Genomic DNA, 113,348 nt, shown 5'->3' with positions numbered 1-113,348 from the left:
TTGCCCCGCGCTCCCGCATAGGGCTCAACGCAGCCTGCCATCATGAGGCTAGCGACGCGCGTCGCGGGGAGCTTCACGACAAGCCGCCCCTTGCTGGCTTTTGCAAACACCTTCCCCTTGAGCCGCAGGCAGTCGAACCCGAATAATTTCACCCGCTCTACGTGAGACTCAGTCGCGTGCATTGCTTCGGCGACGACTTCGAACAGGCGGGAACCTTCCCACCGTGTGTCACGTTGCTGCGGCTTTTTCTTAGACGAGTTCTTAGCCATTAAGTGCCCCCGCTCGATTGATTGCCGCGTCCGTTTTTAGCCACGCGATTAGTTCGGCCGGATCCTGTCGCTCCAGATAGTTCGCGTCGAGAAACCGATATTTTAGCCGACCGTCCCTGACCACGAATGTCGCGGGCACTGGAAGCTCCCAAGCGCCATTGATTTCCAGAAGATCAAGCCCGAGCTTTCCGTAAATGTCCTTAACCTCGTTGCCAACAGCGAACGAAATACCGAGTCGACGAGCGAGCTTATTATCGTTGTCCCACAGGAATCTGAAATTCGCCGCAGCCTTCGCTTTGGTCTCGATGAGCGCCGTAGATTTTTCCGGCGCGATCGCAAAAACCTCGGCGTTTAACAGCTCAAAGTCTGGCTGATGCTTTTGCAGAGCTTTAAGCTCCAGATTGCAGTAGGGACACCATCCGCCGCGATAAAATTTGATAATCAGGGTGCGACGGCCCCAATAGTCACTGGCGCGCACATTGTTCCCGCCGTCATCGTGCAACTCGAAGTCTGGAAATTCCGCGCCAACCACTGGCGTGCAATATCCGACACCTTCATTCTTGAGACGGGCCACCAAGGCTCCGAAAGAGTCGATGTAGCCAGACGGAAGACGCTGCTCCGCCGCTGCGGTGAATGCAGCGATCTGCTGTGTAAGGGACTCGTGCGCGAGGATTTCCGGGTCGATGCTGTTGGCTTGCTGCTTGCTCATGATCTTAAGCCACCCGCCGCGCTTTGCCGCCCTTGCCGCCGAGCAGCCTCTTAAGGTTTGCAAGGGACATGTTCAGGATCATCGGCATCATGTGCGCCGCCACAAAACGCATTGGTCCCGGCTGCCAGTTGAAGTAGGTTCGGAAAACGAATTCACTGCCGCCATTCCCATGAGGACGCACGAGGAAAACGACCGAGTGATCGCGAGTCGGCATCATGAGCCGGTTTTTGGGCTGAAAGCTGAAAGCATAACCACGCGGCGGGTCCCACCAGATCACCCGCTCGAAAACGTCGCCCATCATGCTGAATGAACAGCTGCGCTCCGAACCGATTCCGCATGAGGCGGGACCGTTGTCAGACGCCGCATGGCTCAAATGCAATGATTTGAGCATCGGGAGCCATTTGCTCATCAACTCCGGCTCGGAAATGGCCGCAAACATTTTTTCGGGGGCCGCGTCATAGTAGCCGACACCTTCGAAGCGCAAGGGAGCTCGAATTTTGCTGGCGGCTTCCGCACACACGGCTTCATTCCCGACCGCAAATACATTCATGCATCCGCTCCTTTTGCAACATCAACATCCGCGAACGAGCCGCCTTGTGATTGTTCGCTTTAATCTCGACAGATAACAGAACATGCATTCTGAAAAGAGTCAATAGGGAACAAGAACAACTGTTCTGTTATTTTTAGCGACGCTGCGCGCTTAGCTCAGGGTCCCAAGGCTGATATTTACAAAATTGGCGATGGAGCGAGGACTCGCGCTCGACCGCGCGAGAGCGGCGAGATTTTGAACAACACCCGCAAGGAAATCTGCCTCCCCTTTGGTGTCGAACTCAGGCCTCAACTCGCCGTTAGCCACTGCATTGCGAAGGGCGCTTTCGAAGCCTGTTGACAGGAAAGTTCGAAAGTCGGCGACTTTTCGCGCCACCGCTTTGTCATCGGGGCCAACCTCAGTAGCTGTATTCCACAGCAAACATCCTATCCGGCCCGACGGCTTAGCCGCGATTTCTCCGAGGCGATGTATAAAGTCTTTGATTGTATCGAGCGAGGCATCGTCGTGGTGCAGGACGCCCGCTAGTTCCCGAACCACAGTGGTTAGGTAGTGGTCAAGCGCCGCAAGAAAGAGACCATGCTTGCTCTCATACACCCCATAAAGGCCATAGCGGCTGACGCCCGTGCCAGTTACGAGGTCCTCAATAGAGGTCGCGTGATAGCCGTATCGCCAAAACACTTTCATCGCAGCATCGAGCGCCGCCGCAGGATCAAATTCTCGGGTTCTAGCCATCGATAACCGTCCTGAAATATCAGAACCGCAATTCTGTATCTCGATTGGGTCAGGGTGTCGAGTTGGTTTTTGTCGCCGGTTCAATCGCGCCGATAAAGTTTTTCCGGCAGAAGTCGCGTTTCGGCGCAATTCACGGCGCGCCGGAGTTCGATGAAGCGCAGGTCGCGCATGGGAAAGGCGCTCAATAATCCCCCGGCCCCTCACCCAACCTCTCCCCGCGAGCGGGGAGAGGAGTCGGGCGCGTCCCGATTACGCCTTCGCTGGCTCCCGCTGCGCATAGCCGAGCCGGATGTTCAGCTCATGCAGCAGCTTCTCGGCCGCGGCGGGGATATTCGTGCCGGGCGGGAAGATCGCCGCGGCGCCGAAGTCGTAGAGGGCCTGGAAATCATCCGGCGGGATGACGCCGCCGACGACCATCATAATGTCCTGACGCCCCACTCCTGCCAACGCGTCGCGCAGCTCCGGGGTCAGCGTCAAATGGCCCGCCGTCATGGTCGAGACGCCGACGATATGGACGTCGGCTTCCTTGGCCTTCTGCGCCACTTCGTCGGGCGTCGCGAAGAGATCGCCGATCACCACGTCGAAGCCCATGTCGGCGAAGGCCGAGGCGATGACCTTCTGGCCGCGGTCATGGCCGTCCTGGCCCATCTTCGCGACGAGAATGCGCGGCTTGCGGCCGGTGTTGTCCTCGAAGTCGCGGGTCATGCCGACAACGCGGCCGACCTGGGCGCTGTCCTTGCCGGCCTCGCGCGCATAGACGCCCGAGATGACATTGGCCTTGGGCTTGTGGCGTGTGAAGACCTTTTCGAGCGCGAAGGAAATCTCGCCAACGCTCGCCTTGGCGCGCGCCGCCTTCACCGCCAGGTCGAGCAGATTGGCGCCCGAGGTCGCGCCCTCGGTCAGCGCATTCAGCGCGGCCTGCGTCGTGGCCTCGTCACGCTCGCCGCGCAGGCGCTTCAGCTTATCGAGCTGCGCGGCGCGCACGGCGGCGTTGTCGACCTTGAGGACGTTGGGCTTGGCGTCGTTTTCGGGCTGATATTTATTGACGCCCACGACGATCTGCGTCCCGCTGTCGATGCGCGCCTGCGTCTTGGCGGCGGCCTCCTCGATGCGCTGCTTGGGCACGCCCGCCGCAATGGCCTTGGCCATGCCCCCTAACGCCTCGATCTCCTCGATATGCGCCCAGGCCTTTTTGGCGAGCTCCGCCGTGAGGCGCTCGACATAATAGGAGCCGCCCCAGGGGTCGATCACGCGCGTCGTGCCGCTCTCCTGCTGCAGCACGATCTGCGTGTTGCGGGCGATGCGAGCGGAGAAGTCGGTGGGGAGCGCGAGCGCCTCGTCCAGCGCATTGGTGTGCAGCGACTGGGTGTGGCCCTGCGTCGCCGCCATGGCCTCGACGCAGGTGCGGATGGAGTTGACGTAGACGTCCTGCGCCGTGAGCGACCAGCCGGAGGTCTGGCAGTGCGTGCGCAGCGTCAGGCTCTTTTCCGACTTGGCGCCGAGATCCTTCATCAGCCGCGCCCACAGCAGCCGCGCGGCGCGCAGCTTGGCGACCTCCATGAAGAAATTCATGCCGATGGCGAAGAAGAAGGAGAGACGCGGCGCGAAGGCGTCGATGTCGAGGCCCGCCGCGACGCCGGCGCGCACATATTCAACGCCATCGGCCAGCGTGTAGCCGAGCTCCAAATCGGCCGAGGCGCCCGCCTCCTGCATGTGATAGCCGGAGATCGAGATCGAGTTGAACTTCGGCATGTTTTGCGAGGTATACGCGAAGATATCCGACACGATCCGCATGGAGGGGTCCGGCGGATAGATGTAGGTGTTGCGCACCATGAATTCTTTGAGAATATCGTTCTGAATCGTGCCGGTGAGCTTGTCGGCGGAGACGCCCTGCTCTTCCGCCGCAACGATGAAGAGCGCCAAAACCGGCAGCACCGCGCCGTTCATGGTCATCGACACGGACATCTGATCGAGCGGAATGCCGTCGAAGAGCGTGCGCATGTCGTAGATCGAGTCGATCGCGACGCCTGCCATGCCGACGTCGCCCATGACGCGCGGATGGTCGGAGTCATAGCCGCGGTGGGTCGCGAGGTCGAAGGCCACGGAGAGGCCCTTCTGGCCGGCGGCGAGGTTACGGCGATAGAAGGCGTTGGAATCCTCGGCCGTGGAGAAGCCGGCGTATTGGCGGATCGTCCAGGGCTGGGCGACATACATGGTGGAATAAGGCCCGCGCACGAAGGGCGCGACGCCGGGGAAGCCGTCGATGAAGGAAAGCCCCTCGACATCCGCCGGCCCATAGGCGCTTTTCACCTCGATGCCCTCGGGCGTCAGCCAGCTACGCGGCGGCGCCTCCTGCGCGACTTTGGTGGCGGCGAAGGGGATTTTGGTGAAATCGGGGATGGCGGACATCGTTTCCTCGGCTGCTTTCGGGGCGTTTTAGACCAGCCCAAGGGGAAGCGCAAAGTCCGCCTAGAAACGCTCGGCGCGGGGCGTTGCAGGCCTATCGCTGGATGGACGCCAGATAAGCGAGCAGCGCCTCGACCTGCTTGGCGTCGAACCGGAACTGCGGCATCTCCGGCCCCTCATGGCCGACGACAATGCCCTCGCCCAGCGCCTCCTCCAGATTGGAAAGGGGATATCTGCGGGCGAGGTAACGGAAGGGCGGCGCTTTGGGGTTGGCGCTCGCGCCTGTTCGGCCGATGGCGTGGCAGCGGCTGCAATTGGCTTTTGCGATGCTGGCGCCGAGAGCCGGACGCCCCCTGTCCGCCGCGGCAGGCGCCGAGCCGAGCGTGGCGGCAAGAACAACGAGGGCGGCGGAGAGCGCGAAGCGAAGCATGTTCGTCAATCTAGCCGCCGCCCCGGCGCCCGCCATCCGCGCCTATTGCCGCACCACCAGCACCGAGCATTTCGCGTGGCGCACGATCGTCTTGGCGTTGGAGCCCAGGAGATAGGTCGCCATGGTCGGGCGATGCGAGCCGACGACGATGAGATCGGCGCCCCAGTCTTCAGCCTCGGCGAGGACCTCGGGATAGACGGCGCCGAAACGCACCGTGGAAGAAACCCGCCCGGCCGGCAGATCGACCTTGCCGGCGACATCCGCCAGATCCCTCTCCGCCGCAAGGCGCATTTCCTCGTCGAAATTCGGCGGGATGTAATCGACAAAAGCCACCGGCACGAGCGGCTGGACGCTCACGAGGCGCAACTGCGCCTCGGGGGCGGCCTTCGCCAGAGACAAGGCGGCGTCGAGCCCGATCCTGGTCATGTCGGCCTCGCCCAAATCCACGGGCACGAGAATCTTCTTGTACATCGACGCCGCCTCCCTCTATGGTTTTCGTTCAAATCGTCCGGCCATAATATAGGCGCTCGGCCATCCCCGCGCGAGCGGGCGGGTCGCCGCATGGCTAGAAAATCCTTATTGCTTGCGCGTCAGGCGGCCGACCGCCGCTTTCGTCGCCATGATGGTCTCGAGCGACTGCGCGCGCTTGGAGGCGGCCTGCGCCACGGCGGCTTTCACCTCCTCGACCGTGTAAGGCTTGGGTATCACCAACACGGGCTCGAGGTCGCCGGTTTGAAGCCATTGCGGAACGGCGGTCACGAACACCACCGCCGCGTCGATCTGCTTGAGCATCTCGTCGACCGCGACGATTCCCGAGCTGCCGTCGGCCAGCCGCACATCGGCGACCACCACCGCCGGCCGCGATTTGAGGGCGAGCGACAACGCCTCTTCCTGGGTGCGGGCCGGACCGATCACCCGGTGCCCGAGGTCGGTGATGATGAACTCTATGTCTTTGGCGATGATGGACTCGTCTTCGACGACCAGCACGTCGAGGGCGCGCTGGCGACGTTTCATCCGGGGGTGCGGCGCTGTTTCGGGCGCCTGCGCTTCATCCAGGGGCAAATTCACGGCGGAGCCTCTCTCCTCGCAGCAATCCTGCGGTTTCGGACGCCAATCTCCCGAGAAGAAGCGCGTCGATTAACGGCAAGCGCTCACGCGCGGCTCAAGCAATGGATCGTTAACGCGCGTAAATGCCGAGCGTTCCGAGGCGCTTGCCGCTTTTGCGCGACGCGCTGCGTTGCGGCATTTTGTCCATTCTTGCGTTCTCCGCCCAAAATGGGCGCGGCCTCGTTGAAGCAAACGGAAGCGCCCAATAGATTCACGATCAGTCAGCTTACCTTCCTGCTGATCTTGCCCTTTTGGGCGTTCTCCCCCCGACTTGGGCTGCTGGCGACGGCAGCCCATTTTTCTTTCGAGATCAGATATAAGGGGCGAGCGCGCGCACCAGTTTCACGAGGCGGCGCATTTCTCGCTGCCAGAACTGTTCGTAATCCGCCCGGATGATCGGCTGGTCGTTACGCACCGCCACCTGCCATTTGTCCGGCTCGACCTTTTCCAGAAGGCCGCGCTTCTGCAAAGCGAGCAGCTTTCTGCGCACCGTCTCCCGCGGGATTCCGGTGAGCTCCGATATTCGGGAGAGGGTGGGCGGAACCGCCCACAGAACGTCCTGCTCCTGCTCCTGCAGGCGGCCGCGCTCCTCGCGCAGATAGTAACGGGAAACGAAAATAAAGATCAGCAGCTCGTCGAGATCACCGTTGAATACCTTACGAAAATCGATGAGCTGGGCGACCAGAAACTCGATGAACTCATGCTGAAAGGTCACATAGTTTTCCTGAACGATCGTATCCGGAAAACTCCTCTCTTCGTCGGGCATGGGATTATCCAGTCGGGCACATCGGGAATGAGCGGAACGACGCTTCGGCGCGCCACGCACGCGAGACCGGCGCCCTCGGCTCGCGACGCTGACGCGAAGGCAAATGCCGGCGATAGTCGTTCCGTCACGAGATAAAGGGCGTCCCTCGCCAGAGAGGTTGAGGGACGCTCATTTTCGACAATCAGACCGCCTGCATCGCCTCCGGCTTGGAGCGGCCGCGCTTCACCATCAACTTATTGAGCGCCGAGACATAGGCGCGCGCCGAGGCGACGAGCGTGTCCGGATCGGCGCCCCGGCCCGTGACGGATTTGCCGTCTTCGGTCAGGCGCACGGAGACTTCCGCCTGCGCGTCGATGCCCTCGGTGACGGCGTGGACCTGATAGAGCTCCAGCGTCGCCTCATGCGGGGCGAGCGCCTTGATGGCGTTGAAGATGGCGTCCACCGGGCCATTGCCGGTCGCCTGGTGGGTCACCTTGTCGCCGTCGATGTCGAGCGTCAGCGCCGCGGACTGCGGACCATGTGTGCCGGCCATGACCATCAAAGCGAGCACCTTGATGTGATCATGCGCCGAAACGATCTCGTCGTCGACGAGCGCAACCAGATCTTCGTCGTAGACGAACTTCTTGCGGTCGGCGAGATCCTTGAAGCGGTTGAAGGCGTCCTGCAACGCATTCTCGCCGAGATCGTACCCCAGCTCCTTCAGCTTTTCGCGGAAGGCGTGGCGGCCGGAGTGCTTGCCCATGACGAGCGAGGTCTTGGTGACGCCGACGCTCTCGGGCGTCATGATCTCGTAAGTATGCGCATTTTTGAGCATGCCGTCCTGATGGATGCCGCTCTCATGCGCGAAGGCGTTACGGCCGACGATGGCCTTGTTGTATTGCACCGGGAAGGACGTCACCGCCGAGACGAGCTTGGAGGCGCGCGTCAGCAGCGCCGCGTCGATATTGGTGCGATAGGGCAGAATGTCGTGACGCGTTTTCAGCGCCATCACGATTTCCTCCATCGCGGCATTGCCCGCGCGCTCGCCCAGACCATTGATCGTGCATTCGACCTGCCGCGCGCCGCCGCGCACGCCAGCGAGCGAATTGGCGACCGCGAGCCCCAGATCGTCGTGGCAATGGACGGAGAAAATCGCCTTGTCGGAATTGGGCACGCGCTCGCGCACGGTGCGAAAGAGCTGCTCATATTCCTGCGGCGTCGTATAGCCGACCGTGTCGGGAATATTGATCGTCGTCGCGCCGGCTTTGATCGCCGTTTCGACGCAGCGGCACAGGAAATCGATTTCCGTGCGCGTGCCATCCTCCGCCGACCATTCGACGTCGGCCACCTGATTGCGCGCGCGACCGACCGAAGAGGCGACCAGCTCCAGCACACGCGCGGGCTCCATCTGGAGCTTGTATTTCATGTGAACGGGCGAGGTGGAGATGAAAGTGTGGATGCGCGCCCGCTTTGCCTCGCGCAGCGCCTCGGCGCAGCGGTCGATGTCTTTTTCGGACGCGCGCGCCAGGCCCGCGACCGTCGCATTCTTCACGCGCCGCGCGACCTCGCAGACGCTTTCGAAATCGCCGGGGCTCGCAATTGGAAAGCCCGCCTCGATGATGTCGACGCCCAATTGGTCGAGCAGTTCGGCGACTTCCAGCTTTTCCTCCAGCGTCATGGAGGCGCCCGGCGATTGCTCGCCGTCACGCAGGGTCGTGTCGAAAATGACGACGCGCTCGCCGTCCTGGGAGCCATGTGCGGTATGGGTCATGATGAAACTTTCTGAAGCTGCTGCGCCCGATGTCAGGGCATATTCGGGTTACGTCGAGCCCCTGACCGCCTGGGCAAAAGCCCTGCGGGCGTCAGGGGCGACGAAGGAGCAGCAGGCCGGCGCGCGCAAAAGCCGCGCAAGAGCCGGCAAGCCCGCACGCCTTTTTAGCTTCAAATGTGGCGGTATCGGCAGCCACCTTCCGACGTCCTCGCTTCGACGGCCTTCTCCAGGCCGAAATCCGCCCAAGGATAAGCAAATACGCGGCGGCAGGCAAGCGACCGCCTGCGCGTCCGGCGTAAGTCGAGGCTATCAAAAGTCTATTCGAAGCGCATTTGTTTTTTTGCGCTTTCCGCCATTCGTGCCTCTTGCCCAAAGGCCGATATGAGCCCTAACATCTCTCCATGGTCAAAACCGCCTTCTCGATCCGCCACGCACGCCCCGGCGACGCCGAGGAAATTGCACGGGTTCACGACGCTTCCTGGCGCGACGCCTATCGCGGCGTCATTCCTGGAGTCGAGCTCGAACGCATGATTGCGCGGCGCGGCCCGGCTTGGTGGCATTCCGCGATCGTGCGCGGCACGGGCCTGCTCGTGCTGGATTTCGACAAGCAGATCGCCGGCTATTCGACCTATGGCCGCAACCGCGTGCCGTCGATGCCCTATTCGGGCGAGATCTTCGAACTGTATTTGGCGCCGCAGCATCAGGGCCTGGGCTTGGGCCGGCGCCTGTTCAACGCAGCGCGGCGCGAGCTCGCCGAGCACGGCTATCTCTCGACGATCGTCTGGGCGCTCGCCGATAATGAGAAGGCGCTGTCTTTCTACCGCGGCCTCGGCGGCCAGACCGTCCGGCGCGCGGAAGAGCGCTTCGGCTCGGATATGCTGACGCGCGTCGCCTTCGGCTTCGTCTCCGCGCCCGTGCGCTGATCACGCCGTCATTGCGAGCGTAGCGAAGCAATCTCCTCGCAGTGATCGACTGATACGAGATCGGCTTGGGCTGGTTCGGTGTCATTCCCGACGCTCGCGCAGCGAGTGATCGGGGATCCAGAGCAAAATCAGCGCTATTTTGGCTCTGGATTCCCAGTCGCTTTCAGCCCGTCGGGAATGACAATCCCCAATGCGAGCTGTTCAAACGGAAATGGCATGACGCTCAGCGCCCTTTCAGCCTCGCGAGGATTTCCTTCGTCGCGAAGCCGTCAGCGGGCTGTATCCCTTCCGCGATCTGGAAGGCATGGACGGCGTTACGGCTGGTGCGGCCCAACTTCCCGTCGATTGAGCCCCGGTAATAGCCCTTCTCGGTCAGCAACTGCTGCATCGCCTTGACGTCGCCCGTGGAAAGCGGCGTGACGCGCGGCCAGGGCGTCACGGGCGTGTCGCGGCCTGCGATGCGATCCGCAAGTATCGCGACCGACATCGCATAGGCGTCCGAAGTATTATATTGGCGGATCACCTCGAAGTTGTCCGAGATGAGAAACGCCGGCCCATTCGCGCCAGCCGGCAAGTAAAGGCTTGCTGCGCCACTTGAGGGCAGCGCCTCTCCGTCCGCCCGCTGAACGCCCAGCGACCGCCAGCGGCCGAAGTCGAGATCGAAGGCGGCGAAATCGAAGCCATCCGGCAGGCGGACCTCGACGACCGCAGGAAGGCCAGCGACCCAACCGGATTTCGCAAGGAAACTCCCGATCGAGGCGACAGCGTCCGCATGCGAACGCCAAATGTCCGGCGCGCCGGCGCCGTCGTCGCTTTCCGCATATTTAAGATAGGCGGAAGGCATGAACTGCGGCTGGCCCATGGCGCCGGCCCAGGAGCCGCGCAATTGGGCGCGCGTCGCATAGCCCTTTTCCAGCATCACCAGAGCGGCGACGAATTCCTCGATAAACGTCTCGGCGCGGTGGCCTTTCCAGGCGAGCGTCGCCAGCACCTTCAGCACATCGGCGCCCCCGGTCGCCGTCCCGAAATTGCTCTCGACGCCGAGAATGGCGACGATGATCTCGCCAGGAACGCCATGCCGCGCCGTCGCCCGGCGCAAAGGGCCGGCGAGCTCCGCCGCGACGGATTGGCCGCGCGCGACGCGGCTGCTCGTCACCGCTCCAGCGAGATAGGCGGGGATGGAAATGGTGAATTCCGCCTGGGCCTTGGGCTTGGCGAGAACGCCCGGCTCCGGCGCGAGGCCAAAGACCGCCGCCTCGAAGGTGGCGCGGGAGACGCCCGCCGCCTGGGCTTGCGGCCAGATGTTTTGCAGAAATTGCGCGAAATCTTCAGCCTGCGCCGGAAAAGCGAGCGCGGTCAGGCTCAGAGCCAGGCCCTGCAACAAGGCGCGGCGACGATCGAAAAGGCTCACGGCTCTTTCCCTGCGGCTCATTGGCTTCCCTTGGCCCTGCTTGTTTGGAAATCTTTCATATTGCAGCATTTGACAGGCCAGCCGCGCTGCCGTCTACTGAAGACAACAGAGTTTTGAGGGGCGAGATTGCTCGCTGTCGGTCCTTACAATGACACATCAAGCTGTGCCTAGAAGCTTCAACGACTCCCGCCGCTTGCGGGAGCAGCCCGCCGGCGTTCCGCTGGACCCCAAGACCAAGCTCCGCAACGCCGGCCTGCGCCCCACCGTGCAACGTCTGGCGCTCAGTAAGCTTCTCTTCGGCAAAGGCGATCGTCACGTCAGCGCCGAGGCGCTCCATGCGGAGGCGCGCGAAGCCGGCCTCACCATGTCGCTCTCGACGGTCTACAACACGCTGAACCAATTCGCGCAAGCTGGGCTTCTGCGCGAGATCGCGGTCCAGGGCCCGCGCACCTATTTCCACACCCGCACCTCGCCTCACCACCATTTCATGGATGAAGCCACAGGCCGCATGTTCGACGCGGCCGATCGCTCGGTAGAGTTCTCCCGCCTGCCGGCGCCGCCGGAGGGCATGGAGATCGTCGGCTGCGACGTGATCATCCGCATCCGCCCCAAGAAGGGCTGAGCGGCGATGCGCCTGAAGGCGCGCGGTCCAGCGCCACCATTGGACCGCGCGCCTTCAGGCGCGCTCAGTTTATCAGCAAACCTCCAAGGCGGCCTCGTCCTTCGAGACGCGAGCTTCGCTCGCTCCTCAGGATGAGGCCTAAGTGTTTGATGCAGAAGCCCCTCATGCTGAGGAGCCTGCGCAGCAGGCGTCTCGAAGCGCGAGGGGCGTCGTCGCCACTTTATCAGCAGTCCGAGCGCGCCTTTAGGCGCGCCTGATTATCTTCAGCCCAGAAGCTTTTTCAGCTCCGCCCGCAGGCCGTCGGCCACATCCGGCCGCGCCAGGCCGAAGGCGACATTCGCCGCGAGGAAGCCGAGCTTCGAGCCCGTGTCATAGGTGCGGCCGTCGAAGCGCACGCCGTGGAAGGGCCGCTCCTTGGCAAGATGGATCATGGCGTCGGTGAGCTGGATCTCGCCGCCCGCGCCCTTCTCGCCCTTTTCGAGCAGCGCGAAAATCTCCGGCTCGAGAATATAGCGTCCCGAGATAATGAAGTTGCTGGGCGCGGTGCCCTGCGGCGGCTTCTCCACCATGCCGGTGATCTCGAACGTCTCGCCGAAATCCTTGCCCTTGGCGACGATCCCATATTGATGCGTCTCCTCGGGCCTCACCTCCTCGACGGCGATGATGTTGCCGCCGTGCTTCTCATAGGCCTCGACGGCCTGCGCCATGCAGCGCGAGGTTTTGCCGGCGGCCGGGAGGGTGATCATGTCGGGAAGCAGCACCGCGAAGGGCTCGTCGCCGATGATCTCGCGCGCGCACCAGACGGCGTGGCCGAGGCCCAGCGGCGCTTGCTGGCGCGTAAAGCTCGTGGCGCCCGCCTTCGGCAGATCGGCCATCAGGCTTTCGTATTCTTTTGTCTTGTTGCGGCGCTTGAGGGTGTCCTCGAGTTCATAGGACATGTCGAAGTGGTCCTCGATCGCGGCCTTGCCGCGTCCGGTGACAAAAACGAAGTGCTCGATTCCGGCCTCGCGCGCCTCGTCGACCACATGCTGGACCACAGGACGGTCGACGACCGTCAGCATTTCCTTCGGCACCGCCTTTGTGGCCGGCAGGAAGCGCGTGCCGAGGCCGGCGACAGGAAAAACAGCCTTACGTATGCGTTTGGTCATTGGTCCGACTTCGAGTGGTTAGGTTACGGAAGCGCCGAATCTCGCGTAAAAGACTCAAATTCTACGCAGCCAGCCTGAGTTTTAACGATGCGGCGTTAATTTGGGGTGAGGAACACCGGAGGGGCAAGATGACGGTTTTGGTCACGGGCGGCGCCGGCTACATCGGCAGCCATACAGTTCTGGAGCTCCTCGACGCCGGCGAAAGACCGGTCGTGCTGGACGATCTGTCGACCGGCTTTCGTTGGGCGGTCCCCGAGGGGGCGCAACTGATCGTCGGCGACGACGGCGACGAAAAGCTCGTCGCGGAGCTGATCCGCGACCATAAAGTCGACGCCATCATCCATTTCGCCGCCAAGATCGTCGTCCCCGACTCCGTCGCCGATCCTTTGGGCTACTATCTCAACAATACGGCGAAAGCGCGCTCGCTGATCGCGACCGCGGTCGGCTGCGGCGTGAAGCATTTCATCTTCTCCTCGACCGCCGCCGTCTATGGCGATCCCGAGCATCTGCCCGTGACCGAGGACGAGCCCTTGAAGCCCGTCTCCCCCTATGGCCGCTCCAAGCTCATGGTCGAATGGATGCTTGAGGATACGGCGCGGGCGCATGATTTCGCCTATGTAGCGCTGCGTTATTTCAACGTCGCGGGAGCCGACCCCAAGGGCCGCTCCGGCCAATCCACGCCGAACGCCACCCATCTCATCAAGGTCGCGGCGCAGGCGGCGCTCGGCAAGCGGCCGAAGATGCAGGTCTTCGGCACGGATTATCCCACCCCGGACGGCACCTGCGTGCGCGACTATATCCAGGTCACGGACCTCGCCCGCGCCCATCTCGACGCTTTGCGCTATCTGCGCGACGGTGGAAAAAGCCTCGTCGCCAATTGCGGTTATGCGCATGGTTTCTCGGTGCTGGAGGTCATCGAGGCGGTCAAGCGCATCTCCGGCGTCGATTTCCCGGTCGACTACGCCCCGCGCCGGCCAGGCGATCCGGCGGCCATCGTCGCCGCCAATGATCGCGCCCGCAATGTGCTCGGCTGGACGCCGGAGCACGATAATCTGGACGAGATCGTGCGGCAGGCGCTCGATTGGGAGAGGAAGCTCGGCGAGCGCTCGGGTCATCCGGGGTAGGCCGGTCCTGCAGTATGGTCGCCGCGGGCCCGTAGTGCGCGGCGGCCTACTGCCGAAAAAGCTCAGGGCTCCGAATCCAGGTTAATAAACCCTGTGCAGCCGCGTCATGCCCGCGCCTGTCGCGGGCATCCACGCCGAGACATGACGACACGCTGGGAGAAGAAGCGGCGTTGGTCCGCTCATGTTCTCAGCTTTCCGCTTCGGCGCGGCGTGGATGGCCGCGACAAGCGCGGCCATGACGCTGGAGACATCTGCGCAGGTTGAAGGCGCAGAAGTGAAGTTGAAGAGGCTCTCCAATCACGCCTCCAGCCGCTCGACAATTGTTCGCAGCACCTTGAGACGGGCGAACTTCTTGTCATTGGCCTCGACCAGCGTCCAGGGCGCGAGCCGCGAGCTGGTGCGGTCGACCATGTCGGTCATCGCCTGTTCGTAAAGGGCCCATTTCTCGCGGTTGCGCCAATCGTCGGGGGTCAACTTGTAGCGCTTGAACGGCTTGGCTTCCCGATCCTGGAAGCGGCGCAACTGCTCGTCCTGCGAGATCGCGAGCCAGAATTTGACGACGAGATAGCCGCACTCGCCGAGCTGGCGTTCGAAATCATTGATCTCCGGATAGGCGCGCATCCAATCCTCCGGCGGCGCGAAGCCCTCCACGCGCTCGACGAGCACGCGTCCGTACCAGCTACGGTCGAAGATGGCGACGTCGCCGCGGCGCGGGAGATTGCGCCAGAAGCGCCAGAGATAGGGCCGCGCCAGCTCTTCGTCGCTGGGCGCGGCGACGCCATGGACCCGGAAGCGGCGCGGATCGAGCGCCTCGCGCACGCGCCGGATCGCCCCGCCCTTCCCCGCAGCGTCATTGCCCTCGAAGACCAGGACAAGCCCTCTGTTGCGAAAGCTCTTGGCCGTCGTGGCCTCGGTCAGGCGCTGCTGCAAGTCCCGCAGCTCCTGACTGTAGGTCTCCCGATCGGCGGTTTTCGCCAGATCCAGCGCGGAAACGAGGCTCGGCCGCGGCAAAGCGCTCTCCGGCGTCGCGACGGCCTGCGTGCTCGGCGCTGCCGGCGTCCCCTCGGCGGCGCTTGTCAGGGTCTGCAATAAGAGATCGCCGACGGCGGCGTCGCGGTAATGCGGGTCGGACGCCGGCACCACGGCCCAGGGCGCATTGCCGGTGGAGGTCTTTTCGATCATCTCCAACGCCGCGTCGGTCAGGCGGGCCCGAGCCTTGCCGCCGTCGATCTCGTCCCATTCGATGACGGCGGGGCGGCGCAGCGCGCCATTGGCCTCGCGCAGCTTCTCGAGCCGCTTCTGCGCCTCGCGATCGTCCATATGGAGCCAGATCTTGAGGAGATGCACGCCCTCGCGGCGCAGCATTTCCTCGGAGCGGATCATATCCTCGAGCGCGTTGTCGTAAGCGTTTTTATCCAGCCGCCCCAAGGCGCGGTTGCGCAGCAGCCGATGGTGCCAGGAGCCGAGCACGAGCGCGATGCGTCCCTTGGGCGGCATATCCCGCCAATAGCGCCAGGAGCCGGGGCGCGCCCGCTCTTCGTCCGTCGGTTTGCGGTAAGAGAGGGTCTCGACGAGATGGTCGTCGAGCCAGTCGTAGAGCCGGTTGACCACCTCGCCCTTGCCGGCCCCGTCCGAGCCGTTGACGAGCACCATGATCGCGGCGCGCCTCTGCTCCGCCACCTCGAACTGCGCGTCGAGCAAAAGCTCGCGCAACCGCGTCTCGGCGGCCTCGAACTCATCCTTGGTCATGACATGCGGCAGGTTGGCGGATTCGAACATGGGTCTCTTTCCGGCAAAGGCAACTTTTCAAACGGGCAAGCTGTGGTAGATGTAGCGGCAAGCGGGTCCCGTAGCTCAGCAGGATAGAGCAGCGGTTTCCTAAACCGAAGGTCACAGGTTCGAATCCTGTCGGGACCGCCATAAGCTTCAAAGAAAATCTGCGCTCGGCAATACTCTTCGACGGGCATAAACAAAAAGAAAAGGCCCGGCGTGAACCGGGCCTCCCTTGAAAACGAAAGGCTGGATTTCGCTCGGTCAAAAACTCGCGAGGACCGGCGCCGAGCCCCAGTTGAAATGGTAGTTCACGCCCGCGCGCACGATATTGCCGCGGATGGGCGCGGAGACCACAGGCGTTGTCGCCGCGAAGGTCCAAGTGGGAACCGGCGTGAAAGCGATGCCCGCGCCGCCGAAGGTGTGGATCGCGCCCAAGTCGTAATAGAGATATTCGACCTTTGCGGACCAGTTCGGCATGAACATCCATTCGAGGCCGCCGCCCGCCGTCCAGCCCGTCGCCGTGTCGGAGAAGCTCGAGAAGCCGGCGCCGAACTGGCTGGTCGGGTTGAGGATTTGAAGCGTGCTCGCGTTCAAGGTCACGCCGCCATAGGCGAAGCCGCCCGTGCCATAGAGCAAGAGGGTCGGCATGACGAGCCAGCCCAAGCGACCACGCACCGTGCCGAGATAGTCGAGGCTGCCTGAAAGCCGCGTGAACTGGCTCACGCTGAAGCCCGAGGGGAGCGGCAGCACGCCAAAAAGGGTGGTGTCGCCGCCGCCGCTGGCGACGCCCTGGATGTCCGCCTCCAGGCCCACGAGGAAGTTCTGGTAGAACTGGTAATTATAGCCCACCTGGCCGCCGCCGATGAAGCCGGAACGGTTGCCGATCCCCGCAAATCCCTGGCCGCCGCTGAACCAGGCCCATTGGCCGGGCCCAGGCGCAGGCTGGGGGCCGCCCCAGCGCTTGGTGGGCGCAGACGTCACGAGGACGCCGTCGAACTGCGTGAGCGTTGCCGTTGTGTCGGAGGCCCATGTCCCGCCGGCGTTCACGCCAGCATAGAAACCTGTCCAGGTCGGCAAGGGCGCAGCCGCCGGCGCCACGGCGGGCGGAGCCTTAAGGGACGGAAGGTCCGCCGCAAAGGCGGAGCCCGCCATCAACGCCGAAGCAGCAACCGAAAGACAGAATTTTTTCATAACGATCATCCTCCTTGAATCACGCCTCTAGTGATCGCGGGGAATAGATCGCACGTATAGTTTTATGAGAAGATGGATATTACGGCAAAGTCGTTCTTTATTATCGCATGTGCCAAATGTGCAACAGATATTGCCAATAATAAAGTTAAGTCATAGGCATGTGTAGTAGTTATACTTACTTATATCTGCTTACGTGTAGCTACGTACAGGAGGACATGCTTTGCCGTGCGCCAATGAGGGTCGCTGTGCGGCGTCCATGCGAGGAAGCGCCCGGTTCCATGACGTCGCATCTGAGCCATCTTCGCGCCTCTTTTCACACGGACGCTTCCGCCAAAAGATGCGCTGTGGCGTCGATGCCGCGGTACGCTCTCGCGCCCTTCCTTTTTGATGGATTTTCGGATATGCGCCGCCGCCCAACAGCTTTCCTTGCCGCTGTGATCATCATGCTCGCCGCGGGGTGGGCCAATGCGCAAGATCGACCGTCCCACGCAAGGAAATCCAGCGCGGAAAAGCGACCGGCGCCGCCCGTGAGCGAGCCGGCGCCCTGCCCTCGCGCCACATGGAAGGACGATCCCGTCTGCTTCGGAGAAGGAGACCGAGACGCTTTGCCGGTTCCATCGGCTGCCTCGATCCAACATGAGCGGACCGCCGACGGCATCGAGATCAAGCCGACAGCGAAGCTCAACCCGCGCCCGACCGGCCCCGGCGGCGGCGCCTATCAATCGGAAAACACCTACCAATCGAACGGAAACTCGGTTACCTCGAATTACGGCGGCGGCCTCAGCCTGCATCTTCCTTTCTGAAACTGGCGTCGGAGACGCGCCCGCCGGCTCGACAACCGATTATTCCGGAGCCTGATCCATGGCCGATGAAGCCCGCCCGCCGCTGCCGCCCTTCACCGATGAAACGGCGCGGCAGAAAGTAAGGCTTGCCGAAGACGCCTGGAACAGCAGGGACCCGGCGCGCGTGGCCTTGGCCTATACCTTCGACAGCCAGTGGCGGAATCGGTCGCGATTCATTTCCGGCCGCGCCGAAATCATCGCGTTTCTCGAAGCCAAATGGGCAGCCGAACAAGACTATCGGCTAATCAAGGAGATCTGGGCGCATCAGGGCAATCGCATCGCCGTGCGCTTCGCCTATGAATATCACGACGCGTCCGGCAACTGGTTTCGCGCCTATGGCAACGAGAATTGGGAGTTCGCCGAAAACGGGCTCATGCGCCGGCGCATCGCCAGCATCAATGATCTGCCGATCGACGAAAAAGAGCGCAAGCTGACCTTCCCGCAAGGGCGTCGTCCCGACGATTTCCCCGGCCTCACCGAGCTCGGTCTTTGAGTCCTCACACGGGGAAGCAGGACGACGCGCGGATGTCGAAACTCGGCAGGTTCAAATAGGGCGCGAAATTCGGGAAGGCGTAGCTCGCCGAAACGAGATTGCCGCAGGATGACTGGCTGAAGGAGAAGGTCGTAGCGGGAAGGTTCAGACCGAAAGCCTGACCGACTGCGAACTGCTGGATCGCGGCGGGCGAGCCGCAGACCGCCGGATTAATGGTCGCGCATCGCGCGGCCATTTCGGCCCCGTGCTGCAATCCGACTTGCGTCCACATCCACATGCCGAGCTGAAAGGTCGCCAACAGACCGAGCAGAAACAGCGGCGCCGTGAAAGCGAATTCAACGGCGGCGACGCCAGAGACATTATCGAGGAATTTTTTGGAAATCATTTGATGCGCACCGTCGATTGAGCCGTGAGGGCGAAGCTTTTGGGAAGCAGCGGATAGGCAAGGACGGTCTGGTAGGTCGCGCTCGCCGACGCCTGGACGAACTGACCGGCTGCCGAACCGGAGGCGCAAATCGAGCCGCAGGCGGCCGCCACAACGCCGGTCGCCGAGGCGCAACCGCAATAGAGCTGCGGCTGCGGAGCGGCGCTGACCCCCGAATAGCTCGTGGCGGCGAGAATGGCGTTGGTCGTTCCGTTCTGATCATAGCCATGCACGGCGGCATATTCGGCGCCGGCTTGCGCGGCTGATTGCACCTGCATCTTTCGGTAGATCCCGAGACCCAAATCCGCGACGCAGATGGTGCAAAGGGCAAGCGCCGGGAGGATGAGCGCGAGCTCTATGCTCATTACCCCCGCGATCGACCGCCCGCTGTGGTCGAACAAAGTCCGAAGAGCGAATAGGGCGCCGCTCGCCGTTTGCGCGTTAAGACGCATCATCTTCACTCCACAAGCGACGCGAGATTGGACATTTGCTTCGTCCCATAGGCGCCGCAGTTGATGGCGAGATTCGAGACGCCGACGAAATTGATGGTGTCGGCGATGAGCTGCGTGCAATTATTCGCGCCGCCCGTGCCGCCGGAAAAGGAGAGCGCGCCTTTCGGCAGATAGACGGCGCCGCCAAAGACCTGGTCGCCATTTCCCGCGAATTTGAAGCTCGTCGACGCCGGCATGCCGCGATCGCCGAAAATGACGACGCCCGCCAGCGGACCCGTCGTCGGCGCGGTGAGATTGATCGTCGCCCCGCCCGTCGATGTCGCGGTGGCGTAGTTCTTTCCCGTGCTGGACGTGAAAACCAGCGTGACGCCCGTGCCCTGAATGGTCGACTGGCCGGCCGCCTGAAAGCTTCCCTGATCCAGATAATAGACGCCCGGAGACAGCGTGACATTCGCGCCGGCTTTGAAGGTCATGCCGCCGCAGTAGACGCCCGGGGTCATGGTTTGCGTGCTGCTGGTCGTGAAATTGGTGTAGTCGCAACCTGAGAACGGCGGATAGGCCGCAGCAGCGTAAGGGTCTGCGGCTGCGGAGGCGCCAGACTTCATGCCCAGCGTGGTCGTGATATTCGACGCTCCGGATATCCCGCCGACGACCGCGGCGTACATCGCCGAAAGCGTAGCGGAGCCGCCGACGTTGAGCGCCGTGGCGCTGCTGGAATCGCCATAGAGGCTACAGTTGTTCAGAGCGACCGTGTTTGTCCCTTGAAGATTGATCGCGCTGCTCGCGCTCGCGTTCAAGGATAGGACGCAACCGGGATGGCCGCTCACCGCGACGGCGCGCGCTGCAACGGCGAGAGGCTGCGAACTGAAAAACTGCGAAAAGAAACGCGGCTGGGGCCCTTGCAGGACGATCTCTAAAGCGCCCGCGGTCGCCCGATTGGGGCCGGAGAGCGGCGGCGTGTTGAGGGCGAGCGTGACCCCGTTCGTTCCCGGCGCAACGCCATAGGAGGACGCAATGGCCGCGGCTTGCGTCGTGAGATTGCTCTCGCCGAGAGCGGCCGCCGCCGCAGCGCTGAGCGCGGCGGAGTCGGCGGCGCTCTGCATGAGCTGGTGCTTGTAATACCAGAGCCCAACTTCCGCCCCGAGACTGACGCTGCCGATGATGACAGGCATCGAGAGAGCGGCGAGGACGACATAAGACCCAGCAGTGTCCCCGGCGAATGCGCCGAACGCCAAAGCAATGTCATTGCGGAGATATTGTTGCAAAGCTGAAGCATATCTTCCAGGCATATTGCCACGCTCATCCAAAACTCGCGGAAACTGCATAGTTTATGCAAGTATTTACTCGAATAAGCTGCGGTAATTTTCTTAATCCCCTGTTACAAAATTGCCAGCGACCTAAAATTTTTGACCTACATCAAACGCTAAGCCAGCGCTTTTATTTGTATGCTGAAAGAGCGCCTCATTGGACGCCTTTGGAGGCGGCCCACACGCTTTCGCTTGCCGGCGTTTCACACGGCAAGGCTTCGCTGCGAGCGATGCGCTGGTCGTAGGAACAGCGGCTTTAAAAACGACCCGGATGAAAAATTTTGGAAGCAGATGGAAATGAGACGATGATGCTATTTCTGTTTGAACAGCTCGCATCGGGAGATGTCATACGAAATCCGCTCGATTGGTTCGGCGCCATTTCCGACACTTGCGCCGTTTGGACACACAGGAAATCACCGCCGTCATTGCGAGCGAAGCGAAGCAATGACGGGCTCTGAGTAAGACTAGCGCTTTTGTTCCCGATCGCTCGCTGCGCGAGCGTCGGGATGGCGCCGGTCCAAGCGGATCTCATATGAAAGGGAGATGAGGGACGTCCTTTATTTCCCGCCGGCGGTGGCCTCGTGATAGTTTTCGATGTTCGTTTGGAAATCGGCGATGCATTTGGGCGGAATTTTATCGGCGATGGCCGGCCGTTTATCGAAGCAGCGCCCGAGCATTTCCGGCCCGGGCTCGAATCCCTTGCAGAGTCCGGCATAGATCGCATTGCAGTCGCGCGACCGCTTGTCCTCGGCCGCAGCGCCCGCGCCAAGCGCGCCGTCGATAAGCCCGCGCGCTTCCTCATTTGTCGCCGCGGAGCCAATGAAGGCAGGCTCCCCGCGCAGATCGAACACGAAGAGCGCCGACGCGGAGGCGCCGGCCTTATCCGCACGCTGATAGGAGACGCGCACGATCAGCCCCGCCGCCTTGCCGTCGGCGTCGATCCGCCACTCCGCTTTCTTGGCGCCCGAGACATTGGGAAACTCCCCGAGCTTGAAATTCGAGACCAGCGTCTTTTCCAAGGAGAAAAGCTTTCCGTCCCGGCCCAAAACCAGAAAGCTGCGCGGATCGTCCTCGATCACATAGACGGAATAATTGTCGATCCCCTTGCAACGGAAAATGCCCGTCCCGGCCCCTTTCTCGAGCGCGCGCCCGGGCAGCTTCAGGCGTTCGAGCGTCTCGCAATCCTGGAGAGAGGTGTATTGCGATTTGAGTTCCTCGGCGGAGACGGCGCCAGAGATGAGAAGGCCGGCAAAAAACACAAGCCCGCGCAAGATATTCCTATCGGGTGTCACGATCGCTCTCCCCTTGAATAAAAGCTCGAGCTTACGTTACGGGAAATACGGAGCAGCTTGAAGCGCATCCGCCGCCTCTCAGCGGTCCGCCTCTTTAAAAAAAGCCGAGAACCGACTTTCAGAGTTCTCGCCGCTGGCCCGCCGCGGCGGGGGGATTCTCATGCGCCAGCGCGTCGCGCATTTCGACGATGGGCGCGGGGTCGACAGTGACCCCGCCCCGGAACGGATTATCCAGCGCGGCAATCAGAAAGACGACCGCGCCGAGAAAGAGCGCGGTGGTCGCCCCCAGCAAAACATGCACATGCGCCTCCATATCGAAGAGGCACATGAGCAGAATGAAGAGAAAGGCGCCGATATAAACGACGGCCCACATCGCGCCCGGAATGCCATTGCCTTCGCTCGACAGCAGGAGGCGGCGCTGCTCGATGAGCAGATTGACCTGGCGGAAAACCTCGCCGTAAACGAGCTCCTCGCTCTTGGTCGCGGGCTGGAATGCGAGGAGTCTGCCGAGCATGCGGCGCAAGATCGGCGACGCGCCGGTCGGCGGCGGCGTCGTCACATCCTTGGGCCAGTGGGTCTCGAGCGCCTCCACGGCGTAATCGCGCAAATCCTCCTGCAGCGCCCCGCTCACAGGCGCCGGCAAGCCATCGAGATTGTGGCGCAGCGTCGCGAAAGTGAGCGCCTTCTTCGAGACGGCGTCCTTGACGCTCGAGAAGTCTTGATAGGCCTCGACGGCGAGCAGGCCGAGCAGAATGCCATAGAGCGCCGCGAAGCTCTGCAGCGAAAAGCCGATCATGTCATTGGCGTTGCGTCGGCCGTGAATCCATCGCCGCGAATATGGCCGACACAGGAAGATACAGGCCACGGTGAGCGCCGCGAAGCCGACGCAGTAAATGAGGGCCAGCTCCATCGTCGAAAAACCTTTTAACAAATCATGCATCGCCTACTCCCCGCGCCATCATTTTGGCGATGGAAGCAAGGCTTTGTCAAAACCCGCTCTATCGGTTGAGGAGCCAAAAGATCAGACTCAATATGACGCTCAGCAGCAGCGACGTGGCGAGCGGAATATAGACGCGCAGATTGCCGCGCTCGAAGACGATGTCGCCGGGCAGGCGCCCGAAGCCCAGGCGTTCCGCCGCGAGCCAGAACAGGCCGAGCGCAATAAGCACGATCCCCACCAAAATCAATAATCTAGGCATTGATCGCCTCTCCGCCGCGCATCCCCCGCACGAGGCGACATATTGTCGCGAAAGGCCAAATCGCGAGCCCCCTCGCTTGCAAAAAAGCGGGCGCGCCGATACCTCGCTGTCGGGTTTCGAGCAGCGACGGATCGCGCCAGAGTGCGACGAAATCGCTCAGCCGAATGAAGGCGCCATGGCGCGTCTTTCGCAAGGGCCTGTCGAGACGCAGACGCCCTGAACCCGAATAACAAAACGTCTCTTCTTCACTCTCAGCGAAGGCGCGGGCGCCGTACGCGCTCGATCGAAAAGGTAAAAGTAACATGATGAGGCCGGACCATCTCTTTATCGCTATGACAATGGTGAAGCACGGCACGCTCGCCGGCGCGTGCATCTTCGCGTTCAAGATTCTGCGCTTCGCTTTGGCCCACTGACGCTCGCGCTCCCGCGTCGGCGCCGATTTCTTGGGCGTCGCCGCCTCTTGACCTCGGCGCGCGAACCCGTGACAGCTAATCTGTCAAAAAGGGGGAGCGCGACATATGGCAGCAGCGATCGACGGTCCGAGAGTTGGGGCGAAGTCGGGCAAGGCCCGCCAGCTTGTCGTCTTCCTGCATGGCTTTGGAGCGGATGGCGCCGATCTCATCGAGATCGGGCGCCAATGGCGCTCCTTCCTGCCCGACGCGGATTTCATCGCCCCCCATGCGCCCGAGCGCTGCGCCATGTCGCCCATGGGGCGGCAATGGTTTCCGCTCACCATGCGCGACCCCGACGAGCGCTGGCGCGGCGTGATCTCCGCCCGTCCGACGCTCGACGCCTTTCTCGACTCGGAGCTCGAAAAGCGCGGCTTCGACGAGCGCTCGCTGGCGCTGGTCGGGTTCAGCCAGGGCACGATGATGGCCCTGCATACCGGCCTGCGCCGCCCCAAGGCGCCGCGCGCCATTCTCGGCTATTCCGGCATTCTGGTGCTCGGCCCCAACCAGCCGGGGGCCGAACGGCCGCCGCAGAACCCGCCGCCTTCCGTGCTGCTCGTGCATGGCGAAGAGGATGACCTCATCCCCGTGGACGCCATGATGCTATCGGCCAATTCGCTCGCCGACATGAGCGTGCCGGCGCAATGGCATATGTCCGCCGGCCTGGGCCACGGCATCGACAACGCCGGGCTGATCCATGGGGCGCTGTTTCTGGCGCAGGCTTTTGGGGTGAAGGTGGAATACGGGCGGCGGTAGGCGGGGCGCGCCCTCATCCGACCCCGCTTCGCGGGGCCACCTTCTCCCGTAAACGGGAGAAGGAATCGCGTCCCAATATTTGTGATCCAAAACCGAGAGGTTCTTCCCCTTCTCCCGCACGCGGGAGAAGGTGGCCCCTGCGTTAGCAGGGGTCGGATGAGGGCCTACGCGTCACGCCGGCTCTGCCCCATCCGGCTCCAGCGCCGGTTCCAGCACCGGCTCCGCGAATCGCGGAATCCGCCGCACCGCGCGGCGGACGATCGGGCGGTAGAGCTGCTTCGTCGCCTCCACCACATGCACGCCGCCGCCGGGCAGCGAAAAACGCCCGGCGATGCGCTCGAAGGCGGGGGCCGAGCGCAGCAGCGTCACGCGCTGGAAGGGTGGCACGTAGAGCGCCTCGCCCCAGAAAACCGGCAGGAATTGCGCCTCTTGCAGCAAAGTCTGCAACTGGCCGCGCGAATAGGGATGGCCATGGCCGAAGGGCGTGGTGTCGAGCCGCGCCCAGAGGCCGGTGCGGCTCGGCGCGACGATCACCACCCGCCCGCCGGGCGCCAGAATGCGCCAGACCTCGTCGAGCAAATCCTGCGGATGCTCCTCGACCTCCAGCGCATGCACCAGCAGGATACGATCCATGCTGGCGTCGGGCAGCGGCGTCATGGAAGCCTCGACCAGCGCCGTCGCCGAGCGGCCGTCGAGCGGCCAATGCATCACGCCCTGGGTCGCCGGCATGAAGGCCAGCACGCGCTGGGCTTTCTCGCGGAAATTGTCGAGATAGGGCGGCGCATAGCCCATGCCGAGCACGCGCAGGCCGACATGGTCGTCCCAGCGCGCGCGCAGCAGACGCCCGACGACGCGGCGGGCGACCTCGCCCAAAGCGGTTTCGTAAAAGGCCCGCAGCTCGACCACGTCCAGCGCCATGGCCGGATCATCCCCTTATTCGCGCGAAGGCGCAAGGGAGCCGCCGGTCGCATTTTTGCTTGCAAGCGGTATGATGGCCGCGACCAGCGCTATCCAACATAGCGGAGCGACTTCCTGCCGGCTGTTTCGGCAAGGTTCGCTCGCGGGGGAAAACGATGTCTATAGAGGTCGACCAATTCATTTGCCTCACCGACAATTTCGGCCTGCTGGTCCATGATCGCGAGACCGGCGCGACCGCCAGCATCGACGCGCCCGAAGGCGAGGCCATTGCTGCTGAGGCCGAGCGGCGCGGCTGGCCGCTCACCCATCTTCTCATCACCCATCACCATCTCGACCATATCGAGGGCTGGGACGTGCTGAAAAAGCGTTTTCCCGGCATGAAGATCGTCGGCTCCGCCAAGGACGCGCATCGCCTGCCGCCGCTCGACCAGGCTGTCTCGGACGGCGACAGCGTGCAACTCGGCGCCTCCCGCGCGCAGATCATCGCCACGCCCGGCCATACATCGGGGCATGTCTGCTATTATTTCCCCGACGATGCGGCGGTTTTCGTCGGCGACACGCTGTTTTCATTGGGCTGCGGGCGCGTTTTCGACGGCACGATGGCGCAAATGCGCCACTCCCTCGAAAGGATCGCCAATCTGCCAAGCGAGACCCGCGTTTATTGTGGCCACGAATACACCCAGGCGAATGGCCGCTTTGCCGTCACGGTCGATCCTGAAAACCCCGCCTTGCGGGACCGGATCGAGGAAGTCGCGCAATTGCGCGCGGCCGGCAAGTTCACCCTGCCCTCGACGGTGGCTCTCGAAAACGCGACCAATCCCTTCCTGCGCGCCGAAGACCCGAAGGTGAAGGCGGCGATGGGCATGGCCGGCGCCGATCCCTTTGCCGTTTTCGCCACGATGCGCGAACGCAAAAACAGTTTCGCCGGATGAGCGGGCACGATCGCCTCTCGGCGGAAGAGGTCGCGCGGCTGCTCGATCTCGCCCCGCATCCGGAAGGCGGCTTCTACCGCGAGACCTTCCGCGATCCACGCATCATCGACGGCCGGTCGGCCTCGACCGCAATTTACTATCTGCTGCCGGCCGGGCAAATCTCGGCCTGGCACCGGGTCGACGCCGCCGAAATCTGGCATTGGCACGCCGGCGCGCCCTTGGCGCTCTCGCTGTTCGAAAACGGCGCCCGCACCGCCATACGGCTCGGCGCTGATCTCCTGGGCGGCGAGCGCCCGCAGGGTATTGTGCCGGCGGGGGTCTGGCAATCGGCCGAGAGCCTCGGCGCCTGGACGCTTGTCGGCTGCACGGTCGCGCCGGGCTTCGAATTCGCCCATTTCGAGATCGCCGAGCCGGGCCAGATCCCGCTCGCTTGAGGCGAGTCCGAGAGCGGGGCTTTTTGCAGGCCGCGGGATAGTGTATCGGGGCGCATAACAACATTTCACGAGGAAACCGCGCCCATGTGCTGGAGTGGGGAAGCTTCTACTGTCTTGGCGGCGACTGGCATCGCCGGCGCGGCCTATTCCGCGCTCAAAAAGAACCCCGAGCCGCTCGCGCTATGGGTATGCCTTCTCTACTTCGCGAGCATGGAGTCGCTGCAGGCGGTCGCCTATTCGGTGCTCAACCAATGCGACTCGCCACTAAATCAGGTGATGACCCTGTTCGGTTATCTGCACATCACCTTCCAGCCCTTCTTCATCAACGCCGTGGCGCTGTATTTCATGCCGAAGGACAGCGCCCGGATCATCGCGCCCTGGGCCTATTTCGGCTGTTTCGTCGCGGCGATCCTCATGCTGATCCAGCTTTATCCCTTCGCCTGGGCCGGCCATTGCGCCGTCGGCCGTCCGCTTTGCGGCGATGTGCTCTGCACGGTGAAGGGCGAATGGCACATCGCCTGGCTGCTGCCGACGAACGGCATCGGCAATTCCATGGCCGGCGACGCGTGGCTTGGTCGCGGCTTTATCGGCTATCCGATGATGGCCTTCTTCATTCCCTCGCTCTACGGAAGCTGGCGCTTCATCCTGTTCTCCTGGGTGGCGGGCCCGTTCCTGGCCGGGCTCACGACGAGCAACATCAATGAATGGCCGGCGGTCTGGTGCCTGTTCTCGATCGGCCTGGTGCTCGCCATCATCAAGACGCCGCTGCGCTACCATCTGCATGTCGGCGATCCCTGGTGGATGATGCTGTGGAAATGGCGGAAGGCGCGCAAGGCCGCGCAGACGCCCGTCGTGGCGGCGGAGGAGAATGCCACGCTGGTCAAGGAGCCGGCGGAGTAACAGCCCGATGAAGCCCACCGTCATTGCGAGGAGCGAAGCGACGAAGCAATCCAGAGCCACATCACGGCCCTGGATTGCTTCGCTTCGCTCGCAATGACGGCGCTGGGCGGCCCCCGTTTCACTCCCGCCCGCTCACGACCCCGCCAATCAAATTCACGGCAAGCAGCTTCTCCGTCGAGACCTCGGCGGCGAGGGGCGTCAAAACCGCTCCCGCCGCCAATTTATTTTTAAGCGCCGCCCGCGCAGCGACGGCTTCCGCCCACCCCACCTTCGTGAACCGCAGGGTCTCCCCGGGGCGCAATTGCGCCAGCCGCCCGAGGTCGGCGCCGATGACCGTCGCGATCTTGGGGTAGCCGCCGGTCGGTTGGCGGTCGGCCATCAAGACAAATGGCGCGCCGGAGCCGGGAATTTGAATGGCGCCAATGGCCGCGCCGTCGGATACGATGTCGTGGCCGCGCGAATGGGAAAGTTTCGGCCCCTCCAGCGCATAGGCCATGCGGTCGCTGCGCGCGCCGACCCGCCACTCACACGAAAGAAGAGCCTCGATCGCCTCGGGCGTGAAATAATCATCCTGCGGGCCGAACATCACGCGGATCGGCGCGTCGTCGCGCGCGAGCCAGGGCGCGTCGATCGCTTGCGCGCCCTGCGGCGCAGGCGCAACGTCGAGAAGCCTTAGGGCGTCCCCGGCTGCGAGCGGCTTGGGGCCGATGCCCGAGCGGGCGTGGGTCGACAGCGACCCAAGCGCCAAGGGCAGATCGAAGCGCGCGCCGACGGCCACATAGCACCAGGCGCCAGAGCCGCCCGCGCGTATCGCCAGTCGCGCGCCGGGCGCCAGCGCAATGAGGCAGGCGGGCGGGAGCTTGTCCGCATCGAGTCGGATGTCGAAGGCGCCGCCAGCAATGGCGACCGCCAGCGACGCGCCTTCACTCTCCAGGGTGACGCCGCCGAGCGAGACTTCGATTGCCGCAGCGGCGCCGACGGCGCGGGTTGCCATGAGGAAAGCGGCTTCGTCCATCGGGCCTGCGGGCGTGACGCCAAAGCGCGAATAGCCGAAACGACCCGCGTCCTGCACGGTGACGCCCGGCCCGGCGGCGCGTATCCGCAGCCGCGCGCTCACGCCCTCCCCTCGCGCCGCGCGAGGATTTCACCCTGCGCCGCGCGGGCGTCGAGCACCGCGAAAGTCGCGGCGTCGATGGGTTCGAAACGCAGCGTTTCCCCCGGCGCGATGAGGAAAGGCGGGTCGCGGGTGAGCGAAAACAGCCGTTCCGGCGTGCGGCCGATGACATACCAGCCGGTCGGCATCGGGTTGGTCGCGATGAGGGACAATCCGCCCCCGATCAGCACGGCGCCCTCGGGCGTGGAGCCACGCGGCGCTAAGCGGCGCGGGATGGCGAGCGCCTCTGGCAGGCCACCGAGATAGCACCAGCCCGGCGCGAAGCCATACATAAAGGCGCGGTAGTCCGCCGCCGCGTGTTTTTCGGCGAGCGACGACGGGGAGAGACCGAGAATCGACCCCGCATCTTCAATGTCCTCGGCAATGGCAGGATCGTAGCAACACGGGATGACCCATGCCCCCCCGTCATTGCGAGGAGCGCCTGCGACGAAGCAATCCAGCGCTGTCGAGGCGGTTCTGGATTGCTTCGCTTCGCTCGCAATGACGGGAAGGCGCTGCTCGATCCAGCCGATGAGCGCCTGCCGTGAAATCTCCAACGGCTCGTAATGCACGAGCAGGGAACGGTAAGTGGGCGTGGTTTCCCGCACGCCCTGCAAACCCTCTTGGAGAAAAGCGCCGTCGAGGGCAAGGACCAGCGCATTGAGCTCGGCGTCGACGGCGTCGCCGAACTCCACTGTCAACGCCGCTTCGCCCTGGTCGAGAAAGCGCGGAGGGTCGTAGCGCATCTCAGCCCTCGACGAAGGGCCGCAGCCGGAACCCGTCTTGCGCCAGCGCCGCGCGCAGGCGTCGCGCCATCTCCACCGCATGGGGCGTATCGCCATGCACGCAGACGGAGTCGATCTGCGTGAGCAGGCGTTTGCCGCTGACCGTGACGAGGGCGCCCTCTTTCAGCATCTCGCGCAGGCGCGCAATCGCCGCGTCGCAATCTGAGATCACCGCGCCGGGCTCGGCGCGCGGTTGCAGCCTTGCGTCGTCGAGATAGGCGCGGTCGGCGAATATCTCATGGGCGATCTGCAAGCCCGCCCGCTCGCCCGCCCGCGTCTGTTCGGAAAGCGCAATGGCCAGAAGAGTCAGCGAAGGATCGACCGCGCGCGTCGCCCGCGCCAGAGCGTCGGCGACATCAGCATCCTTCTCCGCAATATTCGCCAGCGCGCCATGCGCCTTCACATAAGCGATGCGATGGCCCGCATAGGCGGCGAGCGCCTGCGCGGCGCCGATCTGATAGGCGACCGCATGCTCGATCTCCTTAGGCGTCATCGCCATCGGGCGGCGCCCGAAGCCGGCGAGATCAGGAAAACCCACATGGGCGCCGATCGCGACGCCCTTCTCCCGGGCGAGCGCAAAGGTTCTGGCCATGATGTCGGGGTCGCCCGCGTGAAAGCCGCAGGCGACATTGGCGCTGGTCACGACATCGAGCATGGCGGCGTCGTCGCCCATGCGCCAAGGGCCGAAACCTTCGCCGAGATCGGCATTGAGATCGATTTGCTGGGGCGTCGTCGGCATCGCGACGATCTTAGCGCGCTGGCCCGCAACAGGACAGCGCCGCGCATGGGTGGAGTCGCCGCTTCGCCGAGGAGCGCTAGTTTGACCTCCATGCGCGCGCCAGGGAGGCGATCATGCTGGGCGTCGGGCTCGTTCTGCTTTATTTCGCGCTGGCCCTACTGGCCGCCGCGATCATCCTGCAATCCGACCGCTATATGGTGCGGCGCTCGATCGCGATCGACGCGGGGACGCACAAGCTGTTCAACCTCGCGAGCGATCCCGCGCGCTGGTCTGCGCTCGGCGCCGCCGCGGTGATCGAAAGCCGCCCCGACGCGCTTGTCGTCCTGCGGCTCGACTTAGGGAGGACGGAAAGCGTCGCGACGGTAGGACTGCATCCAGAGGGCGGGCAAACCTTTGTCGATTGCATGATCGCCGGCCGGAACACATTCGCCGATAAAATTCGAAACCTATTGGGCAGCCGCGAGAAAACCCTCGGCCCGAAAATCGAACAGGCGCTCGCCGATCTCGCGGCGAGCGCCTGATTATCGACACGAGGCTCTTACGCCAGGATCGTCTTCAGCTCGGCCACGATGGCGTCGCCCATCTGGGCGGTCGAGATGGAGGTCGGCGCCTCGCCCTTGATGTCGATGGTGCGCAGGCCCTTGGCGAGCACGCCGGCGATGGCGTTGTCGATGGCGTCGGCCGCCTTGGCGTTGTCGAAGGAATAACGCAGCGCCATGCCGAGCGAGCCGATCATGGCGATCGGATTGGCGATGCCCTTGCCCGCGATGTCCGGCGCCGAGCCGTGGCAGGGCTCATACATGGCGTGGCGCTTGCCGTTGGCGTCGGCGGCGCCGAGCGAGGCCGAGGGCAGCATGCCGAGCGAGCCGGTGAGCATGGAGGCGACGTCCGACAGCATGTCGCCGAAGAGATTGTCGGTGCAGATGACGTCGAACTGCTTGGGCCAGCGCACGAGCTGCATGCCGAGCGCGTCGGCGAGCATGTGCTCGAGCTTCACGTCCGGATATTCGCGCTTGTGCAGCGCGGTGATGACTTCGCGCCACAAATGGCCCGACTTCATCACATTCGCCTTTTCGGACGAGGTGACCTTGTTGTTGCGCTTGCGCGCGAGCTCGAAGGCGACGCGGCCAATGCGCTCGATCTCGTGAGTCGTGTAGACCTGCGTGTCGACGGCGCGCTTCTCGCCGTTCTCGAGGGTGACGACCTCCTTCGGTTCGCCGAAATAGACGCCGCCGGTGAGCTCGCGCACGATCATGATGTCGAGGCCGTCGACCAGCTCGCGCTTTAGCGACGAGGCGTCGGCGAGCGCCGGATAGCAGATGGCGGGACGCAGATTGGCGAAGAGGGCGAGATCCTTGCGCAGGCGCAGGAGGCCCGCCTCCGGGCGCACGTCATAAGGCACGCCATCCCATTTCGGCCCGCCGACGGCGGCCAGCAGCACGGCGTCGGCGGCCTGGGCCAGCGCCATGTCGCCCTCGCTGATCGCGACGCCATGCGCGTCATAGGCGGAGCCGCCGACGAGGCCGCGCTCCACCTCGAATTTCGCCACGCCCGCCTGCCCCAGGAAGTCGATCACCTTCTCGGCCTCGGCGGAGATTTCGGGGCCGATCCCGTCGCCGGGCAGGAGCAGGAGCTTATAGGCGGACATGAAACCCTCTTCTTTGCGTTCGAGAAGCCTGCGCCGCTCAATAGAGCGGCGGGGCGAGCGGCGCAACATGGCGACGCGCCGGGCATTCCATGCGACAATTCGCGCGGCCGCGCCGCTCTTGCCGGAAAGGGCGAAGCCGTGCAGCTTGAAAAATGTCAAAAGCGTTGCAGTTCGAAGTCGACGCCATTTCCAATGCGCGATTTTTGCTGGGCAATTCCGCCCGAGCCGAAAGCGCGCTAAACGAGCGTCGATCGTTCGCAACGCCGAGGGCGGAACGAGGGAGACGCTACTCATGAAGCTTATGAAGATTGTCGCGCTGGCGGCGTTCGCCGCCTTTGCCGGGGCGCTGCCCGCCAAGGCTTTCTGCCTGTTCAACTGCGAGCCCAAGCCCGAGGACGCGCGCAAGGTTTTCGAAAATCTGATCAAGAAGAGGTTCGACCCGGACGCGACCATCGAGAAGTTCGACGTCACCCGTTATTGGCCGCTCGACGTCGAGGGCGCGGGTCACAAGGGCTATGAATTCTACTTTACCGCAAGTGTGCGCTTCCCCAAGGGCGCCAATCTGGAATGCAAGCCCGACAGCCCCGGCCAGGTGAAGCAAGGCTGCTCGGCGAGCACCTATTATTCGACCACCGTCCAGAACCAGATGATCAAGGAAAAGCAGTATATCGAGCCCGGCAAGGTCGTCGAGTTCAAGGACGAGACGCGTTTCGACCAGAGCGGCGGCCAGTGGAAAGGCCAGGACGGCAATCTCTACTGAGCTGGAACGCCGGAGAAATCGAGAAGCGGGCCCGAGCGGCCCGCTTTTTTGTTGGGCCGTAAGCCCTCATCCGACCCCGCTTCGCGGGGCCACCTTCTCCCGCGCGCGGGAGAAGGAGACTGGCTCCCGCATTTGTGATCCAAAATCAGCGGGCTCTCCCTTCTCCCGCCAGCGGGAGAAGGTGGCCCTCGCGTCAGCGAGGGTCGGATGAGGGCAAGCCAACCGTCACATAAACGTCGCCCCTTCCTTGCGCCTTCCGCATAGTGTAGAAGCCGCCTAGGGATTAGGCGTCGAGCCCGGCCAGGCCGCGGCTCCGCTCGGGAAGAAGGTCGAAAATGCAGCAGGTCATTATCGCGATCCACCTGATGGTGGTGACGGCGCTCGTTATCCTCGTTCTTTATCAAAAGTCCGAGGGCGGCGCGCTCGGCATGGGCGGCAGCGGCGTCTTCACGGGACGCGGCCAGGCCAATGCGCTCACCCGCGCGACCGGTATTCTCGCGACGATCTTCTTCCTCACCAGCATCGCGCTCACCGTGTTGCCGGCCTGGGAGCGCCGCGCCGCGGGCGGCGACGACTGGACCAAGGCGATCGACCAGGGCGACATCCAGCTCAAGGAAGTGAAGCCCGGCGAGAAGGCGCCGGAGGCCGGGAAAGACTCGGTCTTCGAGCAGCTCCAGCGCGCCCAGCAGAAGCGCCAGCAGAGCACGCCGGTCGCTCCGGCCGAGGAAAAGCCGGCCCTCCGCCCGTCGCAGGAGCCGCCGAAGGCCGAGGCTCCGAAGTCCGAGCCGGTGACGGAAGCCCCCAAGGCCGAGGCGCCGAAGAGCGAAGCGCCGGCCGCGGAGGCCCCCAAGGCCCCGGAGGCGACCAAATCGGAAGCGCCGGCGGCCCCCGCCGAGGCCCCGAAAGCTGAGGCTCCCAAGCCCGAGACGGAAGCGCCGAAGGCCGAAACGCCCGCCGACAAGCCGGCGGCTCCGACGCAGTGGAAATCGCCCACCCAATAAGCGCGCGGCTGCTTCACACAGACGACACGAAACTCCGCTGGGGAAGACTGCTTCCCCGGCGCAATCAGCGCTATCAAAATCCACCGAAAGGCGTTAGGCGTTAGGCCCCATGGCGCGCTACATCTTCATCACCGGCGGCGTGGTTTCCTCCCTCGGCAAGGGTCTCGCGTCGGCGGTTCTCGGCGCGCTCTTGCAGGCGCGCGGCTACACCGTCCGGCTCCGCAAGCTCGACCCCTATCTCAACATTGATCCGGGGACCATGTCCCCCTATCAGCACGGCGAAGTCTTTGTCACCGACGACGGCGCCGAGACGGATCTCGACCTTGGGCATTACGAACGCTTCACCGGCCGTCCGGCCACGAAGCAGGATAATGTCACGACCGGCCGCATCTATCAGGACATCATCAACAAGGAGCGGCGCGGCGACTATCTCGGCGCGACGATCCAGGTCATTCCGCATGTCACCAACGCCATCAAGGAGTTCGTCCTCGACGGCAATGACAATGTCGATTTCGCGCTGATCGAGATCGGCGGCACGGTGGGCGACATCGAGGGACTGCCCTTCTTCGAGGCGATCCGCCAGCTCAAGAACGACCTGCCGCCGCATCACTGCATCTACGTGCATCTGACGCTGCTGCCCTTCATTCCGAGCGCCGGGGAGCTGAAGACCAAGCCGACGCAGCATTCGGTGAAGGAGCTTCGCTCGATCGGCATTCAGCCGGACATTCTGCTCTGCCGCACCGATCGCGAGATTCCGCGCGAGGAGCGCCGCAAGCTCGGCCTGTTCTGCAATGTGCGCGAGCAGGCGGTGATCGAGGCGCGCGACGCGGCCAATATCTATGACGTCCCCCGCGCCTATCATGCGGCGGGACTCGACGCGCAGGTGCTGGCGGCCTTCGGCATCGAGCCGGCGCCCAAGCCGGACATGAGCCGCTGGAGCGCGGTGACGCAGCGGATCATGAATCCCGAGGGCGAAGTCACCATCGCGGTCGTCGGCAAATATACTGAGATGAAGGACGCTTATAAGAGCCTCATCGAGGCCCTTGCCCATGGCGGCCTGGCGAATCGCGTGAAGGTCAATCTCGACTGGATCGAATCGGAGGTTTTCGAGGAAGGCGATCCGGCCGCCTATCTCGAACATGTGCACGGCATTCTCGTGCCCGGTGGCTTCGGCCAGCGCGGCGCCGAGGGCAAGATTCTCGCGGCGCGCTTCGCACGCGAGCGCAAGGTGCCCTATTTCGGCATCTGCTTCGGCATGCAGATGGCGGTGATCGAGGCGGCGCGGGCGCTTGCAGGCATAGAGAAGGCGAACTCCACCGAATTCGGCCCCTGCGAGGAGCCGGTCGTCGGCCTGATGACCGAATGGCTCAAGGGCAATGAGCTGGAAAAACGCGCGGCGGGCGGCGACCTCGGCGGCACGATGCGGCTCGGCGCCTTTCCGGCGTTGCTCAAGCCCGGCTCGCGCATCGCGGAGATCTACGGCAAGACCCAGATTTCCGAACGCCACCGCCACCGCTATGAGGTGAATTTCGGATATCGCGAGCGGCTGGAGTCCTGCGGGCTCCTGTTCGCCGGCTCTTCGCCGGACGGGCTTCTGCCCGAGACGGTCGAAATCCCCGACCATCCCTGGTTCATCGGCGTGCAATATCACCCCGAGCTGAAGTCGCGGCCGTTCGAACCGCATCCGCTGTTTGCGAGCTTTATCGCGGCGGCGAAGGCGCAGAGCCGGTTGGTGTGACCGAAGGGTTGGGATAGCGGCGATTGAAGGCTATAATTCGTGCCGGAGGCCGCCGATGTCCGACCCATCTAAGCATAATTTTGGACCCGGAAATTCTGGCCGGCAAACCAATTGTCCGCGGCACGCGCCTTTCGGTCGAGTTTGTCATCGGCCTTATGGCGGATGGCTGGAGCGAGGCCGATATCCTGCGCAACTATCCGGCGCTGTCGCACGAGGATATCTCTGCCTGCCTTGCCTATGCGCGAGACGCTCTGAGATCCGAGAAAACCTACCCCAGCGCCGCCTGACATGCGCTTCCTCGCCGATGAAAACTTCCCCGGCGAGGCGGTGAAGGCGCTACGGTCACTCGCGCCGTTTGGATACACAGGAAATCACCGCCGTCATTGCGAGGAGGCGGAGCCGACGAAGCAATCCAGCGCCACATCGCCGCCCTGGATTGCTTCGCTTCGCTCGCAATGACGGGCTCTGGGCAAAACCAGCGCTTTTTGGCTCTGGATTTCCCGGTCGGGCTTTCAGCCCGCCGAGAATGACGCCCGCCCGATGCGAGCTGTTCAACCGGAGATGGTATCAATCGGCGGACGACCGGCTGTCCATCGCCCGCTCCAGCACAAACACACGCAGCGCGGAGGAGAGATTCGCCTCGCCGCGCTCGGCGTCTACGCGTGCAACCAGCCCTGCGAGCGAGACGCCGTCCTTTGCCGCGATGCCTTTCAGCGCGCGCCAGAAGGCGTCTTCCAGCGACACGCTGGTGCGGTGGCCGGCGATGACGATGGAATGTTTGACTACCCGGACGCCCGACTTGCGGCCTTCAGGCTGCGGATCTTCACCGAAGCTATCCGCTTGCGCGCCTGAAGGCGCCCGGTCCGTGCTCATGGGGTTTCTTCGCGCTTATGCGCGTCGAGCTTTGCGGCCTCGAGCCGCTTTTGCGCGTCGGTCAGCTCACGCTCTGCTTTCGTGCGGCCGAAAGCAGAGCGGTTCTCCTGGGCCTGCGCCTCTTTCTCGCGCTTCGCGCGGTCCTTGCGGGCGCGGCGGAGATTGACGACCTCGGCCATCAGGTCTTTTTGCGGAATGCGTCGATGGAGACGACTTTGGCGTCACCTTCGCCTTCCGCGGCTTCGGCGGCCGCAGGCTTGGGACTATCCGCCTTCTCCAGCTTTTGGGGCTCTGGCTTTGCCTCGGCCTTCTCCTCGGCCGGGCGCGCGGCGACGAGACTCGGGCACGCCGGCGGGACCTCTTCCTCCTCTTCCTCCTCCTCCAGATCGGCGGCCTCGAAGCGCAGGCCGAACTCCACCGACGGATCGTAGAAGCCGGTGATCGAGGCGTAGGGAACGTAGAGGCGCTCGGGGATCGAGCGGAAGGACAGGGTGACGCCGAAGCCCTCGTCGTCGACCTCGAGGTTGGTATATTGATGCTGCAGGATGATCGTCAGCTCCTGCGGCCATTGTTCGGCCAGACGACGCGAGATTTTCACGCCGGGCGCGTCTGTTTTGAAGCTTATGGTGAAGTGATGATCGCCGGGGAGATAGCCGCTCGCCGCCACATCTCCCAAAACCTTGCGCACCACGCTGCGCATCGCATCCTGAACGAGTAGATCGTAACGAATAAGATCAGTGGCCATGCGCTCTTCCCCGGCGCATGGTCCCGTCCCAAAAGGGGCGCCACGATCACGCGCCTGCGCCCAGCCTCCCGGCCAGCGCGAATAATGAAGTGGAGGCTTCTGTTGCCAGGCGCCTCCGAGCCCCGCCTAGAAGTGCTAACCCCTAGGGCTTTGATCCCAGTTTGGGCGCCGCATTACGCGGCGACGGCCACCGGAGCATAGTTGTCGTTGGCAACTATAAGGTTTGACCCGATAACGGCGGTATCATGCCGAGCGAAAAAGCACCCTTTACGCCCCCGTCGATCCTATTTCGCCCCCGCCACAGCGCGCCGTGACGCGCTGTGGTGGAGGCGCCGGGTACCGCCCCCGGGTCCGGATGGTTTATTTCGATGTTCGTTTATCGCCATAGCCGGCGCGAACCGGCAGAACGAATATAGGGGTTTGGACGCGTTTGTGAAAGGGGAGCGACGAACTCCGTCGGATTATCCTCTTCTCATGGAAGCCGAGCCGGGGCGAGAGCGCTTGCGGCATGCGCCCGGCCTGTCCCTGCGCCAAAATTAATCCCGACAGCCCGCCAAGTGGGCGCTTTCCGCCTTGTATGCGGGCGATCTTCCCAATAGTTTGGCGACCGCGAAAAATCGCGGCGCGAGAGCCCGGCTCCCCTTGGGGAGGCGGCGGCTCGCGCTTTCCGCGCCGCCCGTTCTCTTTAGGAATCGCTGCATGTCCGTGCTGATCGACAAGAACACCAAAGTCATCACTCAAGGCTTCACCGGGAAGACCGCCACTTTCCATTCGGAACAGGCGATCGCCTATGGAACCAAGATGGTCGGCGGCGTGTCTCCGGGCAAAGGCGGCTCCAGCCATCTGGGCCTCCCCGTTTTCGACACGGTCGTGGAAGCGCGCGAGAAAACCGGCGCCGAGGCCTCGGTCATCTATGTCCCGCCGCCGGGCGCGGCCGACGCCATCTGCGAGGCGATCGACGCGGAAATCCCGCTGATCGTCTGCATCACCGAGGGCGTGCCGGTGCAGGACATGATCCGCGTCAAGCGCTCGCTGTCGGGCTCCAAGTCCCGCCTCATCGGGCCGAACTGCCCGGGCGTCGTCACCGCGGGCGAGAGCAAGATCGGGATCATGCCCGGCAATATCTTCTCGAAAGGCTCGGTCGGCGTCGTGTCGCGCTCCGGCACGCTGACTTATGAAGCCGTCTTCCAGACCAGCCGCGAGGGCCTTGGCCAGACGAGCGCGGTCGGCATCGGCGGCGACCCGGTCAAGGGCTCCGACTTCATCGAGATCCTGGAGCTCTTCCTCGCCGACGAGGCGACGAAGTCGATCATCATGATCGGCGAGATCGGCGGCTCGGCCGAAGAGGAAGCGGCCCAATTCTTGAAGGACGAAGCCAAGCGCGGTCGCAAGAAGCCCATGGTGGGCTTCATAGCCGGCCGCACGGCCCCTCCCGGCCGTCGTATGGGCCATGCCGGCGCGATTATTTCGGGCGGCAAGGGCGACGCCGAGAGCAAGATTGCGGCGATGGAATCGGCCGGCATCCGCGTGTCGCCGTCTCCGGCCCGTCTGGGCAAGACTTTGGTCGAGGTGCTCAAAGGTTAGGCGCAGCCGCGCCTCTTCTATACCGCCTCGAGGAACTTAAATTAGAGGCGACGCCGCAAGTCGGCGGCGCCTCGAAATCAGCCTTCGGCGGCGGGTTGCATGCTCGCAGACGCGCCATCGTCGGCTCCAAGAGAAGCGAGACAATGGCGCGTCTTGAAACTGATGGCGTGGCCGGACCGGCGGCTCCCGGCGGCCCGCGTTCTACGCAAAATAATAATTTCGCCACTACTTCATTCTTACAGGGCGCCAACGCAGCCTATATCGAGGGCCTGCTCGACGCCTATGAGGCCGACCCTTCCTCGGTCAGCCCCGAATGGGCGAAGTTCTTCGCTGAAATGGGCGTAGCGCCGAGCGCCGCCCAGCCCCCTTCTTCCGGCCCCTCCTGGGCGCGCCGCGATTGGCCGCCGACGGCCAATGGCGAATGGGTCAGCGCGCTCACCGGCGAATACCCCGCCCCGGCCCAAAAGCCCGCCGCCAAAGGCGCGCCGGCGCCGGCCCCCGTGGCCGCAACGGCCGACGATATTCAACGCGCCACGCGCGACTCCGTGCGCGCTTTGATGATGATCCGCGCCTATCGCATGCGCGGCCATCTCCACGCCAATCTCGATCCTTTGGGCCTTGAGCAGCGCCCCGACCACGGCGAGCTGCATCCCGAAACCTACGGTTTCAAGGACGAGGACTACGACCGCAAGATCTTCATCGACGGCGTCTTGGGCATGCAATACGCCAGCGTCTTCGAGATGGTGACGATCCTGCGCCGCACCTATTGCGGCTCGATCGGCTTCGAATTCATGCATATTTCGAATCCGGACGAGAAAGCCTGGCTGCAGGCGCGCATCGAGGGCCCCAAGAAGGAGATCGTCTTCACCGACGAAGGCAAGCGCGCCATCTACAACAAGCTCGTCGAGGCCGAGGGTTTCGAGAAGTTCCTCGACGTCAAATATACGGGCACCAAGCGCTTCGGCCTCGACGGCGCGGAGGCGATGGTCCCGGCGCTGGAACAGATCATCAAGCGCGGCGGCGCGCTCGGCGTGCAGGAGATCGTTCTCGGCATGGCCCATCGCGGCCGCCTGAACGTGCTCTGCCAGGTGATGGGCAAGCCGCATCGCGCGCTCTTCCATGAATTCAAGGGCGGCTCTTTCCTGCCCGACGAGGTGGAAGGCTCCGGCGACGTGAAATATCACTTGGGCGCCTCGTCCGATCGCGAGTTCGATAACAACAAGGTCCATCTCTCGCTCACAGCGAACCCCTCGCATCTCGAAATCGTCGATCCGGTCGTGCTCGGGAAAGTCCGCGCCAAGCAGGATCAACATGACGGCGACCGCCGCACAGTGCTGCCGCTGCTCATCCATGGCGACGCGGCTTTCGCGGGCCAGGGCGTCGTGGCGGAATGTTTCGGCCTCTCCGGGCTCAAGGGTCATCGCACCGGCGGCTCGGTGCATTTCATCATCAACAATCAAATCGGCTTCACCACCTATCCGCGCTTCTCGCGCTCTTCGCCCTATCCATCGGATGTCGCGAAAATGGTCGAAGCGCCGATCTTCCACGTCAATGGCGACGATCCGGAGGCGGTCGTCTTCGCTGCGCGCGTCGCGACCGAGTTCCGCCAGCAATTCCAGAAACCCGTCGTCATCGACATGTGGTGCTACCGCCGCTTCGGCCACAATGAAGGCGACGAGCCCGGCTTCACCCAGCCGCTGATGTACAAAAAGATCCGCGCGCATCGCACGACGCTCGACCTCTATGGCGAGAAGCTCGCCAACGAAGGCCAGCTCGCGAAGGCCGACGCAGACCGGATGAAGGAGGAGTGGCGCGCGCGGCTCGAGGTCGAGTTCGAAGCGAGCGGGACCTATAAGCCCAACAAGGCGGATTGGCTCGACGGGCGCTGGGCGGGCTTGAAGCCCGGCTATCAGGCGTCCGAGGACGAGCGGAGGGGTAAAACCGGCGCGCCGCTCGAAACCTTGCGCGACATCGGCGCGAAACTGACGACAGTCCCGGCGGATTTCAAGGCGCATCGCACCATCCAGCGCTTCCTCGACAATCGCCGCAATGCGATCGAGGAAGGGACGTCGATCGACTGGGCGACGGCGGAGGCGCTGGCCTTCGGCGCGCTGCTGATCGAGGGCTGGGACGTGCGCCTCTCCGGCCAGGACAGCGAGCGCGGCACCTTCTCGCAGCGCCACAGCGTGCTGATCGATCAGGAAACGGAAGCGCGCTACATTCCGCTCGATCACATCTCGCCAGAGCAGGGCCGGTTCGAGGTCATCAATTCGATGCTCTCTGAAGAAGCCGTGCTCGGCTTCGAATATGGCTATTCCCTCGCCGAGCCCAATGCGCTCGTGCTGTGGGAAGCGCAATTCGGCGACTTCGCCAATGGCGCGCAGGTGATCTTCGACCAGTTCCTATCGGCGGGCGAGCGCAAATGGCTGCGCATGTCCGGCCTCGTCTGCCTGCTGCCGCATGGCTATGAGGGACAGGGGCCGGAACATTCCTCGGCGCGCCTCGAACGCTATCTGCAGCTTTGCGCCGAAGACAATATGCAGGTGGCGAACTGCTCGACGCCGGCGAACTACTTCCACATTCTGCGCCGCCAGCTCCATCGCAACTTGCGCAAGCCGCTCATTCTCATGGCGCCGAAGTCGTTGCTGCGCCACAAGCGCTGCGTCTCGCGGCTCGGCGAGATGGGCATGGCGTCGAGCTTCCAGCGCATCCTGCTCGACGACGGCGAGACGCATGAGACGGCGCTGCTGAAACCCGACGAGCAGATCCGCCGCGTCGTGCTGTGCAGCGGCAAGGTCTATTACGATTTGCTGGAAGACCGTGAGAAGCGCGGGATCGACGACGTCTATCTGCTGCGCGTCGAGCAGCTTTATCCCTTCCCGCTGAAGAGCCTCGTCACCGCTTTGTCGCGCTTCAAGAACGCCGACATCGCCTGGTGCCAGGAGGAGCCCAAGAACATGGGCGCCTGGTTCTTCGTCGAACCTTATCTGGAATGGGTGCTGGCCCAGGTGGGCGCGACGGCGAAGCGCGCGCGTTATATCGGACGCCCCGCCTCGGCCTCGACCGCCGCCGGCGCCATGTCGAAGCATCTGGCGCAGCTTCGGGCTTTCCTGGATGACGCTTTTGCGGCCTAGCGCCCCCTCCCCAGCCTTCCCCCGCTTTGCGGGAGAGGGAGAACATCGTGGCCTTCATCGACAACGCTGATCACGAGGGTCCCCTCTCCCGCCATAGCCCGTCGAAAGACGGGCGTCCTTCAGACGCCCTATGGCGGGGGAGGGACAGGGAGGGGGCCTCGCGGGCACACTTAGAAAATTTACCAACTCCGCTGAGCCATACGAGGAATGATCGATGACTGAAATTCGTGTCCCGACCCTCGGCGAATCCGTCACGGAGGCGACGATCGGCCGCTGGTTCAAGAAGGCGGGCGACACGGTGCGCGCCGATGAAACGCTTGCCGAGCTCGAGACCGACAAGGTGACCTTGGAGGTCAACGCCCCTGCGGCGGGCGTCCTCGCCGAAGTTCTGGTCAAGGAAGGCGAAACGGTGCAGCCGGGCGCGCTGCTCGGCCAGATCGTCGCCGGGGGCGCTGCTGCTGCGCCGGCGCCGGCCGCAAAACCCGCTCCGGCGCCTGCCGCCGCTGCGCCCGCTCCCGCCGCGCCGAGCCAGCCGGCCACGACCATGCCGCCCTCGCCCGCCGCCGCCAAAATCGCCGCGGAGAAAGGCATCGACGTCTCGCAGGTCGCGGGCTCCGGCAAGCGCGGCCAGGCGCTGAAATCCGACGTGATCGATTTCGCCGCCCGGGCCCCTGCGGCGCCGGCGCCAGTCGTCGAAGCGCCGCCGCCGCCCGCCCCGCGCGCCCCCGCGCCGCAGGAGGACGCCGCGCGCGAGGAGCGCGTGAAGATGTCGCGCCTGCGCCAAACCATCGCCCGGCGCCTGAAAGAAGCGCAGAATGTCGCGGCGATGCTGACGACCTTCAACGAGGTCGACATGTCGGCGCTCATCGCCCAGCGCAACAAATACAAGGACCTTTTCGAGAAGAAGCACGGCGTGAAGCTCGGCTTCATGTCCTATTTCGTGAAAGCCTGCTGTCAGGCGCTGGAGGAAATCCCGGCGGTCAACGCCGAGATCGACGGGACGGACATCATCTACAAGCGCTTCTGCCACATCGGCGTGGCGGTGGGCACGGATAAGGGCCTCGTCGTGCCCGTGGTGCGCGACGCCGATCGCATGTCTCTGGCCGAGATCGAGAAAAGCATCGCCGCGCTGGGCAAGAAGGCGCGCGACGGCGCGCTCGACATCGCCGATCTGCAGGGCGGCACTTTCACCATCTCGAACGGCGGGGTCTATGGCTCGCTGATGTCGACGCCCATATTGAACGCGCCGCAATCCGGCATTCTCGGCATGCACAAGATTCAGGAGCGCCCGATTGCGGTCGACGGCAAGATCGAGATCCGCCCGATGATGTATCTGGCGCTCTCCTACGACCATCGCCTCGTCGACGGGAAGGAGGCGGTGACCTTCCTCGTGCGCGTCAAGGAGACGCTGGAGGACCCGGGCCGTCTGGCGCTGGCGCTGTAAGGGGAGGGGAACGCTCCTCCCCCCAAACTCGCACGATTCCTGCTAGAGAGGGTGAGGCGCTGAGCCAGAAACAGCCGCTTCGCTCCCGCATAAAGGGGTAACCTTGGCCGCAGAATCGGCCGTGGCGCCCTCTTTAAAACGGCTCCAAAGCGCCACACATCTAGCTGCAAGACGCGCTGCGCGGCAGGCGTCGACGGGCGGGTCGTCACGGACGCCGAGGAGGAGCAACATGCAAGAAAAAATCACGATCGAGCGAAGGGAGCCGCTCCTGACGCCGGAACAATTCGCCAATCTGGGCGACGGCATGATCGCTTATGTGCGCGCCATGCGGTCCGAAGACGTCAACCGCCTCTATCCGCAAGCGCCGCAGATCCAACCCGGTCTCACCATTTTCGCGCTGATCGGGGCCGACGGCGCCCCGATCGTTCTCGCCGACTCGGAAGAGGGCGCCATTGGCAACGCCCGGGAAAACGACCTCACCATGGTCAGCCTGCACTGATGTTGGGCAACAGACCCGGCCCGCCGCGGGGCCGGGGCCGCCTTTGCATTTTCATTTGATAATCGCCATTCGCCCTACCGGCGGGACGAAGGCAGGGTTTTTGCTTCCATATCGGAAAGGGGCCGCCTGCCCCGCCATGGAGGCGTTCATGCCGGCAACCGAGTTATTTGCTGTCTGTCACGTTAACGACGTCGCCAAGCGCGGCGCGGTCGGCTTCGTGCTGGCGCGCAGGGAGGGCGACAAGACCGTGCCCTTCCCAATCTTCGTCGTCCGCCAGGGCAGGGTCTACCACGCTTACGCCAACCGCTGCCCGCATCAGGGCGCGCGGATCGACTTCCAGCCCGGCCACTTCCTCGACCAGGGCCACCGCGCCATCGTCTGCGGCAAGCACGGCGCGCTCTTTGATCCGGTGACCGGCAATTGTTACGACGGCCCTTGCGCCGGCGCCGCGCTGGAAAAGATCGAGGTCGTCGTCGACGGCGAGGATGTCTGCATCACCGGGGTGGAGCTTGCCGAGGAAGATGGACTCGATCGTCCGGAAAACGACGAGATGCCGCCAGTCATGGTGACGTCGGACTGAGCGGGCGAGGCTCGCGCGTTCAATTACCCCCGAAGAGCTGTTCGAAAATATTCTTCTCCTGCGGCGCCGGGCTGCGCCCGCGCCGCGGGCTGGGGGGAGGCGCCGCGCCGGCATTGGGGACGTCCGCGGGCGGCAGCAGGTCGTCGATCTCTCTTTGACGCGCCGCGCGAGCGCGTGGGGGCGGCAGTATCGTCGCCGTTTCGTCCGGCGCCGACAAAGTCTCCTCGGCGGCCCGATTTTCCGGCGGAGACGGTGGCGCTTGTCTTTGTGGCCTTGGCGGCGGCGTGGGCGCAGGCTGGTGGTCGGCCCCTGTGAAGATGCCGATCAGCTCGTCGAGCGGCTTGGCGATGACCTCCTCGGCGTCCGAGCGCCAGGAGCCGGTCGGCAGGCTCGCGACCGGCGCGCCGCGCAGGGCGATCCCCATATAGCGGCTCCAGATTCCCACCGGCAGATTGCCGCCCGAGGCCTTTTTCGTCGGCGAGCTGTCGTCATTGCCGAGCCACACGCCGGTGACGAGCCGGCTCGTATAGCCGACAAACCAGGCGTCGCGAAAATCCTGGCTGGTGCCTGTCTTGCCGGCCGCCTGCCATCCGGGCAGCGCCGCCTTGCGCGCCGTGCCGGTCAGCAGCGTCTCCTGCATCATCGTATTCATCATCGCCACATATTGCGGCTCGATCACGCGGCCGAAGACGGAGCCTTTGCGCTGGTAAAGCGTCTTGCCGCTCGCCGTCTTCACCCGTGTGATGATGTGCGGCTGCACGCCGACCCCGCCATTCGCGAAGGGCGCATAGGCGGCGACAAGCTCCAGCGGCGTCACTTCCGACGTGCCGAGGGCGATGGAGGCGTTGGGCTGAAGGTCGGATTGGACGCCGAGCCGGTGCGCCGTCTTCACCACGGCCTTCGGCCCAACTTCCAGACCGACGCGCACCGCGACGGTATTGAGCGAGAGCGCCAGCGCCTTGGTGAGCGTGACGGGGCCGAAATATTCGTGGCTGTAGTTCTCCGGCGTCCAGCCCTTGATGTTGAGCGGACCGTCCTCGCGCACGGAGTCCGGCGTCATGCCATGTTCGAGACCGGCGAGATAGACGAAGGGTTTGAAGGCCGAGCCCGGCTGGCGTTTGGCGGAGACGGCGCGATTGAACTGGCTCTCCGAATAGTCGCGGCCGCCGACCAGCGCGCGGATCGCGCCATTGGGGTCGATCGACACGATGGCGCCTTGCGACACGCCGAATTTTGCGCCCTTGTTGTCGAGCTCCTCCTTCAGCGCGCCTTCCGCCACGGCCTGCAGGCGCGGGTCGATGGTTGTCGTGACGACAATGTCCTGGTCGATGGCGCCGATCGTGTCGTCGAGCATGTCCATGACGTAATCGGCCGCATAATTGGCCGAGCCCGTGCCCAGGCCTTTGGCCGCCTGCGCCGGATGGGCGAGCGCCGCCTTGGCCATCGTCTCGCTGATATGGCCTTCCTGCGCCATTGCCGTGATGACCTGCGCGGCGCGCTCGGTCGCGCCTTCGGGATTGCGGTCAGGGGCGAGCTTGCTCGGGGCCTTCATCAACCCCGCGAGCACGGCGGATTCGGAGAGAGTCGCGGTCCTGGCGCTATGACCGAAATAGCGCTGCGTCGCCGCCTCGACGCCATAGGCGCCGGAGCCAAAATAGACGCGGTTGAGGTAAAGCTCGAGAATCTGGTCCTTCGAATATTTATGCTCGAGCCAAAGCGCCAGGATCGCCTCCTGGATCTTGCGCGAGATCGTCCGCTCCTGCGTCAGGAACAGGTTTTTGGCGAGCTGCTGGGTCAGCGTCGAGCCGCCCTGCATGCCGCCGCGGCCGGTGACATTGCGCAGCAGCGCGCGGCCGATGCCCTGCGGATCGACGCCCCAATGCGAATAGAAACGCCGATCTTCGATGGCGATGAAGGCCTTGGGCAGATAAGGCGGCAGCTCCGAAATGCGGATCGCCGCGCCGCCCGTGTCTCCGCGATTGGCGAGAAGCTCGCCGTCCGAGCCCATGATCGCGATATTGGGCGGGCGCTTGGGCACCGCGAGCTGGTCGATCGGCGGCAATTGCGAGCCGTAATAGACCGCGAGCGCGCCGGCGCCGACCACGCCCCAAATCGAAAGGGTGAAGCCCCAATAAAAGAGCGCGCCGATCATCGATCCGGGCCGCCGTCGCTTCGGTTCGGCAGTTGCTTCAGCGTCGAAATCGTCCGGCTCCTCCGCCTCACGCGCCTGACGGGACCGGGGCGAAGGCCGTCTCTCGGCCCGCAAGTCCCAGTCGTCGTCCTCGCCGTCGTCGAATCTGGGTTCCTGACGTTTGCCGCCGCGCGCCATTTTTTCCGTCCAGAGGCTCTCCGCCTGCCCCTGAATTCAACTTAAGGAAGGCGCTTTAAGGGCTGGTTAAGAAATCGCGCGGGCGCGGGCTATTAATTTTTGTGGTTTTTAGAGAGCATGCCGCATGCGCACGATGACAATCTCTCTCTCAGACCAACAGGCCCGCCGTATCCAGCTAGCGGTGGAAACGGGCGCCTATGCATCGAATAGCGAGGTGCTCCGTGAAGCGCTTCGCCTTTGGGAGCAACGCGAGGAAATCCGCGCGCTCGAACTCGAGCGACTCAAGCAGGCCTATGAGACCGGCCTGGCGAGCGGCCCCGGACGCGAGGTGGAAGCAGATTCGCTGCTGGCCGAGTTCAAAAGGAAAGCCGGCCTGAGTAGCTAGGGTCACCCTCACGCCGGCTGCGGAAGCGGCGCTTTTCGATATATGGGCGACAGTGGCGCTCAATAATGTCCGAGCGGCCGACGGGCTTTTCCAACGCATAATGAAGAAAGCGCGACTTGCAACGCCCGCATCCTCGTCGAGGGGCGCTACCTGATTATTTACGAGCCTGCGGAAGACGGCCTCACAATCATCGCCATTGTTCATGGCGCGAGAGACCCCGAAAGCTGGCTCGCGGGCTGAATTCTCCACCACTCCCGACGCGCCGCCCCTTGCGCTTCCTTCTCGGGCTTGCCAAAGTCACCGCCCCCGGCGCGCCGCGTCAATGAACGAGACGGTTTCCAAGGCGATGAAGGTTACGATCGAGAGAGCGGCGCTGTTGCGGGCGCTCGGCCATGTGCATCGGGTGGTTGAACGGCGCACCACGATCCCCATTCTCGCCAACGTGCTGATCGACGCCAGGGACGGAACGCTGACGCTGAAGGCGACCGACCTCGATCTCGAGATCACCGAAAAGGCGCCGGCCGAGGTCGGGCAGGCCGGCGGCGCCACCCTTCCCGCCCATACGCTCTATGACATCGTCCGCAAGCTGCCCGAAGGCGCGCAGGTGTCGCTCGACGGCTCGGGAGAAGCCGGCCAGCTCACGCTGCGCTCGGGGCGTTCGCGTTTCAACCTGTCGACGCTGCCCGAAAGCGACTTCCCCGACGTGACCTCGGGCGAATTCAGCCATAGCTTCTCGCTGGCGCCCGCCGATCTCAAGCGGCTCATCGAGAAGACGCAATTCGCCATCTCCAACGAAGAGACCCGCTATTATCTCAACGGCATCTACATCCACGCGATGGAGGTCGAGGGCCAGTTGATGCTGCGCGCGGTGGCGACCGACGGCCACCGTCTCGCCCGTCTTGAGCTGCCGGCGCCGGAAGGCTGCGCGGGCATGCCGGGCGTCATTCTCCCCCGCAAGGCGGTGCAGGAGGTGCAGCGCCTCATCGAAGACGCACAGGGCGAGGTGCTGGTCGAGCTCTCGACCAATAAGATGCGCTTCTCCTTCGGCGACGCGCTGCTGACGACGAAGCTCATCGACGGCACCTTCCCCGACTACGGCCGCGTCATACCGGCAGGCAACGACAAGCGTCTGACCGTGGAGCGCGACGTCTTCGCCAAGGCGGTCGATCGCGTCTCCACCATTTCGTCGGAGCGCGGCCGGGCGGTTAAGCTCGCTCTGACGGAAGGCAAGCTCGTGCTCTCGGTCACCAACCCCGATCAGGGCTCGGCGGTCGAGGAGATCGAAGCCGATTACGACGGCGCGCCGCTCGACGTCGGCTTCAACGCCAGATATCTCCTCGACATCACCCAGCAACTCGACAGCGACACGGCGCTCTTCAAGCTCGCCGATCCGGGCTCGCCGACGCTGATCCAGGACCGCGACGGGGCGAGCGCGCTTTACGTGCTGATGCCGATGCGCGTCTAACGGCGTTCGGCGCCTACGAAGCGCCCGGCATGGCGGAGCGGGCGCGACGGCGTGTAGCGCTTCTGAGCGCTTGCGAGCGGCGAGGCGGCGCGTCATTGTCAAAAAGCCACGTTCCTACAGAACAAAGGCTTCCATGCTGGATTTCTATGTCCCTCTCTGGCCCTGGCTCGCCGCCTGCTTTGCCGTGGGTGCAGCGATGGGCGCTCTGGCCCCGGGGAAAACGAGGGGCAAGAGCCCTGCCCGCTGGCTGATATGGTTCTGCCTCGCAGCGATCGCCGGAGCCGCTGCAATCGCGCTTGGGGCCGTTGAAGGGACCGTCTCCCTCCATATAGAAGCCGCGCTCGCTTGCTTTGCCGCCTTCCTGATCGGGGCCGGCGCCGCCGCCCTCATCTTCCAGCGCTCGCTCGCCGGCCATGAGGCCTGGGCGCTCGGGCTCATTCCCGCGGCGCTCCTGTGGTGGGGCGCATCAGAGTTCACGGAGCCCGCCTATGAGGCGGAGCTGCAAAAACGCGTCGCAGCGCTGGCCCAGACGGCGGGCGTCGATCCCTCGGGCATGGCGCCGCGCGAGGTGACGGCGCCCCCGGCAGTCGCCGCGAACAAGGAACTGAATGTGGCGGCCCCCGTGCCGGAAGCGTCACCGACGCTTGCGAACGCCCCTGCTCCTGCGCCTGCGTCTCAGCCGCCGGCCGAATTAGACCACACCGCCTGCCAGCGCGCGCTGGACGCTGTCCAGGTCTCCGACCCGGTCGCCTTCCGCGAAGCGCGCGCCACCGTCAACCGGCGCACCGCGCTTGCGCTCGACAAGGCCGCCGAAGTCATTCGCCAGTGCCCCGAAGCGACGATCGAAGTGCGCGGCCATGGCGACGGCGGCGCCGAGGACGATCTCTTGTCGCGCCGCCGCGCGCTGGCGGCCGTGCATTATTTGCGCCTGGAAGGCGTTTCTGGCCATAAACTCGTCGCCATAGGCTGCTGCGAGAAGGCGGGCGAGGCGCGCCGCCCCGTCGCGATCGAATACATCTTGCGCTGAGCGGCACAGCTTTTGTTTTCGAGAGAGGAACGGCCCGGATAAGCCGTGCGGCGCCGTTCGCTGGAGAGAAAGACCGCCTTGGACGCCATCACGCCGCCCGTTCACGCCGCAACCGTCGCCGCGCTGAAGGAAGAGGTGCTGCATCGCCTCACCTTCACGATCTGCAAGGACGCCGCGGCGGCCAGCCCGCGCGACTGGTTCGTCGCCACCGCGCTGGCGGCGCGCGACCAGGTGGTCGAGTCCTGGCTCGCCTCGACCAAGCGCAATTACAGCGAAGATCGCCGCCGCGTTTATTATCTCTCGCTCGAATTCCTCATTGGCCGGCTTCTGATCGACACGCTGACCAATCTCGGCCTCACCGCCGCGATGCGCGACGCGCTCGCCGAGCTCGGCGTCGATCTGGACAGACTGCGCGACGTCGAGCCGGACGCGGCGCTCGGCAATGGCGGGCTGGGGCGCCTCGCCGCCTGCTTCATGGACAGCATGGCGACGCTGGAAATCGCCGCCTGCGGCTATGGCATCCGCTACGACCACGGCCTGTTCCGCCAGACGATCAAAGACGGCTGGCAGCACGAATATCCAGAGGATTGGCTCTCCTTCGGAAACCCCTGGGAGTTCCCGCGCCCGGAAATCACCTATGACATCGGCTTTGGCGGGCATGTTGAAACGACGCGGCTCCCGGATGGCGCGGCTGCGCATGTGTGGCGGCCCGGCGAGACGATCGTCGCAGTCGCCTATGACACGCCGGTGGTCGGCTGGCGCGGCAAGCATGTGAACACGCTGCGCCTATGGTCGGCGCGCGCCCTCGATCCGCTGCGTCTCGACGCCTTCAACCAGGGCGACCATGTGGGCGCGCTCACCGAGCAGGTGCGCGCCGAGGCGATCTCCAAGATTCTCTATCCCAGCGACGCAACGCCCGCCGGCCAGGAGCTGCGGCTGCGGCAGGAGTATTTCTTCGTCTCCGCGTCACTGCAGGATCTCATCCGCCGCCACATGAAACAGACCGGCGACATCACCAAGCTCGCCGAAAAAACCGCGATCCAGCTCAACGACACACATCCCGCAATCGGCGTCGCCGAGCTGATGCGTCTTCTTGTCGATGTCCATGGCGTCGAATGGAAGATGGCCTGGAAGATCACTCAGGCGACCTTCGCCTATACCAATCACACACTGCTGCCCGAGGCGCTGGAGACCTGGCCGGTATGGCTGATGGAGAAGCTGCTGCCGCGCCACATGCAGATCATCTATCTCATCAACGCCATGCATCTCGACGGCTTACGCGAGAAGGGCGTTGCGGATTCCGGCGTGCTCTCTTCCGTCTCGCTCATCGACGAGCACAATGGACGCCATGTCCGCATGGGTCATCTCGCCTTTCTCGGCTCGCATAAGGTCAATGGCGTTTCCGCCTTGCACAGCGAATTGGTGAAGGAAACGGTTTTCAAAGATTTCCACCGTCTTTCCCCGGATCGCATCGTCAACAAGACGAATGGCGTGACCTTCCGGCGTTGGCTGCTCGAGGCCAATCCGCCGCTGTCGCGACTGCTTGCGGAGACGATCGGAACAAGCGTCTTCGACGACGCCACACTGCTCAACAAGCTCGAAGCCTTCGCGGACGACCCCAATTTCCAGAACCGCTTTGCCGCCGCCAAGCGCGAAAACAAGGAGCGGCTCGCCACTAAAATCTTCGAGAGCGTCGGCGTCAGGGTGGACCCCCACGCGCTCTTCGACGCGCAGATCAAACGCATCCACGAATATAAGCGCCAGCTACTCAATGTGCTGGAGACTGTCGCGCTCTATCTCGACATCAAATCGCAGCCGAGCCGCGATTTCGTGCCGCGCGTGAAAATCTTCGCCGGCAAGGCGGCGGCGAGCTATCATCAGGCGAAGCTCATCATCAAGCTCGCGAATGACGTCGCGAGCATTGTAAACGCCGACGCCGCGACGCGCGATCTGCTCAAGATTGTTTTCCTGCCGAACTACAATGTCAGCCTGGCGGAAATCATCATCCCCGCCGCCGATCTCTCTGAGCAGATTTCGACCGCCGGCATGGAGGCTTCCGGCACTGGCAATATGAAATTCGCGCTCAACGGCGCGCTGACCATCGGCACACTCGACGGCGCCAATGTCGAAATCAAGGAACATGTCGGCGACGACAATATCTTCATCTTCGGCCTGAACGCGCAGCAAGTGGCGGAAAGCCGTGCGCGCGGAATAGACGCGCGCGAGACGATTGCGGCGAGCCCACGTCTCGCCGAAGCGCTGCAGGCAGTGGCGAGCGGCATGTTCTCGCCCGACGATCCGCATCGCTATGCGCAGCTCGTCGATACGCTGACCTATTACGATCACTTCTTGATTACGAAGGATTTCGATAGCTATTGCGAGACGCAGCGCAAGGTCGACGCGCGTTGGCGCGACCAGAAGGCGTGGCGACGCTCGTCAATTCTCAATACCGCGCGCGTGGCGTGGTTCTCGTCCGACCGCACCATTCGCGAATATGCGGAAGAGATTTGGAAGGTTGAGGTTTAATACGGTTTCCGTTTGAACAGCGCGCGCCGGGCCGTGTCATTCCCGGCGGGCTGAAAGCCCGACCGGGAATCCAGAGCCACAAACAAGAGCGCTGGTTTTGCCCAGAGCCCGTCATTGCGAGCGAAGCGAAGCAATCCAGGGCAGCGATGCGGCCCTGGATTGCTTCGTCGGCTCCGCCTCCTCGCAATGACGGCGGTGAGTCCCTGTGTGTCCAAACGGCGCGAGCGTCGGGAATGACAGCGGCCCAAGTCTCGGACTATCACCCAACCGAGCGGCGCGACGAGCGCAGCGGCGAGCGGAGTTGAAGCTTGGTCACCTTGCGGGGCTCGGGCGGCGGCTCGAGCGCCAGAGGCGCTTCTTCGCGCTCGATGAGCGCCACTCTTGTTTCGGCAAACTCCTCGACGACGCGCCGACCGCTCTCTGTCTCGGACACATGAGCTGCGCCGTTCAACACGCCGCCACGCGTCACCTCTATGGCGCCGCAGTCCCATTTGCCTTCGACGCGGCCCATGGCGCGAACGGCGAGCAAATCTCGCGCAGCGATGTCGGCATTGACGTAGCCGGAGATGTCGGCGGTCGACGCCTCGATCTTGCCTTTGACGACTCCCGTCGGCCCAACGAGCAGGTGGCGGCAATCTATCTCGCCATCGAACGAACCGTCGACCACGACGCTGCCGCGCGCCTTGATCGCGCCCGTTAGCTCGGCGCCTTGTCCGATATAGATGGAATCTTCCTCTTCCGGCCTGAACGTCGCCATGTCGATCCCCTCTTCGCGCAATTCCCAGCTCGCTTGAACGATTCGCTACGGGCGCAAGCTTAATCCGTTTTCGCGCTTTTGCGGGTCGATTTCGTTTTCCTTCTCAACACTTATGTGGATAAACGACGTTCAGACCAATAAGCAGGCGCAGGCTTGAGCGGCCGCCGCCTCGATCAGTGTTGATGAACATATCTGCCCGGCGCGGGCTCGAGTGGCACGAAGCCTTTTTCCGGCGCGCCCATCTGGGGCGCAGCTACGCGCTCCTTGGCGCTCTCGCGCTCCAGCCATGACGCCCATGCCGGCCACCATGAGCCTTCAAAAAGCTTGGCGCGTTCGCGCCAATGCTCGGCGCTGACGTAGCGGTCGTTTCGCGGGCGCACGGCGAGATGATAACGCCGCCCCTCGTGACCGGGCTCGGAAACAATGCCGGCATTGTGCCCGCCATTGGTGAGCACGAAGGTCAGATCGTTATCCGTAAAGAGGTGAACCTTATAGACGGAGCGCCATGGCGAGATGTGGTCGGTCTCCGTGCCGACGACGAACATGGGAACGGAAATATCCTTCAAGGCGATCACATCGTCATTGACGGCGTAGCGCCCGGCGGTCAGCCGGTTTTCCAAAAACAGACCGCGCAGATATTGCGCATGCATGAGATAGGGCATGCGCGTCTGATCCGCGCTCCAGGCCATGAGATCGGAGGCGTGATCCCTCTCGCCCAGGAAATATTCCTGTATCGCGCGCGCCCAGAAGAGCTCGTTGGAGCGCAGCGCCATGAAGACGCCGGACATCTGATACGTGTCGAGATAGCCCTGATCCCACATCATATCTTCGAGAAACGCGACCTGCGCTGCATCGACAAAGAGCATGAGGTCGCCGGGCTCGCTGAAGTCGGTTTGCGAGGCAAGGAGCGTCATCGACGCCAGCCGATCGTCGCCGTCGCGCGCCATTGTCGCCGCCGCAATGGAGAGCAGCGTTCCGCCGAGGCAATAGCCGGCCGCATGGATCTTGCGTCCGGGCAAGACAGCGTTGACGACCTCGATCGCTTCCATGACGCCGAAGGTGCGATAGTCGTCGAACTCGACGTCGCGGTCCTTGGCCGTCGGATTACGCCAGGAGATCATGAACACGGTGAAGCCGCGCTCGACCAGATAGCGCACAAGCGAATGATGCGCGGCAAGGTCGAGAACGTAATATTTCATAATCCAGGCGGGAACGATCAGGATCGGCTCGGCCGCCACATTTTCCGTCGTCGACTGATATTGAATCAGCTCCATGAGATGGTTGCGGAAGATCACCTCGCCCGGCGTCGCCGCAACATCCTTGCCGATTTCATAGCCATTGTCGCCCTTGCCGGATTGCGCCGCGACGTCGAGAAAATCCTGAATGAAAAATTCGAGCCCGCGCAGCAAATTGGCCCCGCCTTCCCGCTGGGTTCGATCCATGACGACGGGATTGAGCCAGGGAAAGTTCGAGGGCGAAAAGACGTCGATATATTTCGTCGCGAGAAAAGAGACGCGCGCGGCGTTGTTCGGCCGCATGCCGCGCAACTCTCTCGTCGCCTTGCGCCACCATTGCTGCTGCGACAGAAACGCCTGCTCGAAGAAGAGATAGGGAAAAGCCGCCCAGGCCGGATCATTGAAGCGTCTATCGGAAGGCTCGGGCGCAAAGGGGCGCTCCGCCTTGTCGCTGACGAGATTATGCATGCCGAAATGGGCAAGCCGCGCGGCCGACGAAAAAGCCTCCGTCGTCAATTCGAGCTGACGTCCCGGAGACTGCGCGAGATGCGCCGCCCAGTCGATCCAGGCCGAGATTTGCGCATGCGGCGAAATGCCCTGGGTAAAGCGCGCGATGGTCGCCTGCGCAACGCGATCGACGGTCTCGAAAGATTGCGGCCGCGTCAACGACATGAGCGGCGGCGGCGCGCGGCGCTCGAGTGCGCGAGGAGCGTTCACGCTGCGCTTTCCAACAGGCTGGTCCATGGCTGGCCCTTTACGTCCACCCCACTCTGCCGCTGCATTATAGCAAATGCGTGAAGATCAGGCTAAGGGCCTTCCGCCAGCAGCTCGGTGATCGAGCCGTTTTCATGACGCCGACTGATCGCTTGCGCGAAGAGATCAGCAACTGAAACGATGGTTAAGCGCTCTCCCAGCGCTTGCGCCGTTGCGTCGTCGCCATGCAAAGGAACGGCGTCTGTAATGACAACGCCGTCGATCGGCGCGTCCCGCAGAGTCTGCGCCGCGGCCTTGGCGAAGACGCCATGCGTCGCCGCGACAAAAACCCGGGCGGCGCCATGCGTGCGACACGCCGCCGCAGCCCGCGCCGACGTGCCGCCTCCCGCGATCAGATCGTCCAGTATGATGGCGATGCGGCCGTTGACGTCGCCCGCGAAAATCTCTCCCGTCACCTCTCCTTCGCTGCGCGTCTTATCCATGAAAGCTTTGGCGACAGGACGTCGCAACATGCGATCCAGCCGTTGGCGAAACAACTCGGCGCGTTTCTCGCCGCCGAGATCGGGAGAGACGACCGCGGCGGGCGCTTCGCCGATCAGAGGCTCGAAGTGGCGCGCGAAAAGCGCATGAGCGTCGAGCGGAATTGTCTCGCAACGAAAAGCGTTTTCGAATGCAGCGATGTTGTGGACGTCGACGGTCATCACCGCATCTGTCCGCATGGCCTCGAAGAGCTGCGCCACATAACGCGTGGTGATCGGATCACGTGGCTTGGTGCGACGGTCCTTGCGCGAAAAGCAGAGATAAGGCGCCACCGCCGTCACCCGCGCCGCCCCGGAATCCTTCAGCGCGCCGATGAAAAACAGAAGCTTCAGAAGCTTATCGGCGCTGCTCGCGCCTGATTCGCCATGCAGGCTGAAGAGCACATAGGCGTCATGGCCGCGCACGCTCGTAAGCGGGCGCAACTTATATTCGCCGTCTTCGAAAGCGCGCTCTTCGAGCGGCGCGAGCTCGACGCCAAGCCTTTGCGCGACCGCCTCGCCAAAAGCGCGGCTGGAGCTCAGCGCAAAGAGAGAGAGCTTCCCCATGACGACGCCTATGCCTCCACGAGCCAGGATGCGATGCGCGGCCATTCATTTGCGATCGTGCTGCGCCCCATGAACAGCGCAAGATGGCCGCAGGGGGCGATCGCCGTTTCCACCGCGCCAGCGACAAGATCAGCGCCGGCCAGAGCCTGCCCCGGCGGCGCGATTGTGTCATGCTCGCCGACGAGCAGAAACAGGGGTTTGTCCAGCGCGCAAATATTCGCTGTCTTTCCCAGGGCCGGAAAGGCGCCGCGCGCCAGTAGATTCTCACGGAAAAGACGGCAGAACACTTCGCGGTAGTAGGGGCCCGGCAGATCGACGACGCGTTTGTCCCAACGCTGGAAGGCGACGACGGCGGCCTGTTCAGGAGGCGACGAAAAAGGCGGCCGGAGCTGCAGCGAGTCGACGAGCCGCCTCTCCTCGCAATCCTCTCTGGGCCAGAGCGGCGCCATCTGTTCGCCTCTCACAATGCCGCCGCCGCTCTCAATCAACCGATCGATGACATGGTTCGTCGTTTTTTCCACCGGCTCGGAGAGCGCAGAGCATGCAGCTTTCAGATCGATGGGCGCGCCGGCCAGCACGATGCGGCGGACCTTATTGGGAAAGCGCGCGGCGTAGATGAGGGAAAACCAACCGCCCTGGCACGGGCCGATCAGATCGACTGGCCCGCCGATCTCATCCACCGCGACATTCAGCGCCGCAAGCTGTGCGTCGATGCCGACCATTCGGGTCTCGGAAGTGGCCGACTTCCAGTCGGCGAGATAGAGCCTTTCGCATCCATTTTGCCGCAAGGCTTCAACGATGCTGTGGCCGGGCGCGAGATCGGCAAGCTGCGCGTCATGCAGCGCGTAGGGCCCGACGATCAGCGCGGGCGCGCCTGCGTCCGAGGTTGAAAAATCCCACAGACGAAGCGCATCGAGCTCGAGCACGAGCCGATTGGGCGTGCACCACTCGGGCCCGGCGCCCATCGCAGGCGGCGGAAAAGCCGCCGCTTCGAGCGTGCGGCGCCATATCTCCATGGTCAGGAGCGGCCAGGCGAAAGGATTTCGCGTCCATATGTCCCAGGCCATGACATTTTCCATCATGATCGAAGGCGGCCTATCATATGTGATGAAACGGCAGGAATGCGAATGGCTGAAAAGCTCGAACCAGGCGCTTCCGACAACGCGCTTTCGATTCGCGACAAGCTGCGCTTTCTCTGCGCGCCCGCCGCCTATCCGCATAAGCCGGCCATGGTCCAGTTGGTCGAGACGCATATGTCCTATGTCTTCCTTGCTGGCGCGCGCGCCTACAAGCTGAAGAAACCGGTGCGTTATCCTTTTCTCGACTTCTCGACCATCGAGGCGCGCGAGCGCGATTGTCGCGAGGAGCTGCGCCTCAACCGCCGCCTGTCGAGAGACGTCTATCTCGACGTGGCGCCGCTCAAGGCGGTGGGCGATCGACTATCGTTTGACGATACGGGCGAAATCGTCGACTGGCTCGTCGAAATGCGGCGCCTGCCGGGCGAGCTCATGCTCGACGCGCTGCTCCGCACAAAGGGCTTGTGCGATTCACAGATCACAGCTGTCTGCGAAACGCTCGCACAATTCTACCGGCGCACGGAGCGCTCAAAAATCGGGCCCGAGCAATATATCGCGCGCTTCGCTGCCGAGCAGGACATCAATCGCGCAATGCTGACGCATCCCGGGATCGACGGCGCCCCGCAGATCCTCGAGCGTCTCGACGCGCGCCTGACCGCCCAACGCCCGCAGCTCGAAGCGCGCGTCACGGCGGGGCGCATCGTCGATGGCCATGGCGATCTGCGCCCGGAGCATATTTGCCTCACCGAGCCCGTGGTCATTTTCGATTGTCTCGAATTCAACGCGGAGCTGCGTCAGGTCGATCCTTTCGACGAGGTGGCGTTTCTGGGCGTCGAATGCGCGCAACTCGGCGCGCCGCACCTCTTGCGCCGCTTCATCGAGGCGCTTGCGTCGCATTTGGAAGAGGCCGTCCCGCCATGGGACTTGATCTGGCTTTACGCCGCCTGGCGCGCCGCGCTGCGCGCGCGCCTCTCCATCGCGCATCTCTTAGATGCGTCGCCGCGCCACCCGGAGAAATGGGCGCCTCTCGCAAATCGTTATCTTGGTCTCGCTGCGCGGGCGCTCGACGGCGGGTTTTAATAAAGGGAGGAGGATTTGCCGTTCCAGGATCGTCAAGAAGCCGGCCAGCGCCTTGCCGAAGCGCTCGAGCGCTTCAAGAGCCCTGACACTGTCGTCTTCGCGCTGCCGCGCGGCGGCGTTCCTGTCGCCGCGCAAATCGCCAAGGCGCTCGGCGCGCCGCTCGATCTCGTGCTGGTGCGCAAGATCGGCGTTCCCTTCCAGCCCGAGCTTGCCATGGGCGCGATCGCCGACGGCGGCGAGTTGGTCGTCGCGCGCAACGAGGACGTCATCGCGCTCGCGGGCGTGACCGAAACGCAGTTTCATCGCGCAGTCTCGCAGGAAACCGCGGAGATCGAACGCCGCCGCCGTCTTTATCTTGGCGGGCGCGAATGCGCCGACGCGAAAGGTCGCGTTGCGATCGTCGTCGACGACGGCGTGGCGACCGGCGCCACGACGCGCGCGGCGCTCCGGGCAGTCCGCGCCCGCGCGCCAAAAAAGCTGATCCTCGCCGTGCCGGTGGCGCCGACGGAGAGTCTCGGAGAGCTGCGCGCCGAGGCCGACGAGATTATCTGCCTGGAGTCCCACGAGTATTTCCTGGGGGTGGGCTGCTACTACGCCGATTTCAGCCAGACTGAAGACGATGAGGTCATCGACCTTCTCGACCGCTATGGCGCCGAAGCGACGCGCGGCTAAATGCCTCCAAGGCGAAGAGGCAAGGCCCCGTTAGGCTGAATGTCGCAAAATCGACTCGCTATCCAACTGACATGAGGCGCTGGAAGCGCCCAATGAGAGGGAAGGAAGACATGCAGCCGACCAAAAACACACGCGCGTCGGAGAAGACCGAGCCAGGCCGTTATGTCCGTTTCTTTTCGCAGATCGGGATCGCCGACGTGCCGCTCGTCGGCGGCAAGAATGCGTCGCTCGGCGAATTGTATCGCGAGCTGACGGCGAAAGGCCTTCTCATTCCCAACGGTTTTGCCGTCACTGCCGAAGCCTATCGGCATGCGCTCGACGCCGCCGTCGCTTGGCCCGCGTTGAAGGAATCGTTGCAAGGGCTCAATCCGGACGACGTCGATGATCTCGCCCGCCGCGCCGCCCGTGCGCGGGAAATCGTCTATGGCGCCGGCCTGCCGGCGGATGTCGAAGCGGATATTCGCGCGGCGCTCGCGCGGTTGACCGAAGAATATGGCGCCGAGCTGACGGTCGCGGTGCGCTCTTCCGCGACGGCGGAGGATTTGCCGAGCGCGAGTTTCGCCGGCCAGCACGACACCTATCTCAATATTCGCGGCGAAGCGGCGACGCTCGACGCGGTGCGCCATTGCTTCGCAAGTCTCTTCACGGATCGCGCCATCCGTTACCGGATCGACAACGGCTTCGATCATTTCAAAGTGTTCAACTCCGTCGCCGTCATGAAGATGGTGCGCTCGGATCTCGCCGCCTCCGGCGTGATTTTCACCATCGACACGGAGACCGGCTTCGAGGACGTCGTCTTCATCACCGGCGCCTATGGGCTCGGCGAAAATGTCGTGCAGGGCGCGGTCGACCCGGATGAATTCTATGTCTTCAAGCCGACCTATGCGCAAGGCAAGCGCGGCGTGCTGAAACGGGCTTTGGGCCCCAAGAAGATCAAGATGATCTTTTCCAGCGGCGGCCGCGTGACCACGCGCAATATTCCCACCGACCGCAAAGAGCGCGAGAAATTCTGCATCACGGACGACGAGGTTCTGACGCTTGCGGGCCAGGCCATCGAGATCGAAAAGCACTACAGCGCCAAGGCGCGCGAACATCGCCCGATGGACATTGAATGGGCAAAGGACGGCGTCGACGGCAAGCTCTATATCGTGCAGGCGCGGCCCGAGACCGTCGCGTCGCGGCGCAACCGCAATGTCGTCGAGGAGTATAAGGTCAAGAAACACGGCGCGGTGAAGGTCGAAGGCCGCGCCGTCGGGGCCAAGATCGCTTTCGGCAAGGCCCGCGTCATCGCGCATTCGACCGAGTTGTCGAGCTTCTTGCCGGGCGAGATTCTCGTCGCCGACACCACCTCGCCCGATTGGGGCACGGTGATGAAATCGGCCGCCGCCATCGTCACCAATCGCGGCGGTCGCACCTGCCACGCGGCGATCGTCGCGCGCGAGCTCGGCATTCCAGCCATCGTGGGCACGGATCGGGCGACGCATGTCATCCGCACGGGCGACCTCATCGCCGTGAGCTGCGCCGAGGGAGATGTCGGCAAGGTCTATGAGGGCGAGATCGATTTCGAGGTCGTGAAAACGGATCTCGCCAATCTGGCGCGGCCCGCGACGCATGTAATGATGAATGTCGGCAACCCCGATATCGCCTTCGGCATTTCGGCGCTGCCCAATGACGGCGTCGGGCTTGCGCGCATGGAGTTTATCATCGCCGAGTCGATCAAGGCGCATCCGATGGCGCTCATCCACCCCGAACGTCTCGACGCAAAGGAGCGCGCCGAAATCGAGCGGCTGACGGCGCAATATGAGAGTCCCAGCACATTCTTCGTCGAGCGCCTCTCGGAAGGCGTCGCGACCATCGCCGCCGCATTCTATCCCAAGCCCGTCGTCGTGCGCATGTCGGACTTCAAGAGCAACGAATATGCGTCGCTCCTGGGCGGCCGCGTTTTCGAGTGCCATGAGGAAAATCCGATGATCGGTTTCCGCGGCGCGTCGCGCTACGCCCACCCAAATTATCGCGAGGGTTTTGCGCTGGAATGTGCGGCGATGAAGCGGGTGCGCGACGATCTCGGTCTCACCAACGTCAAACTGATGATCCCCTTCTGCCGCCGCATCGACGAAGCCCAGAAGGTCGTCGCGCTGATGAGCGAATTGGGCCTCGAGCGCGGCAAGGACGGGCTCGAGATTTTCGTGATGTGCGAGATACCCAATAATGTGCTGCTGATCGACGCCTTCTCGCAACATTTCGACGGTTTCTCGATTGGATCGAACGACCTCACTCAGCTCACGCTCGGCGTCGATCGTGACTCGGCGATTGTGGCCTTTGATTTCGACGAACGCGACGAGGGTGTGAAGACGATCATCCGCATGGCGGTCGAGGGTGCGCAACGCAATGGACGTCATTGCGGCATCTGTGGCCAGGCGCCATCGGATTATCCTGAGATTGCGGAGTTTCTGGTGCGCCTCGGGATCGATTCGATCAGCCTGAACCCCGACACCATCCTGCGCACAACGACGCGCATCGTCGACGTCGAAAAAACACTCGGGCGCGCGCCAAAAGCGCGCTAGGGCTTGAAAGACAGGCCGCCAGCGACAGGTTCCGTTCGTCGCCTTCGTCGAACGCGACGCTCGTACCCGGCGCTTAAATGCTGCGGGTCATTGTGAGCGAAGCGACGCCATCCAGAGCGGCCTTGCGGCCCTGGATGGCGCCGCCGCTAAGCCCTCGCAATGACGCGTTCAGCGGTGTAGCCGCAGTGGAAGGATGTCTGGCATGAACCCTGTCAAATTTGCTGTCGCGGCGGCATTCGCTTGTGGAGCCGTCTCCATTGCGCCGAGCGCGGCGTCGGCGATGCCGATCGCCAATGTCGGCCTCGTTCCGGCGCCGCAGATCGAGGATGTGGCCGCCGTGCGCGTGTGCAACGCCTATGGCCATTGCTGGTGGAGAGCGACAGGCCCTTATTACGGCTATAGGCGCCCCTATTACGGCGCCTATCGTTATGGCTGGCGCCGTCCCTATGGCTACCACTACGGATGGCGCCATCCTCACTACCGCCATTACGGTTATGGCTGGCGTGGCGGGCATGGCGGCGGCTGGCATCACGGCTTCGGCGGGCGCGGCCACTGGCGTTGACATCGCGAAAAACGGCCCGGCGGTACCTTCGCGCTCGGGCCGTTTTTCTCCAGCGGACCAAGCCGCTGGCGCATTGGAGAGTTAACGCCTGATCGGGCGATTACAAGGCAGGCCATTGGCGGATTGGCGGCAATGGCCTTTTCCGATCATTGGCCCGGCGCGACCTTGTGTGATCACGCGAAATATGCGGACGTGCGCTTGCCGGCTATTTGCAGAAGAAGACTCTGGTCAACCCCGATAACGCCATCCGTGCCCGCCACCGAGGCGCCGAGCAGGATCGCATTCGCCGCACCCGACCCCGTATAGGACGCGCTCGTCGGGTCGACGCTGTTGGAGTCGTACATGGCGGCGAAGCGCGAGATGAAGGCTTCGAGCTTTTTGGGGTCCTGGAAATCCTTGATGTTCAGCTTTTGGTTCAAGAGCCGATATTGCGTGTCGACGGGCTGCGCCTTTGTGAGCGGCGAAATGCCAAGGGCGGTTTGCACCACGGTCAAGATGTTTTTATCGGCGAGTATGCCATAGGCGCTGGTGATGCTCGGCGCATGTTGCTTGAAATAGAGCGCCAGTTGGACGCCCGGATTTTGCTGGCCCTGATCCGTCTCCAGCGCATTTTCCGTGTAGCGGTTGACGACGCTGGAAACGAGCGTGGACGACTTGGTCGTATCGGCGCCTTTGGCGGCGAAGTCGAAAGCCTTGGCGAATGCCTGAATATTAGGATCGTTGAGCTTGTTTGCGAGCGCCTTGCTGCTTGTCACCCCCTGCTGCAAGACCTGCTTCATGAGGCCCTTGGCGTAGGTCCGGTCGCCCAGCCCAAAAGCTGACATCGCGTAGTTGAAGAGGCGCGGATTTTTGATCAAATCATCCGCGTTTTTTACCTTTCCGATATTCTCTTGGAAGTATTTGTTCGCTGTCGAGATCTCAGGCTTTTTGGCCTCTATCGCCTGCCACTTGCTCAAATTTTTCGAGATCTGCTGATAGCTGGAAATCGTCGACACTTTTGGGCTCCGGGGAAGACGAGGCGGGGGTCGAAATTCATCTTCGAGCGGCGCGCCGATTCTACCGAATCAACTTAGCCCAGAAGGCTTGCCAAAACCTTATCGGCAACACGGAGATTGCGCGCATCGCCGCAAGCCTTGCATCGCAAGATCGGCGGCGTCTCACGAGGTCGCGCGCGGCTTGTCGACGAGGCCGGGCGCGGGCGGCTTGACGAGCTCATCCAGATCGGGCTCGCCGCAATTCGCCAATATTGCGCGTCTCGCCGCGTCGCGCAGCTTCAGCAAGGAAGCGAAATCCTTTTCGGCGGGGCTTATGGGTTTTCCGATCGTGACGCCGAGCGGCGCCCACCTTGGAAACCACTGCTCGCCGCGCAGCATGGAGCGCGTTCCGCGCAATGCGCCTGGGACGACGGCGAGGCCCGCCTCCGCGGCGGTTTTGAAGGCGCCGAGATAGAAGCCTGAAAGTCCCGCCCGGCGCGTGAATGTGCCCTCGGGGAAATAAACCAGATTGCGGCCTCCCCGCGCCGCCGCGATGAGCGCGTCGATGTCGCCGAGGCTGCTCGCGACATCGTAACGATCGACAAATTGCACCCCGAGGCGACGCAGGAATGGTCCGGCGAACATCTGCCGCGCCAGCTCCTTTTTGGCGACGAAAGCCGGCGCGCCCGGCAATATGGCGGTAAGGAGGATGGCGTCGGCGTAGCTCGAATGGTTGAAGACGAGCATGGCGTTGCCGTTCGGGATATTTTCCAATCCGCTCGCGGAGATTGGAACGCGCAACGCGGCGAGCGCGCCATTGGCGAGGCGTCGCACGAAAGCCCAACGTCGTCCCAGCCCCGGAAGCGCCATCACGCCCAACCAAGCGGCCGCATAGCTCGAACCGACAACCAGCCACCACCAGACCGCATAAAGGCCGCCGCCGACGAAACTCAGGGAACGGCGCAATTGCGGACCGAGACCCGCGAGCGCCAGGTGTAAAAATTGCCGCCATACTGGCTGCTGCGGCCCCCCGACGGCGCCGCGCTCGTAAAGAGCCTTGGCGGCGCTTCTGCGAATTTTGCCGCTCGACGTCTTTGGAACGCTGCGCGGCGGCGCCAGCACGATCTCGTCGGCGATCGTCCCGCTGATGTCCGTCGTGACCTCCTGCACCTTTGTTTCGAGCCCTGCGCGCGCCGATGGGTCGGTTTCGGCGGTTTCGGCGAGCACGACGACGCGCTCGGTTCCCGAACGCGGATCAGCGGCGCCGAAGACGGCGACGCAGCCTTTGCGAATCCCGGGGATGCGCGCAACGGCCTCCTCGATCTCCTGCGGATAGAGATGCTGGCCGGCGCGAATGATGATGTCCTTGATCCGCCCGGTGATGAAGACGTCGCCATTGGCGATATAGGCGCGGTCGCCGCTGTCGAGCCAGCCGTTGTGAATGAGCTCGCGGGTCTTCGCCTCATTCATGAAATAACCCGCCGTCGCCGAAGGGCCGCGGAATTCGAGGCGCCCTTCCTGGCGCTCGCCCAACTCACGCCCGCCCTCGTCGACGATGCGTATGTCGTTGCCCGGCAAGGGCTGGCCGCTGGCCGCGAGTTCGATCGCCTTGGCGTCCGCTTCGCGCGCCGGCTTTGCAAGGCCACGGTGAGTCAAAGCGTCCCGCTCGATACGATCGATCAAAGGGCGACGGCCGGTCGGCGGAAAGGCGAGGCCGACGGCGTTCTCGGCAAGGCCATAGACGGGCGCCATGGCCTCTTCCCTGAAGCCGAAGCGGCGAAACTTCTCGCAAAAGCGGCGGAGCGTATAGACGCTCACCGGCTCGGCGCCATTGGCGACCATGCGCAAGGAACCAAGATCGAGTCCAGCAAGGCTCCCTTCGTCCACCTTGGCGACGCATAGCTCGAAGCCGAAATTGGGCGAGGCGCTCAAAGTCGCGCGAAAGCGGTGCAGGGCCCAGAGCCAGTTCGCCGGCCGCGCCAGGAAGCTCAGAGGCGACATGACAAACAGCGGCGCGGCGAAATAAAGCGAGCCGAGCCAGGCGCCGATGAGCCCCATGTCGTGATAGAGCGGCAGCCAGCTCACGAACACATCCTTGGAGCTTGCGCCGATCGCCGCGCCCATCGCTCTCACATTGGCGAGCAGATTGGCGTGGCTGAGCACGACGCCTTTGGGATCGCCGGTGCTGCCGGACGTGTATTGGATCAGCGCGATGGATCTCTCGTCGCGCGACGTGGGCAAGGCGACGTCCTCGGCGGTTGAAAGGCTTGCGGCGCTTTCGATGGAGTCGAGGCTCTCGACCTGTGCGCGCAAGAGCTGCGCAAGGCGCAGCCCCTCGGGCATGGTGACGAGAATCCGCGCGCCGGCGTTGCGCAGAATCCCGGTCTGGCGTTGCAGATGATCCTCGATCTGCGACAGCCGCATCGGCGGATAGATCGGAACCGGCGTCGCGCCGGCATATAAAATTCCAAAGAACACCGTGAAGAAATCGAGCCCTGTCGGGAGCATGATCGCGACCCTGTCGCCGGGCACGATATCCCGCTCAACGAGGCCAGCCGCAACACGGCGCGCCTGCGATGCGAGTTGTCCATAGGTCAGCTCGCCGATGATTTTGCGGTCATCCTCCAGCACGCTGAGATGGCGCCGCTCCGGATGATGCGCGACATGCCATTCGAGCGCCTCGATCAGGGTGCGCGCCGTGGTTGGCGTCGCCGCGCTCGGCAATGGCGGCGCCGCCGCGACCACGCTCGGTTCGGCGCCCGCCCCAGTCGCTGGCGCGAGTTCGAGCGCCGCAAGCAGATCGCCGACCGTCTCGGCCTGGCTGACGGCGTCGAAGGCTAAGCGAACGCCGAAGCGCCGCTCCATGCGCGCGCTCAGCTCCGTTCGCGCCAAGCTGTCTATGCCGAGGTCCTGTTCGAGCCTGCTCTCCGCTCGAACGCCGAAAGGCTGGCTCTGCTTCGGGCGCAGCTCATGCGAAAGCTCTTCCAGCAAAGCGATGAGGGCGACCGCGCGCGACGGCCCGCCCGAGGCGGCGTCAGATCGCGCATTTGCGTTCATGTCCATAAGCGGCGCAGCGCCTGAAACGGGACCTCGTTCTTTCGTTAGCTAGAGCGACTTCCTGAAAAATTCAGGGCGCTTTTCGATAAGAACGCGCGCTATTCCGGCGCCTTTTCGGCGATCGGCATGACGCGGCTGGCCTGCGGCCCCTGCGCGCCTTCCTCTTCGACGAAGTTCACGCGCACGCCGAGCTCCAGATGGTCGAAACCCGGCTCCCTCACGCTATTGCGGTGGAAATAGATTTCGCGACCATCGACGCTCTCGAGAAAACCATAGCCGTCCTCGCGCATCAGCCTTTTCACGACCCCAGTCGGGGCCTCCTCGTGATGCTTCACCTTCCCGCGCATTTGCCCGACCTGATCCTGTAGCTGGCGTCCGGCGCGGCTGAAGGCGTCGTTGAGGGCAAATTCGAAGCGCTGAAAACGCTCGTCGAGATGCGGGGTGCGGTCGACGGCGACCTCCCGCTCGTCCGGCAGGGCCAGGTAAATATGAACTTCGTAAAGGCCGCCGGTGCGATGGCGCCCGCTCGGCGCCTCGACCACGACACGGCAGGCTGTCATCCGCCCGAATTTATCCTCGAGCCGCTGGATGTGTTCCAAAATTTGCTGACGGTAAACAGGCGATGGCTCCATGCCCTGAAAATCGATTTGAGGCGTTGTCTCCATGCTCCCGGCTCCCTGCTAGGGCTAGGGCGGCCGCGGCCCGCCCCGTTGTGAGCATCTAGGTCCGAGCCGGACATGAGCCAGCCTTGCGGCTGCGACATTTTGTTAGACTGACGACCGGAAGCAGCGCTTCACCATCGCCAGCTTCGCCGCCTTTTAAATTCGCTCCGTTCGCGATCACTGGCGACAGTGTGCGCATTTAGTCGTGACGCGGGGCGCCCGCGTCTTTGCGCCAACGTCTCTGTTCGCCGCAGCGGCTGCCAGCGTGGCGTGACAGTCTTCTGCGCCGAACGAAGCGCATGCAGCATGGGCTCGCATAAAAGGCGCCCGGCGCAGGGATCGTGACGATGCATCGGATCCCATAAGCCCATCGGCGTCCAGATGTTTCGATCATGCCATTCGGGCATGCCGAGAATAGGGTAGAGACATACGCCGCGCAGCGGCGCGCCTTCGCAAAGCAGCGTCTCGCACGCAGCCGCGACCTCGAGCAGCCATGGTCCGCGATTGTCGCCGACGTGGCTCGTTTCCGTGATCATCACATCGCGGCCGTAGCGCTTGCAAACCGCGCGGATGAGATCGGCGAGCGGCGCGCGGCGCGGATCGTCGTCGGCAAGCGGCGGGATGACCCCTTGCGCATTTGGGAGGCCATCGAGCGCCCATTGATTTGTCCAATAATAATTGATCCCGACGACGTCGAGATGTTTAGGGCTGCCGCCCAGTTCCGGGAGCAGCCGCCCGCAAAGCATGTCCCAGGATTGGAAGACCAGCGCTTCGTTGAAATGATGGGCTTGCGCCGCAAGATCGGGCCGGTCGGGGGGCGCGACCACCCGGCAGAGCGGATCGACATTGACGAAACGCGCAGTCGGACAAGCAGCGCGGATGGCGTCTATGCCCGCGATCGCCGCGCGCGCGAGGGCGACCTTGAGCTCGAAGCCGCGGCCCGTCGCATGCGGCGCGAACAAGCCTTTTTCGCCCGCCGCATAAGACATGAACGACGGTTCGTTTACCGGGGTGAAAACATGAGGGCCGTCCATATGCGCGGCGACATAGCGCGCGAAGGCGTAGCAGTAAGCCGCGAAGCGCCGGGGAAAAGCATTCGACCAGAGATCGAGGTCGTCGGGAAAGCCGTAGTGGAAGAGATCCCAGATCACTTCCACATGGTGACGCTTCGCCGCCTCGATGAAGGGCTTCACAGTGGAAAAGTCGTGGCGGCCCGCAATATCGACAAGCGGCCAGCGAACCGTTTCCCGAACTGCGTGCAATCCGACCCCGGCGATGTCGCGGTAATCCTCGTCGACCAAGGCGTCATGGCCGGTCGCGGCCACGTGATCGAACCATTCGCCATGCCGGTTGTAGCCGGTCGAGCCCTCGAAGCCGGCAAGAAAGAAGCTGCGAAACATAATTTTCCTCCGCATTCATTATTGGCCAAAGAGGAGGCGAAATGCGCGCTATCCGGCGCGCAGGCGATCGACGGAAGCCTCGGCCGTCGCGAGGCGTCCCACTGCCGCGGCGCCGCCGGACACGAGGCCGCGATAAGCGTCGACGAGCGGGGTTTCGATCCGCGCCAGACGCCCTTTGGGATCTGGATCGAGATCCCAGAGGCCCATTTGCAAGAGATGGTCGTGCAACGGCCGCAGGCCCTGGCGATAGGCCCAGGTCACCAGCGCGAACATCGGCCACCAAGTGTAGCCGACCATGGGAATTCCCTGCGCGCGCAGCGCGCCCACCGCGGCGACGGAGCGGCGCAGCCATTCGAGCCGCCGCTCGACAGAGCCCTTGTCCGCCGTCTCGGAGATCATCAACGGAACGCCATAGCGTTCGAAATACATATGTCCGATCTTCTCGACCAGATCGCCGGAGGCATAGGGCATTCTGATCCGCAGCCGCCCTTCGTGGTCGCGCAGAATCCGTTTCTTGGTGAAGATCGGATAGAGATTGACGCCAATGATCGGCAAGTCCAGCGGCTCGCGCGCAAAGCTTTCGAGCAGCTTCTCATCCGCCCCATTGCGGCGCAGCCAATCCCAAAGCGCATGCCGCGAATTCACCCGCCCGCTGATGAGGTCGAGCGCGAGAAAGACGAGGTCCAGACGCCGGGCGGCCTCCGCCGCGAGCGCGGGATCGTCGGTCTCGAAGACATCCGTGGCGTCCACATGGAAGGGCGTGATGTCGGGATCGACCCGGCGCAGCGCCCGCACCGTCTCCACAATGCCTTGGCAGATGGCGAGCATGAGCGCGACGAACCCGCGCCAGCTTCGCTGATAGGGCGGCCACCAGCCGAGCCGGCCGCAGTACCAAGCGGTGATGCGCGGCTCGTTCAGCGGCGTGTACCACCTCACGCGCCCACGGAACCGCTCCGCCAGGCGCGCGGCGTATTCGGCGACGTAACGCGGGTAATCCGGGTTGAGAAAAGCCTGGTCGATCCAGGCCGGCAGGCCGTAATGGACGAGATCGACGATCGGATCGATCTTTAGCGAGAGCATCCGCTCCAGCGCGGCGTCGACAAATTCCCATTGCCAGACATTGGGCGCAGGTTGGATGCGATGCCAGGGAACGCCGTAGCGCGCGCAGGGCGCGCCCAGTTGCGCCATCAGGCCGATGTCTTCGCGCCACCGGCCGTAATGGTCGGTCAGCTCATATTCGTCCAGCGTCCGCCCGGTTCCGCGATGCGGCGCCGTTATGAAAGTGTCTTCGATTCCCACCGCCCATAAAAATGCGTCGGGCGAGGTAAGTCGCCCGATGTCGGACGCGCCGGGAAGCATGATCAACCGCGACCCGAATGGGGCTCGCCGCCGGCCCCGCGCGTGAGCGGCGTCGCCGCCGCAGGCGTGAACGATAGGGGTCGCCGGGCGCTCGATCTCTGCGCGAAAGGCATTGTGTTCCCTTCATGCGTTGCGCCCGAGTCGGTTACGGTCGCAGATCGTCTCGGTAAAGCCCAACAACGCATCCAGAAGGTTTTTGTTCCCGTACGGGCGGGCCTCGCCAGCTCTGTTTGCGACGAGAATTTTTCCGGTCCGGAGGTTGCGGCGTCTACCCAGTGCAGACGAGGAATTGCCACATAAACGTGGCCTATAGCAGCGGCCGTACAGACGGACCGGGTTACTTCGTCTCCGACGCACCACGATCCTGTCTGCGAATCGACGCCCACGGGCTAATTTTGCGCTTGATTTCAGCTCACCTTACCAAGGCAGTTCTCGTGCTTCATTGACGAAAATGCCATTGGGTCCCTCCTCGTCGAGCAACGCGAAGTTGACGGCAATGACGGCCGCCTGTTCGGGCGTGCGTGTCCCTGAAAAATTGGTCGCCTCGGTCGCCGTGTAGCCCGGGCAAATGGCGTTTACCTTGAACCCTTTATCTCTCAGTTGGTCGGCATAGCTGACGGTCAGCGAGTTCAGCGCCGCCTTAGATGCCGCATAGGTGGGAAGCTTGATGGCGCTATAAGCCCAGTTCGGATCCGCGCGCATTCCGAACGAACTCAGTTCCGACGATACGTTGACGATGCGCGGACGGTTAGATTTCGCCAGGAACGGCGCCATCGCTTCTGTGAGTCGTAAGACGCCGACGACGTTGACCTCCAAGGTCTGCCTCATCTGTTCGGCGACGGACAACGTCGGGTGATAATCCAATCCAATACCGGCGTTGTTGACCAGAGCGTCCAGTCGGCCGTGTTCTCTTTCGATCAAGTCAGTAAGCGCCGATACGCTGTCTTCGTCCGTAGTGTCCAGTTGCACCGGCCTGACGCGTAGCCCCTCCGCCTGCAGCGGGATACTCGCCTCTTTGCCTCGGTCGAGATCGCGGCACCCAAGCAGCACATTCACGCCTTTATGACGGGCCAGCCCGGCTGCAATGGCGAGCCCGATGCCGCGGTTCGCGCCGCTGACCAAGACGATAATCTCTTTTGTCCCCATTATGTCCGTCCCATATGTGCAAGCGTCACGCCGGTCCTTCACGCGAACACGGCCGTCGACGCAGGAGACACTTCGGCCGAGCTTGGCTGAAGGGCTTGCATAGGCAAGCGGACACCTTGTATAAAACCTCAAGCATGGTTGAGGTCAAGGGTTTTTCGCATTGGACAGACGTGGGACACCGCCCCAGCAATTGACAGTGGGCGAAGTGGCGCAACGGAGCGGCGTCGCCGTTTCGACTTTGCATTTTTACGAGGCCAAGGGGCTCATCGCGGCAACCCGCAGCCGCGGCAATCAGCGGCGCTTTTCGAGGGATATTCTGCGTCGGATCGCCATTATCCGAGTGGCGCAGCACCTGGGGCTGCCGTTGGCGGAAATCACTGCCCTTCTGAAGCCGATACCAGCCGGAAAACAACCTACAGCCGCTGCTGTCCGTGAGATGGTCGGCAACTGGCGGCAGTCCTTGCAGGCTCGCATCGACGGACTGATCCGATTGCGCGACCATCTGGATGGCTGCATCGGGTGTGGATGCCTGTCGCTAGAGGATTGTCCGCTACGTAATCCCTCCGACGAGTTAGGCGCCACCGGCTCGGGGCCAGTGCTGTTGCAGCGCGATCAGGCATGACTTGCAAGACAAGGTCGATGCCGTCTTGGCGGCTCGTCTTGGCTTTTCGTACCGGCGATTTCAATTCTCATTCGCTTCATCATCGCCAGCCAGTCAGCGATGCAGCCAAGTCAGGGGCAAGAAATCATGCAATGGCTATTGCAGCAGCTATCGCCGGAAATCCTGAGCGCCCTGCGAAATATGACGACGTCGCTCCTTGCCGGCGGCGCCATTTTCACCGCATTGGCACTTGTCCCCGGCGTCGCGTGCAATCCCGGAAAGCCCTGGTGGCGAAATCGCGGCCTCGCCACAGACGGCTGCTATCTGGCGCTGAATGCGATCCTGGCCACGTATCTTTCAACTGCCGTCGCAATTGCCCTTGCCTTGACTTTGACTTTGTTCCTCCCGGCGGTCGAAATTATCCGGCTGCTGCAGGGGAACGGCCTGTTTGCGCGTTTCCCGCTTGCCGCGCAATGCGCGCTCTATTTGGCCATATCCGATTTTTTGCTTTACTGGATTCACCGTGGGTTCCATCGCAAAATTCTCTGGCCGTTCCACGCGATTCATCACGCGAGCGAAGACCTCGATTGGACGAGCGGATACCGCATGCATCCCATCAATTTGGCGCTGAGCGCCCATTTGGTTCCGTTGCTGATGCTTTATCTTGGCATCCCACTCGAGGTCATCATCCTCCTGGCGCCCTTGGACACGGCAGTCGGCTATTTTGTGCATTCCAATCTCAACTGGACTCTCGGTCCGCTGCGATATGTGATTGCGACGCCTGTCTTTCACCGCTGGCATCACACCCGATCCAATCAGGGCGGCGCGGCCAATTTCGCGCCGACCTTCGCCATTTGGGATGTCCTGTTCGGCACGTTTTTCATGCCGGCGGGCGCGCTTCCGGCGCGTTACGGTATCGACGACCACGCCTTTCCGCCGAGATTCACGCGCCAGCTCGTCTATCCCTTTGAGGAGCTGCTTCGCCTTATCGGCCTTCGTAAGCGTTTGCCGCCGGTTGAAGGATCAACGCTCTAATCTGCTTTACCGCCTTCTCGATCTTTATGGCGAGCAAGGCCTGCCCACGCTCCGCCGAAGCTCTCTTTGGATTGCCGATGACGCCGCTCACGGCAAAGGGCGACGCCTCATTGACGCGCGAGAGATCGACGCCTTTCGGATTTATGGCCATGAGTTCGGAGGTATCGACAATGCCGGCATGCTCTCCAATCGAGGCCGGCGTTTCGCCTTGGGCCTTCAAAAGATCATTCTGAGCCGCGATCGATCCGTAATAATCCGACACGTCGAAAACGCGCACGCCGTCGGCGGCCCATTCGCGCGTCAGACGTGACGCAACCTCTGCTTGCGGCCCCACGCTGCCGCCGTGGTCGGCAATGAGGCAGATATTCTTGAACCCGCTCCCTCTCAGGCTGCGCGCCGCGCCCTCGAGCACTCCGGCGAAAACCTCTTCGGGCACGCCGATGGTGCCGGGAAATTGCATCAGGCCCTCGCCCTCCGGAACAAAGGAGATCACCGGCGCCACCAGAGCGTTACCCAGCGCGCGCGCAATCTCGTGTGACGTCCTGCGAACGATCTGGTCGTGTTTTCCCAAGACCATATGCGGGCCGTTTTCCTCGATCCCCCCGCTCGGGACGATGACGGTCGTGTAGCCTTGCTCGATCGCCTGGCGCAGCTCCACCCAGGTCATATCGGCAATGTCGAGGCGCTCCGGCGCCGAAGGCTTGCTCGCCTGCGCAGCGGCGCCCGATGCGATGAGAACGACAGCGAACAGGCTCACAGCGCCGCGAAACGACTTCACGAACATCGGCTATCCTCGAACATCTCGGCGCAGCGCTATTTTTTCCGCTCGAGGCTCAGCATATAGGCCACGACCTCGTCGATCTGGAAATCGGCAAGCTCCGGATTGGGCATCTTCCCATGCGGGGTTCTCAGAAATCCGCGAAGAAACGCTCCAGTCATGCTCGGGCGGCGCATGATGCGCAAAAAGCTCGGCGCCGGCGGTTTCAAAATCGGCCGCGTCGTCTGGTCTTTGGCGACGACATGGCAGGCCGCGCAGACCTGGAGCGCGAATTTATGGCCCGTGATTCGCGCATCGGCGGCGGCCGGATTCGATTCCTGGCCGACGCTCGCGACGACGCCGCCGAGTAGGCTCGCGATTGCCGCAAACGCAAAGATCAACGGCCTGATATTGTTTCCGGTTGAACAGCGCGCATGGGGGCTTGTCATTCCCGGCGGGCTGAAAGCCCGCCCCACAATCCAGAGCCGCGAAAGCGATGATTTTGCTCTGGATTTCCGATCGCTTCGCTGGCGCGAAGCGTCGCGAATAGCGCCGAACCAATCGAGCGGATCTCTTCTCATACCCGCGCGCCTCACTCGTATCGAAGCGCCTGGATGGGGTCGAGGCGCGCCGTTTTCCTTGCCGGATAATAGCCGAAAAATATGCCCAGGTCGCTTGCAGCCGCGCCGTCGTTCGCTTGATCCGATCGCGCCCGCCCGTCGCGACGGCATTTCGCAGAGCGTAAGCTAGGCCAAAGTAAACTCCAAATACAAATTTGCGAGGTCGCCTCCTGGCGGCTATTTTATCTATCAAGCGCGATCTTAGCTATATGTTGCACAAGTACCGCTGCGCGCGGCAATGTCGTTATATTTGATTTTCCGCAAAGACTTTTCCGGTTTTTGCCTGTTCGTTTGTGTTAGGGCGATTTGCGGTCGCCTCTAATTGGGATCAAAGACACATGCACAAAATCGCTCTTTCGGCTCTTGCCCTGACGATGACCGTCGGCTCGGCCCTCGCCGCCGACCTCCCCTCCCGCAAAGGCCCGCCGGTCCTTCCGCCGCCGCCCCCGCCGCCGCTTTGGACGGGCTTCTATGTCGGCCTGAACGCCGGCGGCACCTGGTCCAACAGCAACAATATTACTTACGCGTCCTTCCCGGGCGGATGTAACGTAGGGTTCCCCGGCTGCGCCGCTGTCCCGAACTCCAGCCAGCTCCTGGCCGCGGTGTCGACCGGCAACATCAACAACGGAAACCAGGGCGGTTTCATCGGCGGCGGCCAGATTGGCTACAACTGGCAGTTCTACAACAGCTTCGTCGTCGGCGTCGAGGCGGACATCCAGGGCGTCGCCGCGTCCCGCCGCAACGCGATTTCCTCGGCCGCGCTGCAGAACCCGAGCTTCACCAATCTGCTCGTTCAGACGACCTCCGTGTCACGTTCGCTCGATTACATCGGAACGGTGCGCGGTCGTCTCGGCTGGTTGGCCACGCCGACCCTGTTGATCTATGGCACGGGCGGCCTTGCTTACGGCGGCGTCAGCCTGAACTACGGCTCCGTCGGCACCGAACTCAGAGACGCAAGTCTGCCGAACAGCTATTTCTCGGCGGCGGCGTTCTCGGATACGCGCGTCGGCTGGACGGCTGGCGGCGGCGTCGAATGGATGTTCTGGCCCAATTGGTCCGCCAAGGTCGAATATCTCTATTATGATCTCGGCAGCGTCACCGTGGCCGGCAGCCCGCTCGTCAATATCGGCGGCCCCGCGTCGGCCGTTCCCGGCGGCACTTACAGCTCGGCTTTCCCGCAAGTCACGACCCGCTTCAACGGCAACATCGTCCGCGCGGGCCTGAACTATCACTTCAACTGGGGCGCCCCTGCTCCGGTCGTCGCGAAATACTGATCGAACAGATCCAGCCTCTGTTCGTGATGTGAGAGATGGCCCGGCTAACGCCGGGCCTTTTCTTTTATGCGGCGCCCCTTGCCTCCTCGGTCGGCGGGCCAGCCATAAGCTCCAACATTGGTTCCGTGTCTTCCCGACGCTCGCGCCGTTTTGACAAACTGGAAATCACCGCCGTCATTGCGAGGAGGCGAAGCCGACGAAGCAATCCAGGGCCGCATCGCCGCCCTGGATTGCTTCGCTTCGCTCGCAATGACGGGCTTTGGGCAAACCAGCGCTTCTTGTGGCTCTGGATTCCCGGTCTTCGGCCCGCCGGGAATGACACGCGCCCGATGCGAGCTGTTCAATGGACAGAAGGGGACGGCCTCGCTGCTGCAAGCCTTATTGCCAGCTCGTTTGCTCGCCGATAACGACGAAGTTCAGGAATCCGGCGGCCGCCCTTCGATGACAAAGTCGATCTTCAGAGGAGCATGAACGGCCGACTATAACTCCGGGCGGCGGCGCCATTTGCTGTTCGAAACGGCCCCAGCGATTTTCATGCAGAGACGTGACCAAGGCGGGCCGAGCAGGCGCTCTCTAAGCCGCTCAGGCTGCGGCGCCCGCCGGAGCCATCCCGGATGCTCGATTCGCCTCGGAGCCCTTGCGGCTCCATAAGCAGGCTTCGGAAAAGTTCGGCAGGCGCGACACACTGATGTGTGCATGACAGCTTGGCGGACCACAACGCGGCAAATCACCTCATTCGTTCAACTACGTAGACGCCGACCGCGAGATTTTCCTGCCGCCTGCGAAGCCGCACGCCAGCCGCCAGCGCTTCGCCCCTTCAAAGTTGAAGCCGCCCGCCCGTCCGAAAGCTTACTGGGGCGTTCGCCGTGCTTGCCGTTGCGAATTTCCGGAAAAGTGGTGCCGCAAGAGGGATTCGAACCCCCGACCCCATCATTACGAATTTCAGACCGCGACATCCGACATCATATCCAAACCCCCGCTATCTTACCATTTTTTATTGGAAATCAATGATATTCGCCTTCCCTATTGCACTCCGCGACGACCGATGCTTTCCTTTAAACTGGTCACCATATGGTCACCGAAAGGGGACGCCATGTCAACACGGACTGGTCGGCTCACTAAGAGGACTGTCGACGCGGCAGCGCCTTCGCTCGAACGGTACATCGTTTGGGACACTGAGCTTAAGGGCTTTGGTCTCCGCGTCGAACCATCCGGCACAAAGAGCTTCCTCGTTCGATACCGCTCCAATGGCAGGAAGCGCTTTTTGTCGGTAGGCCGCTATGGCCCCCTGACTCCGGACGTCGCGCGCGGACTCGCAAGAGGGCTTCTCGCGTCCGTCGATTGCGGCCAGGACCCAGCGGAGACCCGCCTGAAGAATAGACAGGCGATAAACGTCCGAGATTTAGCTGCTCGCTTCTTAGAGGATCACGTCGATGCCAAGCGTAAAGGATCGACGGCGAGCCACTATCGGAGCGCGATCGTACTGTATTTATTGCCGACGCTTGGCGCTCGAAAGGCGTACGATCTGACCAGAACGGATCTGGCCAGATTGCACCTTTCGATGAAGCATATTCCTTACCGGGCAAACCACGTGCTTGCCGTTGTAGCGTCGATGTATTCCTTTGGTGCAAAGCACGGAATCGTGCCCGACGGCGTCAGCCCAGCACTTGGAATTGAACGTTATCCCGAACCTCGCCGTGAGCGTTTCTTGTCATCAAATGAATTGGCGCGATTGGGTGAAGCGTTCCGGCACCTTGAGGTCGAAGGTCGCCACGGTTCGGGTATTGCCGCCCTGCGACTGCTCCTCTTTTCTGGCGCTCGACTAAGAGAGATTTTGCATCTTCGGTGGGAAAACGTCGACCTTGAAAGAGGAATGCTTTTTCTGCCTGACTCGAAAACGGGCAGGAAGACAATCGTGCTAGGCGCTCCTGCAATCACAATTTTAGCATCGCTCAATCGCGAAGGGACTTATGTCATTCCCGGCAAGAACTTCGACCAACCTAGAACAGATTTGAAAAAGCCATGGGCGGCGGCGATAAAGCTCGCAGACCTTCCCAACCTTAGAATTCACGACTTGCGCCATTCTTTTGCTAGCGTGGGCGCCGGAGCAGGACTCGGTCTGCCAATAGTAGGGAAGCTTCTTGGGCACTCGCAAGCAGCTACCACAGAGAGATACGCTCATCTCGATGCCGGCCCAGTTCGGCGAGCTGCTGACATGATCGGCAATACAATCTCAGCTGCACTAGAAGGGATTGGCTCCTCGCATCTAAAAAGCAGGTAGAATCAAAGCATTACACACGTCGTTGGCAGGATGCGTGTACCACTCGCGTGACCCAAATTCAAGCTCCGGGTGAGAAGGCGCTTGCTTAGAGCTCATTGGCTTGAGCGACGGTGCGGCGCTTGAAGCGGAAAAGCCAAGAATGGGCAGCCTCAACGTCATGGCGCTCACACGCCAAACGACGCGGCTTGGCGAGATACCGGCCTGCAAGGCCGTGTCAGATACATTTGGGGTAGTGGCTACTGCGACCCCTTCGGCCTCATAGGCTCAAGCGGGATGCAAAAAACGTGAATAGATTGTTCATCAACATCCGCCCGCATCTCACGGCGGAAGTTTTGGTAGCGTTCTCACAACGTAACCAAGGATATTCACGGCCTCAGGATACGCGTATGAACGCAGAGGATGGTTCAATATGGTCGTTGCATCGCTCTCGAAGCGGATCTGCTTTACGAGAATGAGCTCATCAACCATAGCGGAAGCGCTTCCAGAAGGGAAATTAATCGCGCTGGGTTGAACTCCATCACTAACGATCGCCTCTCTGTTTCTATTGTCGCCAACGAATAAATCTGGATTATCGATCAGGAAATCAAAATCAAGCCAAGGCCTAAATAATTTTATTTTAGCTACCTGGAAATTAACTCTGACTCCGCTTAACGAAAGTGCAGACGCTCGAGACCAAGCAGTTGAATCAGCCCAGGTTCCAGGAGGAGGAAGGATAATTGTTTGTGGTATTGAGCGTGTATAATCAATAGGAACACGAAATGCCTCGTATGCGTTCTGCAACCGCAGCCAGTTTCGCCATTTCTTTGTGTTTTGCTCTGCGTCAATCACCTTGATGGCCGAATCAATCTCATCCTTGTAGCCAAATTTGATCCATCTCAGGTTTTCGTTACGGTACGCATCTTCAAATGTCTTGTACTGGCGTAATCGAGTGTCTAGTTTCCACAATCCAGAATCGCGTCCAGCGATGAGGACTCGTATTATATCCTCATGCTTCCTATAGTCCGTCATGAAAGTGCTTGGGCGCCGCAGCCGCCCTGCTTGAGGAGCAAACAGCCACTTCTCCGCCTCGCTCCGCGTCATTCGTTTTACCGGCGCTATGGTCGCCGGCATCAAATCTGAAAGTAAGTCCGACCAGACGCTTTCTAGTGTTCTTGGACCGAGGACCGCATATCCATTGCGCATTTCTACTGGTTTATCGAATACCGCAGTAGCTCCCCAAGCGCGCGAGAGATCAGCGGTCACACCATTGTAGCCCTCCGTAAGGGCAGCGAGAGAAACACCGGGGGGGGCCAGCATTACAACTGACCACCCTCGCCGGCCTTGCTCCACCGGAATCTCTACTACGCTCGATCCGTTGAGGTTGCCAGATAACTGCTCAAGGAATGCACGCCTCTCGTCCGCGGCTTCGTCAGCTAGGCTTACTGACACAGCTGCGAGACCGAAAACTCCAAAGATCAGCCATCTCGTTAGGCGCATTGCGGATAACCTCGCCCCGAACCAACACTTTTTGGGATTACTTTTTGTTTATCCAGGCATTGTCTGGCCACGTATCATGCAGATTTGGCTCTGGGAGAACCGGAATCACTTCAGATATAATCCCAATCACGGCGATACCGGGGGCGTCTATCTTGAAGGTTACATCGTTTCCTGTCTCCGATATTTTTATAGATGACCAATCTTTGCCGCCGTGACCGCCGAAAATCCCGAAAAAACCGCCACCCCCGGAAACTGATCCCGTCGAAACGGTTTCATCATAGGTTTGCTTGGTTGTCGTCGTCGTCAAAGAACGGTTCCGTGCGATAACCAATTCAAGTGGAAGCATTGCACAATCGATCGGCTTGTTGTCGTACACAACTTCCGTTGGAGCCGCGGGCTTTCCATTGGAGTCGACGTAGGCGGAGACATAAGGAAATTGCGCCGTATTTGGACTTTTTCGCCATGTCCAACCTGCCGGCTCAAAGAAAACTTCTGTATCGAGCCATGGACGCCGGATTGTTACGCGCTTTAATTCGAAACTATAGTCAAACTGATCCACATTCGTCACTTTTGACGTAGAGCCGCTTCCGCTACCGCCTCCGCCAACAATGGTTATGAAGCCTAAATTAAGGCCGCCAAATCCACGCGCATTGGACGTAGATTGATTGAAATCGGTACTTGTTGATTTGCTGGTGTAGAGGAATTTGGACCACCCTGCCACATCGTCCCATTTATCGACAGTTGGGGACACTTCAGATGCGGGTGCCTTGAACGCGCCAGGAGTGTCGCTTGGGGCTAATCCCGAGAGCCGATAGTAACTAAGAACATCGCGCCGGTTCTCCTGTTTTATAGCTCCATATTTGATGTCGTTCGCGTTGATGACGTTGAATGCTTCTGCAATATAAGACTTATACCCCAAAACCTTCCAATCTTTATCTATTTGCAGAAGCTCATTCTGCTTTTGAGCGCGTTCCGCTGGCGTTTTAGACGTGAAAAGATCGCCGAATTTCGTTGAATATGACTTTTGATAGCTTTTCCATACAGAGTATTCAGGTGTTTCAGCTGGCGGGCTGGTGCGTGTTCTCAGTCGGTCTTGAGCATCCTTCACATCTTGCGGCTCAGGTCGCAGTGGCCCTGTAAGGCTATTGAGCAACTTTTCATAGATTAAGTCGATCTTTCGCGCACGTTGAAAAGATTGGATTACGGGTTGCGTATCCGGGCAAAAATTTGCGAGATCATTCACCTGCGATAGATCGGAAGAATCAACGAGAGAACCAACCATAGATAAACTCAACCAGTTTTTCTTTGATTCTCCACTAAACCCCAAAGTACCACGCAGTTTTTCGTATAAAACTGACATTGCCTGTTCTGGCGTAAAGGCATTGACTTGGGTGCTAGTTGATAAACAGGCGACTAGCGTGGCCAAGAAAAATCTGTTCATCTTCCCCCTCCCATTTATTTCATATCTCAAGGCCAGATCCGACCGGGTTCTGGATTAGGAATTTTAGGCAGCTCCTCAACCGCGGCTCCGACAATGTAAACACGCGGCACACCTACATATTTGCTCTGATAGATTGGAGTGCTAAGGTCCCTGCTTACAGCAAAGCCGGAAATGTCCACGGAAGCCGCTTTACTCAGCCCATCAATAAAAACCCCATCCATGGGGCTTGTTAGGCCGATTTCGACGTTTTTTATAAGGACCAAAGCGGTATATAGCTTAGGTATCAATTCGCGTGCGGATGCACCACTGACACCGTCGGAGATGACCTGCTCTCCTCCCTTCAACCGCCAACCAGTGTCTACTAGGAAAGGATGCTCGATTACAGATCGGCGCAACGGCACAAAGAGGAAATCGAAGGAGATTGTCGCGGTTTTGTCTGTTGTGGATGACGTCCCGCCGCCATAAGAAACCTTGACGTTCAAATTGTATTTTTGAGCGGAGAAAGTTAGTCGCGACCAGTCAGATCGACCAAAAGCCGCGTCCAGCATTTTAACATCGAATTCCGTCTCTTCATCCAGCGTCTTTATCCAATTATCACGAAGCTCAGTCGTAGCCCCCTGGCTATATCGCCTCATGGTCTGCATTGCCTGCTCAACGTCTTCTTTGTAGCCATAGAGACGCCAATCAATCTCAACTGACTTCAGCTCATTTAAGATTTGTAGGCGATCTGCATTTGATAGACTAGGAGTTGTCAGCTTCTGCTTTAATGCGTCGCTTTGACCCTTGTATTTGGAGTACGCAAGTAGCTGAGGGGAGGGTGAGTGTATTTTAGAATCTGAGTAAAGCAGGCCCTCTGCCTTGGAAAGCTCTTGCTTTTGGTCCGAACTAAGTGAAACTGCGCCAATCTCAATACTCGAAGAGGCATTCCTGAGAACTTCGTACATTGATACGGAGCTTGGCTGACCATTATCCAATGGAATATTGTCAAATATCGTAGCTCTTTTTAAGAAGGATTGGTCGCGCAATAAGTTGCTCGGAATTTGTGCGCCGGCAGACTCAAAAGCGATTAACCTTTTAGGGCTGGCTGAAAGCGCGCTCGCATCGCTTATGGCCATTACGACGACAGATGCTAATGACGGATTGGGAGGCTCGGCCGCGGTAGCTGTGCTCGCCTCAAGAAAGACATAGCCCATTGCAATGACTTTGTGGTGTTTGAGCGTTAGCATGAAGCATTCCCAACAAAAATTATCCATTTCTGCGGCCAATCGTCGCGCCAGCCGTAGCAACTGTCAAGCGCCCCGACTCTCGTCAGATTGCTAAACATTTCCGCGTGAACTCGCGCGGAGCGCCGCGGGGGCCAACGCTCACCCTCATTGCCCAGAGGCGAGCAGATTAGGGGCGAAGGCAGAGTGGATAACCGCAACGCCACCCGCGTAAAAAAGCAAGGCCATGGGCTCACTAACAACCCGTTGACGAAGTCGCAGCTTGATTAATCGGGTTCTGGAGCGACGATCACGGCGAGCATGGTCGGCGCGCCGCCGATCTCGCCATCATGACGATGGCCATCGCGCTATCTGTTCGAACGACGCACAAAAAGTCGTTTCTGGCGGCCTCGGCGCGTTCTCTCGGCGTCCCGCAGCCGGTGAGGGGGTGCGCATCTGGACGCCGAGATTGAAGCCGGCGACATGGATCAGGTAACGCTTGGCGATTATCTCGCGGCCCCGAAGCCAGGCCCGACGCATGCCGCCGCGATCCAGCACATGGGCGAAGCTGCGTTCACCAATCCGCCGCGCTTGCGCATGGCCGCGCGCCCGACGCCCGATTTCAGCCGCCGCCGATTGGCGTAGACCGCCTCCCGCGCCGCCTCGTCGCCTTGCCAGCGCAAATAGCCCTTCGCCGGAGCCGGCTCGCTTATGCGGCTCTTCCACTCGCCGCCATCGAGGTCCTTCAAGACCGAACGCGAGTGATACCCCTTGTCCGCAATGATCTCGCAGGGATCGTCGCGCGTGGGCGCGAGACCGACCGCCGAGAGATTGTCCTTCGCCATCTTCATCTCGTTCAATGTCGCCGTGTCGTCCTTGTCCGCTTCATGGATCGGCGCGGCGACGATGACGCCCGTGTCGAGATCGACCGCATGTTCCGGCTTGTAGGCCAGATGCGTCGTCCCGTCCTTCATCCTGGCGATCTGCGCCTCGGCGTCATTCTTGCTCGTCCCAATCGTCGTTCGATAGCTTCTTGCCTTTGCGCTTCTTGTCGAAGTGCGCCAAATCCTTGGCGCTGGGGGTCTTTATGCCGCTTTCCGTCGCCATGCGCGTGAGCATCTCGCGATAGGTTTCGCCGCTGTCCCGCCGCACGATGCTGCGCAACGCGGTGTTGTCCTCCATGGTCGAGCCGTCGACGCCGAGCCGCTCGCCCTTCAGCAGGCCGCGCTCGGCGACGAGCTTCAATACGAAGCCGAAGACCTTCTCGTGAACGTCGTGCGGGAGGCGCGAGCGCGTCTTCGACAGCCACGAGTGATCGGGAACCTTGTCCCGGTTGGCCAGCCGCAGAAAATCGCGCAGCGAATAGGAATCGGCGTAGCGCGAGGCGATGCCGCGCTCGCTGTCGAGCCCTTCGAAATAGCCCACCATGTGCGGGCAACCCGGGAAACAAGACTATTGGCAGGTCGCCGTATCCTTGTCGGTCGCCAACGATCACGCAAGCTTGCCGATCGCCTTTCGGCTCTACCTACCAGAGAATTGGGCCGAAGATCCCGAGCGCCGCCGCAAGGCCGGCGTTCCCGAAAAAATCGACCTTGCGATGTCGCTCCCTGAAAATGCTTGGGATAAGATAGCATGGCGCGAAGGCACGAACGAAAATCTCACCTCTCGTTTCGCGGCCGTTCGGGTTCAGCCGGCTCATCGCGACTATTGGCGTTCAGCGCCCCATGCCGAAGAGTGGTTATCTCGTTGAATGGCCCGAGCGTGAAAGCCAGCCAACCAAATATTGGCTTTCAACCTTGCCGCCGGACACGACCATCTCAGCGCTAGTCAAACACACTAAACTGCGCTGGCGGATCGAGCGTGATTATCAGGAACTCAAACAAGAACTCGGGCTCGATCATTACGAGGGACGAGGTTGGCGTGGCTTTCACCACCACATGGCGCTCTGTGTCGCCGCCTATGGATTCCTGGTCTCCGAGAGGAGTCTGATTCCCCCCTCAGGCGTCAAAACCACGATCCTCAAAGCGCCTCCCTTATCCGACGGTTATCGACCTCGCGGATCCGCCAATCCGGCCCGAACGCCACGTCGTCTCATCAATCGCGAGCATACGAATTAGGTTGCGCGAGCCTTGGTGCTACGGCTGTTCCGATGTCCGTGTTGTCAACGAAAAATCCGGCGGCAAGATTTACGACACAGTAAAACTAAGCCCCCTGCAAATTGACGTGCCTTAGCCTATCTATCTAACACAAGTGGCGACGTAAAATGCGCCAGTGCATTGCTGGCTCTGCGTGCAGCACTTATCACTTCCCGAATATGTCTTTTTTGTTCCGGAGCAGTGCGTGTATTCATACTCCGTATCGCTGATTTTTCTGCATTCGGATTTGCCTTGCTGGAAACCGCCAGCACCGTCAGGTCGCGCGCACCAATTAGGTCGGTTGTCGGCTCCCTGATCCCCGCAGGTCCGAATATCTGCCGCCAGGACAGCGTAGGGAAGCGACGTGAGAAGCAAGGCAAGAAAAACAACAGGTATCATGTCTGCCCCGTCAGATCACGGCCATCAATTTTGAGAGTAAAGCTCAATGGCGCGTGACACACAAGCCCTTCGCAAAAACTCCGCGGGTCCGGATGCCATATGCTGTCGCCCGGTTAAGTTCACGGGGAAAGTAGGTGCTGCAAATTTCTGTTCGGCAATCGGGAAGGGAATGGCGCTACCGTTCCGCTCTCCGATGCGCTCCTTGAGCTGCTGCCGGTTTCGTGGACACCGAGAGGCCGGAGGTTGGTTATGGCGAGACGGATAGCGGCTTCCATTTTTGGGAGGCGTAAGGGGATCTATGGGGGCTGGCGACCGAGACCAAAAGAATCTTGCTGCGCGGCTTCTTCCCCGTCATCTTCCGGCCGGCCTCCACCCCGCCGCCTTGGCCTCCTGCGCGGAGCAGAACCAGCGCTCGGGTCCGTTCATTGCCACGCTGGTTTTAGTTACGGCTTCCGGGCAGGTGGTAGATCCGCTCGCCCTTGGCGTTGACGTTGCCCTTGACGACGCACTACCGCGAAGCCGCTCGCCCGTTCGGCGCCTCCCTGCCGAGGAGGTCGCCGGACTTCGGGACCGGCTTCGCCGCCTCCCAAAGCTTCCCAAACCGGGACTCGAACTTCCCCATTGCCGCGGCGTCGCGGACGACGATGACGTCGTTGTCCTGCCTATGCCGAGCGCTTCGCGCGCCGCGGCCATGATCTCGTGCTGGTGGCGCGCGACCGGCGCCCAATGGAGGCCCTGTCCATGCGCCTCCGAAAGAACACGCGCCAGGAGCACTTTACATCCCGCCAGGACATCTTACTGCTTCCAACCCATTCGTGCTGGAAGCGGAACACGCGGTGCGGCAGGCCGGTGACGCGCCGATGACCTCGACGCAATTGGTCGTATTGGACTTCCTGTACCACCTCTCATCGGAGTATCTCGAAATCCTGCGGAGGGACTTCAAGGCTCACCAAGACAAGAAGAAGGATAAGGCGCAGGACGTTCTCAAATACCTTCGCGAAAACCACAGGGAGTATTTCAAAGTCGCTAAGCGAAGCGTGCAATTCGACCATGCCGCGCGGAAGGTTCAGGAAGACATTTTTGTTGATCTCATCAAGGAATCTATCCGTATCGACGACATCATCTCGTTCAAGCGCATCGCCGCGCGTCGCTCGGTTTCAAACAAGGAAACTGATAAAACGCTGTCGACGATGTCGTCGAAGATTTACTCAGCAATGTCATCCGACGCCGGAGATGAGGAGGTTTTCGACACGTTTAAGGTGGCGCTCAGCGATACGGACGTCCAACTCGACACCATCTATGACAAACTTTTCAAAGAGGTCATCGACGATGTGAGGCGGTTTGGCGGGGTTAAGGAGGGCGATACACAGCTGCAAATTAGGTCGACGTTGCAGCATCGTGAATTGCTTGAGGGCAACACGACCGTCATGTACGGGCAGGGAGCAGAACTGCACGTCCTGCCCGAGAGCTACAACGGCTTGGGCTACCTAAACTTGATCAGCATGATCTTCGATATCAAGATCATCCTTAACGAGTTCAAGCGAGGAAATAAGCCGAAACCCGCTGACATCAATCTCCTGTTCATTGAGGAGCCTGAAGCCCATACCCATCCGCAGATGCAGGCGATCTTCATCAAGAATATCAAGAACCTCGTTGGACGGTCCGTTTCAAACGCGGACGGTATTAAGCGCCCGCTCCAGACAATTCTCTCGACGCATTCGGCACACATCGTGGCCGAGTCCGAATTCGATGACATCAAGTATTTCAAGAAGTCCGCCGGAACCACTGTGGCCAAGGGACTGCGCGATTTGCGCGCCATGTACAAGGCCTCGGGGAAAGACGGGCATTACACCTTTCTAAGACAGTACCTGACTCTCCATCGCTCGCAGCTTTTTTTCGCCGACAAGGCGATTTTAGTTGAGGGTGACACAGAGCGAATCCTCCTTCCTGCGATGATGCGCAAAATTGATCAAATCGACGAAGCAGCCGCTTTCGCAGATTCTGAAATCGCCCCGCTGCCTTTGATGTCTCAAAACATCTCAGTAATCGAGGTCGGTGCCCACTCTCATATTTTTGAAATCTTCCTCGACTTCATCGGCGTGAAGACGCTCATCATCACGGACCTGGATTCGGCCGTCGAGCGGCAGCGCATGAAAGACGGCAACCTGGTCACCAACAAGAAGGGGCAACCAGTTATTGATGTCGTTGCTCACCCGGTGGAAGGCGGAACCCACACGACCAATGCTGCCCTAAGATTTTTCTTCGGAGTTGGCTCCGCGCTCGCATATTTCCTGGGGCTGGCCCTTGAACAAAAGACCGTCAAGAAGAAGCCAGACGCCCTCTGGGCTACGGACCCCGCTGGCGAAGTCATGTGCGCTTACCAGGTCACCGAGACTAATGCCGAGAATGAAACATACTGTGCTCGGAGCTTTGAGGACGCATTTTTCCACGTCAATCGAGCATGACATCGGCCAGCGCGGTGGCCGATGATCACGATCCGCCAAAGTTTCCAAGTCTCAAACAAGGTGCACTGGCCGAGTTCATCGGCGGCGGCAAGCCCGATGCAATGGCTGATAGCGGAATTGATAAGAAGCCCTCCTTCGCCATCGAGATACTGCTCAACAGCGAAACGACTAAGCTGACCAAGACAAATAAGGGCGGCCAGACCCGAGAATTCACTCTGGAATTCAGCAACTGGAACATTCCGAAATACATTCACGAAGGTCTAAGATGGATCAAGGTGGGCTGAAGCTGGAGCCTGAGGTCGAGCGAGTTCTCAAACATGTCGCCGACGGCAAGAACTTCCTGCTAAGCGGTGGAGCAGGGAGCGGAAAAACGTACTCCTTGGTCCAGGTCATTGGAGAGCTGCTGCGGACCCAGCCAAGCGCGTTCATTGCTTGTATCACCTATACGAACGCTGCGGTTCGTGAAATCGAGTCACGCGTCGTGAGCGAGAGACTGGCCGTCAGCACCATCCATGATTTTCTCTGGGCAGCTATCAGCCCGTTCCAGGCCGAGCTGCGCCTTGTTCTGATCGATTTGATGACTGGAGATAGCCCTCGCATTAAACCCGGGAGCACCGCTGTTTCCGATGGGATGTATGACGGCAAATCGATTAAATACAAGGAGTTAAGAATACTAGCCGAAGGGATCATTTCCCACGACGAGGTTATCACTCTCGCCCACGGTGTGTTTCAAAAATATCCGAAGATTCGAGAAATCCTTCGAGATCGTTATCGGTATATTCTGGTCGATGAATACCAGGATACCGCACCCGACGTCATCAAAATCCTTCTCGATTTTCTGCCCTTGGCGCACAGGAAAGGCGTCTGCGGCTTCTTCGGTGACAGCATGCAATCAATCTATGATAACGGTGTTGGATCGATAAAGGATTATGTGGCGGCTGCCTCTGTGGTGGAGGTTCAAAAAGTCCAGAACCGCCGAAATCCTCGCCTCGTGTTCGAGCTTGCGAACCGCTTGAGATCAGACGGGATCGTACAGAAGGAGTCTGCTGACGAAAATGCTCCGAATATGCATGGCGGTGCCGTGAAGGATGGATCAATCCGCTTTTATTACGCGGCGAACGGAAGCGACAAACTCGATGCCGTGCGGAAAGCCCTCGGATGGAACTTCAGCGAGGTCGCTGAGACCAAAGAGCTGAACCTGACGCACAATTTGATCGCGCCTCAGGCGGGGTTCGGCGATCTCATGGAAATCTACGACAAAGACGGAGTGCTCAAATTCCGCGACAGGCTCGTCGACCATATCAAAGGCAACGATGACCTCACCAAATACGACGCCGACACATTCGGCGAAGTCATGGCCAAGTTCCCGGGAGTGGCTCCGACGCCGGGGATGAAGGATTTCATCGACGCCCATCCAGACTGGCTGACAGATGCAAAAAGCTGCAACTTCCTGGTATTCAGGCGCATGTATGTCGATAAGGACCAGCTCGTCGACGACAAGAAACAAACCGAGGAGGAGGCCGCACGCAAGGGCTCACAACGATGCCCGTTTATCAAGCACGTCTTCAAAATCCTGGACGTCGTTCACCTCTATAAGCTACGGAAATTCAATGAATTTCTGAGGCGTACCGAGTTCAAGCTTGGGTCAGCAAAAGACAAGGTGCGGCTCAAGGAATGTATCAACGAAATCGGTGCGATGAGCGACCGTCCGATTATCGAAGTCATAGATTACGCCGAGAAACATGGACTGGTCCGCAAGGACGACGCTTTCACCAATTTTGTGATCCGCAAGCCCTACCTCTTCAATCGCGTAACGCCAGTAAAGTGCTCATCTTACCTGGCGCTCTACGAGTATCTCGAAGGCCGAACGACCTACTCAACGCAGCACAAGATCAAAGGACGAGAGTTTGATCGGGTTCTCGTCGTTCTGGATTCTGGGGGGTGGAACAAGTACAATTTCACCTATCTGTTCGAGGGTAGCGGGACAGCTTCCGTCCGCGAGCGCACTGAAAAACTGTTCTATGTCTGCTGCACGCGATCAAAAGACTCGCTTGCGGTGTATTTTCGGGACCCTTCCTTGAAGGTCATCGCAAGAGCGAAAGAGTGGTTCGGCGACGGAAATGTCATCGCCATCTGATCATTTTGCGGCAGGATGATCATTCGCTACGCTGATCAGGTCAAACTCCCATCTTGTTGGAAAGATATCCTGCATAGATCGGCGCGGCAGATGCGATATGTCTTGGTTGCATAGGTCGATGCGCCTTGCGATGATGAGCCGATAGGCACGCGACAGGCGTCCCGCCCGTAGCGCAGTATTCTTACAAGTTTGATAGAGGACGACCCAATGTCTTTTCAAGCGCCAATCAGTATCTCGGACGCGATTTCTCGAATCCGCTCGCGCAGACTCCTGTTGCCCGCTATTCAGCGTGAGTTTGTCTGGGAGCCGAAGAAGGTGGAGTGGTTTTTCGACTCACTGCTACAGGGCTACCCGATCGGAAGCTTTCTTTTTTGGGAGGTGCATGATGATGAGGCGAAACTCCAATACAGATACTATGAGTTCCTGACCAAATTCCGGGAGCGTTATCATACGCACAATTCCGAATTCAATACGCGCGGACACATCGACTTTGAGGCCGTGCTTGACGGGCAGCAGCGCCTGACAGCGCTAAATATTGGATTAACCGGCACGTATGCCTACAAGAAGCCAAGGGTGTGGTGGGACGACAATGAATATGCCCTCCCGACGCGCAAACTTTACCTGAACGTAACTGAACCGGCTCCTGCAACCGACAACGAAACCGGACTGAAATACGAATTCAAATTCCTGACGCAAGAGGAGTACGCCGAGAACGAGAAGAAATGGTTCGCTACCGGCAAAATTCTGGAGCTAACGGAGGCTTACGACCTAAATCAGATGCTGAAGACAGCAGGTTACCAGGACAGCGAATTCGCATCGAGAGCGCTATCCAAGCTCCACTCCGTCGTACACACCGAGCGAATCATAAACTACTACACTGTCAAACAGGCTAACATGGAGAAGGCGCTGAACGTCTTCGTCCGCGTCAATAGCGGCGGAGAACCCCTCTCACTTTCGGACATGCTGATGTCGACGGCGATCGCCAACTGGACAAAACGCGACGCAAAGAAAGAGATACTCGGCCTTGTCGATCAGGTCCAGGCGAAGGGTTTCTTTATTAGCAAGGACCTCGTGCTCAAGGCATGTCTGTACCTCTATAGTTCGGACATTCGTTACAGGGTATCGAATTTCACGGCCACCCAGGTCAAACCCTTCGAGGACAACTGGAACGAGATTCAGACAAGCATTCTCGCCGTCTTCGATCTAATCAAGAATTTCGGCTATGACGAAAGCTCATTGACGTCGAAAAACGCGCTGCTGCCAATCGTCTATTGGGTGCATCACCAAGCGTTGAACGAGACGCTTGTTTCAAAGCTCGGGCTGCGGGATGAAAGGGATATTATCCGCAGGTGGCTGCACACAATGCTGCTTAAGGGCGTATTCGGATCATCTGCGGATACTATTCTGGCGGCGATCAGGAAGGCGTTTGTCGGAGAGGATTTCGGCGAGCCCTACGTCATGCCGGGAATCGAGAGTTTCCCATCGAAGGCTATCGCGACGGTCTTACGAACGCAGGGCAAAGACCCACAGGTGACGGATGAATTCATCGAGTCCCTGCTGCTAACGCAATACGAAGACAGGCAGGCTTTCACCATCCTTGCACTTCTCGCTCCCGGTCTCGATTACAAGAACAAGTTTCACAAGGACCATTTACATCCGGCGTCTGCATTCAATCTCAAAGCTCTGAAAGCCGCAGGCGTTGCAGAGACAGATGCTGAATTTTACCGGGACGCGAAGCACTGGAACAGCATCCTGAATCTGGCACATCTCGATGAAAACGAAAATAAGTCGAAAAACGACACGCCGCTTGCGGATTGGACGAAGATGGAAGTAGCGCGCCAAAAAATATCTGTCGAGAAATTCTGCTCGGATCATCTCCTTCCCGATGACGCTGCAATTCTCGCCTTCACAAATTTTCCGACTTTCATTTCTGAACGACGCAAGATACTCGGAAAGCAACTTCGGGAATTGTTGTAGGCCAGAAATGAACCGTCGCCACGCCAGACCTCGTGTTCGCATACTTGTGGATTCCAGCCGTCGTCCTCGGCGGCGTTCTTAAGACGTAGACCCCCGCGGAAATCGCTCGAGCGGCCAATGCCAAAGGTGTTTCTATGGTCGCCGAGGCGGTGGCTATGCGGGCTTGCCGAAGGGCGGCTATTGTTCCCTCATCATCGGCCATTTCCCGCCGACATCACATCGGATCGAATGTCGTTCATGGCGCAAAGGAGACTTGAACCCGTCTCCAAAGTAACGCGTGGTACCGTGTTTCGTGCCTTTTTAGCGCCAGGCATAGCCGGAGGCGCCCTGCCAATCCCCTGTCATTGCACGCCACGGCCCTACGCCCCTAACTGACTTGTTGCACTACCTCGGTTCCGGCCTTTCTTAATCAACCCCGGCTTTGAACCGCCGCCTTGCGGTTCCGCGAACACCGGGGACGGACGTGCGCTCTCAAAACGACAACGCTGAAGCGCTATCGCGCAGCGCCCGTATGTTGCGCACGGCGCTCGGCGCTGAGATCGCAAGCTGGCTCGACGATGAAAGCGTCGTCGAGATCATGCTCAATCCCGACGGACGGCTCTGGCTTGATCGCTTGACCAGCGGATTAGAGGATACGGGCGCGCGAATGTCGGCGGAAGACGGCGAGCGGATCATCAGGCTCGTCGCGCATCATGTCGGCGCCGAGGTGCATGCCGGTGCGCCGCGCGTCTCGGCGGAGTTGCCGGAAACGGGCGAGCGCTTCGAAGGGATTTTGCCGCCGATCGTTTATGCGCCGGCCTTCGCCATCCGCAAGCCAGCCGTCGCGGTGTTCTCGCTCAACGATTACATCGCCACTGGCGTCATGGCGAAAAATCAGGCCGCCATCCTTCGCGCCTCTGTCGGCGAGCGCAAAAACATCCTCGTCGCCGGCGGCACCTCCACTGGCAAGACAACGCTCGCCAACGCCCTGCTCGCCGAGATCGCCAAAAGTGCTGACCGCGTCGTGCTGATCGAGGATACGCGCGAGCTGCAATGCGCCGCGCCCAATCTCGTGTCGCTGCGCACCAAAAACGGCGTCGCCTCGCTTTCCGATCTGGTCCGTTCATCTTTACGTCTTCGCCCGGATCGCATCCCGATCGGCGAAGTGCGCGGCGCGGAAGCGCTCGATCTCCTCAAGGCCTGGGGCACGGGCCATCCCGGCGGCGTCGGCACCATTCACGCTGGGTCGGCGCTGGGAGCGCTGCGGCGTCTTGAACAGCTGATCCAGGAAGCCGTTGTCACCGTCCCGCGCGCGCTGATCGCCGAGACGATCCAGATCATCGCCGTTCTTGCCGGCCACGGGAGAGAACGGCGGCTGATCGAACTCGCCGCCGTCCAGGGCCTCGATTCATACGGCGACTACGCGCTCGCCGACATCACCTTGGTCACCTTTGGAGACGTCAATGAATAGGGTTCCGATCCGCGATCGATTCCGCGCTCGCGTTTGTGTTGGGCTTTCCCACATCGCTGCAGTCGCCGCACTTTGCACGCCGGCCTTCGCCGCGGGCTCCAACATGCCCTGGGAGCAGCCGCTCCAGCAGATCCTGCAATCGATCGAAGGGCCCGTCGCCAAGATCATCGCAGTGATCATCATCATCACGACCGGCCTGACGCTCGCTTTCGGCGACACGTCGGGCGGCTTCCGGCGGCTGGTGCAGATCGTCTTCGGGCTATCGATCGCCTTCGCCGCGTCGAGCTTCTTTCTGTCGTTCTTCTCCTTCGGCGGCGGAGCGCTGATCTGATGGAGAACGAGACTCTTCCGGTCGACGGGTCGGTCGCGGGATTTCGCGTTCCGGTTCGACGGGCGCTGACCGAACCGATCTTCCTCGGCGGCGCGCCGCGGTCGATCGCCATCCTGAACGGCACGCTCGCCGCCGCGCTCGGCCTCGGTCTGCGGCTCTGGCTAGCTGGGCTTGCCTTCTGGGTTATCGCGCAGTTCGCCGCGGTCTGGGCGGCCAAGCGCGATCCGGACTTCGTCGAAGTCGTACGCCGGCATTTGCGCTATCCGGCGCATTTCGGGGTGTAGGCACGATGCTGAACCTCGCCGAATATCGCAAAAAGCCGCAAAGCCTCGCCGACTTCCTCCCCTGGGCCGCGCTCGTCGCGCCGGGGGTCGTATTGAACAAGGACGGCTCGCTTCAGCGAACCGCGCGCTTTCGCGGCCCCGATCTCGAAAGCGCCACGCAAGCTGAACTTGTCGGCGTCACGGCGCGGCTCAACAATGCGCTGCGGCGGCTGGGGTCCGGCTGGGCGATCTTCTTCGAAGCGCAGCGCAACACCGCGCAGGATTATCCGGCCAGCGCCTTCCCTGACCCCGTCTCCGCTCTCGTCGATGAAGAACGCCGCGCGCAGTTCGAAGAAGAAGGGGCGCATTTCGAGAGCGGCTATTTTCTGACGCTACTCTATCTCCCGCCCGAGGACGAGGCCGCAGGCGCCGAGAGCTGGCTCTATGAGGCTCGCTCTCCCGAAGGCGGGCTAAGCGCCGTTCTCTCCGGTTTCATCGACCGAACCGACCTGCTCTTGCAGCTCATTGAGGGCTTCGCGCCGGAGGCCGAATGGCTCTCGGATGGCGAGACGCTGACCTATCTCCATTCCTGCGTCTCGACCAAGCGCCACAAGGTCGGCGTTCCCGAGACGCCGATGCATCTCGACGCCATCCTCGTCGACGAAGCGCTGACCGGCGGCCTCGAGCCCCGGCTCGGAAGGGCGCATTTGCGCATCCTCACCGTCATGGGCTTCCCCTCGGCGACCCATCCCGGGATTCTCGACGAGCTCAATCGCCTCGCTTTTCCCTATCGCTGGTCGACGCGGGCGATCACCCTCGACAAGATCGATGCGACGAAGATCGTCACTCGCATTCGCCGGCAGTGGTTCGCCAAGCGTAAATCCATCCTGGCGATCCTGAAGGAGGTGATGACGAATGAGTCCTCCGTCCTTCTCGACACCGACGCGCATAACAAGGCGCTCGACGCCGACGCGGCGCTGCAGGATCTGGGCTCCGATCTGATCGGTGAAGCCTATGTGACGGCGACGCTCACCGTCTGGGACGAGGATCCGCGCCTCGCCGACGAGAAGCTGCGTCTCGCGGAAAAAGTCATCCAGGGCCGCGACTTCACGTCAATGATCGAGACGGTGAACGCGATCGAAGCCTGGCTCGGCTCTCTTCCCGGCCATGTCTACGCCAATGTCCGCCAGCCGCCGATCTCGACGATCAATCTCGCCCATATCATTCCGCTCTCGGCGGTCTGGGCGGGCCCGTCGACGGACGCGCATCTCGACGCGCCGCCCCTGTTCTTCGGCCGGACGGAAGGCTCGACGCCTTTTCGCTTCTCGCTGCATGTGGGCGATGTCGGCCATACGCTCGTCATCGGTCCGACCGGCGCGGGCAAGAGCGTGCTGCTGGGTTTGATGGCGCTGCAGTTCCGCCGCTACGCGCGCTCGCGAACCTTTGTCTTCGATTTCGGGGGATCGGCGAGGGCGGCGACGCTCGCCATGGGCGGCAGCTGGCATGATCTCGGCGGGGCCCTATCGGCTGATAACGTCGATTCCGTCGCCTTGCAGCCGCTCGCCGCGGTAGACGATCCCGCGGAGCGCAGCTGGGCCGCCAATTGGATCGGCTCCATCCTTGCCCGCGAAAATGTCGCCGTCACCCCTGAAGTGAAGGAGCATCTCTGGTCGGCGCTGTCGTCTCTCGCCTCCGCGCCGATCGAGGAGCGTACCCTCACCGGACTCTCGGTGCTCCTGCAATCCAATCCGCTCAAGCGCGCCCTCAAACCTTTTTGCCTGGGCGGGCCGCATGGGCGGCTTCTCGATTCCGATACTGAGTTTCTGGGCTCCGGCGACGTCCAATGCTTCGAGACGGAGGGGCTGATCGGCTTCGCCGCCGCGCCCGCCGTCCTCTCCTATCTCTTCCACCGCATCGAAGGACGGCTCGACGGCGCGCCCGCGCTCCTCGTCATCGACGAAGGCTGGCTCGCCCTGGACGATCCCGGCTTCGCCGCGCAATTGCGCGAATGGCTCAAGACGCTGAGGAAGAAGAACGCCTCCGTCGTCTTCGCCACTCAGTCGCTCGCCGATATCGAGACGAGCCCGATCGCGCCCGCGATCGTCGAGAGCTGCCCGACGCGGATTTTTCTCCCCAACGAGCGCGCGATCGAACCGCAGATCCTGTCGATCTATCGCCGCTTCGGCCTCAATGACAGGCGGATCGAGATCATCGCGCGGGCGACGCCCAAGCGCGACTATTATTGCCAGTCGCGGCGCGGCAACCGCCTCTTCGAACTGGGCCTCGGTCCCGTGGCGCTCGCCCTTTGCGCCGCATCCTCGAAGACCGACCAAAAGCTCATCGCCGAGATTTTCACAAACGCCGGACGCGAAGGCTTCGCCCGCGCCTGGTTGTCCGCGCGCGGCCTCGACTGGGCCGCTGAATTTCTGCCTACCCCCACCGATCTGGAGACATCGTAATGACCCGCATTCGTCGCCTCGCAGCCGCGAGCGCTTTCGCTTTGTCGCTGGCTTTCCTCAGCGCGCCCGCCTCGGCGCAATTCGTGGTGTTCGACCCAACCAATTACGCCCAGAATATTCTGACCGCGGCGAATACACTGCAGCAGATCAACAATCAGATCACCAGCCTCCAGAACGAGGCGCGAATGCCGATCAATCAGGGGAGGAATCTTGCGAACCTCCCCTATTCCTCGCTGCAGACGATCCAGCAGTCGATCTCACAAACGCAACAGCTGCTCCGCGAAGCCCAGCGAATCGCCTATGACGTGCAGCAGATCGACCAGGCTTTCTCGACGCAGTACGGCCCCGTCAATGCTTCGGTGAGTTCGGCGAGCCTTGTCGACGGCGCCAGGCAGCGCTGGCAAAACTCTCTGTCCGCATTCCAGGACGCGATGCGCCTTCAGGCCGGCATCGTGCAATCCATCGACACCGCCCGTTCGGAAGCCGGCGCGCTGATCTCCTCGAACCAGTCCGCGCTCGGCGCCCTTCAGGCGTCGCAGGCCGGCAATCAGCTTCTCGCGCTTCAGAGCAAGCAGCTCGCCGAAGTGACGGCGCTCCTCGTCTCGCAAGGCCGCGCCCAATCCCTCGAACTCGCGCGCAACGCCGAAGCCCAGGAACAGGCGCGCGAGCAGATGCGCCGCTTCGTTGCGCCCGGCCAGGCCTATCAGCCCGGCAATGTTGCCATGTTTCATTGAGCGGGGGCGATGTCATGAACTGGAGAGAATGGCTCGCGCCCGAGAAAATCGGCTTTGTCGCCGTGGGCGTCGTCATCGGGGCAATCGCGCTCATTGGCGTCGAATCCGCCTGCGACGCAGATGTCGCGGCGCGGACTAAGCCAGCGTCCGTCTCGCCGATTGGGGCGCCGTCGAGAGAGCCTGCGATCGACGCCGAGCTTTTGCGCTGCGCCCAGCTCCCGATCGAAGAAGCCGGCGATCCTGCCTGCAAGGATCTTTGGGCGAAGGAGCGCAGGAGGTTTCTCGGGGATGGAGAGCCGGCGCAACCCGCCGAGCACGCGATCGACATGTTCCCGTCGCATCGCTCGCCTTCCGACGGCGCGTCGCCTAAGCGGGCGCGCAAGAGCGAGTAGCGCCATGGGCGGAACCGGCGTCATCGATCGCTTCCTCGAGACCTTCACCCGCTACATCGACTCGGGCTTCGGCCTTCTCGGCCGCGAAGTGGGGTTTCTGGCGACTACGCTCGTTGTCATCGACGTGACACTCGCCGCGCTGTTCTGGAGCATGGGGCCAGACGAGGACATCATCGCTCGCTTGGTGAAGAAAACCCTGTTCGTCGGCGCCTTCGCCTATCTCATCGGCAATTGGAACAATCTCGCCCGCATCGTCTTCGAGAGCTTTTCGGGTCTCGGCCTCAAGGCAGCCGGCGCGGGGCTCTCCGCCGCGGACTTCCTGCGGCCCGGCCGCGTTGCCCAGGTTGGGATCGACGCCGGGCGCCCCCTGCTCGATTCCCTCTCGCAGCTTCTGGGCTATGTCTCCTTCTTCGAGAACGCCATCCAGATCGCCATTCTCCTCATCGCCTGGCTCATCGTTCTCCTGAGCTTTTTCATCCTGGCGATCCAGCTGTTCGTCACGCTGATTGAATTCAAGCTGACGACGCTTGCGGGCTTCGTCCTCATTCCCTTCGGCCTATTCGGCAAAACCGCCTTTCTCGCCGAACGAGTCCTCGGCAATGTCGTCTCCTCCGGCGTCAAGGTGCTGGTGCTTGCGGTTATCGTCGGCATCGGCTCGACGCTCTTCGCGCAATTCACGCAAGGCTTTGCAAGCCAGCCCACCGTTGATGACGCGATGGCGCTGGTTCTCGCGGCGCTCTCCCTACTCGGCCTCGGAATCTTCGGCCCCGGCATCGCCAATGGGATCATCTCGGGCGGCCCGCAGCTCGGCGCGGGCGCCGTCGTCGGGACCGGGCTTGCCGCGGCCGGCGCGGGGGCCGCTGGCTATGGCGCCCTGCGTCTTGCGGGCGGGGTGGTCTCAGGGCTAGCCGGAAAGAGCGAGACACACGCCGCGGCGACATTGCCGCCCACGCGGGGGCCGCAGCCGCCCGCCGGCGGCGGGCCACCTTCCGCGCCCCCTGTCGGTTCTGGCAGCGGGCCGGGAGGTGCGGCTGCGCGACCGTTCGCTTCGGCCGGCGCCGCGTCGGCCCCTCCCCCTGATGTCGGCGCCTCCTCAGGCATTGGCGTCAGTCCAGCGCCTTCCACCGAACCCGCCTGGGCGAAGCGCCTCAAGCGCTCGCAATCCGTCTCGCACGGCGTCTCGATCGCCGCCCACGCGCTTCGTTCCGGCGACGCCGATGGCGGCGGAGCCTCCGTCAATCTGTCCGAGGCCCGCTGATGTTCAAACGAAGCTCCGTCCGCTACGGGCGCACGCCCGAACCCGAAACGCCCTACCAGAAAGCCGCGCAGGTCTGGGACGAGCGCATTGGCTCGGCCCGCGTCCAGGCGAAGAACTGGCGACTGATCGCCTTTGGCAATCTCTTCCTCGCCGGCGGTCTCGCAATCGCCCTCGTCTGGCAGAATGCGCGCGGCTCGGTCGTGCCCTGGGTCGTGCAAATGGATAAATTCGGGGAAGCGCAGGCCGTCGCGCCCGCCATCGCCGATTATCGGCCGACCGATCCCCAGATCGCTTGGCATCTCGCCCGTTTCGTCGAGCATGTCCGCTCGATTCCGGCTGACCCCATCGTCGTGCGGCAGAACTGGCTCAAGGCCTATGACTTCGTCACCGACAAGGGCGCCCTGGCCCTGAACGACTACGCCCGCGCCAACGATCCCTTCGCCAAGGTCGGGCAGGTTCAGATCGCGATCGACGTCGCCAGCGTCATTCGCGCCTCCGACGATTCCTTCCGCGTCGCCTGGACCGAACGCCGTTACGAGAACGCGAGCCTCGCTTCCACCGAACGCTGGACCGCCATTCTCACCATCATCGTTCAGCCGCCCCGCGAAGCCGAGCGCCTGCGCAAGAACCCGCTCGGCCTTTTCATTCACGCCATCAATTGGTCGAAGGAGCTTGGACAATGAGGCTATTCTCGTTTCGCACTTTCACGAGCCTGCTTCTTTCGTCGTCTTTGCTCGCTGGCTGTTCGAGCTTCAAGCCGCCCGAAATCGCCTATGACGATTTGCCGGTTCCGGCGAGCCTGCAAAGCGATCCGCTTGGCCCGGTCAAGATCGTCGAAGTCCCGAAGGTTCTGCCGCTGCCCGGCCAGCTCAAATCCCTGGCGCGGGGCAAAAGCGAGCGCCCCGAGCCGATCGACCCGAAGGCGCGGATCGAACAGGCCAACGCCGCCGCGCGCATGGAGCCGCGCCGCGCCGGCTACATCAACGCCGTCCAGATCTATCCCTTCACCGAAGGCGCGCTCTATCAGGTCTATTCCGCCCCCGGCGAGATCACCGACATCGCCTTGCAGGATGGCGAGCAGCTCGTCGGCTCGGGCCCCGTCGCCGCCGGCGACACGGTGCGCTGGATCATCGGCGATACGGAGAGCGGCGCCGGAAGCGCCCGCAAGACCCACATCATGGTCAAGCCGACGCGCGCGGATCTGATGACCAATCTCGTCATCAACACCGATCGCCGCACCTATCACCTCGAGCTGCGTTCGACCGAAAAGACCTATATGGCCTCGGTCTCCTGGCAATATCCGCAGGACGAGCTCATCGCGCTGCGCCGCCAGAACGTCGCCGCCGAGGCCGCCGCGCCGGTCGATGTCGGTCTTGATCTCGCGAGACTCAATTTCCGCTATGCGATCGAGGGCGACGCCGCGCCCTGGCGGCCTCTGCGCGCCTTCGACGACGGCCGCAAGGTCTATATCGAATTCCCGCGCGGCGTCTCGCAGGGCGAGATGCCCCCGCTCTTCGTCACCGGCGCCTCGGGCGACAGTCAGCTCGTCAATTACCGCGTCCGCGGCAATCACATGATTGTCGATCGGCTCTTTGCCGCCGCGGAACTGCGCTTCGGCGCTGACGACCAGAAGATCGTCCGTATCGTGCGCAGCGACGGGAGGTCCGCCATATGAGCGGGCCGGAACACGAGAAGAAGCTCGCGGAGGAGCTGCGCCTGCGTCCCGAACGGCCACAAGTGACGCGACTGTCGCGCCGCGTGCTGATCACGCTCGCGGGCGTCTCTGCCGCCGCGCTTCTCGGCATGATGATCTGGGGCTTGCAGGGACGATCGCGCTCCGGCTCCGCGCCGGAGCTCATCAATACGGAAGCGAAGGCGACGCCCGACGGCCTTGCGTCACTGCCGCGCGACTATGCAGGCCTGCCGAAAAACGTCCCCAAGCTCGGGCCCCCGCTTCCGGGCGATCTCGGACGGCCGATCCTCGCCGCCCAGGGGCAGTTGCCTTCCACAGGCCCCGATCCCGAACAACAACGCATCGGCCAGGAGCGCGAGGCGGCGCGGACCGCGAAGCTCTTTGCGACCACGAATGTCCGCGAGCGGCCGTCGAGCAATGCCGATGGGGCTCAAAGATCGACGGTGGTTTCAGGCATCCAAGCGTCGATGCTGCCAACCGAGCCGGCCCCAATCGATCCCGGCGACGTCCAGAACATGCAGGATCGCAAGCTCGCTTTCGTCAATGCGCCAGCCGATCGGCGCACGGTGAGTCCGGACCGCCTCGCCGCCCCGGCGTCGCGCTATGTCCTGCAGGCGGGCGCGGTCATTCCCGCCGCGCTCGTCACCGGCATCCGCTCCGATCTTCCCGGGCAGATCACTGCGCAAGTCACCGAGAATGTCTACGACAGCCCCACCGGGCGCTTTCTGCTCATCCCTCAGGGCGCCAAGCTCATCGGCGTCTACGACTCCCAGATCGCCTTCGGCCAATCACGGGCGCTCCTAGTCTGGAATCGCCTCATGCTCCCCGACGGGCGCTCCATCGTTCTCGAGCGCCAGCCCGGCGCCGACGCCGCCGGCTATTCCGGCCTCGAAGACGGCGTCGATCATCATTGGCTCCGTCTCGCCGGCGCCGCCGCGCTTTCGACCATTCTCGGCGTCGGGACGCAGCTCGGGACAACAGGGACCGAAAACGCCCTCATTCAGGCCCTGCGCCGCGGCAGCGCGCAAAGCCTCAATCAGACCGGCCAGCAGATCGTCGGGCGCAATCTCAATATCCAGCCGACTCTCACCATTCGGCCGGGGTTTCCGGTGAGGGTGATCGTCACCCGCGATCTCGTGCTGGCGCCTTACCGCGCGCCCGGCGACGCCGCAGCGACAGGAAGCACGCCATGACCAAATTGAAGCTCTCTTCAGTGGAAGATGAAAAGCCCGTCAAGGTCACCGTGACACTGTCGGCGGCCCTGCATCGCAATCTGGTCGTCTATGCCGAAATCCTCGCGCGCGACTCAGGGAAGGCGATCGACCCGGGAAAACTCATTGCGCCGATGTTAGAGCGATTCATCGCAAGCGACCGAGGATTTAGAAAAGCATATAGATCATCTGGCAATCGGCTGTAAGCGCTCACCAATACCAGAAGGAATCGCTACCAAAGATTCTCTGAACCGACGTGCAATTGAAACCCGCTCGTTACGCCAATACTCGCTCCAAGTTCACCTTGCGTTCTCTCCAGTCGGGCATCATCTGGTCGAGAAGATTGAAGAACGCCCGTCCGTGCTTAGAGTAGCGCGCGTGGAGGAGTTCATGCAGGACGACATAGTCGATACAGAATACGGGCGCGCGAATAAGGTCGACATTCAACGTAATTCGCCCGTTAGCGCTATAGCTGCCCCATCGCTGTTTCATCGGCGCTACTGACAGCGCGGGAATGCGTGGAAGCTGACGGCCGTAGCGTTCCGACGCGGCCATATAACGCTCTGTCAGCTTGGCGCGGGCATGCTCCCTGTACCACTCGGTCATCAATTCGCGCACCCGATTGGAGGTGGGGGCTCCCGAAACCGAAATCCAAAAAAAACCTCCTTTGAGGCGTGCGCGGTCGCGGTCGCCCTCTTCGATCTTCAGTCGGTACTGCCGACCCAGGTAGAGGTGCGTCTCTCCCGCAATGAACCGCCGCTCCGGGGTGCGAGGGCGGAATTGATCGAAATATCTCTGCTGCTTAAGCACCCAACCAGCACGGCGTAGCAGCCGCTGCTCGATAAGCTGCTGTTTGAGGCCTTCAGGCGCGACGACCTCAACGTCGCCATCGGGATGGACAGAGATAGCCAACGTCTTGCGTGCCGAATGCCGGGCTCGATAGTTGATAGTCTGTCCCACGTAATTGACGCTGCCACGCATAGGTCAGCCCGGCATCCGAGCCCGAGCGACCCTGAGAATGCTGTCGATGATCGCATCGATCTGTTCGGGCGAAAGCTCGATTTTGTGCTCACCGCAAATCTGGTCAAAGAAGAAATCGTCCATCCGGTTCCTCATCGCGTTCTGGACGTCTGGGTTTTCCTCCCAATTAACGACCTTCAGGCTTTTGACGATCGCGACGAGCTCAATCGCTGCCGAGGTTATAATCGGCTCCAGGTTGAGGCCCTGCGCGGTAGCAATGCCCCCCAGCGCATTACCGAGCAAATGGAATATAGCGACGGCGTTATCGTCGGATTTGATCGCCTCTGGCACGTCGTCGTGCTTCGGCCGTCTAATCTGCTCGGCAGCGTCTCGCATCCGGGCGAGATAGTCATTGTCGCTGAGACGCTTCGCGCGATGCTCGGCTATCGCCTCGGCGATCAGATCGGAAATCTTTTTGTAGAAGACCGGGTCTTCCTCCATGCGCTCCGTGATGGTGCGCTTCGTCTGGCTGGCGATCAGGTCGGCTTTGGATGCGGGCGAGGTCTGCTCTGCGACAGCCTTGTCGAAAGCCGGAGCATCGAAAATATTGACCGGATCGGTGATGATCTCGACGGCGTCCGCGCTGATGTGGGTGTCCAGCAGCTTGCGGATGCGCGCTTCGTATTGGGCAAAGTCGATTGCTTCGCGGTAGCGCTTTCGAACCGCCGTGCGGAGCTTTTGAAACCGTCGGAGATCATCCTTGTATAGGCGTGCCTGCGCTTCATTGCGTGGGTCGTTAACCCACTCCGAGGCAGCGAGCGCCGTGGCGAGCAGCCGCGCGAACTCCGACAGCAGCTCGTAGAATTCCTTGCGCAAGGCCTCATCAGCCAGGAAAACTTCATAAGCCTCCTCGTCGCGAGTCTTTTCGACACCTCTGAAGTGGTTCAGGAGATTGGCGTGCGCCTGAGGCAGCCTGGCGATCTGCGCCGCGACATCGATGATGGCGTGGCCAACGTCTATGTCTTCCGGATCGAACTCGCCAAGCGCTGAATATTGGCGCATGGCTGTGTCAAGTTCGCCAAGCACACCGGCATAGTCGACGATGTAGCCATACTCTTTGTCTTCCTCGACGCGATTCACGCGCGCAATAGCTTGCAGCAGATTGTGGCCCGTCAGCGGTTTGTCGATGTAGAGCACGGTGTTGACGGGCGCGTCGAAACCCGTAAGCAGCTTCGAGACGACAATCAGCAGCTCCGGCTCCTCGCGCTTCGTGAAGCCTTCGACGATCTGGCGGTTGTATTCGGCCTCGCCGCCATACCTCGTCATCATGGTCTTCCAGAACCGGTTGACAGGCTCCGTCACTTCCTCGGCCGGATCGTCGCCGGTTGACCGATCGTCCGGCGCGGACATGATGACCTCGGCCGAAATGGAGCCCATCGCGTCGAAGATATCTTTGTATTTAACGGCGGCGTCGCGCGACCGGACTGCGAATTGCGCCTTCCAGCGCGTGCCCTTCCAGAACTTCGTAAAATGGTCAGCGATGTCGTACGCGATGGCGGTCAGCGTCTGGTCGCCCTGCGCAATCTCGCTGTAACGCGAGAACTTGCGCTTCAAATCTGCCCGCTGCTCGTCCGACAGACCCCGGGTCACCCGTTCGAACCATGCGTCGACGCCGGACTTGTTGACCTCCTGCGCGACCTGACGGCCCTCGTAGATCAACGGCAGGACGGCTTTGTCAGCGACAGCCTGATCAATCGCGTAAGTATCGATGATTCCGCCGAACCGCGCCGCGGTCTTCTTTTCGCCGGTCATCAACGGCGTGCCGGTGAAGCCGACGTAACAGGCGCGCGGGAACATGCGCTTCATGCGCGTGTGCATCTCGCCATACTGGCCGCGATGGCTCTCGTCGACGAGAAGGAAAACCTCGGTTGACTCGTCCTGAAAATCGCGCTTGGCGACGGCCGCCTCGAATTTGTTGATGACCGTCGCCACAATGGCGGCCTTGTTCCGGGCGACCAGCTCCAGCAGGTGACTGCCCGTCTTCGCCTGTTCAACGGCAATGCCGCAAGCGTTGAATGTTCTCGTGAGCTGGTCGTCGAGATCGATGCGGTCGGTGACCAGCACAACCCGGCGGTTGGCGATCTCGCGATCGAGTCCGAGGGCTTTCGCCAGCATGACCATCGTCAGCGACTTACCCGAACCCTGCGTGTGCCAGACGACGCCGCCGCGACGGGCGCCATTCTCGTCGCGCTCGCCCTTCACCCGCGCCAGGATTTTTCGCACCGCGAAAAACTGCTGATAGCGCGCGATCTTCTTGACGCCCAGGTCGAATAGCGTGAAGCGGCGGGCGAGGTCGAGCAGCCGATCTGGTCGGCAGAGGGCGTAGATCAGGCGGTCCTGCTCGGTGACGAGGCGGCCTTCCTCCAGGCGATGCTCGAACGGCGCCTGCTCTTCGGCGAAGCCGTCGCCGAAGGTGCGCATCGTCTGACGGGAATCGAGCGGCGCATTGACGAGGCGCTCTAGCGCCGCATCGTCGAATTCCTTTTCCTTCCAGACGGCCCAGAATTTGGCCTGCGAGCCGACAGTCGCATATTTGGCCTCTGAGGGCTTCACCGTCAGGACGAGCTGGACGCTGCGGAAGAGATGCGAGATCTCCTCGGCGCGCTGATAGGTGATGATCTGGCCGACGCCCTCGGCAATGTCCTTGTCCGGCGCCTTGCATTCGATGACCGCGAACGGGATGCCGTTGACGAAGAGCACGATGTCCGGCCGGCGCGTCTCGTGGCTCCCCGTCTTCTCGACGTCGAATTCGGCGACCGCGTGGAAAACATTCTTCTCCGGCCGGTCCCAATCGATATAGCGCAAGGAGCGGCCGCGGGTAACGCCGTCGATAGTCTGGTCCAAAGAGACGCCGAGTTGCAGGAGATCGGTGGTCTTTTCATTGAGCGTCATCAGGCCGAGCGGCTCCGGCATGCGCAGCCTTTCGATTGCCGTGCGGATATTGGCTTCGGAGAAGGGGAAAAAGCGGCCGTCCTGCTCGATGCGGTTGAGCGCGGTCAATTGCGCGGCGAGAATGTCTTCGAGCACCACATTGCCGAGCCGGCCGCGCCGCTCGCGGTCGACCTCCGCCTTGCTCAGCAGCGTCCAGCCCGGCTGCATCACCTGAAGGAGGTGAAGCGCCGGCACCTGGCTCAAATGTTTCTCGCCGTCCCGGAAGCCGCTCACTCGGCGGCCTCCCGCGATTTGGCCGCGCTGACTGTCCATTCGCCCGTCAGCAGCTTTTGCATCAGGCCGCGTCTTTGTTTCTCGAGGGCTCCACGTTGCTCTTTGAGGATGGCTATTTCTCGGTCCGCGTCATGACAGATGCGAGCGATCGTCTTCTGCTTGCTCAGCGACGGGACAGGGATTTTACAGGTAAAGAACTCTTGCGCAGTGATGTTCAAAAGCCCGTTATTGCGGACCCCAGAATTAATGAGACGACTGAGCTGACGGTTTAAGTAGCCCGACCTGCACACATGCACGAAATAGTCCGAGTCCAATTTACTGCTCGTTAGACAGAAAGAAATGTAGACGTGTGGGACAAGACCGCTTTCATCTTCGAGACGATATACACATCCTTGCGGATAAGTCTTGGAGTTACCTTTATTGTATGAGAATTCGCCGCGCCTCAGCAAAGTGTAACTTTCAACGCTTTTTCCAGCCATGAAGCGCCCGTACTTCTCATCTTGTCGTAAGAAGCCCTCCTTTCCGGAAATTGTCAGAACGGGATGGCCGCCTCCATCATCGGCTGTACGCACACGCCTAGAAAGTTTGGAAAGTGGCATTAAGTCCGTACCCTTATGGGCGCCGTGTCCTCCACCGAAGAAAATTCGATAGCGCTCTCTCGATAAGACCGTCTTCGCCTCGATCAGCCGATCGGCTTTGTCGATAGCTTCGTCCCACGTGCGCAGGATGGATCCGATGCGCCGCTGCTCGTCTAACTTGGGCACATCAACGATTTGATTTGTTATCTCGCTCCGCTGAATATGTAGCAAACTCGCCTTAAAGCCGTGAGCCTTCGCCTCAATCCGCGCAGTGACGAGTTCTAGCGCGCCATAAAGCCAGTAGATGTCGACCTCCTCACGAGGTTCAACTCTAAAGATGTGCTGGTTGAGTACGCCTTTCGGACCGGGCCAAATGCATGGGCCAAAGGAAACGCCCTTTACGCCAGCCCAAGCAAAGAGAATGACACCCGGTTCTACGACCCACCTATCACGGACTGGGCCATCGTAATAATTGAAATCGGTCGAACCGTTGAGATTCTGTATCCGAATAATCGGTAGGCCCTGGCTTTTCCATTGTTGTGGTTTGAAGCCGTTACCATTGACGAAGTCACAAAGTTCTTCGAGTCGCAACGATCGGTGTTTATGCATCTGCGCCGAGCTCCTTGAGGTAGCCCGCCATGCGCTTCTTCACCTCGACCAACTCGGCTTCAAGCTGCTCGATTTCAGCCTGAACCGCCTTCACGTCGATCTCGGCTTCGACCTCGAAGGTGTCGACGTAGCGCGGAATGTTCAGGTTGAAGGCGTTCTCGGCGATTTCAGCGGCGGACACCACGCGCGCATATTTCTCGACATCGTGCCGCGCCTTGAACGCATCGACGATCTTCGCCGTATGCGCGGCCTCCAGAATGTTCTGGGTCTTGGCCTGCTTGAACTCGCGGGACGCGTCGATGAAAAGCACATCGGTCGTCTTGGCGCGCGCGCCGCCCTTCTCGCGTCGCCGGTCGAAGACCAGAACGGCAACGGGAATTGCCGTTGACTGGAACAGATTCGCCGGCAGGCCGATGACGGCGTCGAGTAAGTTCTCCTCGATCATCTTTTGCCGGATCTTCCCCTCCGCGCCGCCACGAAAGAGCACGCCATGCGGCACCACGACGGCGACCCGACCGAACTTCGGTTTCGCCGTCTCGACCATATGAGTGATGAAGGCCCAATCGCCCGTGCTCTTTGGGGGAATGCCGCGCGTCCAGCGCTTGAACCTGTCCTTCGGCGCGTTCTCGGCGCCCCATTTGTCGAGGCTGAAGGGCGGATTGGCCACCACGACGTCGAACGCCATGAGATGGTCGTCCTCGATCAGCTGCGGATTGTTGAGCGTATCGCCCCACTCGATCCGCGCGCCGTCGATGGCGTGCAGGAACATATTGAGCTTGGCGAGCGCATGCGTGCCGCCATTGACCTCCTGGCCGAACAGGGCGAAGTCCTTGCTGCCGACCTCATAGGCGGTCTCGATGAGCAAAGAGCCGGACCCGCAGGCCGGATCGCAAATGCGGTCGCCCGGCTGCGGCTGCACGAGCCTCGCCAGCACCTGGCTCACCTGAAGCGGCGTGTAGAACTCGCCCGCCTTCTTGCCGGCCTCCGACGCGAAGCGCTCGATGAGATAGATATACGCTTCGCCGATGGCCTCGTCCTCGACCACATGGCCCGGGCGCAAGTCGAGCTTGGCGAAATCCTCCAGCAGGTTCTTGATGCGCCGGTTGCGATCCTTGGTCTGCCCGAGCTTCGTTTCAGAGTTGAAGCTGACATTGCGGAAGACGCCGCCGAGCTTTGCCTTGTTGGTGTTTTCGATGGCCTCCAGCGCGATGTCGACAAGTTCGCCGATATTGTCGGCGTCGCGGGCCGCGTAGAGCTCGTCGAAAGTGGCGCCCTCGGGCATGACGAAGCGTTCGCGCTGCATGCGGCGCTTGACGCGCACCTCGTCGCCTTTCAACTCGCGACGATAGTCGTCTTCGTGCTGCTTCCAGACATCTGAAATGAACTTCAGGAAGAGCATGATGAGGATGTAGTCTTTGTATTCGGCCGGGTCGATCAACCCACGAAAGGTGTTGCAGGCCGCCCAGGCGACACGCTTGATGTCGTCCATCGAGGTCTTCTCTGCTTGGTTTTTTTTGTCAGTCATGACGCTTGTCTCTTAAACGCGACAATTATGCATTGGTGGGTTGGTGGGGGCGCAAGAGCGTCCCCACCTCACCCGTAAGCCTGTTAGCGGTCGCCGCAGGGCGGATTATACGCGGCGCGCAGCTCGCGCTCGATGCGCATGCGGCTCGCCTCGTCGCAGTAGAGCGCCGCATAGGTCAGCGGCAGCCCCTGACGCGCCCAGGCCGGCGCGCGATCATGCGACGCGAGGCGCGTGCGGATCGCGCCAGACTCGCCGATGTCGACGACCTTGCGGCCACCAACGGTGGCGCCGAGCACTGCATAGACCCCGGAGCGGTCATCCAGGAAGCCGTGTGAAGAATAAGCGCCGTCGAACGTGTAGTTGCCGATCTTGATAGCCATCTGTAGATTCATCCTGTTTTAGATGTCCTAGAACCATGGCCTGGGGGCGTTGACGCGCCCGTCAGGCCGCTTCATGAACCGGAGGCGTTGACGCGCCTCCGGTTTTTTTCTGCGCACTTCTCGAGAAGCGCGCGAAGCTCGATACGGCGAAGCTCGGCAAGCCGAGCCTCGATCCGTGACTGATGGCGCAGGGTTTCGCCCAGCGCGACGATTCTGTCTTGATCCTCCAGCGAAGGCAGCAGCACCTCGAGCTGCTCCAAAGCGCTTCGCTTCAGATTTGCGATAGTCGCGCCAGTGGCCAACTTGCGAAGCTCCGCCTGCGTGCTCGGATCGTTCAGGAAGTGAGCCAGGTAGGCCGCCCGCATTGAAGGCTGCGGGTGCAGGATCAGCAGGCTTGCGGAGGCCACCAGCTTCATGTCGGTCGCAGGCACGATCGCCGCTCGATAGGCCTGCCCGCGGCACTGCAGCACCACATCGCCAGCCGTAAGCGGCTGAGGGTTCGGGAGATTGGGGATGCCCGTCACTCGCGTCACCCGGTCGAAGTCGATATTCCCATCGACGCCGATATCGCCGGCCTGCACAACGCCGATCTCCCCATGCTCCGCATGCCGAATCGCTTCCCGGAACTGGATTCCGGGGCGGATGCTGGCGACGAGACGGAGTTGTATTTCCATACTGAGTAGGCGCTTACCTGCACGGAGGAATGATGTTCACCTTCAGTATCGCGACGCTATGGACCTGTCAATTGGCAGTAGGCGCTTTCCTGCTAGATTTTTACTAGCTGACACAAAGGCGTCGGGCGCGGGCGTTCAACGGCCAGCGTTACGCAGGTCGTGAATTAACGGCAGGCAGGAGATGACGATCTTGGCAGGCGAGCGGAAGCAAAAGGCTTTGCTCAAGGCAGGCTTATGTTCCGGCGGGGCGTTGCCCCGCTTCCGAAAAAGGGAGCGGGTGGGATAACGGGAGCCAAATGCGGCCTCGATTTGCGCTAAGCGGTCACCATCTGGTCACCAACGAGCGGCAAGGCACCGGACGAAACTTGCGACCTATTGATTTTACTGGTGCCGCAAGAGGGATTCGAACCCCCGACCCCATCATTACGAATGATGTGCTCTACCAGCTGAGCTATTGCGGCATGCGCGGCTCTAGGCGCGCGGGTTTCTCTTATCGGCGTGCGGGTGGTTTTTCAAGCGTCTTGGTGGCAAGATTTTGTGAGTCGCGCCTCCGGCTCCCTCGAGCCGTCAACGCTTGGCCGCCTTGGACTCGCTCGGCAGTTCCGCAAGCGCCTGCTGACGCAGCTTCTCGATCTCGAGCCGGGTTTTCTTGGCTTCGGCGCGCGCGACTTTGGCGGCGCGGCGCACCGGCAGATGGCCGAGCCAGGAGGAGACGCCGCCGGCGAGCACGCCGAGCGCCATCGCGGCCAGGACGACCAGATACATCGGCGCTTCGACAGAAGGCGCGTCGGCCGGATTGGCCGCGAAAGGATCGAGCCCGATCTTCACCATCGCGCGATTGGCCATGGAAAAGAACAGGATGATCAACGCCAGCGGAACGAAGACGAGGACTCGCAGAATCGATTTCATGGCCTCTCCCTAACGTCGACCGCGCGCCGGCTTGTTGGCAGCGCATCGGCCGCGGGAGCCCGGCGTCATGATGGCGCCGCGCCCGATCGAGCGCGGCGGCTGGCGTCAGCCCTGGTAGTTCTCGTTCAGGCGTTCGCGCATCTCCTTGCCCGTCTTGAAGAAGGGCACGGATTTTTCCTGCACGGAGACTTGCGCGCCCGTGCGCGGGTTGCGGCCGGTGCGCGCGTCCCGTTTCTTGACCGAGAAAGCGCCGAAACCGCGCAATTCGACCCGGTCGCCGCGCGCCAGAGCCGCTGTGATCTCGTCGAGGATCGTGCTGACGATCGTCTCGACGTCACGTTGGTAAAGATGACCGTTGCGGCGTGCAATTCGCTGAATAAGCTCCGACTTGATCATGTTGGCTCTAGTGTCCTTTTCTGCTGAAAATCGACCTCGGGTCGGCGTCAGCGCGCGTCGAAACCCTGCCAAATCGCCAGAAGACCGTCAAGACTCGCGCTCCGCTCGGCGCTCGCCGCCTGATCCAGCACCTCGGCGATGGCGGCGAGGCCGGCGAACCTGGCGAGCGCGGCCGCGCCTTCGACGAGCCCAAGACGCTCGATGCTCGACTTCTTCTTCCAGTCCCGGATCGGCAAGTCCTTGGCGATATTCTTATTGGTCTCGAGCCAGACGATCGCCTCGCGCTCGCCGCCGATAATATCCACGAGCTTGAGCGGCACGCCCTGGCGCGCGGTGAAAACGCGGCCGTCCGCGACCTTCGCCAGCTCGGCGTCGTCGAGCCCCCTGCGCTGCTTCACGAGATCCTTGAACCAGCCATAGGAGTCGGCGACGAGATTGGCGATCGCCGCCTTGGCCGCTTCGCTCGTGGGTTCATAGCCGTTGGGCGCGGCTTTCAAGGGCGAGGATTTCACCTCCTCGACCTTCACGCCGACATTCTCCAAGAGCTTGTAGAAATTGGGGAACTGAAACAGGACGCCGACCGAGCCGACGAGCGAATTGCTCTCGGCGACAATCGTATTGGCGGCGAGCGCCGCGATATAAGCGCCGGAGGCCGCAACCGTGCCGACGACTGCGACGACGGGCTTTTTCTCGCCGAGGCGGCGCAGCTCGTTGTAGAGCCTCTCGGCTCCTGTCGTCGTCCCGCCGGGGCTATCGATCGTCAGCAGCACCGCCTTTGCCTGGCTCGATTCCCCGATCTTCTTGATGAGGTCGATCGTATCCTTGTCGCCGGTGATCACGCCCTGCAGAGACAGACGGGCGATGTGGGGCGTCAGCTTATCGGGGGAATCGGCGCCCGACAGCCGCGAGAGCGCAATGAGCGTGGCGATCACGGCCGCAACAATGGCGCCCATGCGCCACCAGCCGAGTTTTCGCCGCAACCGCCGACGGTCGAGCAAATAATCCGTGGTTGCCGTCATTCATCGCTCCTGGCAGCGCTGTGCTGCGGGCAGTAGGTAAGCGCCGCAGGGGCGGTTTGCAAAGCCTACGCCGCGAAAGGGCTCAAATTTTCGCAAAATCAGCCGCGCTGCGTCGACTCGCGCAGCCAGGCGGCATAGGCGGGCTCCGTATCGGCCGCGTCGACGCGGAGTATCTCCGGCGTCTCGTAGCTGTGCAGGCGGCGCACCAAAGCCGCGAGCGCCGCATAATCTTCCGTGCGGTGCTTCATCTCGATGCGGAATTCGGGCTCCTCGCAGCATGCGCCTTTCCAGACGTAGAGGCTGGAGATCGGCGTGATCTGCACGCAGGCGGCGAGCTTTTCGGCGAGAGCGGCATGCGCCAGGGCGCGCGCCTTCTCGTGCGAATCGATTGTCGTCACCAGGATCGAAACGCCGCTCATCCTAGCCGCCGACGACCGTGGTGAAGACCTGCCCGCCGCGGGCCAACGTGATCTTCCAGTAATAAGCCCGGCTGGAGACGGCCTTTTCGAGGTCGCGGGTCGTCTCGATTTTCTGGTCGTTGACCGCGAGCACGACGTCGCCGCGTTGCAGATTGAGCTGCTGAGCGAAGGAGCCGTCCTCGATCTCGGACACGACGACGCCATTGGCGGCGCCCTGGACCGACATTTCCTCGACGACGGCCGGCGAGACATTGACCACCGTGGCGCCGGCGAAAGGCGACGGGCCCTTGAGCTTGATCGTATCGCGCGGCGGCGTCTCGGGCGCGGGGGTCAGGCGCATTTGCGCGACGATCTTCTTGCCGCCGCGGAGCACGCCGAGCGTGGCCTGCCCGCCGAGCGGCTTGGTGCCCAGGCGATAGCCGACGGCTTCCGGATCATCCGCCGTTTGGCCGTCGATGGAGACAATCACGTCGCCGCGCTTCAGCCCCGCATCGGCGGCAGGCCCCTTGGGATCGATGTCGGCGAGCAGCGCGCCGGTCGGGCGATCGAGCCCCAGCCCTTCGGCGATCTCCTGAGAGATGGTTTGCAGCGTCGCCCCGAGCCACGGCCGCTTGACCATCTTGCCGCCGCCCTTGGCCGCGAGCAGCACGCTTTTCACCATATTGACGGGGATCGCGAAGCCAATGCCGATGGAGCCGCCGGACTTCGAGAAGATCGCTGAATTAATGCCGACGACGCGGGCGTTCATATCGACGAGCGGGCCGCCGGAATTGCCCGGATTGATGGCGGCGTCCGTCTGAATGAAGAAGCCATAGTCGGAAATCCCGACATGGGTGCGCGCCAGGGCCGAGACGATGCCTTGCGTGACGGTTTGGCCGACGCCGAAGGGATTGCCGATGGCGAGCGCCAGATCGCCGACTTCGAGCGCGTCCGAATCGCCAAGCTCCATCGTCGGGAAGTTCGATCCCTCGGTGAGCTTCAGCACGGCAAGATCGGTCCGGGGATCGCGCAGCAGGATTTTGGCTGGGATCTCGCGCTTGTCGGCGAGCGCGACCTTCACGTCGGTCATGCCCTCGATGACGTGGTTATTGGTCACGACAAGACCGGCGGGGTCGACGATGACGCCGGAGCCGAGCGACTGCGCCGTATTGGAGCGGCCGGGCATGCCGCCCCCCTCGCCGAAGAAACGCCGGAAGATCGGGTCGTCGAGGAAGGGATTTGCCGGCATGCGCTCGACGCGCGAGGCAAAGACATTGACGACCGCCGGCTGGGCTTTTTTGACGACCGGGGCGAAGGAAAGCGTGATCTCGGCGCGGCTTTTGGGAACGACGCTACCCTCGACCGCCTGCGCATGCGCGGGCGCGGGCTCGACCGCGCGTTCGATATAGGCGGCGCTAATGCCGGCCGCGCAGGCAAGGGCTCCAAAAACAAGGTGGCGCAGATCGAGGCGCATCAGCCGCTCCGGAAAGAGAATCCAACGGGGCGGTATATAAGCATGAATTCTGGCGACCGCGAGGATGCAGCTATGGACCGCGCGCCTTTGGGCGCGCTTACGGGCGAGCCGGAAGGCTCGCGGTCCGGGGCGCCGCCTTTCCAACCTGGCCAAGATGCGTCGCTGAAAAGCTCACGCCATATTTGAGCCCGAAGCCCAGCAGCCGATCGAAACCGATATGGGCCAAATGGATCGCAGCGATCTGCATGAGCAGCGGCTGCCCGGTCGCGGCGCCCAAGACGCCATAGGCGAAGGGGCCGATGGTCGTGTGGGCGAGATTATAGGCGATCGCCCCGAGCCGCGGCCCCGCGAGATAAGCCAAGAGCGAAAGGTCCGGGAACAGAAACAGCAGCGCGAAACGTCCCCAGTCGCCGCCGGCCTGCGCATAATAGAAAAGGGCGGCCGCCATAAGCGCCGCCCCTTCAAGTCTCAGCAAAAGCTTCGGCGCGCCGGAAACAAAACCCGGTTCCGCGCCGATTGTCTTCATGGGCTTACGCCGCCTCTTCTTCGACCTGAACCGGGCCGGAGTCCTGACCGCGCGCATTGACGTCGCGATCGACGAATTCGATGACGGCCATCGGCGCATTGTCACCATAGCGGAAGCCCGCCTTCAGAACGCGGGTGTAGCCGCCATTGCGCTCCTTGTAGCGCGGGCCGAGCACGTCGAAGAGCTTCGCGACGAGCTTGACGTCCTTGATCTGGGCGATCGCCTGACGGCGGGCGTGCAGATCGCCGCGCTTGCCGAGCGTCACCAGCTTCTCGACCACGGGACGAAGATCCTTCGCCTTCGGCAGAGTGGTGATGATCAGCTCATGCTTGATGAGCGCCTGCGCCATATTCGCGAACATGGCCTTGCGGTGCTCATGGGTGCGGCCGAAACGGCGCTTCTTGTGACCGTGATACATGTGGCTCTCCGTTGCTTATGCGGCCGCCGTGCCAAGGTACGGCCGTCTCCTTATGTCCCTCTCCCGTTTGCGGGAGAGGGTGGCCCCTGCTGAGCAGGGGTCAGTGAGGGGTGGCGACAGCTTCTCCCGCTTGCGCGGGAGAAGCTGTCAAACTCAATAATGCTCTTCGAACCGCTTGGCGAGATCGTCGATGTTCTCCGGCGGCCAGCCGGGGACTTCCATGCCCAGATGCAGACCCATCTGCGCGAGGACTTCCTTGATCTCGTTCAGGGACTTGCGGCCGAAGTTCGGCGTGCGGAGCATTTCCGCCTCCGACTTCTGAATGAGGTCGCCGATATAGACGATATTGTCGTTCTTCAGGCAGTTCGCCGAGCGGACCGAAAGCTCCAGCTCGTCGACCTTCTTGAGCAGCGCCGGATTGAAGGCGAGCTGCGGGATCGACGGCGCGGCCTCTTCGCGGCGCGGCTCCTCGAAATTGACGAAGACGTTGAGCTGATCCTGCAGGATGCGCGCCGAGAAGGCGAGCGCATCCTCCGGCGTGATCGCGCCATTGGTCTCGACGGTCAGCGTCAGCTTGTCATAGTCGAGCACCTGGCCTT

General features: G+C 62.0%; 107 protein-coding genes, 2 tRNA genes, 1 other RNA gene and 2 pseudogenes (2 of these 112 running past the window's edge). 50 read left to right on the top strand and 62 right to left on the bottom strand.

The annotated features are described in order from the left end of the window. The 10 genes from JJT62_RS04230 to JJT62_RS04185 all read right to left on the bottom strand — a co-directional run. Positions 1-269: the 5' portion of a hypothetical protein gene (locus tag JJT62_RS04230; RefSeq protein WP_202071395.1), read on the bottom strand. Its footprint begins 82 nt before the window's first position; the window shows 269 of its 351 coding nt (coding positions 1-269); its start codon is at positions 267-269; its stop codon lies off the left edge, out of view. Further along, complete coding sequence (locus JJT62_RS04225; protein WP_202071394.1) at positions 262-978, bottom strand: peroxiredoxin-like family protein; 717 nt, start codon at positions 976-978, stop codon at positions 262-264. The genes JJT62_RS04230 and JJT62_RS04225 overlap by 8 nt, the downstream gene beginning before the upstream one ends. A 4-nt stretch (positions 979-982) precedes the next feature. Then, positions 983-1,528, bottom strand: a complete 546-nt coding sequence (locus JJT62_RS04220; protein ID WP_202071393.1) for an SRPBCC family protein — start codon at positions 1,526-1,528, stop codon at positions 983-985. Between the two features lie 150 nt (positions 1,529-1,678). Continuing rightward, on the bottom strand, positions 1,679-2,260 hold the full coding sequence (locus JJT62_RS04215) for a TetR/AcrR family transcriptional regulator (protein WP_202071392.1): 582 nt from the start codon (positions 2,258-2,260) through the stop codon (positions 1,679-1,681). Positions 2,261-2,509: 249 nt separating this feature from the next. Further along, on the bottom strand, positions 2,510-4,669 hold the full coding sequence (scpA, locus tag JJT62_RS04210) for a methylmalonyl-CoA mutase (protein ID WP_202071391.1): 2,160 nt from the start codon (positions 4,667-4,669) through the stop codon (positions 2,510-2,512). A 91-nt stretch (positions 4,670-4,760) separates the two neighbouring features. Continuing rightward, positions 4,761-5,096, bottom strand: a complete 336-nt coding sequence (locus JJT62_RS04205) for a cytochrome c (protein WP_202071539.1) — start codon at positions 5,094-5,096, stop codon at positions 4,761-4,763. 42 nt (positions 5,097-5,138) lie between these two features. After that, on the bottom strand, positions 5,139-5,567 hold the full coding sequence (locus tag JJT62_RS04200; RefSeq protein ID WP_202071390.1) for a universal stress protein: 429 nt from the start codon (positions 5,565-5,567) through the stop codon (positions 5,139-5,141). 105 nt (positions 5,568-5,672) lie between these two features. Beyond that, positions 5,673-6,110: a response regulator gene (locus tag JJT62_RS04195; protein WP_202071389.1), complete on the bottom strand. Its 438-nt coding sequence runs from the start codon at positions 6,108-6,110 to the stop codon at positions 5,673-5,675. A gap of 403 nt (positions 6,111-6,513) precedes the next feature. Further along, positions 6,514-6,969: a helix-turn-helix domain-containing protein gene (locus JJT62_RS04190; protein ID WP_202071388.1), complete on the bottom strand. Its 456-nt coding sequence runs from the start codon at positions 6,967-6,969 to the stop codon at positions 6,514-6,516. A gap of 181 nt (positions 6,970-7,150) precedes the next feature. Beyond that, on the bottom strand, positions 7,151-8,719 hold the full coding sequence (locus JJT62_RS04185) for a 2-isopropylmalate synthase (protein ID WP_202071387.1): 1,569 nt from the start codon (positions 8,717-8,719) through the stop codon (positions 7,151-7,153). A 401-nt stretch (positions 8,720-9,120) separates the two neighbouring features. On the opposite strand from JJT62_RS04185, the gene JJT62_RS04180 reads away from it, so the two are divergent. Then, complete coding sequence (locus JJT62_RS04180; RefSeq protein ID WP_202071386.1) at positions 9,121-9,642, top strand: GNAT family N-acetyltransferase; 522 nt, start codon at positions 9,121-9,123, stop codon at positions 9,640-9,642. A 223-nt stretch (positions 9,643-9,865) separates the two neighbouring features. On the opposite strand, the gene JJT62_RS04175 is transcribed toward JJT62_RS04180, so the two are convergent. Further along, positions 9,866-11,053 carry a lytic murein transglycosylase gene (locus JJT62_RS04175; RefSeq protein ID WP_370568474.1) on the bottom strand — a complete coding sequence of 396 codons (1,188 nt, stop codon included), beginning with the start codon at positions 11,051-11,053 and terminating at the stop codon, positions 9,866-9,868. A 148-nt stretch (positions 11,054-11,201) separates the two neighbouring features. Here JJT62_RS04175 and irrA point away from each other — a divergent pair, with 148 nt between their 5' ends. Then, complete coding sequence (gene irrA / locus JJT62_RS04170; RefSeq protein WP_246744674.1) at positions 11,202-11,675, top strand: iron response transcriptional regulator IrrA; 474 nt, start codon at positions 11,202-11,204, stop codon at positions 11,673-11,675. Positions 11,676-11,938: 263 nt separating this feature from the next. Here the strand turns inward: irrA and galU are convergent, their stop codons facing one another. Continuing rightward, on the bottom strand, positions 11,939-12,823 hold the full coding sequence (gene galU, locus JJT62_RS04165) for a UTP--glucose-1-phosphate uridylyltransferase GalU (protein ID WP_202071384.1): 885 nt from the start codon (positions 12,821-12,823) through the stop codon (positions 11,939-11,941). Positions 12,824-12,951: 128 nt separating this feature from the next. On the opposite strand from galU, the gene galE reads away from it, so the two are divergent. Continuing rightward, positions 12,952-13,947, top strand: coding sequence for a UDP-glucose 4-epimerase GalE (gene galE / locus JJT62_RS04160; RefSeq protein ID WP_202071383.1), 996 nt, complete (start codon positions 12,952-12,954; stop codon positions 13,945-13,947). Between the two features lie 297 nt (positions 13,948-14,244). On the opposite strand, the gene pap is transcribed toward galE, so the two are convergent. Further along, positions 14,245-15,726 (bottom strand): polyphosphate:AMP phosphotransferase, encoded by a 1,482-nt coding sequence (gene pap, locus JJT62_RS04155; RefSeq protein WP_202071382.1) that lies wholly within the window; start codon positions 15,724-15,726, stop codon positions 14,245-14,247. A 64-nt stretch (positions 15,727-15,790) separates the two neighbouring features. Between pap and JJT62_RS04150 the strand changes: the two genes are divergently transcribed. Further along, positions 15,791-15,867 (top strand) — tRNA-Arg (locus JJT62_RS04150). 114 nt (positions 15,868-15,981) lie between these two features. On the opposite strand, the gene JJT62_RS04145 is transcribed toward JJT62_RS04150, so the two are convergent. Beyond that, a complete protein-coding gene (locus JJT62_RS04145) occupies positions 15,982-16,911 on the bottom strand; it encodes an outer membrane protein (RefSeq protein ID WP_202071381.1) in 930 nt (309 codons plus the stop codon). Positions 16,912-17,312: 401 nt separating this feature from the next. On the opposite strand from JJT62_RS04145, the gene JJT62_RS04140 reads away from it, so the two are divergent. Beyond that, positions 17,313-17,714 (top strand): hypothetical protein, encoded by a 402-nt coding sequence (locus JJT62_RS04140; protein ID WP_202071380.1) that lies wholly within the window; start codon positions 17,313-17,315, stop codon positions 17,712-17,714. A gap of 58 nt (positions 17,715-17,772) precedes the next feature. Then, a complete protein-coding gene (locus JJT62_RS04135; protein ID WP_202071379.1) occupies positions 17,773-18,246 on the top strand; it encodes a nuclear transport factor 2 family protein in 474 nt (157 codons plus the stop codon). A 4-nt stretch (positions 18,247-18,250) separates the two neighbouring features. On the opposite strand, the gene JJT62_RS04130 is transcribed toward JJT62_RS04135, so the two are convergent. From JJT62_RS04130 to JJT62_RS04105, 6 genes are all read right to left on the bottom strand, one after another. Further along, positions 18,251-18,631, bottom strand: a complete 381-nt coding sequence (locus tag JJT62_RS04130; protein ID WP_202071378.1) for a TadE/TadG family type IV pilus assembly protein — start codon at positions 18,629-18,631, stop codon at positions 18,251-18,253. After that, positions 18,628-19,035 carry a TadE/TadG family type IV pilus assembly protein gene (locus JJT62_RS04125; RefSeq protein ID WP_202071377.1) on the bottom strand — a complete coding sequence of 136 codons (408 nt, stop codon included), beginning with the start codon at positions 19,033-19,035 and terminating at the stop codon, positions 18,628-18,630. Before JJT62_RS04125 ends, JJT62_RS04130 begins: the two co-directional genes overlap by 4 nt. Before the next feature lie 92 nt (positions 19,036-19,127). Continuing rightward, entirely contained in the window at positions 19,128-20,387 is a 1,260-nt protein-coding gene (locus JJT62_RS04120) for a pilus assembly protein TadG-related protein (protein ID WP_202071376.1), read from the bottom strand. Positions 20,388-20,986: 599 nt separating this feature from the next. Next, a complete protein-coding gene (locus JJT62_RS04115) occupies positions 20,987-21,721 on the bottom strand; it encodes a hypothetical protein (RefSeq protein ID WP_202071375.1) in 735 nt (244 codons plus the stop codon). A gap of 118 nt (positions 21,722-21,839) precedes the next feature. Further along, complete coding sequence (locus JJT62_RS04110; RefSeq protein ID WP_246744673.1) at positions 21,840-22,661, bottom strand: DUF4239 domain-containing protein; 822 nt, start codon at positions 22,659-22,661, stop codon at positions 21,840-21,842. A 58-nt stretch (positions 22,662-22,719) separates the two neighbouring features. Then, positions 22,720-22,920, bottom strand: a complete 201-nt coding sequence (locus JJT62_RS04105; RefSeq protein WP_202071374.1) for a DUF2905 domain-containing protein — start codon at positions 22,918-22,920, stop codon at positions 22,720-22,722. A 518-nt stretch (positions 22,921-23,438) separates the two neighbouring features. Here JJT62_RS04105 and JJT62_RS04100 point away from each other — a divergent pair. Further along, positions 23,439-24,125: an alpha/beta hydrolase gene (locus JJT62_RS04100; protein WP_202071373.1), complete on the top strand. Its 687-nt coding sequence runs from the start codon at positions 23,439-23,441 to the stop codon at positions 24,123-24,125. Positions 24,126-24,296: 171 nt separating this feature from the next. Here the strand turns inward: JJT62_RS04100 and JJT62_RS04095 are convergent, their stop codons facing one another. Next, on the bottom strand, positions 24,297-25,043 hold the full coding sequence (locus JJT62_RS04095; protein ID WP_202071372.1) for a class I SAM-dependent methyltransferase: 747 nt from the start codon (positions 25,041-25,043) through the stop codon (positions 24,297-24,299). 155 nt (positions 25,044-25,198) lie between these two features. On the opposite strand from JJT62_RS04095, the gene gloB reads away from it, so the two are divergent. The 3 genes from gloB to JJT62_RS04080 all read left to right on the top strand — a co-directional run bounded on the left by gloB (position 25,199) and on the right by JJT62_RS04080 (position 27,309). Beyond that, entirely contained in the window at positions 25,199-25,975 is a 777-nt protein-coding gene (gloB, locus tag JJT62_RS04090) for a hydroxyacylglutathione hydrolase (RefSeq protein WP_202071371.1), read from the top strand. Then, on the top strand, positions 25,972-26,409 hold the full coding sequence (locus JJT62_RS04085; RefSeq protein ID WP_202071370.1) for a cupin domain-containing protein: 438 nt from the start codon (positions 25,972-25,974) through the stop codon (positions 26,407-26,409). Before gloB ends, JJT62_RS04085 begins: the two co-directional genes overlap by 4 nt. 84 nt (positions 26,410-26,493) lie before the next feature. Continuing rightward, entirely contained in the window at positions 26,494-27,309 is an 816-nt protein-coding gene (locus JJT62_RS04080) for a DUF5765 domain-containing protein (RefSeq protein ID WP_202071369.1), read from the top strand. 118 nt (positions 27,310-27,427) lie between these two features. Here JJT62_RS04080 and JJT62_RS04075 read toward each other — a convergent pair whose 3' ends face one another. The 3 genes from JJT62_RS04075 to JJT62_RS04065 are packed head-to-tail and all read right to left on the bottom strand — an operon-like array spanning position 27,428 to position 29,986. Beyond that, on the bottom strand, positions 27,428-28,426 hold the full coding sequence (locus JJT62_RS04075; protein ID WP_202071368.1) for a biotin-dependent carboxyltransferase family protein: 999 nt from the start codon (positions 28,424-28,426) through the stop codon (positions 27,428-27,430). Continuing rightward, the gene (locus JJT62_RS04070) at positions 28,423-29,208 is read right to left on the bottom strand and encodes an allophanate hydrolase subunit 1 (protein WP_202071367.1); all 786 of its coding nucleotides are present in this window, start codon (positions 29,206-29,208) and stop codon (positions 28,423-28,425) included. The genes JJT62_RS04075 and JJT62_RS04070 overlap by 4 nt, the downstream gene beginning before the upstream one ends. Position 29,209: 1 nt before the next feature. Continuing rightward, positions 29,210-29,986, bottom strand: a complete 777-nt coding sequence (locus tag JJT62_RS04065; RefSeq protein WP_202071366.1) for a LamB/YcsF family protein — start codon at positions 29,984-29,986, stop codon at positions 29,210-29,212. Positions 29,987-30,099: 113 nt separating this feature from the next. On the opposite strand from JJT62_RS04065, the gene JJT62_RS04060 reads away from it, so the two are divergent. Continuing rightward, complete coding sequence (locus JJT62_RS04060) at positions 30,100-30,507, top strand: hypothetical protein (protein WP_202071365.1); 408 nt, start codon at positions 30,100-30,102, stop codon at positions 30,505-30,507. A gap of 17 nt (positions 30,508-30,524) precedes the next feature. On the opposite strand, the gene leuB is transcribed toward JJT62_RS04060, so the two are convergent. Beyond that, a complete protein-coding gene (gene leuB, locus JJT62_RS04055) occupies positions 30,525-31,634 on the bottom strand; it encodes a 3-isopropylmalate dehydrogenase (protein ID WP_202071364.1) in 1,110 nt (369 codons plus the stop codon). 292 nt (positions 31,635-31,926) lie between these two features. Here leuB and JJT62_RS04050 point away from each other — a divergent pair, with 292 nt between their 5' ends. The 4 genes from JJT62_RS04050 (at position 31,927) to JJT62_RS04035 (ending at position 35,420) form a co-directional block, all read left to right on the top strand. After that, entirely contained in the window at positions 31,927-32,394 is a 468-nt protein-coding gene (locus JJT62_RS04050; RefSeq protein WP_202071363.1) for a hypothetical protein, read from the top strand. A gap of 335 nt (positions 32,395-32,729) precedes the next feature. Continuing rightward, positions 32,730-33,395, top strand: a complete 666-nt coding sequence (gene secG / locus JJT62_RS04045; RefSeq protein ID WP_202071362.1) for a preprotein translocase subunit SecG — start codon at positions 32,730-32,732, stop codon at positions 33,393-33,395. A 109-nt stretch (positions 33,396-33,504) separates the two neighbouring features. Further along, positions 33,505-35,133 carry a CTP synthase gene (locus tag JJT62_RS04040; protein WP_202071361.1) on the top strand — a complete coding sequence of 543 codons (1,629 nt, stop codon included), beginning with the start codon at positions 33,505-33,507 and terminating at the stop codon, positions 35,131-35,133. An 80-nt stretch (positions 35,134-35,213) separates the two neighbouring features. Further along, on the top strand, positions 35,214-35,420 hold the full coding sequence (locus JJT62_RS04035; RefSeq protein WP_210340539.1) for a DUF433 domain-containing protein: 207 nt from the start codon (positions 35,214-35,216) through the stop codon (positions 35,418-35,420). A 280-nt stretch (positions 35,421-35,700) separates the two neighbouring features. Here JJT62_RS04035 and JJT62_RS19355 read toward each other — a convergent pair whose 3' ends face one another. The 4 genes from JJT62_RS19355 to ssrA all read right to left on the bottom strand — a co-directional run bounded on the left by JJT62_RS19355 (position 35,701) and on the right by ssrA (position 37,193). Beyond that, positions 35,701-36,006, bottom strand: a complete 306-nt coding sequence (locus tag JJT62_RS19355; protein ID WP_202071360.1) for a ribbon-helix-helix domain-containing protein — start codon at positions 36,004-36,006, stop codon at positions 35,701-35,703. Further along, complete coding sequence (locus tag JJT62_RS04025; protein ID WP_202071359.1) at positions 36,003-36,185, bottom strand: DUF4169 family protein; 183 nt, start codon at positions 36,183-36,185, stop codon at positions 36,003-36,005. The genes JJT62_RS19355 and JJT62_RS04025 overlap by 4 nt, the downstream gene beginning before the upstream one ends. Continuing rightward, entirely contained in the window at positions 36,185-36,751 is a 567-nt protein-coding gene (locus JJT62_RS04020; RefSeq protein WP_202071358.1) for an SspB family protein, read from the bottom strand. Before JJT62_RS04020 ends, JJT62_RS04025 begins: the two co-directional genes overlap by 1 nt. An 88-nt stretch (positions 36,752-36,839) precedes the next feature. Further along, positions 36,840-37,193: a transfer-messenger RNA gene (ssrA, locus tag JJT62_RS04015) on the bottom strand. Between the two features lie 257 nt (positions 37,194-37,450). Between ssrA and sucD the strand changes: the two genes are divergently transcribed. The 5 genes from sucD to JJT62_RS03990 all read left to right on the top strand — a co-directional run bounded on the left by sucD (position 37,451) and on the right by JJT62_RS03990 (position 43,992). Beyond that, a complete protein-coding gene (gene sucD / locus JJT62_RS04010; RefSeq protein ID WP_202071357.1) occupies positions 37,451-38,335 on the top strand; it encodes a succinate--CoA ligase subunit alpha in 885 nt (294 codons plus the stop codon). A gap of 143 nt (positions 38,336-38,478) precedes the next feature. Further along, a complete protein-coding gene (locus JJT62_RS04005) occupies positions 38,479-41,469 on the top strand; it encodes a 2-oxoglutarate dehydrogenase E1 component (protein WP_202071356.1) in 2,991 nt (996 codons plus the stop codon). A gap of 214 nt (positions 41,470-41,683) precedes the next feature. Next, entirely contained in the window at positions 41,684-42,913 is a 1,230-nt protein-coding gene (gene odhB / locus JJT62_RS04000) for a 2-oxoglutarate dehydrogenase complex dihydrolipoyllysine-residue succinyltransferase (protein WP_202071355.1), read from the top strand. 229 nt (positions 42,914-43,142) lie between these two features. Next, a complete protein-coding gene (locus tag JJT62_RS03995) occupies positions 43,143-43,412 on the top strand; it encodes a DUF1150 domain-containing protein (RefSeq protein WP_202071354.1) in 270 nt (89 codons plus the stop codon). 148 nt (positions 43,413-43,560) lie between these two features. Beyond that, a complete protein-coding gene (locus JJT62_RS03990) occupies positions 43,561-43,992 on the top strand; it encodes a Rieske 2Fe-2S domain-containing protein (RefSeq protein WP_202071353.1) in 432 nt (143 codons plus the stop codon). 19 nt (positions 43,993-44,011) lie between these two features. Here the strand turns inward: JJT62_RS03990 and JJT62_RS03985 are convergent, their stop codons facing one another. After that, complete coding sequence (locus JJT62_RS03985; RefSeq protein WP_202071350.1) at positions 44,012-46,321, bottom strand: transglycosylase domain-containing protein; 2,310 nt, start codon at positions 46,319-46,321, stop codon at positions 44,012-44,014. A gap of 124 nt (positions 46,322-46,445) precedes the next feature. Here JJT62_RS03985 and JJT62_RS03980 point away from each other — a divergent pair, with 124 nt between their 5' ends. The 4 genes from JJT62_RS03980 to JJT62_RS03965 all read left to right on the top strand — a co-directional run bounded on the left by JJT62_RS03980 (position 46,446) and on the right by JJT62_RS03965 (position 51,724). Further along, entirely contained in the window at positions 46,446-46,706 is a 261-nt protein-coding gene (locus JJT62_RS03980) for a type II toxin-antitoxin system ParD family antitoxin (protein ID WP_202071349.1), read from the top strand. A 346-nt stretch (positions 46,707-47,052) separates the two neighbouring features. Next, the gene (gene dnaN, locus JJT62_RS03975) at positions 47,053-48,171 is read left to right on the top strand and encodes a DNA polymerase III subunit beta (RefSeq protein ID WP_202071535.1); all 1,119 of its coding nucleotides are present in this window, start codon (positions 47,053-47,055) and stop codon (positions 48,169-48,171) included. Positions 48,172-48,304: 133 nt separating this feature from the next. Further along, a complete protein-coding gene (locus JJT62_RS03970; RefSeq protein ID WP_202071348.1) occupies positions 48,305-49,198 on the top strand; it encodes an OmpA family protein in 894 nt (297 codons plus the stop codon). Between the two features lie 45 nt (positions 49,199-49,243). Next, positions 49,244-51,724, top strand: coding sequence for a glycogen/starch/alpha-glucan phosphorylase (locus tag JJT62_RS03965; protein ID WP_202071347.1), 2,481 nt, complete (start codon positions 49,244-49,246; stop codon positions 51,722-51,724). A gap of 259 nt (positions 51,725-51,983) precedes the next feature. Here JJT62_RS03965 and JJT62_RS03960 read toward each other — a convergent pair whose 3' ends face one another. The 4 genes from JJT62_RS03960 to JJT62_RS03945 form a co-directional block, all read right to left on the bottom strand. After that, positions 51,984-52,481, bottom strand: coding sequence for a polymer-forming cytoskeletal protein (locus JJT62_RS03960; protein ID WP_202071346.1), 498 nt, complete (start codon positions 52,479-52,481; stop codon positions 51,984-51,986). Between the two features lie 173 nt (positions 52,482-52,654). Continuing rightward, positions 52,655-54,460, bottom strand: a complete 1,806-nt coding sequence (locus tag JJT62_RS03955; RefSeq protein ID WP_202071345.1) for an alpha/beta fold hydrolase — start codon at positions 54,458-54,460, stop codon at positions 52,655-52,657. A 62-nt stretch (positions 54,461-54,522) separates the two neighbouring features. Next, complete coding sequence (locus JJT62_RS03950; protein ID WP_246744672.1) at positions 54,523-55,515, bottom strand: ribose-phosphate pyrophosphokinase; 993 nt, start codon at positions 55,513-55,515, stop codon at positions 54,523-54,525. A gap of 8 nt (positions 55,516-55,523) precedes the next feature. Beyond that, positions 55,524-56,582: an alpha/beta fold hydrolase gene (locus JJT62_RS03945; RefSeq protein ID WP_202071343.1), complete on the bottom strand. Its 1,059-nt coding sequence runs from the start codon at positions 56,580-56,582 to the stop codon at positions 55,524-55,526. Positions 56,583-56,642: 60 nt separating this feature from the next. On the opposite strand from JJT62_RS03945, the gene JJT62_RS03940 reads away from it, so the two are divergent. The 4 genes from JJT62_RS03940 to JJT62_RS03925 all read left to right on the top strand — a co-directional run bounded on the left by JJT62_RS03940 (position 56,643) and on the right by JJT62_RS03925 (position 61,469). After that, positions 56,643-57,671 carry a hypothetical protein gene (locus JJT62_RS03940; protein ID WP_246744671.1) on the top strand — a complete coding sequence of 343 codons (1,029 nt, stop codon included), beginning with the start codon at positions 56,643-56,645 and terminating at the stop codon, positions 57,669-57,671. 15 nt (positions 57,672-57,686) lie between these two features. Beyond that, on the top strand, positions 57,687-58,343 hold the full coding sequence (locus JJT62_RS03935; RefSeq protein WP_202071342.1) for a phosphoribosyltransferase: 657 nt from the start codon (positions 57,687-57,689) through the stop codon (positions 58,341-58,343). Between the two features lie 110 nt (positions 58,344-58,453). Next, a complete protein-coding gene (gene ppsA, locus JJT62_RS03930; RefSeq protein WP_202071341.1) occupies positions 58,454-60,907 on the top strand; it encodes a phosphoenolpyruvate synthase in 2,454 nt (817 codons plus the stop codon). A gap of 202 nt (positions 60,908-61,109) precedes the next feature. Next, positions 61,110-61,469 carry a hypothetical protein gene (locus tag JJT62_RS03925; protein ID WP_202071340.1) on the top strand — a complete coding sequence of 120 codons (360 nt, stop codon included), beginning with the start codon at positions 61,110-61,112 and terminating at the stop codon, positions 61,467-61,469. Positions 61,470-61,642: 173 nt separating this feature from the next. Here the strand turns inward: JJT62_RS03925 and JJT62_RS03920 are convergent, their stop codons facing one another. From JJT62_RS03920 to JJT62_RS03895, 6 genes are all read right to left on the bottom strand, one after another. Next, the gene (locus JJT62_RS03920) at positions 61,643-62,464 is read right to left on the bottom strand and encodes a DUF1217 domain-containing protein (RefSeq protein ID WP_202071339.1); all 822 of its coding nucleotides are present in this window, start codon (positions 62,462-62,464) and stop codon (positions 61,643-61,645) included. Between the two features lie 162 nt (positions 62,465-62,626). Then, positions 62,627-65,506, bottom strand: a complete 2,880-nt coding sequence (locus JJT62_RS03915; protein WP_202071338.1) for an AMP-binding protein — start codon at positions 65,504-65,506, stop codon at positions 62,627-62,629. Positions 65,507-65,598: 92 nt separating this feature from the next. After that, positions 65,599-66,060: a cold-shock protein gene (locus JJT62_RS03910; RefSeq protein ID WP_246744670.1), complete on the bottom strand. Its 462-nt coding sequence runs from the start codon at positions 66,058-66,060 to the stop codon at positions 65,599-65,601. Between the two features lie 233 nt (positions 66,061-66,293). Further along, positions 66,294-67,562, bottom strand: coding sequence for a glycoside hydrolase (locus JJT62_RS03905; protein WP_246744669.1), 1,269 nt, complete (start codon positions 67,560-67,562; stop codon positions 66,294-66,296). 48 nt (positions 67,563-67,610) lie between these two features. Beyond that, a complete protein-coding gene (locus tag JJT62_RS03900) occupies positions 67,611-68,921 on the bottom strand; it encodes a family 1 glycosylhydrolase (protein WP_202071336.1) in 1,311 nt (436 codons plus the stop codon). Positions 68,922-69,338: 417 nt separating this feature from the next. Then, entirely contained in the window at positions 69,339-70,067 is a 729-nt protein-coding gene (locus JJT62_RS03895; RefSeq protein ID WP_202071335.1) for an SDR family oxidoreductase, read from the bottom strand. Positions 70,068-70,257: 190 nt separating this feature from the next. Between JJT62_RS03895 and soxR the strand changes: the two genes are divergently transcribed. Together soxR and JJT62_RS03885 are read left to right on the top strand one after the other, a co-directional pair. Further along, on the top strand, positions 70,258-70,689 hold the full coding sequence (gene soxR / locus JJT62_RS03890) for a redox-sensitive transcriptional activator SoxR (RefSeq protein ID WP_246744668.1): 432 nt from the start codon (positions 70,258-70,260) through the stop codon (positions 70,687-70,689). Between the two features lie 126 nt (positions 70,690-70,815). Next, a complete protein-coding gene (locus JJT62_RS03885) occupies positions 70,816-71,703 on the top strand; it encodes a sterol desaturase family protein (RefSeq protein ID WP_202071333.1) in 888 nt (295 codons plus the stop codon). Here JJT62_RS03885 and JJT62_RS03880 read toward each other — a convergent pair. Then, entirely contained in the window at positions 71,654-72,487 is an 834-nt protein-coding gene (locus JJT62_RS03880) for a creatininase family protein (protein ID WP_202071332.1), read from the bottom strand. The genes JJT62_RS03885 and JJT62_RS03880 overlap by 50 nt on opposite strands. Positions 72,488-72,516: 29 nt before the next feature. After that, on the bottom strand, positions 72,517-72,861 hold the full coding sequence (locus JJT62_RS03875; RefSeq protein WP_202071331.1) for a c-type cytochrome: 345 nt from the start codon (positions 72,859-72,861) through the stop codon (positions 72,517-72,519). A gap of 557 nt (positions 72,862-73,418) precedes the next feature. Here JJT62_RS03875 and JJT62_RS03870 point away from each other — a divergent pair. The 3 genes from JJT62_RS03870 to JJT62_RS03860 all read left to right on the top strand — a co-directional run bounded on the left by JJT62_RS03870 (position 73,419) and on the right by JJT62_RS03860 (position 76,635). Next, a complete protein-coding gene (locus JJT62_RS03870) occupies positions 73,419-74,354 on the top strand; it encodes an outer membrane protein (RefSeq protein WP_202071330.1) in 936 nt (311 codons plus the stop codon). A 150-nt stretch (positions 74,355-74,504) separates the two neighbouring features. Continuing rightward, on the top strand, positions 74,505-74,825 hold the full coding sequence (locus JJT62_RS03865) for a hypothetical protein (protein ID WP_202071329.1): 321 nt from the start codon (positions 74,505-74,507) through the stop codon (positions 74,823-74,825). A 622-nt stretch (positions 74,826-75,447) separates the two neighbouring features. Continuing rightward, positions 75,448-76,635, top strand: coding sequence for a site-specific integrase (locus JJT62_RS03860; RefSeq protein ID WP_202071328.1), 1,188 nt, complete (start codon positions 75,448-75,450; stop codon positions 76,633-76,635). A gap of 318 nt (positions 76,636-76,953) precedes the next feature. On the opposite strand, the gene JJT62_RS03855 is transcribed toward JJT62_RS03860, so the two are convergent. From JJT62_RS03855 to JJT62_RS03835, 5 genes are all read right to left on the bottom strand, one after another. After that, entirely contained in the window at positions 76,954-77,877 is a 924-nt protein-coding gene (locus JJT62_RS03855) for a hypothetical protein (protein ID WP_202071327.1), read from the bottom strand. A gap of 271 nt (positions 77,878-78,148) precedes the next feature. Then, positions 78,149-79,552, bottom strand: coding sequence for a hypothetical protein (locus JJT62_RS03850; protein ID WP_202071326.1), 1,404 nt, complete (start codon positions 79,550-79,552; stop codon positions 78,149-78,151). Positions 79,553-79,578: 26 nt separating this feature from the next. Continuing rightward, a complete protein-coding gene (locus JJT62_RS03845; protein ID WP_202071325.1) occupies positions 79,579-80,778 on the bottom strand; it encodes a hypothetical protein in 1,200 nt (399 codons plus the stop codon). A 482-nt stretch (positions 80,779-81,260) separates the two neighbouring features. Beyond that, positions 81,261-81,728 carry a transposase gene (locus JJT62_RS03840; protein ID WP_246744667.1) on the bottom strand — a complete coding sequence of 156 codons (468 nt, stop codon included), beginning with the start codon at positions 81,726-81,728 and terminating at the stop codon, positions 81,261-81,263. A 22-nt stretch (positions 81,729-81,750) separates the two neighbouring features. Continuing rightward, positions 81,751-82,182, bottom strand: a complete 432-nt coding sequence (locus JJT62_RS03835; protein ID WP_202071324.1) for a transposase — start codon at positions 82,180-82,182, stop codon at positions 81,751-81,753. Between the two features lies 1 nt (position 82,183). Between JJT62_RS03835 and JJT62_RS03830 the strand changes: the two are divergent. The 17 genes and pseudogenes from JJT62_RS03830 to JJT62_RS03755 all read left to right on the top strand — a co-directional run. Beyond that, positions 82,184-82,871: pseudogene (locus JJT62_RS03830) on the top strand (IS701 family transposase); the annotation flags it as partial. A gap of 1,080 nt (positions 82,872-83,951) precedes the next feature. After that, positions 83,952-84,050, top strand: a pseudogene (locus JJT62_RS19040) (SDR family oxidoreductase); the annotation flags it as partial. A gap of 53 nt (positions 84,051-84,103) precedes the next feature. After that, positions 84,104-85,753 (top strand): AAA family ATPase, encoded by a 1,650-nt coding sequence (locus tag JJT62_RS03825; protein WP_202071323.1) that lies wholly within the window; start codon positions 84,104-84,106, stop codon positions 85,751-85,753. After that, on the top strand, positions 85,750-86,037 hold the full coding sequence (locus tag JJT62_RS03820; RefSeq protein WP_202071322.1) for a hypothetical protein: 288 nt from the start codon (positions 85,750-85,752) through the stop codon (positions 86,035-86,037). Before JJT62_RS03825 ends, JJT62_RS03820 begins: the two co-directional genes overlap by 4 nt. Then, positions 86,019-87,890: a UvrD-helicase domain-containing protein gene (locus JJT62_RS03815; protein WP_202071321.1), complete on the top strand. Its 1,872-nt coding sequence runs from the start codon at positions 86,019-86,021 to the stop codon at positions 87,888-87,890. The genes JJT62_RS03820 and JJT62_RS03815 overlap by 19 nt, the downstream gene beginning before the upstream one ends. A gap of 207 nt (positions 87,891-88,097) precedes the next feature. Continuing rightward, on the top strand, positions 88,098-89,867 hold the full coding sequence (locus JJT62_RS03810; protein WP_202071320.1) for a DUF262 domain-containing protein: 1,770 nt from the start codon (positions 88,098-88,100) through the stop codon (positions 89,865-89,867). Positions 89,868-90,378: 511 nt separating this feature from the next. Continuing rightward, positions 90,379-91,317, top strand: a complete 939-nt coding sequence (gene trbB / locus JJT62_RS03805; RefSeq protein ID WP_202071532.1) for a P-type conjugative transfer ATPase TrbB — start codon at positions 90,379-90,381, stop codon at positions 91,315-91,317. Then, complete coding sequence (locus tag JJT62_RS03800) at positions 91,310-91,648, top strand: TrbC/VirB2 family protein (RefSeq protein WP_202071319.1); 339 nt, start codon at positions 91,310-91,312, stop codon at positions 91,646-91,648. The genes trbB and JJT62_RS03800 overlap by 8 nt, the downstream gene beginning before the upstream one ends. After that, entirely contained in the window at positions 91,648-91,932 is a 285-nt protein-coding gene (locus tag JJT62_RS03795; RefSeq protein WP_202071318.1) for a VirB3 family type IV secretion system protein, read from the top strand. The genes JJT62_RS03800 and JJT62_RS03795 overlap by 1 nt, the downstream gene beginning before the upstream one ends. Positions 91,933-91,937: 5 nt before the next feature. Continuing rightward, positions 91,938-94,370, top strand: a complete 2,433-nt coding sequence (gene trbE, locus JJT62_RS03790; RefSeq protein WP_202071317.1) for a conjugal transfer protein TrbE — start codon at positions 91,938-91,940, stop codon at positions 94,368-94,370. After that, positions 94,370-95,104: a P-type conjugative transfer protein TrbJ gene (gene trbJ, locus JJT62_RS03785; protein WP_202071316.1), complete on the top strand. Its 735-nt coding sequence runs from the start codon at positions 94,370-94,372 to the stop codon at positions 95,102-95,104. Before trbE ends, trbJ begins: the two co-directional genes overlap by 1 nt. A gap of 14 nt (positions 95,105-95,118) precedes the next feature. Continuing rightward, positions 95,119-95,496: a putative entry exclusion protein TrbK-alt gene (gene trbK-alt, locus JJT62_RS03780; protein ID WP_202071315.1), complete on the top strand. Its 378-nt coding sequence runs from the start codon at positions 95,119-95,121 to the stop codon at positions 95,494-95,496. Between the two features lie 4 nt (positions 95,497-95,500). Further along, positions 95,501-96,754, top strand: coding sequence for a P-type conjugative transfer protein TrbL (trbL, locus tag JJT62_RS03775; protein ID WP_202071314.1), 1,254 nt, complete (start codon positions 95,501-95,503; stop codon positions 96,752-96,754). Continuing rightward, complete coding sequence (gene trbF, locus JJT62_RS03770; protein ID WP_202071313.1) at positions 96,754-97,437, top strand: conjugal transfer protein TrbF; 684 nt, start codon at positions 96,754-96,756, stop codon at positions 97,435-97,437. Before trbL ends, trbF begins: the two co-directional genes overlap by 1 nt. Next, entirely contained in the window at positions 97,434-98,429 is a 996-nt protein-coding gene (gene trbG, locus JJT62_RS03765) for a P-type conjugative transfer protein TrbG (protein WP_202071312.1), read from the top strand. Before trbF ends, trbG begins: the two co-directional genes overlap by 4 nt. After that, entirely contained in the window at positions 98,426-99,640 is a 1,215-nt protein-coding gene (locus JJT62_RS03760) for a TrbI/VirB10 family protein (protein ID WP_202071311.1), read from the top strand. The genes trbG and JJT62_RS03760 overlap by 4 nt, the downstream gene beginning before the upstream one ends. Next, complete coding sequence (locus JJT62_RS03755; RefSeq protein WP_202071310.1) at positions 99,637-99,864, top strand: DUF2274 domain-containing protein; 228 nt, start codon at positions 99,637-99,639, stop codon at positions 99,862-99,864. The genes JJT62_RS03760 and JJT62_RS03755 overlap by 4 nt, the downstream gene beginning before the upstream one ends. A 70-nt stretch (positions 99,865-99,934) precedes the next feature. On the opposite strand, the gene JJT62_RS03750 is transcribed toward JJT62_RS03755, so the two are convergent. The 15 genes from JJT62_RS03750 to JJT62_RS03680 all read right to left on the bottom strand — a co-directional run. After that, on the bottom strand, positions 99,935-100,639 hold the full coding sequence (locus JJT62_RS03750) for a M48 family metallopeptidase (RefSeq protein ID WP_202071309.1): 705 nt from the start codon (positions 100,637-100,639) through the stop codon (positions 99,935-99,937). A 3-nt stretch (positions 100,640-100,642) separates the two neighbouring features. Then, positions 100,643-103,843, bottom strand: a complete 3,201-nt coding sequence (locus JJT62_RS03745; protein WP_202071308.1) for an HsdR family type I site-specific deoxyribonuclease — start codon at positions 103,841-103,843, stop codon at positions 100,643-100,645. Beyond that, positions 103,840-105,030, bottom strand: a complete 1,191-nt coding sequence (locus tag JJT62_RS03740; protein WP_202071307.1) for a restriction endonuclease subunit S — start codon at positions 105,028-105,030, stop codon at positions 103,840-103,842. Before JJT62_RS03740 ends, JJT62_RS03745 begins: the two co-directional genes overlap by 4 nt. Further along, positions 105,023-106,555, bottom strand: a complete 1,533-nt coding sequence (locus JJT62_RS03735) for a type I restriction-modification system subunit M (RefSeq protein WP_202071306.1) — start codon at positions 106,553-106,555, stop codon at positions 105,023-105,025. The genes JJT62_RS03740 and JJT62_RS03735 overlap by 8 nt, the downstream gene beginning before the upstream one ends. An 83-nt stretch (positions 106,556-106,638) precedes the next feature. Beyond that, positions 106,639-106,935 carry a hypothetical protein gene (locus JJT62_RS03730; protein WP_202071305.1) on the bottom strand — a complete coding sequence of 99 codons (297 nt, stop codon included), beginning with the start codon at positions 106,933-106,935 and terminating at the stop codon, positions 106,639-106,641. Positions 106,936-107,006: 71 nt separating this feature from the next. Continuing rightward, positions 107,007-107,516, bottom strand: coding sequence for a restriction endonuclease subunit S (locus JJT62_RS03725; RefSeq protein WP_202071304.1), 510 nt, complete (start codon positions 107,514-107,516; stop codon positions 107,007-107,009). 478 nt (positions 107,517-107,994) lie between these two features. Next, positions 107,995-108,070, bottom strand: a tRNA-Thr gene (locus JJT62_RS03720). Between the two features lie 106 nt (positions 108,071-108,176). Next, positions 108,177-108,518 (bottom strand): LapA family protein, encoded by a 342-nt coding sequence (locus JJT62_RS03715; RefSeq protein ID WP_202071303.1) that lies wholly within the window; start codon positions 108,516-108,518, stop codon positions 108,177-108,179. Between the two features lie 105 nt (positions 108,519-108,623). Then, positions 108,624-108,965 (bottom strand): integration host factor subunit beta, encoded by a 342-nt coding sequence (gene ihfB, locus JJT62_RS03710; RefSeq protein WP_255537165.1) that lies wholly within the window; start codon positions 108,963-108,965, stop codon positions 108,624-108,626. Continuing rightward, entirely contained in the window at positions 108,962-109,933 is a 972-nt protein-coding gene (gene sppA, locus JJT62_RS03705; RefSeq protein ID WP_202071302.1) for a signal peptide peptidase SppA, read from the bottom strand. The genes ihfB and sppA overlap by 4 nt, the downstream gene beginning before the upstream one ends. Before the next feature lie 98 nt (positions 109,934-110,031). Beyond that, complete coding sequence (gene cutA, locus JJT62_RS03700; protein WP_202071301.1) at positions 110,032-110,352, bottom strand: divalent-cation tolerance protein CutA; 321 nt, start codon at positions 110,350-110,352, stop codon at positions 110,032-110,034. 1 nt (position 110,353) lies between these two features. Continuing rightward, positions 110,354-111,805: a DegQ family serine endoprotease gene (locus JJT62_RS03695; protein WP_202071300.1), complete on the bottom strand. Its 1,452-nt coding sequence runs from the start codon at positions 111,803-111,805 to the stop codon at positions 110,354-110,356. A gap of 97 nt (positions 111,806-111,902) precedes the next feature. Continuing rightward, positions 111,903-112,331 carry a DUF4260 domain-containing protein gene (locus JJT62_RS03690; RefSeq protein WP_202071299.1) on the bottom strand — a complete coding sequence of 143 codons (429 nt, stop codon included), beginning with the start codon at positions 112,329-112,331 and terminating at the stop codon, positions 111,903-111,905. 4 nt (positions 112,332-112,335) lie between these two features. Next, entirely contained in the window at positions 112,336-112,749 is a 414-nt protein-coding gene (gene rplQ, locus JJT62_RS03685; RefSeq protein ID WP_202071298.1) for a 50S ribosomal protein L17, read from the bottom strand. A 153-nt stretch (positions 112,750-112,902) separates the two neighbouring features. Then, a protein-coding gene (locus tag JJT62_RS03680) for a DNA-directed RNA polymerase subunit alpha (RefSeq protein ID WP_202071297.1) crosses the window boundary here: on the bottom strand, positions 112,903-113,348 show its final stretch. 574 nt of this gene lie beyond the right edge of the window; only the last 446 of its 1,020 coding nucleotides appear in the window; its start codon lies off the right edge, out of view; the stop codon is at positions 112,903-112,905.

Source organism: Methylocystis sp. Sn-Cys (assembly GCF_016745395.1).
Classification (GTDB): Bacteria; Pseudomonadota; Alphaproteobacteria; order Rhizobiales; family Beijerinckiaceae; genus Methylocystis; species Methylocystis iwaonis.
This window is presented reverse-complemented; position numbering and strand designations above follow the sequence as displayed.

Excerpts from the sequence above, each read along its gene's own strand:
- JJT62_RS04225 (WP_202071394.1), bottom strand. The coding sequence starts at position 978 with ATGAGCAAGCAGCAAGCCAACAGCATCGACCCGGAAATCCTCGCGCAC.
- JJT62_RS04220 (WP_202071393.1), bottom strand. The coding sequence starts at position 1,528 with ATGAATGTATTTGCGGTCGGGAATGAAGCCGTGTGTGCGGAAGCCGCC.
- JJT62_RS04215 (WP_202071392.1), bottom strand. The coding sequence starts at position 2,260 with ATGGCTAGAACCCGAGAATTTGATCCTGCGGCGGCGCTCGATGCTGCG.
- scpA (WP_202071391.1), bottom strand. The coding sequence starts at position 4,669 with ATGTCCGCCATCCCCGATTTCACCAAAATCCCCTTCGCCGCCACCAAA.
- JJT62_RS04205 (WP_202071539.1), bottom strand. The coding sequence starts at position 5,096 with ATGCTTCGCTTCGCGCTCTCCGCCGCCCTCGTTGTTCTTGCCGCCACG.
- JJT62_RS04200 (WP_202071390.1), bottom strand. The coding sequence starts at position 5,567 with ATGTACAAGAAGATTCTCGTGCCCGTGGATTTGGGCGAGGCCGACATG.
- JJT62_RS04195 (WP_202071389.1), bottom strand. The coding sequence starts at position 6,110 with ATGAAACGTCGCCAGCGCGCCCTCGACGTGCTGGTCGTCGAAGACGAG.
- JJT62_RS04190 (WP_202071388.1), bottom strand. The coding sequence starts at position 6,969 with ATGCCCGACGAAGAGAGGAGTTTTCCGGATACGATCGTTCAGGAAAAC.
- JJT62_RS04185 (WP_202071387.1), bottom strand. The coding sequence starts at position 8,719 with ATGACCCATACCGCACATGGCTCCCAGGACGGCGAGCGCGTCGTCATT.
- JJT62_RS04180 (WP_202071386.1), top strand. The coding sequence starts at position 9,121 with ATGGTCAAAACCGCCTTCTCGATCCGCCACGCACGCCCCGGCGACGCC.
- irrA (WP_246744674.1), top strand. The coding sequence starts at position 11,202 with ATGACACATCAAGCTGTGCCTAGAAGCTTCAACGACTCCCGCCGCTTG.
- galU (WP_202071384.1), bottom strand. The coding sequence starts at position 12,823 with ATGACCAAACGCATACGTAAGGCTGTTTTTCCTGTCGCCGGCCTCGGC.
- galE (WP_202071383.1), top strand. The coding sequence starts at position 12,952 with ATGACGGTTTTGGTCACGGGCGGCGCCGGCTACATCGGCAGCCATACA.
- pap (WP_202071382.1), bottom strand. The coding sequence starts at position 15,726 with ATGTTCGAATCCGCCAACCTGCCGCATGTCATGACCAAGGATGAGTTC.
- JJT62_RS04145 (WP_202071381.1), bottom strand. The coding sequence starts at position 16,911 with ATGAAAAAATTCTGTCTTTCGGTTGCTGCTTCGGCGTTGATGGCGGGC.
- JJT62_RS04140 (WP_202071380.1), top strand. The coding sequence starts at position 17,313 with ATGCGCCGCCGCCCAACAGCTTTCCTTGCCGCTGTGATCATCATGCTC.
- JJT62_RS04135 (WP_202071379.1), top strand. The coding sequence starts at position 17,773 with ATGGCCGATGAAGCCCGCCCGCCGCTGCCGCCCTTCACCGATGAAACG.
- JJT62_RS04130 (WP_202071378.1), bottom strand. The coding sequence starts at position 18,631 with ATGATTTCCAAAAAATTCCTCGATAATGTCTCTGGCGTCGCCGCCGTT.
- JJT62_RS04125 (WP_202071377.1), bottom strand. The coding sequence starts at position 19,035 with ATGAGCATAGAGCTCGCGCTCATCCTCCCGGCGCTTGCCCTTTGCACC.
- JJT62_RS04110 (WP_246744673.1), bottom strand. The coding sequence starts at position 22,661 with ATGCATGATTTGTTAAAAGGTTTTTCGACGATGGAGCTGGCCCTCATT.
- JJT62_RS04105 (WP_202071374.1), bottom strand. The coding sequence starts at position 22,920 with ATGCCTAGATTATTGATTTTGGTGGGGATCGTGCTTATTGCGCTCGGC.
- JJT62_RS04100 (WP_202071373.1), top strand. The coding sequence starts at position 23,439 with ATGGCAGCAGCGATCGACGGTCCGAGAGTTGGGGCGAAGTCGGGCAAG.
- JJT62_RS04095 (WP_202071372.1), bottom strand. The coding sequence starts at position 25,043 with ATGGCGCTGGACGTGGTCGAGCTGCGGGCCTTTTACGAAACCGCTTTG.
- gloB (WP_202071371.1), top strand. The coding sequence starts at position 25,199 with ATGTCTATAGAGGTCGACCAATTCATTTGCCTCACCGACAATTTCGGC.
- JJT62_RS04085 (WP_202071370.1), top strand. The coding sequence starts at position 25,972 with ATGAGCGGGCACGATCGCCTCTCGGCGGAAGAGGTCGCGCGGCTGCTC.
- JJT62_RS04080 (WP_202071369.1), top strand. The coding sequence starts at position 26,494 with ATGTGCTGGAGTGGGGAAGCTTCTACTGTCTTGGCGGCGACTGGCATC.
- JJT62_RS04070 (WP_202071367.1), bottom strand. The coding sequence starts at position 29,208 with ATGCGCTACGACCCTCCGCGCTTTCTCGACCAGGGCGAAGCGGCGTTG.
- JJT62_RS04065 (WP_202071366.1), bottom strand. The coding sequence starts at position 29,986 with ATGCCGACGACGCCCCAGCAAATCGATCTCAATGCCGATCTCGGCGAA.
- JJT62_RS04060 (WP_202071365.1), top strand. The coding sequence starts at position 30,100 with ATGCTGGGCGTCGGGCTCGTTCTGCTTTATTTCGCGCTGGCCCTACTG.
- leuB (WP_202071364.1), bottom strand. The coding sequence starts at position 31,634 with ATGTCCGCCTATAAGCTCCTGCTCCTGCCCGGCGACGGGATCGGCCCC.
- JJT62_RS04050 (WP_202071363.1), top strand. The coding sequence starts at position 31,927 with ATGAAGCTTATGAAGATTGTCGCGCTGGCGGCGTTCGCCGCCTTTGCC.
- secG (WP_202071362.1), top strand. The coding sequence starts at position 32,730 with ATGCAGCAGGTCATTATCGCGATCCACCTGATGGTGGTGACGGCGCTC.
- JJT62_RS04040 (WP_202071361.1), top strand. The coding sequence starts at position 33,505 with ATGGCGCGCTACATCTTCATCACCGGCGGCGTGGTTTCCTCCCTCGGC.
- JJT62_RS19355 (WP_202071360.1), bottom strand. The coding sequence starts at position 36,006 with ATGAGCACGGACCGGGCGCCTTCAGGCGCGCAAGCGGATAGCTTCGGT.
- JJT62_RS04025 (WP_202071359.1), bottom strand. The coding sequence starts at position 36,185 with ATGGCCGAGGTCGTCAATCTCCGCCGCGCCCGCAAGGACCGCGCGAAG.
- JJT62_RS04020 (WP_202071358.1), bottom strand. The coding sequence starts at position 36,751 with ATGGCCACTGATCTTATTCGTTACGATCTACTCGTTCAGGATGCGATG.
- sucD (WP_202071357.1), top strand. The coding sequence starts at position 37,451 with ATGTCCGTGCTGATCGACAAGAACACCAAAGTCATCACTCAAGGCTTC.
- JJT62_RS04005 (WP_202071356.1), top strand. The coding sequence starts at position 38,479 with ATGGCGCGTCTTGAAACTGATGGCGTGGCCGGACCGGCGGCTCCCGGC.
- odhB (WP_202071355.1), top strand. The coding sequence starts at position 41,684 with ATGACTGAAATTCGTGTCCCGACCCTCGGCGAATCCGTCACGGAGGCG.
- JJT62_RS03995 (WP_202071354.1), top strand. The coding sequence starts at position 43,143 with ATGCAAGAAAAAATCACGATCGAGCGAAGGGAGCCGCTCCTGACGCCG.
- JJT62_RS03990 (WP_202071353.1), top strand. The coding sequence starts at position 43,561 with ATGCCGGCAACCGAGTTATTTGCTGTCTGTCACGTTAACGACGTCGCC.
- JJT62_RS03985 (WP_202071350.1), bottom strand. The coding sequence starts at position 46,321 with ATGGCGCGCGGCGGCAAACGTCAGGAACCCAGATTCGACGACGGCGAG.
- JJT62_RS03980 (WP_202071349.1), top strand. The coding sequence starts at position 46,446 with ATGCGCACGATGACAATCTCTCTCTCAGACCAACAGGCCCGCCGTATC.
- dnaN (WP_202071535.1), top strand. The coding sequence starts at position 47,053 with ATGAAGGTTACGATCGAGAGAGCGGCGCTGTTGCGGGCGCTCGGCCAT.
- JJT62_RS03970 (WP_202071348.1), top strand. The coding sequence starts at position 48,305 with ATGCTGGATTTCTATGTCCCTCTCTGGCCCTGGCTCGCCGCCTGCTTT.
- JJT62_RS03960 (WP_202071346.1), bottom strand. The coding sequence starts at position 52,481 with ATGGCGACGTTCAGGCCGGAAGAGGAAGATTCCATCTATATCGGACAA.
- JJT62_RS03955 (WP_202071345.1), bottom strand. The coding sequence starts at position 54,460 with ATGGACCAGCCTGTTGGAAAGCGCAGCGTGAACGCTCCTCGCGCACTC.
- JJT62_RS03950 (WP_246744672.1), bottom strand. The coding sequence starts at position 55,515 with ATGGGGAAGCTCTCTCTCTTTGCGCTGAGCTCCAGCCGCGCTTTTGGC.
- JJT62_RS03945 (WP_202071343.1), bottom strand. The coding sequence starts at position 56,582 with ATGGCCTGGGACATATGGACGCGAAATCCTTTCGCCTGGCCGCTCCTG.
- JJT62_RS03940 (WP_246744671.1), top strand. The coding sequence starts at position 56,643 with ATGGCTGAAAAGCTCGAACCAGGCGCTTCCGACAACGCGCTTTCGATT.
- ppsA (WP_202071341.1), top strand. The coding sequence starts at position 58,454 with ATGCAGCCGACCAAAAACACACGCGCGTCGGAGAAGACCGAGCCAGGC.
- JJT62_RS03925 (WP_202071340.1), top strand. The coding sequence starts at position 61,110 with ATGAACCCTGTCAAATTTGCTGTCGCGGCGGCATTCGCTTGTGGAGCC.
- JJT62_RS03915 (WP_202071338.1), bottom strand. The coding sequence starts at position 65,506 with ATGGACATGAACGCAAATGCGCGATCTGACGCCGCCTCGGGCGGGCCG.
- JJT62_RS03910 (WP_246744670.1), bottom strand. The coding sequence starts at position 66,060 with ATGACAGCCTGCCGTGTCGTGGTCGAGGCGCCGAGCGGGCGCCATCGC.
- JJT62_RS03905 (WP_246744669.1), bottom strand. The coding sequence starts at position 67,562 with ATGTTTCGCAGCTTCTTTCTTGCCGGCTTCGAGGGCTCGACCGGCTAC.
- JJT62_RS03900 (WP_202071336.1), bottom strand. The coding sequence starts at position 68,921 with ATGCTTCCCGGCGCGTCCGACATCGGGCGACTTACCTCGCCCGACGCA.
- JJT62_RS03895 (WP_202071335.1), bottom strand. The coding sequence starts at position 70,067 with ATGGGGACAAAAGAGATTATCGTCTTGGTCAGCGGCGCGAACCGCGGC.
- JJT62_RS03885 (WP_202071333.1), top strand. The coding sequence starts at position 70,816 with ATGCAATGGCTATTGCAGCAGCTATCGCCGGAAATCCTGAGCGCCCTG.
- JJT62_RS03880 (WP_202071332.1), bottom strand. The coding sequence starts at position 72,487 with ATGTTCGTGAAGTCGTTTCGCGGCGCTGTGAGCCTGTTCGCTGTCGTT.
- JJT62_RS03870 (WP_202071330.1), top strand. The coding sequence starts at position 73,419 with ATGCACAAAATCGCTCTTTCGGCTCTTGCCCTGACGATGACCGTCGGC.
- JJT62_RS03860 (WP_202071328.1), top strand. The coding sequence starts at position 75,448 with ATGTCAACACGGACTGGTCGGCTCACTAAGAGGACTGTCGACGCGGCA.
- JJT62_RS03850 (WP_202071326.1), bottom strand. The coding sequence starts at position 79,552 with ATGAACAGATTTTTCTTGGCCACGCTAGTCGCCTGTTTATCAACTAGC.
- JJT62_RS03845 (WP_202071325.1), bottom strand. The coding sequence starts at position 80,778 with ATGCTAACGCTCAAACACCACAAAGTCATTGCAATGGGCTATGTCTTT.
- JJT62_RS03840 (WP_246744667.1), bottom strand. The coding sequence starts at position 81,728 with ATGAAGGACGGGACGACGCATCTGGCCTACAAGCCGGAACATGCGGTC.
- JJT62_RS03835 (WP_202071324.1), bottom strand. The coding sequence starts at position 82,182 with ATGGTGGGCTATTTCGAAGGGCTCGACAGCGAGCGCGGCATCGCCTCG.
- JJT62_RS03820 (WP_202071322.1), top strand. The coding sequence starts at position 85,750 with ATGACATCGGCCAGCGCGGTGGCCGATGATCACGATCCGCCAAAGTTT.
- JJT62_RS03815 (WP_202071321.1), top strand. The coding sequence starts at position 86,019 with ATGGATCAAGGTGGGCTGAAGCTGGAGCCTGAGGTCGAGCGAGTTCTC.
- JJT62_RS03810 (WP_202071320.1), top strand. The coding sequence starts at position 88,098 with ATGTCTTTTCAAGCGCCAATCAGTATCTCGGACGCGATTTCTCGAATC.
- trbB (WP_202071532.1), top strand. The coding sequence starts at position 90,379 with ATGTTGCGCACGGCGCTCGGCGCTGAGATCGCAAGCTGGCTCGACGAT.
- JJT62_RS03800 (WP_202071319.1), top strand. The coding sequence starts at position 91,310 with ATGAATAGGGTTCCGATCCGCGATCGATTCCGCGCTCGCGTTTGTGTT.
- JJT62_RS03795 (WP_202071318.1), top strand. The coding sequence starts at position 91,648 with ATGGAGAACGAGACTCTTCCGGTCGACGGGTCGGTCGCGGGATTTCGC.
- trbE (WP_202071317.1), top strand. The coding sequence starts at position 91,938 with ATGCTGAACCTCGCCGAATATCGCAAAAAGCCGCAAAGCCTCGCCGAC.
- trbJ (WP_202071316.1), top strand. The coding sequence starts at position 94,370 with ATGACCCGCATTCGTCGCCTCGCAGCCGCGAGCGCTTTCGCTTTGTCG.
- trbK-alt (WP_202071315.1), top strand. The coding sequence starts at position 95,119 with ATGAACTGGAGAGAATGGCTCGCGCCCGAGAAAATCGGCTTTGTCGCC.
- trbL (WP_202071314.1), top strand. The coding sequence starts at position 95,501 with ATGGGCGGAACCGGCGTCATCGATCGCTTCCTCGAGACCTTCACCCGC.
- trbF (WP_202071313.1), top strand. The coding sequence starts at position 96,754 with ATGTTCAAACGAAGCTCCGTCCGCTACGGGCGCACGCCCGAACCCGAA.
- trbG (WP_202071312.1), top strand. The coding sequence starts at position 97,434 with ATGAGGCTATTCTCGTTTCGCACTTTCACGAGCCTGCTTCTTTCGTCG.
- JJT62_RS03760 (WP_202071311.1), top strand. The coding sequence starts at position 98,426 with ATGAGCGGGCCGGAACACGAGAAGAAGCTCGCGGAGGAGCTGCGCCTG.
- JJT62_RS03755 (WP_202071310.1), top strand. The coding sequence starts at position 99,637 with ATGACCAAATTGAAGCTCTCTTCAGTGGAAGATGAAAAGCCCGTCAAG.
- JJT62_RS03750 (WP_202071309.1), bottom strand. The coding sequence starts at position 100,639 with ATGCGTGGCAGCGTCAATTACGTGGGACAGACTATCAACTATCGAGCC.
- JJT62_RS03740 (WP_202071307.1), bottom strand. The coding sequence starts at position 105,030 with ATGCATAAACACCGATCGTTGCGACTCGAAGAACTTTGTGACTTCGTC.
- JJT62_RS03735 (WP_202071306.1), bottom strand. The coding sequence starts at position 106,555 with ATGACTGACAAAAAAAACCAAGCAGAGAAGACCTCGATGGACGACATC.
- JJT62_RS03730 (WP_202071305.1), bottom strand. The coding sequence starts at position 106,935 with ATGGCTATCAAGATCGGCAACTACACGTTCGACGGCGCTTATTCTTCA.
- JJT62_RS03715 (WP_202071303.1), bottom strand. The coding sequence starts at position 108,518 with ATGAAATCGATTCTGCGAGTCCTCGTCTTCGTTCCGCTGGCGTTGATC.
- sppA (WP_202071302.1), bottom strand. The coding sequence starts at position 109,933 with ATGACGGCAACCACGGATTATTTGCTCGACCGTCGGCGGTTGCGGCGA.
- cutA (WP_202071301.1), bottom strand. The coding sequence starts at position 110,352 with ATGAGCGGCGTTTCGATCCTGGTGACGACAATCGATTCGCACGAGAAG.
- JJT62_RS03695 (WP_202071300.1), bottom strand. The coding sequence starts at position 111,805 with ATGCGCCTCGATCTGCGCCACCTTGTTTTTGGAGCCCTTGCCTGCGCG.
- JJT62_RS03690 (WP_202071299.1), bottom strand. The coding sequence starts at position 112,331 with ATGAAGACAATCGGCGCGGAACCGGGTTTTGTTTCCGGCGCGCCGAAG.
- rplQ (WP_202071298.1), bottom strand. The coding sequence starts at position 112,749 with ATGTATCACGGTCACAAGAAGCGCCGTTTCGGCCGCACCCATGAGCAC.